Genomic DNA, 115,343 nt, shown 5'->3' on the forward strand with positions numbered 1-115,343 from the left:
CAGCGCCTCGATGCGCGCGCGCAGGTCGATGACGGGCGCTTCCAGCTGCACGCTCACCTCAAGCCACGGCCAGCGTGCCGGCTCGAGTTCACGGTCTGCCTCGGCGACCAGCGCCGTGAGCTGGGCGGTGATCTCGGTCAGCGGTGCAGGCCCGATGCGCGTGAGCGCGACATGGCAGGGCACGCGATGCTCCTCGACGCCCACGAGTGTCTCGTCTTCGAGAGTGATCTCCAGCACGCGGTGACCGTAATCGACCTCGGAGAAGTCCATCGCCAGCGGCGTGCCGCAATAGCGGATACGCTCCTGGCCGCCCACGCGTTGCGGACGATGCAGGTGGCCGAGCGCCACATAGGCGATGTCGTCGGGGAACAGGCTGGTCGAGAGCGCCTCTTCACCGCCCATCAGGATCGGACGCTCGCTGTTCTCGGAGACCTCGCCGTCTCGCATGTGCGCGTGGCCCATGGCGATCAGCGCCTCGCCGGGCTGGCGGGCGGCACGCGCCGCGCTGACCAGCTGCTCGTGCACACGGGCCACTCCCGCGCGATAGGCCTCGCTGCGGGTGCGCTCAGGCTTGTTCACGTCCTGCGACTCATCCTCGCCAGCTCCCAGGCCGGTGACCTCGGCCGGGCGCAGAAAGGGCACCGCCAGACACAGGGCGCGGCGCTTGCCGTCACGATCATGCAACGGCACCAGCAGATGCTGACAGTCGAGATGGTGGGCATCCCCTCCGTCGGCAGAATCATCGACCCAGCGCACACGGCCCAGCGCATGGGTCTTGAGGCGGGCCAGCAGGGCAGCCGGCAGCTCGATGCGTGAGCCGGAGTCATGATTGCCGGCGATCATCACGATCTCGAGCGCCGCGTCCTGCTCGTGGGCGCGCACGATGAAGTCGTAGAGCAGCTCCTGGGCGGCGAGGCTCGGATTGACCACATCGAACAGATCACCAGCGATCAGCAGGGCGTCCGGGGTCAGACACTTGAGCCGTGCCAGCAGCCAGTCGAGAAAGGCGGCATGTTCGACATGGCGACTCTGGCCATGGAAGCTCTGGCCGAGATGCCAGTCCGAGGTATGCAGAAAGCGGAAGCTCACGATGCGTTCCTTGCGGTGTCAGAAGAAGAATCACGAACCCGGTCGAGCTGACGTCCGAGTCTGGATGTGCTCAGTGTACGGATTGCGTCTGGTCGGGCGAAGGGGAGGGCATCATGTGTCGTGCATCTGGAGCGCATTTTCAGGCAGTTGATCTGGATCAATCCCGTTCACGGGCAAAATCGACAAAAGTCGCTACGCTGAAAGTCGAGGCCTGTGTCGAAATCCGACAAGCCCCGGCGATGGCAGCGTCAGGGTGGCTTCAGAAAGGCAGGAATCGATGGACGACCAATGAACAACAATCAGGCCGGCAACATTGGAAGCCGTTGCCGATGCCCAGAGATGACAGGAAGGAATCGCAATGCGCCACGGTCTTTTTGCCTCACCTCGCCCCGATAACCTCGGCCTGCATGATGGGCTGCTGGCACCAGCCCCGAGTACCCCCAACGGGGTCAGCTCCCAGGCCTCCGACAGCAAGCATTACGTAGCGCCGCTCCCGATGCCGACGGACTGTTGCCTGAGCGCGATGGAGAAGATGCACAGCATCATCGAATCCATGGGGCATGCGGAAATCATCAGTACGGATGACGGTTATCTGCATGCGGAATTCCACACGCCCCTGCTGGGCTTCGTCGATGACGTGGAAATCGTCTGCAATGAACAGGAAGGCGTCTGTCATGTACGCAGCGTGTCACGCATGGGACATTCCGACCTCGGCAAGAATCGTCAGCGGGTCGAGGATATCCGTCATCGCCTCGAAGGCTGGGGTTACTGCAGCTGAAGCTGCCCCGAGAAGGGCATCGCTCACGTCGATGCGCCACTTTCACCTCGCCAATGCACCTGTGTGTCTCCCGACGACTTCCCATCACCCCGGTCGGCCTGTTCAGGCGCCGGGGTGTTTCGTCTGCGTCTTTCGTGCCTGATCTGCCTGGCCGGGCTTTCATGTCCCTTCGTGCGCTTGCGACATTTCGTGCCCCTCGCTGCAGAAACCGCCCGTAATCCGTGAGCGGGCGCTACCCAGCCACGGACGTGTTTGCTACTCTGGGTGCGTTACATGAGACGCATGACTGCATCGAGCAATATTGTGTTTTTCGCAATACAGTGATGCAGCGTACGCTGGCAGGATTCCGCACCATCGCCACGCCCGGGGCAACCCCGGTGCTTTCCGCCATTGCGCTCGCTAGGACGCCTGACCGTGGCGTCTGCGAGGCTTGTGCTGAAAGACGACACGACAACAAGATGCGCGACGCGTGAATCACTCTTGACCATCGCTGGACACCAGCCCCCGCTAACACAGAGATCCATGAACGATTCCGTCCCCGCAGCGGGCTCAGCCACCGCTGCCCACGATTTGCCCAACGAAAATTCGCTCAAGCGTGGTGACATCAAGGTACTTGGCCTGTCCGCACTCGGCGGCGCCCTCGAGTTCTATGACTTCGTCATCTTCGTGTTCTTCGCCACCGTCGTCGGTCAGCTGTTCTTCCCGCCCGACATTCCCGAATGGCTACGTCAGGTGCAGACCTTCGGTATCTTCGCCGCCGGTTATCTGGCGCGCCCGCTGGGCGGCATCATCATGGCCCACTTCGGCGATACGCTGGGTCGCAAGAAGATGTTCACGCTGTCCATCTTCATGATGTCGTTGCCGACCCTGCTGATGGGCATGCTGCCGACCTATGCCGTCATCGGCATGTGGGCGCCGCTGCTGCTGATCATCCTGCGCATCTTCCAGGGTGCGGCAGTCGGCGGTGAGGTGCCGGGGGCCTGGGTGTTCGTCAGCGAACACGTCGCACCGCGTCACAATGGTCTGGCCTGCGGCACCCTGTCGATGGGGCTGGTGGGCGGCATCCTGCTCGGCTCGCTGATGGCCAGTGCCATCAACAGTCTCTATACCCCGGAAGAGGTGAGTGATTTCGCCTGGCGGATTCCGTTCATCATCGGTGGCGTGTTCGGGCTGTTCTCGGTCTACCTGCGTCGCTGGTTGCACGAGACCCCGGTCTTCGCCGAGATGCAGCAGAAGAAGGCGCTGGCCGCCGAGCTGCCCTTGAAGATGATCCTGCGTGAACAGCGTCCGGCGATTGCCGTGGCGATGGCCGTCACCTGGGTGCTGACCGCCGCCATCGTGGTGGTGATCCTGATGACACCGAGCCTGATCGCGGAGCTCGAGGGGCTGACTCGTGCCGCCGCCTTCTCCGCCAACAGTCTGGCGATCGTGGCGGTGTGCATCGGCTGCATCGTGTCCGGTTACATGGTCGATCGCATCGGTGCCGGGGTGACTCTGGTGCTGTGGAGCGCTCTGCTGGGCATCACCTACTGGATCTTCCTGGCCACCATGCACTCGGACCCCAGCCTGCTGGTGCCGCTCTACTGCCTGACCGGCTTCAGCGTCGGCATCGTCGGCGCGGTGCCGAGCATCGCGATCCGCGGCTTCCCGCCGGCAGTGCGCTTCACCGGGCTGTCGTTCTCCTACAATGTCGCCTACGCCATCTTCGGTGGCTTCACGCCGATTCTGGTCTCGCTGATGATGACCGTCTCGCCGCTGTCGCCCACCTGGTACGTGGCGGCGCTGTCGCTGATGGGCGTGGTGCTGGGTCTGTGGCTGGCGCTCAGTCCGCGCGGCCGCGAGCTGATGGAAATCACGCGCTGAGCAGAGCACTGACTCGGCGCCAGGGCGCCTGTTCCCGACCAGTCAGGCATTCATCTGTCTGAAAACGCGCATCACCCTCCGGGGTGGTGCGCGTTTTCGTTTGGGCCAGCGCCGAGGCGACGCTAGGATGGAGGCACTCGTCACGCCTCGCTCTCGACTCGTCTCGCCTCGGCCATGAGGGCTCGGGGGCTTTGCCAGCAGGATGCCCACATGTTTACCGTTCTTCACGCCAATCACCTCGAGGATCTGCGCGATCTGGCGCTCAAGGTGATCAAGGCCGCTCCCCAGCCTCCGCTGGTGCCGGAAACCTTTCTCGTCCAGTCCAACGGCATGGCCCAGTGGCTGAGGTTGTCATTGGCCGAGGCCGATGGCATCGCTGCCTCGGTCGATTTTCCACTGCCCTCAAGCTTCGTGTGGCGTGCCTATCGCGGGGTCCTGGGTGGCGTGCTGGGCGACGAGATTCCGGAGCTGTCACCCTTCGACAAGGGCCCGCTTGCCTGGCGTCTGCTGCGCCTTTTGCCGGGCCTGCTGGCCGATGAATCCCAGGCGGAATGCTATGCGCCGCTCAGGGATTACCTGTGTCGCGATGAGCGTGGCCAGCTGATCGAGGCAGTCGGTGAGGGTGCCCTGCCTGCACTGCCCGAGGGGCCGGAGGCAGAGCGTCAGCAGTGGCAGCTGGCCTGCCAGCTGGCGGATCTCTTCGATCAGTACCTCAACTATCGCCCCGAGTGGGTGCGCAGCTGGGAGAGCGGGCTGGAGGATGACAACTTCCGTGATGTCTTCGCGCGTCAGCAGGCCGCAGGCGAGCTGCCCGCCAATCTGCTGCCGGACAACCTGCCCGCCAGCCAGAAATGGCAGCCGGCCCTGTGGCGCGCGGTACTGGCGGATGCGCCGCCCAGCAGCCGGCAACATCACCGTGCCGCTCTGCATGGTCGCTTCGTCGCGGCCGCGCGCGCGCTGGAATCACTGCCCTCATCACGCCGCCACCCGTTGCCGCCACGGCTGTTCGTGTTCGGCATCTCGGCACTGCCGGGGCAGACGCTGGATGCGCTGCATGCGCTGTCCGGGGTGATGGACATCTACCTGATGATCACCAACCCCTGCCGTCATTACTGGGGCGATATCGTCTCCGACCGCGAAGCCGTGCGGCGCAGTACGAGAGCCGACAGTCTGCGCATGGACAGCGAGCGCGTCGCGCGACAGCGTGCCCGTCACCCCGAGGCACCGGCGCTGACCGGGCTGGCGGAGGAGGAGCTGCACCTCAAGGCCAATCCGCTGCTGGCCGGGCTGGGTGCCCAGGGGCGTGACTTCATCGTCAATCTGTATGAATTCGAGAGCGCGCTGTCCGGCCGCGACAGCGGTTTCGATCTCGAGCTAGACGTCTTCGTGCCGCGCATCAACGAGGATACGCCGCCCGAGCAGGCACCACTGCTGCATCAGATCCAGGACGAGATTCTCGAGCTGGTGCATCCCGGCGAGCGCGCCCTGGCCGAGGGAAGTCCTCGCAGGCTGGAGGCGCAAGATGATTCCATCAGTCTGGTCAGCGCCCACTCGGCGCTGCGCGAAGTCGAGATTCTGCATGACCGCCTGCTGGCGGCCTTCGAACGTGCCCACGAGGCGGCCAGGCAGGGTGGGGGCGAACCGCTGCGGCCGCGCGACATTCTGGTGATGGTGCCGGACATCGACCGATATGCCCCCTATATCGAGGCGGTGTTCGGTCAGCTGCCGCCGGGCAATCCGCGCCATATTCCCTTCACCATCGCCGACCGGGTGGCCAGTCAGGCCAATCCGCTGCTCGGACTGGTCTTGATGCTGCTGGAGCTGCCGGAGCGCCGCCTCGGCGTCAGCGAGGTGCTGGATGCGCTGGATGTCGCCGCCTTCCGGCGTCGTTTCGCCATCGAGGAGGGCGAGCTCGAGCGCCTGCGGCGCTGGCTGGCCGACAGCGGCGTGCGCTGGGGGCTCTCCGGTGAGCACCGTGAGCAGCTCGGCTTCATGCCTCTCGACGAGAACAGCTGGCGCTTCGGGCTCGAGCGCATGCTGCTGGGCTACGCCACCGGCTCCCCGGCGGCCGGTGCCCCGGCGGCCGGCGGTCCGGCGGCCGGCTCCCCAATACAAGGTGAGCAGAGCGCCGACCTGATGGACGGCCTGATGGACGGCCTGATGGACGGCCTTGTCGACATGAACGGCCTGAGCTTCGATGGCGTGGTGCCCTTCGATGAAGTGGCCGGTCTCGAGGCCGAACTGGCAGGCAAGGTCGGCGAGCTGATCGAGAGCCTGGATCGCTGGCGCCGCTGGCTGGACACCTCGCGTACGCCAGCGGACTGGGCGACTACGCTGCAGCGATTGTGGGAGGAGAGCCTCAGCCCGGACAGTGCCGAGGAATTCGATATTCTGGCGCGTCTGCAGGCGGCGCTTTCCCGCCTCGACAAGGGCTGGCAGCAGGCCGGTTTCGATGGCTGTCTGTCGCTCAAGGTGGTGCGCGAGGCGCTGCGTGGCGAGCTTGACAGCGGCGGTCTCGCCCAGCGCTTCCTTGCCGGTCGGGTCAACTTCGCCACCCTGATGCCGATGCGTGCGATTCCCTTCCGCGAAGTGCACCTGCTGGGCATGAACGATGGTGACTACCCGCGCGTGCGCATGCCGCAGGATTTCGATCTGATGGCCAGCCGCCCTCAACCGGGAGACCGCTCACGGCGTGACGATGATCGCTACCTGTTCCTGGAGGCGCTGCTGGCGGCGCGGGATCGCCTGTCGATCTCGTGGGTCGGGCGTGATCAGCGCGACAACGGCGAACGGCCGCCCTCGGTGCTGGTCGGGGAGCTGCTTGATTACATCGAGCTGGGCTGGACCCCCGAGACGCATGCCGAGGCACCGGGTGTCTCTCGCGAAGCTGCCCTGCGCGAGCGTCTGATCACCGAGCATCCATTGCAGCCGTTCTCGCGGCGCTACTTCCATGCCTCCCAGGCGACGGCTGGCGATCTGTTCAGCTATGACGCCAGCTGGTCGAGCCTGTATCGCGCGGCGGATCAGGCTCCAACTTCAGGGGCGTCCCCGGCGAATCAACGCGAGGCCAGTCAGGCGAGCGCGGCGGGGGCGGCCGCCTTGAAGCAGCTGGTGGAGCAGGCGCCGGAGTCCCATCTGCGTCTCGGCGCGGATTCACTGGCGCGCTTTCTGCGACGCCCCTGGCAGCTGGGGCTGGACCGCGTCGGTGTGCGTTTCCGCGATGCCGAGGTGCCGGATGAGGACAACGAACCCTTCGCCCCCGACGGGCTGGAGAACTTCACCCTGACCCGCGAGCTGCTGGACGCCGCGCTCACCGGACAATCCTTGCCGCTGGCCGCCGAACGTCTGCGCCGGGCCGGGCGGCTGCCGGCGCTGGGCTTTGCCGATGCCTTGATCGAACCGCGCCTCAAGCGTCTCGATCAGCAGCTGGCCAGCTGGCGCGATCAGCTCAGCGATGCCACCTCGCTGCCGCCGCGCACCCTCGAGGTACCGCTGATCATGCAGGATGAGGACGGCAGGCCCTTGCGGGTGACGCTCACCACGCGTCTGATCAGCCGTCGGCAACTGCGCGATGACGCCGAGGGCGAGAGCCGCCTGCTGGCCACGTTGGAGGCGACCCACTTCGGCACCCTCAAGCCCGGCAAGGAGGGCCGCTACAAGAAGCTCGGCAAGCCGCATCGTCTGCTGGCCGGCTATCTCGACTGGCTGATGGCCAACGCGCGCCCCGGACTCGGAGAAGTGGCGGGTGATCAGGGCACGCGCCGTGAAGGTTATCAGTGGCTGGCGGTGTTCGAGGACCGCTGGCTGCTGTTCCCCGCGCTGCGTATCGAGCAGGCCGAAGCCGCGCTGCGCCATCTCGTCAAGGCGTATGCCCAGGGCTGGCAGGCGCCGCTGGCCGCTGCGCTGGAACTGGCGACCACCCTCTGGGAGGTAGTGGGCGAGGAGGATCGCAGTGCCTTGTTCGGCGCACTCAAGGCGCAGGCCGCTGACGGCACGCCAACCCTTGAGACGGCGCTGGCCGCCATCCACAAGCCCTGGCTTGCCGACAGCCTGTCGCGCGCCATGGAAACCCGCTTCACGGAAGACATCTTCAAGGGCCCCCAGGCACTCAGGCGACAGGAAGGCGCGCTGGGCGAGCTGTGGCCGGAGTTCGATGCCTTCGCCCGTGCGGGCGGCGTGCTCAACAGCGTGCAGCTCTATCAGCCGTTGATCGAGAGCATGATCGGCGTGCGTCAGGGCATTCTCGGCGAGCGCGCGGTGGAGCTTGCCACCGGGAAGGGGCAGTCATGAGCGATACCAGAGTGGAAGGCATGAGCGGTGTGGAGAGTGACGTAAGGAGTGGCATCGCTCAGGACAAGGAAGCGGCAATGAGTGACGAGATGGATCAAGGCGTGCAGGGCCAAGCCCTCGATATTCCGACGCTGCCCCTGCTCGGTCAGCATCTGATCGAGGCGAGTGCCGGCACCGGCAAGACCTTCACCCTCGCCGCGCTCTACGTGCGGCTGGTGCTCGGGCCCTTGCCCGGGCAGGCGGCCAGCGTGAGCTATCCGCGTCCGCTGACGCCGCCGGAGATTCTGGTGGTGACCTTCACCGAAGCCGCCACCGCAGAGCTGCGTGACCGCATTCGCGCGCGCCTCAAGCAGGCGCGTGAGGCGCTGCTGGGGCGTGCCAGTCCAGATCCGGTGCTGGCTGAATTGCTCGCGCCGCTGCTGACATCCTCACCTGCCGAGGACGCCTCGCGCCTCAAGGCCGCGGCGGCGCGGCGCCTTGATCAGGCCGCGCGCCTGATGGATGACGCCGCCATCTTCACCATCCACGGCTTCTGTCAGCGCATGCTCAGTCGGCATGCCTTCGATGCCGGCGGACGCTTCGGCGCCGAGCTGCTGCAGGACGGCCAGTCGCTGCTGACGCGTTGCGTCGAGGATTACTGGCGCTGCGAGTTCTATCCGCTGGCCCGCGAGTGGCAGGCCTTGATCCGTGGGCGCTGGGCAGGCCCGGAAGCACTGGGAGAGGAGCTGCGCAGCCTGTTGCGTGACGGCACGCCACGCCCGCTGTATCGCGACGGTGAATGTCTTGAGGCCCCGCAAGACCTGAGCGAGCTGCTCGGCAATGCCGAGCAGTGGCGTCAGCAACAACAGGCCGCCCGGCGCGCCGTCGAGGAAAGCTTCGATGAGCCGGCCATCCGCGACGTGATGGGCGAGGCCTTCGCCAGCAAGGCGCTCAACGGCAACAGCTACAAGGAGGCCGAGCTGGAGCCGCGCCTGGCGGCGACAGCCGCCTGGCTGGCCAGCGGCGAGCACGATTTCGCCGCCGACATGCTCGACAGCAAGAAGCTGTGCTGGCTGAGCCAGGCCAAGCTCGAGAAGGGCACCAAGAAGAACTGCCAGACGCCGCGTCACCCCTTCTTCGCGGCGCTGGACCTGCTGGCCGAGGTGCCGGCACCGGACGCCGTGCTGCTGGATCAGGTCGCCGTGCACGCGCGTGACAGCGTCGCCCGCGCCCTGATCTGCGAGAAGCGCCGTCTGGGACTCTGGGAATTCTCGGACCTGCTCAATGACCTCGACCACGCGCTGGACCCTTCGCTCAATGGCGAGGCCAGCCAGCGTCTGGCGCGTCAGATCCGTCAGGAACTGCCGGTGGCGATGATCGATGAATTCCAGGATACCGACCCGGTCCAGTACCGCATCTTCCGGCGCATCTATCCGCAGACGGCGGGCGATGGCTCGTGCGATGAGCCGCTCGATGAGCAGCACGTTGACGCTACTGACAGCGACGACGCTGACGAGACACCCAGCACGCTGTTGATGATCGGTGACCCCAAGCAGGCCATCTACGCCTTCCGCGGCGCCGATATCGACACCTATCTGGCGGCGCGCCAGGTCACCCCCTCGCGCTTCACCCTGCCGCGCAACTTCCGCTCCAGCGCCGCGATGGTGGCGGCGGTGAATGCGCTGTTCGCCCAGCATCCCGCGCCCTTCGGCAGTGAGGACATTCCCTTCCAGCCGGTCGAGGCCCAGGGCACGCGCACCCGGCTAGTGCTGCGGCATCCGGATGGCCGGGAAGAGGCCGCCTGTGCACTGAATCTGTGGTGGGCCAACGGTGAGCGCCTGAGCGCCGATGCACACCGCCGCGACATGAGTCGCGCCTGCCGCACCCAGATCCAGACACTGCTCGAGGGCCAACAACGCCTGGCGGCGGGCGAGCCGGGACTGGTGTTCATGGACGCGGGAGATTCGACGGTGCGGGGCGTGGCCGCCAGCGATATCGCGGTGCTGGTACGCAACGGGCGCGAGGCCGCAGCGGTGCGTGGGGCGCTTGCCGAAGGCGGTATCCGCAGCGTCTATCTGAGCGAGAAGAGCTCGGTGTTCGACACGCCGGAGGCCTTCGAGCTGCTGCAGCTGTTCGAGGCTGTCGCCCATCCGCGGGATGACCGTCGTCTTCGCGCCGCGCTGGCGACACGCCTGCTGGCGGATGACCTCTCGCTGGTCGAGCGTCTCGGCGTGGATGAGCTGGCCTGGGAGCGTGAAGTCGAGCGCTTCGATGGCTACCACCGCGACTGGCAGCGGCGCGGTGTGCTGCCGATGCTGCGCGGCGTGATGCGTGACTTCCGGGTCGGTGAGCGGCTGGCGGCCCGCGCCGGGGGGGAGCGTGCCCTGACCGACGTGCTGCACCTGGGGGAGCTGGCCCAGAATGCCGCCCAGCGGCTCGATGGCGAACAGGCGCTGCTGCGCTGGTGGCATCAGGCACTGGAATCCGGCCATGAAGCGCTGGACAGCGACAGCCTCAGTCAGCGACTGGAAAGTGATGAGGGGCTGGTGCGGGTCGTCACCATCCACAAGTCCAAGGGGCTTGAGTATCCCATCGTGCTGCTGCCGTTCATGGCCAGCTTCCGCGCCGCCGAGCCGGACAGGAATTTCGGCCTGCTGACCCTCAAGCAGCGCTGGCTGGCTGTGGCTGAAGAGAAGACAGAGGCCGATGCACAGCAGGTAGCCGGTGCAAAGACCGATTTGCCCGCGGCGGCAGAGCCGGACATGGCGCTGGATGACAGCATCCTGGTCAAGAAGCCCTCCAAGGAGGCCATCGCGGCGGCCGACCATGCACGGCTGATGGAAGACGTGCGTCTGCTCTACGTGGCGCTGACACGGCCCAAGTTCGCCTGCTGGCTGGGACTGGCGCCCATCGGCAAGGGCGGCTTCAGCAAGCAGCTCAGCCTGCCCGTCACCGCCATCGGTTATCTGCTCGGCATGAGTGACAACGAGGAGATCGAGGCCAGCGCCATCGAGGCTGCCTTGCGCCGCTGGTGTGAACAGCAGTCGGCCGGACTCGCTCGCGTGTCCGGTCTGCCGGAGTTGCCCGGTCATGACTATCAGCCACCGGCGGAGCGCGATCAGCACTTCCACGGCGCGCGTCACTTCGCCGGCGGCATCGAGGATGACTGGTGGATCGCCTCCTACACCGCCTTGCTCACGGATGCCCGTCAGGTGACGGCGGCACTGGAAGACACCGGCGATGCCGAGGATGACCGCGTGCCCGAAGGCGCCACCGAGATGGCGCTGGAAGAAGGCGAGCAGGGCCTGACGCGCCCGGACCGCGAGGTGGCAGGCCAGTCCGGCCCGCTGCTGGCGGGCGGCCTGCCGATGACGGTGGGCGAGATCCATCTGCATGATTTCCCGCGTGGGCCGCGTCCGGGGACCTTCCTGCACGGCCTGCTGGAGGCGGTGGATCTCGATCGTCTCGGTGCGGAGGACTATCGCGGCGAGCTTGAGCGGCTGGTGGGCTCGCGGCTGCATTTCGGTGGCTTCGATGCCAGCTGGCAGCCACGTCTCACCGACTGGCTGGAGCAGGCACTGACCCGTCCGCTGCAGGGCTTCGAGGGCGAGCCTATCCTGCTCAATCGACTCGAGGCCTGGCAGCCGGAGCTGGAATTCTGGCTGCCGGCCGTACACGCGCGCAGTCTGCCGCTGGACGCCGTGGTCACCGCGCTGGAGCCGTTGCCGCGCTCGCGGCCCAGGCTCGCGCCACGCCGCATGCACGGCATGCTCAAGGGCTTCATCGATCTGACCTTCCAGTCCGGCGGGCGCTGGTACGTGCTGGACTGGAAGTCCAACTATCTGGGCGAGCGCCCCGAGGATTATCTTGGCGAGTCACTGGCCCGCGCCATGGTAGAGCACCGCTACGACCTGCAATACGTGCTCTACACCCTCGCGCTGCATCGTCTGCTCAAGGCGCGCCTCGGCGACGACTACGATTACGAACGCTGCATGGGCGGGGTGCTGTATGTCTTCCTGCGCGGCCTGGATGCCGGCGGTGATTCACCCGCGCTTGCGGTGGATGAAGCCACGGCGACCCCCGGCCGGCCCTTTGAAGAGACAGCGACGCCCGGCGTGGCGACGCCCGGCCAGCCCCTTGAAGAGACAGCGACGCCCGGCCAGCCCTTTGAAGAGACAGCGACGCCCGGCGTGTTCCAGCGCCGGCCATCACAGGCGCTGATCGAGGCGCTGGATCTCTGGCTGGGCGGTGACAGCTCCGCATTGGACAGCCTGCTCCTTCACACCACCGACACCTCGCCACTCACGCAAAGCGGCCAGCAGGGGGCCTTCGATGTCTGACGCCACGCCTTTGGAAACGCAGCAGCACAGCGCTGCCCCTGACGCCCCGACTGCCGAGACCCTGCTCGCGACGCTCGGCCTGTGGGTGGAGCTGGGCTGGCTCAGGCGAGTCGATGCCCATCTGGTGCGCTTCATGGCGCGTCATGTGCCGGAGGCCCCGGCCAGCGTGCTGCTGGCGGCCGCGCTGGCCAGCCACCAGCTGGGGCGCGGGCATGTGTGCCTGTCGCTGTCGCGGGCGCTGGCCGAGCCACGCGCGACCCTGTCGCTGCCACCGCTGGAGCAGTCCGAGGCGCATCTTGCCGAGGTCAGCGTGGCCCTGCCGGAAGCCTTCCTGGCGGATCTCGATGCCGGCCGCTGGGCCGAGCAGCTGGCGGAATCGCGGCTGGTCAGCGTGCTGGCGCAGGCCGATTCCCCGGCAGGCCATCTGCCGCTGCGCCCGCTGGTGCTGGTGGGCGAGCGCCTCTATCTGCGCCGTTACTGGCAGGCCGAGCGTGAAGTCGCGGCGGGGCTGCGTGCGCGGATGGGGCCGAGCGAGGAGGGCGAGACGCGGGTCAGCGATGCGCTGGGCGAGCGTCTGCGTGAGCTGTTCACCAGCAATCAGCCGGACCCGCACGGCGCGCCGGACTGGCAGAAGCTGGCCTGTGCCCTGGCGCTGCGTCAGCGCCTGACGGTGATTTCCGGCGGCCCCGGTACCGGCAAGACCACCACCGTCACGCGCCTGTTGGCACTGTTGCAGGCGCAGGCGCTCTCTGGTGGCGCTGGCGGTGTGGAGGTGGAGAGCGGTGTGGTAGGCAGTGTCGGGAGCGATGAGACAGGCCATCCGCATGAACGGCGGGCGCTGGATATCCGACTGGTCGCCCCGACCGGCAAGGCGGCCGCGCGGCTGTCGGAGTCGATCCGTGGCGCGGTGGCGAAGCTCGAGGTGCCAGACGCGGTGCGCGCCGCCATCCCGCGTGAGGCAAGCACCGTGCACCGCCTGCTGGGCGCACGTCCGGATTCCCGCCACTTCCGCCATCACGCCGGCAACCCGCTGGCGCTGGATCTGCTGGTGGTGGATGAAGCCTCGATGGTCGATCTCGACCTGATGGCGGCGCTGCTCGGCGCGCTGCCCGCCCACGCCCGCCTGATTCTGCTCGGCGACAAGGACCAGCTGGCCTCGGTGGAAGCCGGCGCCGTGCTGGGCGATCTCTGCGAGCATGCGCTGCCGCCGCGTTACTCACCGGCGCTGTGTGCAGACTTGAGCCGCCTGACCGGCGAAACGCTGGATGAGGCCATCGCCACGCCGGATGTCTCGGAGACGCAGGATACGGCAGACCGCGGCCGACTCGCCGATCACGTGGTGGTGCTGCAGAAGAGCTACCGCTTCTCCGCCGACAGCGGTATCGGTGCCCTGGCGCATGCCTGCAATGCCGGAGACCGCCAGGCGTTGCGCGCCGTCTGGAAGACAGGCTACAGCGATATCGCCTGGCTGAAGCTCAGCGGCCCGGAGGACCGCGATCTGGAGACGCTGGTGGTCAATGGCTATCGCCCGGCGCTGGAGGCCGTGCGTGAGCGGCGCCCGGCACGAGAGGTGATCGATCTGCTGCTCGAGTTTCAGCTGCTGTGCGCGCTGCGCCGTGGCCCCTATGGGGTCGATGGCCTCAACCAGCGGGTGGCGCGGGTGCTGATGCGCCGTGGGCTGATCGCCGAGGAACGCGGCTGGTACGCCGGGCGTCCGGTGATGGTGACGCGCAATGATCGCGCGCTGGGGCTCTACAACGGCGATGTCGGCATCACCCTGCCGGACCCCGCCGCCGGGGGACGCCTGCGCGTGTTCTTCCCGGTCGAGGAGGAGGTGTCGTCAGACGCCGAGCGTGATGGGCAGGACACCGAGATCCAGCGCTTCCACCGTGGCGTGCGCGCGGTATTGCCGTCACGTCTCGAGGCGGTGGAGACGGTCTTCGCGATGACGGTCCACAAGTCGCAGGGCTCCGAGTTCCGCCATGTGGTATTCGTGTTGCCTGAGGGTGCCAATCCGATTCTGACTCGCGAGCTGGTCTACACCGGCATCACGCGGGCCAAGTCGCGGGTCACGCTGGCGGGCACCCGCCGCGAGACGCTGGAAGGCGCCATTGAACGACGCGTGGTGAGAGCCAGCGGGCTGGTGCTCTAGACCGGATGCCGACGGATGATCGTCAGGTCTGGCCCCGCTGCGCTCGACAGGAGGAGGGGACATGACGGATGTCAGCAGTCGCGTGAAGGGAAGGGCGCAGCCACAGAGCGAGATGATTGCCGTACCGCTGGCCACGGCGGCCAGTCACCTCAAGGACCCGCAGGCGGCGGTGGCCGAGCTGGCCCGAAAGCTTGATGACTCGCTCGGTGGCCGCCAGCGGCTCGGCGGGGTGCTGTTCTTCTGCTCGGCGGATTACTCCCTCCCGGCACTGGGTCAGGCGCTGGCCGATGCCTTCGGTGAGGTAGCGGTGAGTGGCTGCACCACCGCCGGCGAGATCACGCCCGAGGGCTATGCGCGCGGCTCCATCACCGCCATCGGCCTGGCGCGCAGCGACTTCGCGTTGGCGCAGGTGTTGATCGATGATCTGAGCGGCTTCGACCTTCCGCGTGCCCAGGCGCTGAGTGATGAGCTGCTGGCGCGCTGTCGCGAGCAGGCCGTGGCGCCGGTGATGGGCAACAGCTTCGCGCTGACGCTGCTCGACGGGCTCTCGAGCAGTGAGGAGCAGGTACTGGCGACGCTGGATGCGGCGCTGGGCAGCATTCCCGCCTTCGGTGGCTCCGCCGGGGACGACAACCGGTTGGCGCATACCTATGTCTACGCCGACGGGGTCTTCCATGATCAGGCGGCGGTCGTGGTAGTGATCAATACGCGGCTGCCGTTCGAGGTCATCAGTACGCACCATCTCACGCCGCTGGCCGACAAGCTGGTGGTGACGGCGGTGGACCGCGATTCACGCCGCGTGCTGGAGCTGAATGCCGAGCCCGCCGCCGAGGAGTATGCGCGGCTGGCCGGTGTCGCGCCCGAGGCGCTGGAGGAGGCGGTCTTCGCGCGCTGCCCGCTGGCGGTGCGCATCGGTGAGGCGCATTACGTACGCTCCATCCAGCGCGTGAATGCCGATGCCAGCCTGAGCTTCTACTGCGCGGTGGAGACCGGCATCGTGCTCACCGCCATGCAGGCCACGCCGATTCTCGCGCAGCTCGAGCAGCGGCTGGCCGAGGTGGAGGCGCGTCTGGGGCCGCCCGCGCTGACCATCGGCTGTGACTGCTTCCTGCGGCGCATGGAGATCGAGGCGCTGGGGCTGGAGGCAGAGGCCTCGCGTCTGCTCAGGCATCACCGGGTGATCGGCTTCAATACCTACGGTGAGCAGCATCACGGCATGCACATCAACCAGACCTTCACCGGCGTGGTGATCGGCCAGCGCCGTCTCGCGGCCGATGGTACGGGAGGGCAGGATGGCGCCTGATACGCCGCTGACAGATTCCCGAAAGGACGGCCTGAGCGCTGAACTCGCCGCCCTCAAGGCGCGCAATCGCCAGCTGGAGAAGATCAACGCCGCCCTGATCGAGCGGGTCGAATCCAGCAGCCCTTCACCGAGCGCGCCCTACGCCGCCTTCGAGCACGCCGTCCTGCTGGCGGATCAGGTGCGCGAGCGTACCGACGCCCTGCACCGCACCCTCGATGAACTTGGGGCACTCAATCGACGCCTCACCGCCGCCAAGGCCGCCGCCGAGGCGGCCAATCACTCCAAGACCCGCTTTCTCGCCGCCATCAGCCATGATCTGCTGCAACCCCTGAATGCCGCCCGATTGTTCGCCAGCGCCCTGGAAGAGCAGCTGGCGAGGCTGGCACTTGATGACCCCACGCCGCGCGACGCTTCGCCGGGCGAGCTGGTGGCGCGGCTGGGGCGCTCGCTGGCCGATGTCGAGAGCCTGCTGGGCACGCTGGTGGACATCTCGCGGCTGGATGCCGGCGTGCTGACGGCCGATGTCGCCACCTTCCCGGTGCGTGAGCTGCTGGATGTGCTCGCCGAGGAATATCGTCAACTGGGCGCTGCCCGTGGGCTGGAGCTGCACTACGTGGCCAGCCACCTGAGCGTCGAGTCGGACCTGCAGCTACTGGCGCGCGTGATACGCAATTTCCTGAGCAATGCGCTGCGCCATGTCCCGGATGGCTCGACGCGCGGACGCGTGCTGCTGGGGTGTCGCCGGCGCGGTGACTGGCTGGAGATCACGGTGGCCGACAACGGCCCCGGCATCGCCGAGCATCAGCGCGAGGTGGTCTTCCAGGAATTCCGGCGCCTGGCGCCGCGCCAGGACAACGAGCAGCGCGGCCTCGGGCTGGGACTGGCGATCGTCAAGCGCATCACCGGCCTGCTGGAGCACCCCCTGTCGTTGGCCAGCACCCCGGGGCGCGGTGCGGCCTTCGCGGTGCGCGTGCCGATTCGACAGCCTGCCAGTGTGATGGGCCCGTCGGCTGACGCGCCTTCTCCCGGTCAGCCTTGCGCGTCACCGCTCGCGCAGCCGCTGCTCGATACCGTTATCTGGGTGGTCGAGGATGATCGGGAGGTATGTGCCGGCATGCAGTCATTGCTCGAGGGCTGGGGCGCGAGTGTCCACTGCGCCGCTACCGCCGAGGTGCTGTTGTGCCAGGCGCTGGCCGCGCCGCCGGAGGTGTTGATCGTCGATCATCAGCTGGGTGACGGGCAGCCCGATGGTCTGGCGCAGGCACAACGGCTGCGCAAGCGTTGGCCAGACTTGCCGGTGGTGGTGATCAGCGCGGACCACTCGGCGCCGCTGAAGGCCAGGGCACGCGCGCTCGGCTTCGGGTTCCTGCTCAAGCCGGTCAAGCCGCTGCGCCTGCGCCAGCTGTTGATCCATTGTCGTTAGCCTTCGCGGGGAAGGAAGAGGCAGGAGGGATTGAAGGAGACTATCAGCTACCGCGCTGAATTTTAATGAGAACTAATCGTATTTAGCATGTATGCTCGTGTCATGACATCCCGCATCCCCTTTCTCTGTTCGCGGGCCATTGATCTGGCAGGTTTCCCCCCCATGCTGAATATCATGTCCGATAAATCCGTACGTCATGCCGCCAGCATGTCGCTGGGCAGTGAAGGTGAAGCCTCTGCTGCCGGCGGTGTGCGCACCGCACCCCCTCTGTCCCTTGCGGGTCGCCTGCGTCGCGCGCTGCCGTTTCTCGGCCCGGCGATGATCGCCGCCGTCGCCTACATCGACCCCGGCAACTTCGCGACCAACATCGAGGCCGGCTCCCGCTATGGCTATACCCTGCTGTGGGTGGTGCTGTGGGCCAACCTGATGGCGATGTTGATCCAGACCCTGTCCGCCCGGCTGGGGCTGGCCACCGGCAAGAATCTGGCGGAAGTCATCCGTGAACGCTTCCCGCGCCCGGTGGTCTGGGCCTTCTGGGTGCAGGCGGAAATCGTGGCCATCGCCACCGATCTGGCCGAGTTTCTCGGCGCGGCGCTGGCCTTCAATCTGCTCTTCGGGCTCAGCATGCTGGAAGGGGCGCTGTTGACCGGTGCCATCACCTACGCGGTGCTGGTGATGCAGCGCTACGGCTTCCGCATGATGGAGATGATCATCGGGGCGATGATCCTGGCGGTGTCGGCGGGATTCCTGCTCGAGATCATCCTCAGTCGTCCGCCGGTGGAACCGATCATCTACGGCCTGCTGACACCAGGTTTCCCGGATAGCCATGCCATCTTCCTGGCGGCCGGTATCCTGGGCGCCACCGTGATGCCCCACGTCATCTACCTGCATTCCGCGCTGTCCCAGAATCGCATCCGGGTGCGCGACAGCGGTCAGCGCCGTCGCGTGATGGGCTACTACCGTCTCGATGTGATCATCGGCATGGCGCTGGCGGGGCTGATCAACATGGCGATGCTGGTGCTGGCCGCCAAGGTCTTCCATGGCAATGGCGAGACCGGCGTGGCTTCCATCACCGAGAGCTACAAGCTGCTGTCGCCGCTGATGGGCCAGAATGCCGCGAGCCTGATCTTCGGCTTCACGCTGCTGCTGGCGGGGCTGTCCTCGTCCATCGTCGGCACCCTGTCCGGGCAGGTGGTGATGCAGGGCTTCGTCAACTTCCGCATTCCGCTGTGGCTGCGCCGCGTGATCACCATGGCACCGGCCATCGCCATCATCCTGATGGGGCTGCCGGAGCAGCAGGTGCTGGTCGCAAGCCAGGTGGTACTCAGCTTCGGGATTCCCTTCGCGCTGGTGCCGCTGTTGATGTTCACCGCCAATCGCCGCCTGATGGGGGACCTGGTCAATCGGCACTGGGTGACGGCCATCGGCATGCTGGTGGCGGCGATCATCATCCTGCTCAATGGCTATGTGCTGGTCGGGGAGCTGATGTAGGGCGAGTCACTCTGTCCCGACACCTGATGGGCAACGCCCCGGTTCGCGCCTCATTCGTGAGCGCTGGACCGGGGCGTTTCGCGTCGTGGGGCGGCAGAGGCCTCACTCGGGCCTGACACGGCAGGCAGGGCGTGGCTGGCCAGCAGGATCGCCTGCACCCGGCTGGCAACCCCCAGCTTGTGCAGGATGGCGGAGACATGCGACTTGACGGTGGTCTCCGCCACGCCCAGCTGCCAGGCGATCATCTTGTTGGACTCGCCCAGCACCATGCGTTCCAGCACGCCGCGCTGCTTGGTGGTGAGGGTCTGCCAGCGCCGCGCGAATTCAGCATCGCTGAGGCTCGGCGCCAGTTGGGGCGCTGGCGGTGGCATTGGTACCGATGATGCTGGTGCCGATGATGCAGATGCAGATGATGCTGAGAGCGGCGCTGGACGCGGCGCAGCGCGCATCAACTGGGCAGGCACGTAGACCTCCCCGGCCAGCATGCGTGCGAGGGCATCGCGCAGGGTCTGCGCCGAACTCGACTTGGACAGATACCCCACCGCACCGAGCGCCAATGCCTCGAGTACCGTCTCGCGCGCCTCGTGGGCGGAGAGAATCGCCACCGGCAGCCAGTCTGCCTCCTCGCGCAGGCGCGCCAGGCCTTCCAGGCCGTGGCTGTCGGGCAGGTCGAGATCCAGCAGCAGCAGGTCGAGGCTGTCAGCATGATGAGCGATCACGCTGAGCGCTTCCTCGAGACTGGCGGCCTGCAGCAGCTCGTATTCTGGCGTGGAGCCGTCAGCGACGGCCAGATTCAGGGTACGACTGATGGCATCACGGAACAGCGGATGGTCATCCGCGATCAGCAGACGGTACATGAAGGCTCCTGGCCGGTCGTTGGCGGGCGATGTTCTGGTCATGACGTTCCAGGCCATGACTTTCCTGATCATGACCTTGCTGACAATAGCTACCCTGAGCATAACGTCATGGCATGGTGTCGTGCCTTGCGGCCTTCGCGGTATGGCCCGTCTTTCCTGTCCCCACCTGTCTTCCTGTCCCATCTTTCTTGCCTGCCGGGTTTCTCCCTTTTCTCCTCCCAAGGGATGAGACGGTTTCCGCCCATGGGCGCATGTCGCGAATGCCACAAGTGAACAAGACTGTGAGGGTCGCCTGATCAAACAGTTCTTGATGCAGTCATTGATCCAGTCATTGACGGTCAGGCGAGGGACAGGAGCGCCACCTCCTGTTCAGGGCACCGACAACAACAGGTCGTCGATCACGAACGCCACTCGTGAATCCGACCCCACAGGAGTTCGCCATGATCTATGCCTCTCCGGGCAGCGCCGACGCGCTGGTCACGTTCAAGGACATCTACGGCAACTATATCGGCGGGCGTTTCGTCGAGCCGGTCAAGGGGGAATATTTCGACAACGTCAGCCCGGTGACGGGGGAGGTGTTCTGCCGTATTCCGCGCTCGAGTGCGGAAGATATCGATCTCGCGCTGGACGCCGCCCACAAGGCAGCCCCCGCCTGGGGCAAGACCTCGGTGCAGGAGCGTTCCAACATCCTGCTCAGGATCGCGGATCGCATCGAGCAGAACCTCGAGATGCTGGCGGTCGCCGAGACCTGGGATAACGGCAAGGCGGTGCGCGAGACGCTGAACGCCGATATCCCGCTGGCGGCGGATCACTTCCGCTACTTCGCCGGTTGCCTGCGCTCCCAGGAAGGCACCGCGGCGGACATCGATGCCAATACCGTCTCCTATCACTTTCATGAGCCATTGGGCGTGGTGGGACAGATCATCCCGTGGAACTTCCCGATCCTGATGGCGGCCTGGAAGCTGGGGCCGGCGCTGGCGGCGGGCAACTGCGTGGTGCTCAAGCCGGCGGAGCAGACCCCGGCCTCGATCCTGGTGCTGGCGGAGCTGATCAATGACCTGCTGCCGGCAGGGGTGCTCAACATCGTCAACGGCTACGGCGCCGAGGCCGGACAGGCATTGGCGACCAGCAAGCGCATCGCCAAGATCGCCTTTACCGGCTCCACTCCCGTGGGGTCGCACATCCTCAAGTGCGCGGCGGAAACCATCATCCCCTCCACGGTGGAGCTGGGCGGCAAGTCGCCCAACATCTACTTCGCCGACATCATGAATGCCGAACCCGAGTTCATCGACAAGGCCGCCGAAGGCCTGGTGCTGGCGTTCTTCAATCAGGGCGAGGTGTGCACCTGCCCGTCACGCGCCCTGATCCAGGAAAGCATCTACGACGACTTCATGGCCCGGGTGATGGAGCGCGTGAAGACCATCAAGCGCGGCAATCCGCTGGATACCGACGTGCAGGTCGGCGCCCAGGCCTCCCGCGAGCAGTTCGACAAGATCATGTCCTATATGGATGTCGCCCGCGAGGAAGGCGCCGAGGTGCTCACCGGCGGCAGCAGCGAGCAGCTGGAGAACGAGCTGGCCAACGGCTATTACATCCAGCCGACCCTGCTCAAGGGCCACAACGCGATGCGTGTCTTCCAGGAGGAGATCTTCGGACCGGTGGTCGCCGTCACCACCTTCCGTGACGAGGCCGAGGCGCTGGCCATCGCCAATGACACCGAATTCGGTCTCGGTGCCGGTGTCTGGAGCCGCGACATGAATGTCGCCTTCCGCATGGGCCGTGGCATCCAGGCCGGTCGCGTGTGGACCAACTGCTACCACCAGTATCCCGCCCATGCCGCCTTCGGTGGCTACAAGAAATCCGGTGTCGGTCGCGAGACCCACAAGATGGCACTGGAGCACTACCAGCAGACCAAGAACCTGCTGGTCAGCTACGACATCAATCCGCTCGGCTTCTTCTAGGCCTGTCAGGCAGTGCCGCCGAGGCTGGCGGCGCTGAACCCACCATTCGCATCGTCTTCTTGACACATGACCTCAATGCCCGCGCCAGATCCGATTGCTTGATCTGGCGCAGGGCAGGGAGCGCTGCGTCTGGTTTCAATGGAGAGGTAGGTCCGGGGCGTGCGCGAACACTGGCCCTCGCTCACGACCGGACGGGATCGCACTCTCCGCCTGATCTCTGGCTCGCCTTTCCAAGGTTCGTCTTTCGACAATGAATGAGGAGTCCATCATGGATAACAGCATGAAAGCCGCCGTGGTACGTGAATTCGGTGCACCGCTGGTGATCGAGGAAGTCACGGTGCCGCGCCCGGGGCGTGGCGAGATTCTGGTCGAGGTCGCCGCCTCCGGGGTCTGTCATACCGACTTGCACGCCGCGCATGGCGACTGGCCGGTGAAACCCAACCCGCCGTTCATTCCCGGCCATGAGGGCGTCGGTACCATCGCGGCGGTGGGCGAGGGTGTGACCCACGTCAAGGAAGGCGACCGGGTCGGGGTGCCCTGGCTCTACTCGGCCTGCGGCCACTGCGAGCATTGCCTGGGCGGCTGGGAGACGCTGTGCGAGAGCCAGCAGAATACCGGCTACTCGGTGAATGGCGGCTTTGCCCAGTTCACGCTGGCAGACGCCGGCTACGTGGGGCGTCTGCCGGACAGCGTAGGCTTCGTGGAGATCGCGCCGGTGCTGTGTGCCGGGGTCACGGTCTACAAGGGCCTCAAGATGACCGACACCCGTCCCGGTCAGTGGGTGGTGATCTCGGGCATCGGCGGCCTGGGCCACATGGCGGTGCAGTATGCGCGCGCCATGGGCCTGAACGTGGCGGCGGTGGATGTGGATGATGCCAAGCTGGAACTGGCCCGCCGTCTGGGCGCGACCGTGACCGTCAATGCCATGAAGGAAGATCCGGCAGCCGTCATCAAGCGCGAGATCGGCGGCGCGCACGGCGCGCTGGTGACGGCGGTATCACCGAAGGCCTTCGATCAGGCCCAGAACATGCTGCGCCGTGGCGGTACCCTGGTGCTCAACGGCCTGCCGCCGGGTGACTTCCCGCTGCCGATCTTCTCCACCGTGCTCAATGGCATCACGGTACGTGGCTCCATCGTCGGCACGCGTCAGGACCTGCAGGAGGCGCTGGACTTCGCTGCGGAAGGCAAGGTCGCAGCCACCGTGCAGACCGGCAGGCTCGAGGACATCAATGACATCTTCGGGCGCATGATCGACGGCAAGATCGAGGGGCGCATCGTGCTCGACATGAAGGCCTGAGGCGTTCACTGTCCTGAACTTGACCCCTCTCCATCGACGACAGGCCTGCAGGAATCGGCAGGACTCCAGATACGACAACGCCAGCCCGAGGGCTGGCGTTGTCGTGTCTGGCATGGCCGTGTGCGTCAACTCTCACGCGGGCACTTCAAAGAGCTCTCCATGACGAGCTCGGGCTTCTGCTCATACCGTGCCGAATTTCTCGTTCTCACCCATGTCCGGGGTGTGGTCCTTGTCGAGGTTGGCGCGCGCAATCTCATAGAGTTGATACGCCTTGCTCTCCTTGGCCTTCCAGTGTTCACCGGATTGCACCTTGACCTCCAGCAGAGTGACATCGGGGTCATCCTTGCCTTCCGGGAACCAGGCGGCCACGAACGGATTCCAGAACTTGTCGATCAGGCCCTGATCGCGGTGCAGATTGGCATGACCGCTCAGCGACACATAGACGCCATCATCCTGATCGGAAAAGCTCAGGCAGACCTCGCTGTCCTTCTTTGCTTCAAACACCTTCTCGGCACTGGCGCGGGTGAAGAACCACAGGGTGCCGTCGTAGTCATCCTGTACCAGATGCATCGGGCGGGCATGTGGCATGCCGTCACCCTGCGTCACCAACATGCCGACCTTCACATCCTTGATCAGCTTCCAGATCTTCTGCTTGTGCTCCGGGCTCGACATCGTGTGTCACTCCTTTGCCTCATGCGAATGAAAATCCGGCTGGCTAGCCGTTGAACAAGACCTTGGAGCGACACCCCGCAACTTCAAGGGACGATGGTGAAGCTTTCACTTGATGAGTCAGAACTTTATGAATAAAAGCTTGATAAATCAGAGCTTGATGAGTCAGCGTTTGATTCAGGCGCCGAGTCGGCTCACTGCGCTGCCGGTGCCTGCCAGGCCTCGCTGCCCCACAGCGGCACGCTGCTCAGCGCATGCTTGAAGCTGCCGCTGGTTTCCTTGGTGCTGTAGGCGATGTAGAGCAGGCTCTGGGAGTCACGGTCCAGAATACGGCGGATCTTGAGGCTCTTGAGCAGCACGCTCTTGGACTTGCGATAGACCTCCTCGCCACTCTTGGAGGTGTCGATGTCGGCGAGCATCGCCGGGGTGATCGGGCCGGTCTGGCGGCAGGCGATGCTCATGTCGGAGGGATCGGAGAAATCGAGATTCGCCTCGATGTTGCTCAGGTGACAGGTCACGCCCGGCACCTTCGGGTCGATCAGGCTCTCGATCTTGATGTCCTTGGTGGTGAACAGGCCCAGCGAGACATCCCCGACCTCATTGTCGTCACAGCCGGCCAGCAGCAGGCCAGAGGCGATCACGCCCAGCAGGGCGGCACGAGGGGATAGGCGGCGCAGTCGAGTCATGGGGTCATCCTTGAGTCAGTGGGTAAGGCGAAGGCGGCAAGGCGATGATAGCGTGTCGGGCGACGTCCGGGCCTCACTCATCGCCGAAGACGTGCAGATTCAGCAGGTGGGAGCTGCCCAGCCACATCACGCCCTGGGTGTGATCAAAGAGATCATCACCGGTGCCGGCATGCACGAAGATGTCCAGCGTGCCGCGATTGAGTGCCAGCCACGGGATGATGCGCCCGAAGTCTTCGGGAGCGAAGGACAGCTGACAGCTCCACAGCGGGTGCGGGCCTACCGGTTGCTCATGGAAGCGACCGACGCGCAGCGGAAAGTGCTGCTCGGCCTGGGCCGCCAGCTCGCGAGCGGCGGCCAGACTCTGCTCATCGGTGTAGTAGAGGTGTGCGTGGTAGTAGTGGATCTGCGGTGTCATGGCGTTGCCCCGATCATTCTCGAATGTCTGTCTGAAAGCGTGGACCAGAAGGTCATGCTGGCTGGCGGCAGAGGTCGCCAGGCGTGATGGCGCGCGGACATCAGCCCCAGGCCTTGTAGATCAGCTGTACGCCGACCAGTGCCATCGCGAGGATGATCAGGCGGAAGAACAGCTTCTCGTTGACGCGGGATTGCAGCCACAGGCCGCTCCTGACACCTGCCCAGGCCACCGGCACCAGCAGCAGCGAGGTGGACAGACTGGTGAGGTTGACCTCGCCCAGCGCCACGTAGGGGCCCAGCTTCATCAGATTCATGCCTGCGAAGATGATCACCGTGGTGGCGATGAAGGTCTCCTTGGGATGCTGACGCGGAATCATGTACAGGTTGTAGGGCGGGGCGCCGGCGTGGGCGAAGAAACTGGTGAAGCCGGCCGTGGCACCGGCAGGAATGGCCAGCCAGCGCGGCAGCGGATTCCTCGCGGTGGGCTTGAACAGCATGTAGGCGGCGAACAGCAGCGAGATGACGCCCAGCAAGCCACGAATCATGTTCTCGTTCAGCTCATCGAACAGCACCACGCCCACCGCGATGCCGATGGCGGCGCTGGGCAGGATGATGCGCACCTCCGACCACAGCTGCTTGCCCCACCAGGCGCGAGCGCTGAGAAAGTCCATCACGATCAACAGCGGCAGCAGGATGCCGGCCGCTTCCAGCGGACCGATGGCCAGCGCCATCAGCGGCACGGAAAGCGAGCCGAACCCGCCGGCGAAGCCGCCCTTGGAGATGCCGGTCAGGTAGGTCGAGAAGACGATCACGCTCCAGGCCAGGGCGGAGTAATCGGGCAGGGTCAGCAGAGAGTCGAGAAGATCGGTCACGGGCAGCTCTTGTCAGTGGCAGTCAGGACGAGGCCGAGGCGTGTCATTCTCGCCATGTCGCTCCCGTCATATCGTGCTCGCCATGTCGTGGTCAGGTGTCGTCACGCCGTCGGCGTCATGCCATTGTTGAACAATTCCGTCCGGTCTTCATCCCGACACGCTGCAATGAAGTCTTTCCCTTGACGCACCAATGCGCTAAAAGGCGCATGTCGCACAGTGTTTTCTTTCGAGACACTGGGCGAGCAGCCTGATCTGGCAGGAGCTGTCACGACGCCTGTCGCTCGTTGGTCGAACAATCTCTGAGGTGGCGATGTCACGCGCTCCATTTGAAATCAGCGGTACCCGCATCGCGCCGGGAACGCGGGCCCAGGTCGATGTGCCTGTCGCCAAGCTCTACACCCACGCGCCGTTGCACATCCCCGTCGAGGTGGTGCATGGCCGTCAGCCCGGCCCGGTGCTGCTGGTGTGCGGTGCCATCCATGGCGACGAGATCAACGGTGTCGAGATCGTGCGTCGCCTGCTCAAGAGTTCCAGCCTCGCGCGGCTGCGCGGCACCTTGATCGCGGTGCCCATCGTCAACGTCTTCGGCTTCGTGCAGCACACGCGCTACCTGCCGGACCGCCGTGACCTCAACCGCTGCTTCCCGGGCAGCGAGAGCGGTTCGCTGGGCTCGCGGGTGGCGGCGCTGTTCCGTGAGCAGATCGCCGATCAGGCCACCCACATCATCGACCTGCACACCGGCGCTATCCACCGCACCAACCTGCCGCAGATTCGCGCCACCATGAGCGGCAGCGACGCCACGCGCCAGATGGCGGATGCCTTCGGGGCACCGGTACTGCTGAACGCCGAGCTGCGTGAAGGCAGCCTGCGTGCCTATGCCAGTGGCCGTGGCGTGCCGGTCATCACCTATGAGGCCGGCGAGGCGCTGCGCTTCGATGAGTGGGCGATTCGTCCGGGTGTCAGCGGCGTGAAGCGCGTGATGCGCTCCATCGGCATGCTGGCCAAGGACCGCGACCGCAAGCCCAGCTCCCGCGCGGTGGAGATGTCCAACGGCTCCAGCTGGGCGCGCGCCTCCATCGATGGCATCGTCCAGAGCCGCGTGGGCCTCGGAGACCGTGTCGAGAAGCATCAGGTGCTTGGCATCGTCGCCGACCCCTTCGGCAACAGCGAAAGCGAGGTGCTGTCGCCCGCGGATGGCATCATCATCGGCATGGCCAATCTGCCGCTGGCCAACGAGGGCGAGGCGCTCTATCACGTGGCGCGCTTCCATGCGATCGACGATGCCGAGAGCGCCGTCGACAACTTCCAGCAGCTGTTCGTGCCGGACTCCATCTAGGCGGTTTGTTTCACTTCAGGCCACTTAATGGCCCTGTTGCTGGCAGTGACAACGCAAACGCCCCGCTCAATGAGCGGGGCGTTTGCGTTGTTGCAGCAGCCTGTCGTGTCGTCGTCGACAGTGAAGATGACGACGACTGCGAGATCAGCCGTGGCTGGTCTGGGTCTCGAGCGGGCCGTCATGACGCGCTTCCGCGCCGTGCATCCAGTCGACCAGCTTGCCGGCGAACACCAGCAATAGCAGGCCGCCGAGCACGCCCGTGATGGCGATGCCACCGAACACGCTCATGGCGCCGGCTTCGCCGACCAGCGAGCCGATCATCCCGGCCAGGTAGTTGGCCAGTGCCACGAAGGCGAACCAGGCGCCCATCATCAGCGCGCCCATGCGAACCGGCGACAGCTTGGTGACCATCGACAGGCCCACCGGTGACAGGCACAGCTCGCCCAGGGTGTGGAAGAAGAAGGCACCGACCAGCCACATCATCGAGGCGCTGCCTGCGGCTTTCTGCTCCAGCACCGCGCCGATCATGCACACGAAACCGATGCCGAGGGCGATCAGGCCGAAGGCGAACTTGACCGGTGAGCTGGGCTCGCGATCATTCATGCGTGTCCACAGTCCCGCCAGCAGTGGCGAGAGCAGGATGATGAACAGCGGGTTGAGCGACTGGAACCAGGCCGCCGGGACTTCAAAGCCCATCAGCATGCGGTCGGTGTAGTCCTGCGCGTACAGTGCCATCAGGCCGCCGCCCTGCTCGAAACCGGCCCAGAACAGGATGGTGAACAGACCCAGCACCAGGATGACCTTGATGCGATCGCGCTCCTCGCGGCTCAGCGGTGTCCTGGTGGTGCTCCTCTTGCTCAGGCGTGCCTCGCGTCTGGCGCTGGGCTCCACACCGAGCTCGCCCAGATGGCGAGGCGCGAAGATCAGCTGGATGGCGACCGCCAGCAGCATGCCGATACCCGCCACCAGGAAGCCGGCGTTCCAGCCATAGCCTTCGGCCATGGAGCCCGCGACGATACCTGACAGCAGCGCACCGAGGTTGATGCCCATGTAGAAGATGGTGAAGGCGCCATCACGACGGTGATCGCCCTGTGGATAGAGATCGCCGACCATCGTCGAGATGTTGGGCTTGAACAGGCCGTTGCCGACGATCAGCAGGCCGAGACCGACGTACAGCAGCATCTCGGCATCCAGACCACTCATGTCCGGTGGCACGGCCAGCACGAACTGGCCGGCCGCCATGATCAGACCCCGATCAGAATCGCGCGGCGTGCGCCCAGCCAGTTGTCCGCCAGTGCGCCGCCGAACATCGGCGTGATGTATACCAGCCCCGTGAAGATGCCATACAGCTGCAGGGCATCGCCCTGATTCCAGCCCAGCCCGCCGCTGGTGACGGCATCGGTGAGATAGAGCACCAGCAGGGCGCGCATGGCGTAGTAGGAGAAGCGTTCCCACAGTTCCGTGGAGAACAGCAGATAGAGTCCGGCCGGGTGCCCGAACAGCTCACGGCTGTTGGCTCCGGAGGGGGAGGATGTGGACATGGAACCTCGAAGGATGTGTCAGCATGAGCAGCGCAGTCCGTGATGGGGGACTGCATGGACCGGTCCACAGGTCTGTGGGGGAAGCCGGTGACGGAGCCGTTGTATGGCCGTCAACACGTCAGCACGACGTGACGATGACGTGACCTGTTGTTGTCCGCATGGTCAGTCATTCTGCGCGAGACGCCCTTGTCAGACAATCAAACGAAAGTCATGCATGTCATTGGTATTAAAGGAGTTATCAGCTTATACAGCGACGCAGGGTTGCGTGTTTCGGCATCTGTGAATGTTCTGTCATCGCGCCTTTCGCGATAGGGGCTGCCGGTCGCTGGCTCGACGGATCGACGGATCGACGGATCGTTTGGGACGTAGAGAACATGGGAATGCCAGAACGACGACACCCGGCACATGGGCCGGGTGTCAGTGGACGGTCTTCTGGAAAATGCTGCGTTCCTGAGGAAAGGGGCAGAGGCTGCCGGATCAGGCCTGTTCGACCTGTGTCTCGGGCCGGTGCTCCGGCACGCGCGCCATGGCGTCATCGATCACCTCGATGCCCGCGCCCGGCTTGTGGGCGTTCTCGGAGACATGGCGGCGGAACTGGCGGCCGCCCGGCTGTCCCTGGAACAGCCCCAGCAGATGGCGGCTGATGTGATTGAGGCGCACGCCCTCGGCGAGACGCTTCTCGATGTAGGGGCGGAAGGCACGCAGCGCATCGTGGCGGCTGGTGTGCGGATTCTCGGCCTCGCCGTACAGCTCGCTGTCCACCGTCGCCAGCAACCAGGGGTTGTGGTACGCCTCACGGCCGACCATCACGCTGTCGACATGCTCCAGCTGCGCGTGCAGCTCATCCATCTGCTTGAGGCCGCCGTTGATGCCGATATGCAAGGACGGGTGCGCCTGCTTGAGACGGTGCACGCGGCCGTAGTTCAGCGGCGGCACATCGCGGTTCTCCTTCGGCGACAGGCCCTGCAGCCACGCCTTGCGCGCATGCACGCTGAAGGTCTCGCAGCCGGCGTCGGCCACGGTGGTGATGAAGCGCTCGAGATCGGCGTCCTCATCCTGATCATCGATCCCGATGCGGCACTTCACCGTCACCGGAATCTTCACCTGCGCCTGCATCGCCGCCACGCATTTGGCCACCAGCTCCGGATGGCCCATCAGACAGGCACCGATCATGTTGTTCTGCACGCGATCGCTCGGGCAGCCGACATTCAGGTTCACCTCGTCATAGCCCCAGCTCTCGGCGATCGCCGCACACTCGGCCAGCGCCTGCGGGTCGCTGCCACCCAGCTGCAATGCCAGCGGATGCTCCGTCTCGTCGTGACCCAGGAAGCGCTCGCGGTCCGGATTGAACAGCAATGCCCCGGTGGTCACCATCTCCGTGTACAGCAGCGTACGACGGCTCAACACGCGCGCGAAGGCGCGGTAGTCACGGGTCGTCCATTCCATCATCGGCGCAACGGAAAAGGTGCGGTCAATCGGTGTCATCGGCATGGCAGTCATATCGGCTGGTGTGGGAGCAGGGGACGGAGCATCAGGTGCAGGCGCTGTCGAGATAAGCGGGCGGTGATTCTAGCAGCATGTGAGGCGAAGCGCCGAGTCAGAGGGAGCCGCGAGCCATTGCTCCGCTCATGGCTCAATGCGTGTTGTTGACCTTCAGCGCCTCGATATCCTGGGCGATGTCTTCGGCGAGCTGGCGGACGGCGTCGCTTTCGCCTTCACGCTGGGCGTAGGCGCGCAGGCCCATGACTTCGGCCTGGAGGCGGCGACCGAGGCGTTCCGGCTGATGAGCGGGGCGCTCGGGGTCGATGAGTTCACCGGCGTCGCGGGCGTCCGCGAAGGCCTGGCGGAAGCGGGCTTCCATGCCGGCGAGCAGTGTCTCGACCTTGTCGCGGGCGGCCTGTTCGCGCTCACCGAGTTCCAGCAGGCTCTTGGCCAGCATGCAGGCGCGCGACGGGACTTCGCTGTCACGCAGTCCGCCGAGCTTGCGGATGTAGGCGGCGAGGGCGGTCAAGGGCGAGTCGTGACTGGCCATCAGGCTTTCCATCTCGCGCAGGCTGCGCGCGGAGTAGCACTCCAGCGCTTCCTGGAAGAGGCCATCCTTGCTGCCGAAGGTGGCGTAGATGCTGCCGGGACGCATGTCGAGCGCGCGCTCGATGTCCTTCAGCGAAGTGGCATGAAAGCCCTTCTGCCAGAAGAGATTCAGCGCCCGGTCGAGGGAGTCCTGGCGGTTGTGCAAGGTCGCGCGTGGCATGGCTGTCCTGACGATGGGGCTCGCGAGTGTCGCCTGACTCTACACAGTGTGGAGGGGAGGCTGATCCCGAGGAGCAAGGTATTGAGTGAGTACTCAATTTTAACTTGAATGACCGCTCAAATCCAGCTAGTGTGTCCCACGACAACGTAGTGAAGCGCATGAGCAGGTCTTTTTTTGAGCAATTGCTCATCATCATGGGTAGCGACGACGTTCACGACGCCTCCCCAGCCCTGCCATTGCGCTCATCTCGTCCATCATATTGAAGGAGTCATCATGACCGATTTCACGCTGCACACTGCCGATACCGCCCCGCAGGACAGCAAGCCGCTGCTCGACAAGTCCGTCAAGGCCTTCGGCATGGTGCCGGGTCTGCACGCCGTGATGGCCGAGGCGCCGGGCCTGCTGGAAGGCTATCAGGTACTGCACCAGCTGTTCCTCGACAGCAGCTTCAATGATGAAGAGACCACCGTGGTGTGGCAGACCATCAATGTCGAGCACAACTGTCACTATTGCGTGCCGGCACACACCGGTATCGCCAAGGCGATGAAGGTGGATGACGCCATCACCGAGGCGCTGCGCAACGAGACGCCGCTGCCGACCGAGCGCCTGGAAGCCCTGCGCACCTTCACGCTGGCCGTGGTGCGTGAGCGTGGTTTCGTCGATGACGCTACCGTGCAGACCTTCCTCGATGCCGGCTACACCAAGCGCAACGTGCTGGAAGTGGTTCTTGGCCTGTCCCAGAAGGTGATGAGCAACTACACCAATCACCTGGCCGAGACGCCGATCGACGAGCCGTTCAAGAAGTTTGAATGGCACAAGCAGGGCTGAAGCCGCAGAACGGATGATGCATGACCTGCGAGCGGGGTGAGGCGCGCCGTCACTCAATCTTAATGAAAATATTTCTCATTAGTGTTGACGGACGCGTGCTCGCGACCTAATCTGGGGCCATCGCTTCCCCGCCATGGGCAGCGGTGCCCCGGTCAGTGGAGTCAGGCCCCTTTCCGGGAGGCTTCTCATCAGACGTTTTACGGTCCTTGCCAGCGGCTCCCCTCACGGGTGAGCCGCTTTTTTCATGCGCAAAAAAAGACGCCTCCTTCGCTTGCACGAGGGAGGCGTCCGGAAGCGCTTCTCGAGTCATTCGCTTTCCCTCTGCCAATGACAGGGAGGAAGGCTTGCGAGTCGAGCGGTGCTTCGTGCCCGCCAGAGTGTGGATGTCAGGTCCGAGGCGGGCGTCTCATCAGGCCAGTCACGACCTTGATATTCTGGCGGCATGATACGTCAGCTCATCGATGGAGGCCAGCCGTGATGGTGAGATAAACGCTGTCTCAATGGTTAATGAAAATAATTCTCATTGGTATTGACGGACGATCTGTCAGGGCATAATCTTGGGTCATCGCTTCCCGCCATGGAACGCGATGACCAGAACAGCGGAGTCAGGCCCCTGTTCAGGTTTCTCCTCATCAAGCTAGTCACGGTCTTCGGGCGACTCTTCGAGTCGCCCTTTTTCTTGGCGGTGTCACGGCTGTCAGCGTCTGTCGCGCCTTTCTCCTGCCTCTGTCAGGCCCCGCACTCCCGGTATCTCGTCTAGAATGGCCCTTCCTTCAGGTCATTCACACGGGGCCGTGCATGATTACCCTCTATCGCCTTCATGAAGACGGGCGCCTGCGTGGCGAGCAGATCGTGCTGCCCGACATGTCCGACGGCGAGGCGCCGCAGCTCGCCGACAGCCATGAGCAGGCCAGCGCCCTGCATGCCGAGCGGCTGGCCAGTGATGAGCTGGCACCTCCGGTACTGGTGCGTGGCGATGTGCTGTGGATCGACCTCTGCCAGCCCGATGAGGCCGAGCAGCGCTGGGTGAGCGAGCAGTTCAACGTGGAGCTGCCGAAGATCGAGGAGCTCGAGGAGATCGAGTCGTCCTCGCGATTCTATCTGGCCGGCGATGGCATCCATGTCGTCTCGCTGTTTCCCCATCGCAGGGGGCGCGAACCGCAGACCGCCAACGTCGCCTTCCATCTGCACGGGCGGCAGCTGATCAGCATGCGTCACGAGGAGATCGGGCTGTTGCGGCTGTTCCGCAATCATCTGCGTCGCCAGCGCCTGAGTCCCCAGGATGGCTGGGACGTGCTGCTGGCATTGCTGGCGATGAAGGTCGATTACCTGGCCGATGAGATCGAGGACATCTATCGCGCGCTGGAGGTACTGGGCAAGCAGGCGGTGCATCCTGAATCGCTGGAGGACACCCTGCATGGCATCCTGCTGCAGGAGCGCTACAACGACAAGGTGCGCCAGGCCCTGCTGGACAGTCAGCGGCTGTTGCGTCAGCTGACGCGCCATCTGCCCGCCGAGCCGCATCACAAGGCTCGGCGTCAGGAAATTCGCGACATGCTGCGCGATGTGGATTCGCTCAATCCGCACACCACCTTCATCTTCGAGAAGGTCAACTTCCTGCTGGATGCCTCGATCGGTTTCACCAACCTCGACCAGAGCCGCATCATCAAGATCTTCTCGGTCGCGGCAGTGGTGTTCATGCCGCCGACCCTGATCGCCAGCATCTACGGCATGAACTTCCACTGGATGCCGGAGCTGGACAAGGACTGGGGCTATCCCTTCGCGCTGTGCCTGATGGGGGCATCGGCTCTCTCGACCTACTTGTTCTTCAAGTGGAAGAAATGGTTGTAAGTCGCTGATCAAAGGCAAAAAAAAGCGCCTGGCGTCGTGAGACGGCCAGGCGCGCAAATAGCTTGCATTACTACACTGAAGATCGCCACCGAGGCCCGGGATGGGCCGACGGCGAAACCGCGCGTGCGGGTGTCGCCATGCAGACCAGTCACCGGGACCCGGTGGGATGAGCAGTGCAACTACCTGAGCGCGAACCTGAATCGCCTGACTGCGCCACGCAGGCCAGACGCTTCACGGTCTAGTCCGGAAGCAGACGGTCGATGCCGCGACGCGTCTGCTCCCGCATGTTCGAGGTGCCCAGTATAGGGCGACGCGCTTTGGAGAATAAGCGCGTACAATCGAAAACTAGGGTTTCCAATATGGAAACATGTTCGCGTGGTCACGCAGGACGCTCGTCAATGGGCGTCTGGAGCTGAATCAACTCTGGAGTATGGAATGGCGACGCTTGATGCCCTGCGGGTCTTCGTCGAGGTGGTACGAGCGGCGAGCTTCACGGCCGCCGCGAGACGCCTGGGAATTTCCAAGTCGCTGGCGTCCAAGCGCGTGGCGGCACTGGAGGAGCAGCTGGGGGTGAGTCTGATCAATCGCTCGACCCGCAAGCTGCATCTCACCGAGGCGGGGCGCATCTATTACGAGCACGGTCTGCGCATCCGCGAGGAGCTGGAATCCGCCGAGGCGCGGGTGCAGTCCGTCACCTCCCAGCCGATGGGCCAGCTCAAGGTCTCGGCGCAGGTGTCGTTCGGCTTCATGTATCTGGCCGCCCCGACCACCGCCTTCATGCGCCGTTATCCGGATGTCAGCGTCGAGATCCTGCTGGAGGATCAGCGCTTCGAGCCCATCGATGAGTCGGTGGATCTGGCGATTCGCATGGGACCGTTGCCGGATTCCTCGATGGTCTCGCGGCCACTGTGCAAGGTGGTCTATGGCCTGTATGCGGCACCGGATTATCTGGCGCGCGTCAATGCCCCGCCGGTGCAGCCGCAGGACATCCGCGCCTTCGATACCATCTTCTACGGCAATTACGATCTGGGCGCTCACTGGCGCTTCACGCTCAACGGGCAGCCCTTCGATGTGGAGCCGGAGTCGCGGCTGGTGATCAACAATCTGCTCGGCGTGGTGGAGGCGGCCAAGGCCGGTTTCGGTCTCGCCTATCTGCCGACCTTCTCGGCCCGCGCAGCAGTGGAAAGCGGCGAGCTGGTGCCGTTGCTGCAGCCCTACTGGAATGAGCACGGCTCGATGGTGGTGCTGTTTCGCTCGCGCAAGTACTTGCCCGACAAGACGCGTGCCTATCTGGACTTCATCACCGAATGGTTTCAGGAGCATCTGCAGCTCTGATCGCCCCCGCAGCCTCTCTCGCCCCCGCAGCTTCCGTCACCAGTCGATCGGCTCGCCGGCCCAGTCACGGAAGCCGCCGCTGTCCTCTGGCGACAGCTCACCCGCCACCCGCAGCAGGCGACGCGCCACGTAGCCTGGCGTGAACAGCTTGTGCTCGGGGACCCGCGCCTGAAAGGGGGCCGAAAGCCCGGTATCGGTGGTGCCCGGATGCAGCGCGACCAACACAGCCTCGGGATTGCGGCGCGCGATCTCGATGGCGGCGGTCTTCAGCAGCATGTTGTGACTGGCCTTGCTGGCACGGTAGGCATACCAGCCGCCACTGCGGTTGTCGCTGATCGAGCCGACCCGCGCCGAGAGCGAGGCGAAGATCAGCGGCGTGCGCCGGCGTAGGCGTGGCGCGAGCATCCCCAGCAACAGGGCGGGGACGAAGGCATTGACCTGATGCAGGCGCGTCAGCGCGGCCATGTCGAGATCCTCGAGACGTTTCTCGGGCCACAGTGCCGCGTGCTGCTCAAAGGCTTCCTCATGCAGCAGCCCCATGGTGTTGAGGATCAGTGCCGGTGGCTGGCCTGGCCTGGGCTCGTTCTCCTCGTGCTTCTCCTTGTTCTCCTCCTGTCCCGTGTCATCCAGTTGCTCGCGGAGCCAGTCTGCCAGCCGCGCCATGCCCTCATCGGTGGTCAGGTCAGCCTGCAGTGAGGCAAGTGCGGGATGTGCCGGCAGACGCGAGACGTCACGGCTGACCGCCAGCACCCGGCTGCAGCGTTCGTGGGCGAGCAGCTCTTCGAGCATCGCGCGTCCGATACCGCCCCCGGCACCCGTCACCAGAGCGGTGAAGCCCTGTGGGAGGCGTGCAAAGGTGTCAGCGGCCAGTGGTTGATCCTTGAGTGTGGATTCCGTCATCGTCCCTCCCGCGAAAGCGTTCAAGTCAGGCCTGATTCGTGGTGCGCGCCATCAGGCGTGCCAGCCGCGAGTCGGCCTGCAGTGTGGTCGGCGTGGCATCTTCCTTGAGTCTCCCTTCTTCCAGCAGTGCCAGACGCGCAAAGCGCTCAAGCCCCAGCGGCTGATGGGTGATCATGATCAGGCTGCGTCCCCGGCAGGCCGTGAGAATCGCGCTGATCACCCGCTCGGCACTCTCGCGATCCAGACCTTCACAGGGCTCGTCGAGCAGCACGATCGGGGCGGGCGAGAGCAGCGCCCGTGCCACGCCGAAGCGACGCAGCTGGCCTCCGGACAGCGAACGGCCCCCCTCATCCGGGAAGCCAGCCAACCCCTGCGGCTGTCGGGCCAGCCACTCGCCAAGCCCCAGGCTTTCCAGCATGTGGATGAGTGTCTCATCACTGGCCTCAGGCGCGGCCAGGCGCAGATTGTCAGCGTAGCTTGCGCAGAACAGATGCGTGTCCTGCGGACAGACGGCGAAGCTTGCGCGCAGTGTGGCCTCGTCGAGCGACTCAAGCGCCACACCGCCCAGATGAATGCTGCCGGAATTCGGGGCATGGAAGCGGCTGAGCACTTCCAGCAGGGTGCTCTTGCCGCTGCCGGAGGGGCCAAGCAAGGCCAGATGCTCGCCCGCTGCCAGGCTCAGCGACAGCTGCTCGAGCACCTGAGTGTCGCCATGCGCGACATTCAGGTCATGGATCACCAGTTCATGCCCGACAGGCGTGGCGGCGGCGGAGTCCTCCGGAAACTGTGGCGCCGGGGTATCGGCCTGTACCTGGTTGAGGCGCGCGGCCGCCGACAGGCAGCGGCCCAGCCCCTGCCAGGCCAGCGGCAGGGGGGCGAGGGCTTCGAAGGCACCGAGGATCGCCAGCAGAAACAGCGCCAGCAGGCGGCCGTCGAGCAGCTCGCCGGCATGGGCGGTCACATCACCGACAGCCGTCTGCGTCTGGGGCGCCATCTGCATGACGCCGAGCAGGGCGACCCCTGCCAGCGTCAGCCCCAGTAGGGTATGGCTCAGCCAGGTGGCCAGCGCCTGACGACGCGCCTGGGAGCGCTCGATGCGATCACGCTCGGCCTGTTGCTCCGCCAGGCTGGCAAGCTCTGCCTGCCAGCGTCCGTAGATGACCAGCTCGCCCAGGCCCTGCAGTCGCTCCAGCAGACGGGCACGCAGGTGACTGGCGGAGGCCTGATGGCGCATGGCATCGCGGCTGCCAAGATGCCAGGCCAGCCACGGCACCAGCCCCCCGGTCAGCGCCAGCCCCAGCACGGTGATCAGCGCCAATGTCGGCGCGAAAACACCGACCAGCGTACCGGCGGCGAGGATGGCACACACCGCCACCAGTGACGGAATCAGCACGCGCACATAGAGGCTGTCGAGAGCATCGACATCCGCGCCCAGACGCGTCATCAGCTCGCCCTGCCCGGCACGCTGCAGAGCGGCGGGGGAGAGGGGTTCGATGGCGTCGAACAGACGACGACGCAGGCTGGCCAGCAGGCGCAGCGTGCCTTCGTGGGTGGTGACGCGCTCGCCATAGCGTCCGGCGGTGCGCGCCAGTGCCAGTCCGCGCACGCCAGCTGCGGGAGTGAAGAAGTTGAAGGCCTGGGTGGCCGCGACGCTCACGCCGGCCACGGCGGTGGCGGAGAGGAACCATCCCGACAGCGCCAGCAGCCCGGTGGCTGCCAGCAGGGTGATCAGCGCCAGCAGGGCGCCGACACCCAGCCAGCCCCGGTGCTCGCGCATCAACGCCAGGTAGGGACTCAGTTCGCCAAGCGATAGTGGCCGGGCGGTCGGGGGGGCGTCAGGGGGTGTCATGCATCACCTCGCGGGCTGGTGGCCTGCAGGTGCCGATCTTCCACCAGGCGGCCGCCTTCGAGACGGATCAGCCGCTGGCAGAGTGGCAGCAGTTCGGGACGATGTGTGAGCAGCAGCAGGGTGCGGCCTTCGCCGAGGCGTTGCAGTGCCCGGATCACACGTGCCTCGCTCTCGGCATCCAGACTGGCGGTGGGTTCGTCCAGCAGCACCAGCGGCGCATCATGCAGGAAGGCGCGCGCCAGCGACAGGCGGCGTGCCTGCCCACCGGACAGTGGCTGACCGCCCTCGCCAAGCGGTGTCGCGAGTCCGTGGGGCAGGCTGGCGTGCCATGTGGACAGGTCGGCCTTGGCCAGTACGGCCTCGAGTTCGTCGTCGTTGGCCTGAGGCTTCGCCAGTCGCAGGTTGTCGGCCAGCGTGCCGGACAGGACCACCGTTTCCTGGCCCACCCAGGTGGCCGTGCCGGCCGGGAGACCCTGGGTCAAGGGATGTCCATTCAGAGACAGCATGCCGTCGGTGACCTCGACGAAGCCCAGCAGCAGGTTGAGCAATGTCGACTTGCCCGCCCCCGAAGAGCCGGTGATGGCGATTCGTTCACCGGCGGCGATCTGCAGTGACAGCGGGCCCAGCGCCGGGGGCGTGTCCGGGAGCTGGCCGGCATGGCGCACGCTCACGTCCTGCAATCTCAGGGCGCTGAAGGTGATGGGGCGGGTCGCGCTGCGAGGCGGCGCGGTGTTCACGTCGTCAGCCGTATGCTGACGGGAGAAGGGGGTGGCACCGACGATCGGCGCCAGGTCGAGCGCGGCCGCTTCGGCCTCGGCCTTGGCGTGATAGTGCACGCCCAGCTCGCGCAGCGGCTGATAGAACTCGGGCGCCAGCACCAGAATGAACAGGGCGGTCTGCAGCGTCAGCGGTGCCTCGTCCCAGGTGCCGAACTGCAGATGACCGAGGAAGTGAAAGCCGAGATAGACCGCCAGCAGCGCGATGGAGACGGCGGTAAAGAATTCCAGCACCGTGGAGGACAGGAAGGCGAGGCGCAGCACGCGCATGGTGCGCTTGCGAAAGGCGTGGCTGACGGCCTCGACCTGGGCGCCGCGTCTGGCGCTGCCAAACAGCTTGAGCGTCTTCAGGCCGGTGAGCAGGTCCATGAAGTGGCGCCCCATGCGGTCCATCTCCTGGAATTGCTCGCGGGAGCGCTTGCGCGCCGCGATCCCGACCAGAATCATGAAGATGGGCACCAGCGGGGCGGTGATCGCCAGAATCAGGCCCGCCGCCCAGTTGAGCGGAAAGACGACCGCCAGCAGCAGCAACGGGATGAGCCCGGCCAGGCGAGTCTGGGGGCGAAAATCGGCGTAATAGCCATGCAGCGACTCGACCTGGTCCCAGACACGGTTGGCGAGGCTGGCGCGGTGCTGGCGATGCACCCACAGCGGGCCGAGTTCGGCGAAGCGCTGCAATAGACGCTCTCGCAGGCGGCGACGGATCTGCTGACTGGCACGGGTGCCAGCGTAGCTGCGCAGCCCGCCAAGCGCGCCTCGCTGCGAGAGGCTGGCGGCGAGTACCGCGATGGCCGGCCACAGTGTCATGAGCGACTCGCGCTCGATCGCCACGCCCTGGGCGAGGCGCGCGATGCTCCACGCCTGTGCCAGCAGCACCAGGGTCGAGAGCAGGGCGCAGCCGATGGCGATGTTCGGCCAGTGGCCGCCAGCTCGGGCCAGGGTCTCCAGCCAGCGGCGTGGCACGAACTCAGACGACGAGGCGTCGGCGTGAAGGGGGGAGGCAACATCAGACGAGGCGGTGGTTCGGGACATGCTGGCTCCTGCCGGTGGTGGCAGAGGGGGTGGTGAGAAGGCGCGGGCGCCAGGCGTCACGGCGGACGATCATCGGGCGTCAGCTTACCGCCGTGGAGGCGTTGGCACACGGTGACGCACTGTCGCACATCTTCACCTTGCGTATAATATGCCCCCAGTACAGGCTGCCGAATTGAAGCGTGTTGGCCGGGCACCACTTGCCAGGCTGGTTCGAGATCTTGTCGCGCCTCGCGCCCGGCCGTCATCTCGAGACGCTTTTCGACACCCTTCTTGACACTCCCCCTGAAATACTGGACTCCACATGACCGTTCGTACGCGTATCGCACCGTCGCCGACTGGTGATCCCCACGTCGGCACTGCCTATATCGCCCTGTTCAACCAGTGCTTCGCTCGTCAGCACGGTGGCGAGTTCATTCTGCGTATCGAGGATACCGATCAGACCCGCTCCACCGGTGAGTCCGAGCAGATGATTCTCGACTCGCTGCGCTGGCTGGGCATCGAATGGTCGGAAGGTCCGGATGTCGGCGGCCCCCATGGTCCGTATCGCCAGAGCGAGCGTGGCGACATCTATGCCGCGCATTGCCAGCAACTGATCGATGCCGGCCACGCCTTCAAGTGCTTCCGCACCAGCGAGGAGCTGGATGAGCTGCGTGACTCCCGCAAGGCCGAGGGTCTGCACATGGCGCTCAAGCCGTCCGATCTCGCCCTGCCGGCCGAGGAAGTGGCACGTCGTGAAGCGGCGGGTGCGCCCTTCGTCATCCGCATGAACGTACCGGAAAGCGGTACCTGTGTGGTCAAGGACATGCTGCGCGGCGAGATCGAGGTCGACTGGGCCCAGGTCGATGCGCAGATCCTGCTCAAGTCCGATGGCATGCCGACCTACCACCTGGCCAACGTGGTGGATGATCACCTGATGGAGATCACCCACGTGATGCGCGGTGAGGAGTGGATCAACTCGGCACCCAAGCATCAGTTGCTGTATGAGTACTTCGGCTGGCAGATGCCGGAGCTTTGCCACATGCCGCTGCTGCGCAATCCGGACAAGACCAAGCTGTCCAAGCGCAAGAACCCGACGTCCATCCTGTATTACCGCCGCATGGGCTATCTGCCGGCGGCCGTGATCAACTATCTCGGGCGTCTCGGCTGGTCCATGCCGGACGAGCGCGAGAAGTTCACGCTGAGCGAGATGCAGGAGCACTTCGACATCCAGCGCGTCTCCCTTGGCGGCCCGGTGTTCGATGTCGAGAAGCTCAGCTGGCTGAACGGTCTCTACATCCGTGACCTGTCCGAGGACGAGCTGCTGAGCGAGCTGCGTCAATGGGCCTTCAACGAGTCCTACGTCAAGCAGATCCTGCCGGAAGTGAAGCCGCGCATCGAGACGCTGTCCGAGGCGATTCCGCTGGCGGGGCACTTCTTCTCCGGACTGCCGGCCATCACGCCGGACGACTTCGCCAAGGCCAAGCTTCAGGGCGAAGATCTGGTGCGTCAGATGCAGTTCCTGACCTGGAAGCTCGAGGCCGTGAGCACCTGGGACAAGGAGCACCTGCTGGCGGAAGTGAAGCTGCTGTCCGAGCACTTCGAACTCAAGATGAAGGACTTCCTGGCGCCGGTGTTCGTGGCGGTGACTGGCTCGGCGACCTCCACCTCGGTGATGGATGCGATGGTCATTCTCGGTTCCGATATGACCCGTGCACGTCTGCGTCATGCCGTGGCAGTGCTGGGTGGCGTCTCCAAGAAGGCTGCCAAGCGCTTCGAGAAGGAATATCGCGAGCTGTAAGGGTGTCAGTGATGCCTGAAGGGCCCCCATGGCGAACGTGTGTCATGGGGGCATGCGCTGCAGCAGGGCGCTGAGCCTTCTCAAGGCGCTGTCGGGCTGCCCTGGTGGCCCTGATGAGGCGCGCGACGGGATTGTGTGAAAAAGAAGTTGACGACTACGAGGCGGGTCAGTAATATACGCCTCGTTCTTGAGAGACGGGGCCTTAGCTCAGCTGGGAGAGCGCAACACTGGCAGTGTTGAGGTCAGCGGTTCGATCCCGCTAGGCTCCACCAAGTTTCTCAAGCGACTGCGTCCCATTCGTCTAGTGGTCCAGGACACCGCCCTTTCACGGCGGTAACAGGGGTTCGAACCCCCTATGGGACGCCACTCTTCTGACATCTCGAGTCGCCTGTGATGGCCTCGGGAAGTCAACAAAAAGCACACCTTGCGGGGTGTGTTTTTTTTGTCTCTGATTTCGGCTTATGCACAGCCGGTGTGTCGCTCGAAACGCATGTTATCCCCAAGTCGCCCTTGACATCGCTGTTGTGTTGTCCACTGCGCGGCCAGGACGTGAACTTTCCTCATACTCCCCCTCGAAGTGCGGCCATCCGGTCTGCGCTTGCTCCTGCATGCCAAAATTTTCTTTTATATCAATGGCTTATAAGCTGGTTAAAAATTGTGCAATCTGTTGGTAAGCCCGCTGTCATGCAGGTTGGAAGCGCTTGTCTAAGGGTTATCAACGAGGTTATCCACAGATAGTGTGGAAAAAGGCAGCGCAGCGTGACGGTGACAGGGTTGTTGCAATGCGGCATCAAGAAAGCGCCGATTCCAACGTCTCGCTGACGCTGGAATCGGCGCTTTTCATCGGGCGGCTTGCACGGCTAGCAGGACGTCATTCGTTCAGTGCCTGATTCGCTGCGCGATGACGCGGGCGAGGCCGCTTCGAGAGGGGAGGGCTCGCCTCATCTGGCCAGGCGCTTGAGCAGCGAGGAGGTGTCCCAGCGGCCGCCCCCCATGCTCTGGACGTCGGCATAGAACTGATCGACCAGCGCCGTCACCGGCAGGCTTGCCTCGATGCGGCGTGCCTCCGCCAGACAGATGTCGAGGTCCTTGCGCATCCAGTCGACGGCGAAGCCGTGCTCGTACTCATCGCGGATCATGGTGGCGTGTCGGTTCTCCATCTGCCACGAGCCCGCTGCGCCCTTGGAGATCACCTCGATCACCGCCTCACGATCCAGTCCCGCCTGCTCGGCGAAGTGCAGTCCCTCGGAGAGCGCCTGAACCAGTCCGGCGATGCAGATCTGGTTGACCATCTTGGTGGTCTGGCCGGCGCCGGTCTCCCCGATACGCTTCACCATGCGCCCGTAATGCGCCAGTACCGGTGCTGCGCGCTCGTAATCTTGCGGGTCACCGCCGCACATGATGGTCAGCGCGCCATTGATGGCCCCCTGCTGGCCGCCAGACACGGGGGCGTCCACGAAGCCGACCGAATGCTCGCGCGCCGCCACGTAAAGCTCTCGCGCCAGATCAGCGCTGGCCGTGGTGTGATCCACCAGCAGTCCTCCCTCCGGCAGACCGGCCAGTACGCCATCGGCGCCGTAGGTGACGCTGCGCACGTCATCATCATTGCCGACGCAAATCAGCACGATTTCAGCGCCTTCCGCGGCTTCTCGCGGCGTGGCGTGATGGGTGCCGCCGTACTCCTCGCACCACTGTTCGGCGCGCGAGCGGGTCCGGTTGTAGACGCGCACTTCCCATCCTGCGCGTGTCAGGTGGCCGGCCATGGGGTGACCCATGACGCCGAGTCCGATGAAGGCGGCAATGCGTGGCGTTGCGTGTGTCTCTGACATGCGAAGGGCTCCTGGTCATCTATCAGCGAAAGGCGGACTTGCTGGGCATGACGGCGGTGTCGGTACCGCGTGACATTACGCTAGCACGTCTGGCGTGGGGCGAGGGACTGTATATGACTGATGGCATGTGCAGAGGGGTGACAGGGGCGTGAGGCAGGCGAGCAGGGCAGGGGCGTCAGAAACGAAAAAACCGCCTCCTGAGAGGCGGTTTCGGTCGGCTGCCGGGGGTGCGACGTGGCTTACTTGGCCGGGTAGTCGCGCTGCGGGTGGCCGGTGTAGAGCTGGCGCGGGCGGCCGATACGATGGCCACCGGCGATCATCTCGTTCCAGTGGGAGATCCAGCCGATGGTACGTGACATGGCGAAGATGACCGTGAACATGTTGGTCGGGATGCCGATCGCCTTGAGGATGATGCCGGAGTAGAAGTCGACATTCGGGTACAGCTTGCGCTCGATGAAGTACTCGTCTTCCAGTGCGATCTGCTCCAGACGCTTGGCGATCTTGAGCTGCGGATCGTCGGCCATGCCCAGCTGCTCCAGCACCTCGTCACAGGTCTCCTTCATGACCTTGGCGCGCGGATCGAAGTTGCGATAGACGCGGTGTCCGAAGCCCATCAGCTTGAACGGGTCATCCTTGTCCTTGGCCTTGTCGATGAAGCGCTGGATGTTCTCCTCGGAATCCTCGCCGATCTCATCGAGCATGTTGAGCACGGCCTCGTTGGCGCCGCCGTGTGCCGGGCCCCAGAGTGCCGCGATGCCGGCGCTGATGCAAGCGAACGGATTGGCGCCGGTGGAGCCTGCCAGACGCACGGTGGAGGTCGAGGCATTTTGCTCGTGGTCGGCGTGGAGCATGAAGATGGTGTCCATCGCCTTGGCGAACACCGGGTTGATCTTGTACTCCTCACACGGATTGCCGAACATCATGTACAGGAAGTTCTCGCCGTAGGAGAGGTCATTGCGCGGGTACATGAACGGCTGGCCGATGTTGTACTTGTGGCACATGGCCGCAAGGGTCGGCATCTTGGCGATCAGGCGCACCGCACTGACGTAGCGTTCCTTCTCGTTGTTGATGTTCAGGTTGTCGTGGTAGAAGGCGGCCAGGCCACCGACGACGCCACACAGGATCGCCATCGGGTGGGCATCACGACGGAAGCCCTTGAAGAAGTTGACGATCTGCTCGTGCACCATGGTGTGGTTGCCGATCAGTTGCGCGAACTTGTCGTACTCTTCCTTGTTCGGCAGCTCCCCGAACAGCAGCAGGTAGCACAGCTCTATATAGTTGGAGCTCTTGGCCAGCTGGTCGATGGGGTAGCCGCGATGCAGCAGGACGCCTTTCTGGCCATCGATGAAGGTGATGGAAGATTCGCAGGCGGCGGTGGAGACGAAGCCCGGGTCGTAGGTGAACATGCCTTCGGCGGTCAGGCCGCGGACATCGATGACGTCCTGGCCGAGCGTGCCGGAATAGACCGGAAATTCGATGGTCTTGTCGATACCGTCTACCGTCAGTGTCGCTTTCTTGTCAGTCATGCCGACCTCCTCATTATTCGCGTAACTCTTTGACTTGCTTGCCATGCCGGGCTTGCATCAATCCCGCCCACTATAGAAGCCCGCCAAAGATTGTCAATTCGCCACTCGGCGTAGAGACGTGCGATGCTGCGCTGTGCGTCAGTTTCCCGACGTTTGTCGTTCCATGCCCTTCAGGTTGCGTCCTGATCGCCGCATTTTGTGCAATTCGTGGTTGCGGCTATGCGACGTCGTGTCATTTGTCATGCTAATGGCCAACCCCTATAATCCTCCGTCGCGCGACTGGCGGGAAATTCGGCTCGGTACCGTGGATGGCCTGCGCCCGAGACCCTTCCTCAAACCACCGCCCCTGCGGGCTTGCGTCCGTGTTGGGCCAAGAGAGTGTGTAAGAGCCGTGAATAGCAAACGACCCGTAAATCTCGATCTGACGACGATCAAATTCCCTCTCCCTGCCCTTACTTCAATCACTCACCGTATTACCGGCGTGATTCTGTTCGTGGGCCTGGTGTTCGCGTTGTGGGCACTCGATGCCTCGCTGTCCTCCCCGGAAGGGTTCGAGGCAGTGCGTGACACCCTGGCAACCAATTTCCTTGCCAAGATCGTGGCCTGGGGCCTGCTGTCTGCCCTCGGTTTCCATTTCGTGGCAGGTATCAAGCACCTGCTGATGGACATGGATATTGGTGTCGAACTTGAAAGTGCGAATCGCAAGGCGCAGGTCACTGTCGTGATCAGTGCCGTTCTCGTGGTCCTGGCGGGAGTCTGGGTATGGTAAACAACATCACCAATTTCAGTCGCAGTGGTCTGTCTGACTGGGTGCTGCAGCGTGTGTCTGCCGTGGTTCTGGCAGCCTATTCCGTGTTCATGGTCGGCTATCTCCTGCTGCACCCGAACCTCGATTACGCCACCTGGAGTGGTCTGTTCGAGAACACGGCAATGCGCATCTTCTCTCTGATGGCATTCATCGCGATTGCCGCACACGCCTGGATCGGTCTGTGGACCGTGGCGACCGATTACATGAAGCCGACCGCGCTGCGCTTCGGTTTCCAGGTCTTCGTCATCCTTGCGTTGTTCATCTTCTTGGTCTGGGGCGTTCAAGTCCTGTGGGGAGCCTGATACATGTCCACCATGCGTAGCCTGACATTCGACGCGATCATCATCGGCGGCGGCGGCGCTGGCCTGCGTGCCGGTCTCGAACTGTCCCAGTCCGGCAAGAAGACTGCCGTGCTGTCCAAGGTCTTCCCGACCCGCTCGCACACTGTCTCTGCCCAGGGCGGTATCACCTGTGCCATCGCCTCTGCTGATCCGAACGACGATTGGCGCTGGCACATGTATGACACCGTCAAGGGCGGCGATTACATCGCTGACCAGGACGCGGCTGAATACATGTGTACCGAAGGCCCGAAGGCGGTCTTCGAGCTGGAGCACATGGGTCTGCCGTTCTCTCGCTTCGACAATGGCCGCATCTATCAGCGTCCGTTCGGTGGCCAGTCCAAGGACTTCGGCAAGGGTGGCCAGGCAGCACGTACGTGCGCCGCGGCTGACCGTACCGGCCACGCGCTGCTGCACACGCTGTATCAGGCCAACCTGAAAAACGGCACCGTCTTCCTCGACGAGTGGTACGCCATCGATCTGGTCAAGAATGCCAACGGCGACATCGTCGGCGTGATTGCCCTGTGCATCGAGACTGGCGAGACCGTCGTCGTCAAGTCCAAGGCCACCGTTCTGGCCACCGGTGGCGCGGGCCGTATCTACGCCTCCACCACCAATGCCCTGATCAACACCGGTGACGGTATCGGCATGGCACTGCGTGCCGGCCTGCCGGTCCAGGACATGGAAATGTGGCAGTTCCACCCGACCGGTATCCACGGTGCGGGCGTGCTGGTCACGGAAGGCTGCCGTGGTGAAGGTGGCTACCTGGTCAACAAGGACGGCGAGCGCTTCATGGAGCGTTACGCGCCGAATGCCAAGGACCTCGCGGGCCGTGACGTCGTCGCGCGCTCCATGGTCATGGAGATCCTCGAAGGTCGTGGTTGTGGCGAGAATGGCGATCACGTCTTCCTGAAGCTGGATCACCTCGGTGAGGAAGTGCTCAACAAGCGCCTGCCGGGTATCTCCGAGCTGTCCAAGACCTTCGCGCACGTCGATCCGACCAACGCGCCGATCCCGGTCGTGCCGACCTGTCACTACATGATGGGTGGTATCGCCACCAACGTGCACGGTCAGGCCATCGCGCAGAACGAAGACGGCACCGACCGCATCGTCAACGGCCTCTATGCCGTGGGTGAAGTGGCCTGCGTCTCCGTTCACGGTGCCAACCGTCTGGGCGGCAACTCGCTGCTGGATCTGGTCGTCTTCGGCCGCGCGGCAGGCAAGTACATCGAGAGCGCGCTCAACGAAGGCATCGAGTACCTCGAGCCGACCCAGAGCGACATCGATTCTGCCCTGGTGCGTCTGAATCGCTGGAACGAGTCTGAAAGCGGCGAGTCCGTGCCGGAACTCAAGCGCGAACTGCAGCAGATCATGCAGAACTCCTTCGGCGTCTTCCGTCAGGAAGACAAGATGGAAGAAGGCGTCAAGCAGCTGTCCGAGCTGCGTGAGCGTATCGCCAAGGCGGGTCTGGCTGACAAGTCCCAGGTCTTCAATACCGCGCGTATCGAAGCCCTTGAGCTGGACAACCTGATGGAAGTGGCGGAAGCCACCGCCATTGCGGCCCTGACCCGCAAGGAAAGCCGTGGTGCCCACTCCCGTTACGACTTCCCGGATCGTGATGACGAGAACTGGCTCAAGCACTCTCTGTTCTTCCCGAACGAGAAGCGTGTCGGCAAGCGTGACGTGAACTTCGCGCCGAAGACCGTCGAGCGTTTCGAGCCGAAGATTCGTACCTACTGAGTCTGACAAGCACCAGTTCGCACTCGCTCGAGTTCACGCTCGCTTGAGTTCGCCGTGATCCAGGTGCGTGCAGGGCATCGCACGCACCTGACCCGTTTGCCCGGAGGGGAAACCATGCTTCAGGTATCCATATACCGCTACAACCCTGAAACCGATACTGCGCCGTACATGCAGGAGTTTCAGGTCGACACCCAGGGCCGTGACCTGATGGTGTTGAACGTGATGGAAATGCTCAAGGAACAGGACAGCTCGCTGGCCTATCGTCGCAGCTGCCGCGAAGGTGTCTGTGGTTCCGACGGCATGAACATGAACGGCAAGAACGGCCTGACCTGTGTCACCGCGCTGTCCGAAGTCGTCAAGGACAACAAGCTGGTGCTGCGTCCGTTGCCGGGCCTGCCGGTCGTGCGTGACCTGGTCGTCGACATGAGCCTGTTCTACAAGCAGTACGAGCGCATCCAGCCGTACCTGCTCAACGACACGCCGGCCCCGGCCATCGAGCGTCTGCAGTCGCCGGAAGACCGCGACAAGCTCGACGGTCTCTATGAATGCATCCTGTGTGCCTGCTGCTCGACGGCCTGCCCGTCCTTCTGGTGGAACCCGGACAAGTTCGTCGGTCCGAGTGGTCTGCTGCAGGCCTATCGCTTCCTGGCCGACTCGCGTGACACGGCCACCAAGGAGCGTCTGAGCGAACTGGACGACCCGTTCTCCGTATTCCGCTGTCGCGGAATCATGAATTGTGTCGCGGTTTGCCCGAAAGGTCTGAACCCGACACGTGCCATCGGCAAGATTCGTGAGCTTTTGCTGGCAAACGCCACTTAAAAGCCGAGCGCTAGCTTGTTATGATTGCACGTCAGCTGCGGCAGGGTGTCACACCTTGTCGCAGCGCACAGCTTGCTGGAGCCGGTGCCTTGTGCACCGGCTTTTGACGATAAAAGAAGACTCAGATGGTGAAGGCCTCCATGGTTTCGCCATACAGGGCATAATCGAGTGACGCCGACAGCGCTTGTCCGGCGCCTACCCCACCCCATCAGTCAGGGTGACCGAGAGATGCAAGAAGGCACAATGGAGTTGATGTGGCGCACTTCCCATATGAGCGGCGGGAATGTCCACTACGTAGAAGATCTCTACGAGCGTTATCTTGTCGACCCGAACGAGGTTCCCGACGAGTGGCGCAACTACTTTGATACTCTGCCGCGTCATGACGGCAGCCCCTCCCAGGATGTTCCGCTGACCCCGATCCGTGAGCAGTTCTACGAGATGGGTCGCAACAGTCGCCGCTCGGTGGCTGTCTCGGCGGGCGAGAGCAGCGAGAACAAGAAGCAGGTTCGTGTTCTTCAGCTGATCAACGCCTATCGCTTCCGTGGCCACCAGAAGGCGGACATCGATCCCCTCGGTCTGCGCAAGCCGGCACCGATTCCTGATCTTGAGCTTTCCTTCCACCAGCTGTCCTCCGCTGACATGGACGTCGAGTTCCAGACCGGCTCGCTGTTCCTCGGCAAGGACGTTGCACCGCTGAAGGAAATTCACGCCGCGCTGGAGCAGACCTACTGCCGCAGCATCGGCGCCGAGTTCATGCACATCGTCAATACGGAAGAGAAGCGCTGGCTGCAGCAGCGTTTCGAGTCCGTGCGTTCCAAGCCGAACTTCTCACGCGATGTCCGCCATCACGTGCTGGAACGTCTGACCGCCGCCGAAGGTCTCGAGAGCTACCTCGCCAGCAAGTACCCGGGGACCAAGCGCTTTGGTCTGGAAGGCGGCGAATCCTTCATTCCGATGATGGATGAGCTGATCCAGCGCAGCGGCAAGTACGGTACCAAGGAAGTCGTGATCGGCATGGCTCACCGTGGCCGCCTCAACCTGCTGGTCAATCTGCTGGGCAAGAGCCCGTCCGAGCTGATCGAGGAATTCGACGGCAAGAAGCAGATCGCCAAGGGCTCCGGTGACGTGAAGTACCACCAGGGCTTCAGCTCGAATGTCATGACACCGGGCGGCGAAGTCCACCTGGCACTGGCGTTCAACCCGTCGCACCTGGAGATCGTCTCTCCGGTGGTCGAGGGCTCGGTGCGTGCCCGTCAGGATCGTCGTGAAGACGCCGAGGGTGACAGCGTACTGCCGATTTCCATCCACGGTGACGCGGCATTCGCCGGTCAGGGCGTGGTGATGGAAACCTTCCAGATGTCGCAGACCCGTGCCTACAAGACGGGTGGTACCGTTCACGTCGTCATCAACAACCAGGTGGGCTTCACCACCTCGCGTGCCGATGACGCGCGTTCCACCGAATACTGCACCGACATCGCCAAGATGGTTCAGGCGCCGATCATCCACGTCAATGGTGACGACCCGGACGCCGTGCTGCACGCCGCCCAGGTCGCCATCGACTATCGCCAGCAGTTCAAGCGTGACGTGGTGATCGACCTCGTGTGCTACCGCAAGCGCGGTCACAACGAGGCGGACGAGCCGTCCGGCACCCAGCCGCTGATGTACGCCAAGATCAAGTCCCAGAAGACCGCTCGCGAGAAGTATGCGCAGCGTCTGGTCGAGGAAGGCGTGCTCAGCGAGGAAGAGACCCGGCAGCTGGTGGATCAGTACCGCGCGGATCTCGATGCCGGCAATCACGTCGCCAATGCCCTCGTGAAGCAGCCGAATACCGGTCTGTTCGTCGATTGGACGCCGTACCTGGGCCACGAGTGGACCGGCGATGCCGATACCTCGATGGACATGAAGCAGCTGCAGGCGCTCGCCAACAAGATGTGCGAAGTGCCGGACGGCGTCTCGGTCCAGCGTCAGGTCAACAAGATCTACGAAGACCGTCGCAAGATGGCCGCCGGCGGCATGCCGCTGAACTGGGGCTTCGCCGAGACGCTGGCCTACGCCACCCTGGTGGATGCCGACCATCCGGTACGCATCACTGGCCAGGACGTGGGTCGTGGCACCTTCTCCCACCGTCACGCGGTGGTGCACAACCAGAATGATGGCAATACCTACGTGCCGCTGCAGCACATCAAGGATGGTCAGGCGACCTTCACCATCCATGACTCCTACCTCTCCGAGGAAGCGGTGCTGGCCTTTGAATACGGCTACGCCACGACCATGCCGACGGCATTGGTGGTGTGGGAAGCCCAGTTCGGTGACTTCGCCAACGGTGCCCAGGTGGTGATGGATCAGTTCATCTCCTCCGGCGAGAGCAAGTGGGGCCGCCTGTGCGGTCTGACCATGCTGCTGCCGCACGGTTACGAAGGTCAGGGGCCGGAGCACAGCTCCGCGCGCCTCGAGCGCTATCTCCAGCTGTGTGCCGAGCACAACATGCAGGTGTGCATGCCGACCACGCCGGCGCAGATCTATCATCTGCTGCGTCGTCAGGTCATCCGCTCGCTGCGCAAGCCGCTGGTCGTGTTGTCGCCCAAGTCACTGCTGCGTCACAAGGAAGCGACTTCCACCCTCGACGAGCTGGCCGATGGCCGCTTCGAGATGGTGCTGGCCGACAAGGGCAATCTTGAAGCTTCCAAGGTCAAGCGCGTCGTGCTGTGTGCCGGCAAGGTCTATTACGACCTGGCAGGCTATCGCGCCGAGCAGGGCCGTGAAGACGTTGCCATCATCCGTGTCGAGCAGCTCTATCCCTTCCCGAAGGAAGAGCTCCAGGCCGCCATCGCCGACTACGAGAATCTCGAGCAGGTGATGTGGTGCCAGGAAGAGCCGCTCAACCAGGGTGCCTGGTATCAGAGTCAGCACCACATGCGTCAGGTCGCTGACCAGCATCGTCAGGGCCTCGGCATGAGCCTGGCCTTCGCCGGACGCCCGGCCTCTGCGGCGCCTGCCGCGGGCTACATGTCCGTTCATAACGAACAGCAGCGCCAGCTGGTCGACGACGCCTTCAACAAGTAAAGGCCCGCGACCCGCAAGGGCACCGAGAGAGAATCGAGTTAAGGAACTCCAATGGCTATCGATATCAAAGCGCCGTCTTTTCCGGAATCCGTCGCCGAAGGCACAGTGGCGACCTGGCACAAGCAGCCCGGTGACAGCGTCGAGCGCGACGAGCTGATCGTCGAGATCGAGACTGACAAGGTGGTGCTGGAAGTGGTGGCACCGCAGAACGGCACCCTGGGCGAGATCAAGGTCCAGGAAGGCGAGACCTGCGAGTCCGAGCAGGTACTGGGTACCATCGGTGACGCAGACGCCGCATCTTCCGACGAGAAGAAGCAGGCGCCCGCTGAAGGCAAGGACGACGCCAAGGCCGAGAGCAAGCCGGCCGCCGGTGGCGAAGGCGAGACGCTGGAAGTCAAGGCGCCGAGCTTCCCGGAATCCGTCGCGGAAGGCACTGTCGCCACCTGGCACAAGAAGGTTGGTGACGCCTGTGAGCGTGATGAGCTGATCGTCGAGATCGAGACTGACAAGGTCGTGCTGGAAGTCGTGGCTCCGGCAGATGGCGCCCTGAGCGAGATCAAGGTTCAGGAAGGCGAGACCTGCGAGACCGAAGCCGTGCTGGCACTGTTCAGCGCTGGCGCTTCCGGTGCCGCTGCTCCGGCCGCTGAGGAAAGCGACAGCAAGTCCGACGAAGGTCAGGACGAGAAAGTCGGTGACAAGATTCTCGCGCCGGCCGCTCGCAAGATGGTGGCCGAGCACGATCTGGACGTCAGCAAGCTGGTCGGTACCGGCAAGGGCGGTCGCGTGCTGAAGGAAGACGTGGCCAAGGCCGTCAAGGAAGGCACCGCAGCCAAGTCCGCTGCCAAGCCTGCTGCCGCACCGAAGGCCGCTGCACCGAAGGCCGCTCCAGCCTTCGAGGGCGAGCGTCCCGAGAAGCGCGTGCCGATGAGCCGCATGCGTCAGACCATCGCCAAGCGCCTGGTCAATGCCCAGCAGACCGCCGCCATGCTCACCACGTACAACGAAGTGGACATGAGTGCGGTGATGGAGCTGCGCAAGCAGTACAAGGACACCTTCCAGAAGGTGCACGACACCAAGCTCGGCTTCATGGGCTTCTTCGTCAAGGCGGCCACCGAAGCGCTCAAGCGCTTCCCGGACGTCAATGCCTCCATCGACGGCACCGACATCGTCTACCACGGTTACCAGGACATCGGCGTTGCCGTGTCGTCCGATCGTGGTCTGGTCGTGCCGGTCCTGCGTGACACCGACAGCATGAAGCTTGCCGATGTCGAAAAGACCATCGTCGACTTCGGTCAGCGCGCGCGCGCCGGCAAGCTGGGCATCGATGAGATGCAGGGCGGCACCTTCACCATCACCAACGGCGGCATCTTCGGTTCCCTGATGTCCACGCCGATCCTGAATCCGCCGCAGACCGCCATCCTGGGCATGCACAAGATCCAGGAGCGCCCGATGGCCGTGAACGGTCAGGTCGTCATCCGTCCGATGATGTATCTGGCGCTGTCCTACGACCACCGCATGATCGACGGCAAGGATGCAGTCCAGTTCCTCGTCGCCATCAAGGACCTGCTGGAAGATCCGGCTCGTTTCCTGCTCGACGTCTGAGACTGCAACGCCTCACGCCCGGGGCTTCCCCGGGCGTGTGCGGCCCCGATGGGTGACAGGTTGCCCATCGGGATGCCAATCCGAATCGAACTGCACCAACAGGAAGAGACATGGCCGATAAATTTGATGTAATCGTCATTGGCGCGGGCCCCGGTGGCTATGTGGCTGCCATCCGCGCGGCTCAGCTGGGTCTGAAGACTGCCTGCGTCGAGAAGTGGGTCAACAAGGAAGGCAAGACCGTCCACGGCGGCACCTGCCTGAACGTCGGCTGCATCCCGTCCAAGGCGCTGCTGGAAACCTCTCACAAGTTCGTCGAGGCACGTGACGAGTTCGCCGAGCTGGGCATCAAGGCCGATGGCGTCGAGATCGACGTGGCCAAGATGATCGAGCGCAAGGCGCAGATCGTGAAGAACCTGACCGGCGGCATTTCCGGTCTGTTCAAGGCCAATGGCGTGACCGCGCTGGAAGGTACCGGCAAGGTGCTGCCCAACAAGCAGGTCGAAGTCACCGGTCACGACGGCGAGAAGGCGACCTACGACGCCGAGAACATCGTCATCGCGTCCGGTTCCGTGCCGGTCGAGATTCCGCCGACGCCGCTGACCGAAGGTCTGATCGTCGATTCCACCGGCGCGCTCGAATTCACCGAGACGCCGAAGCGTCTGGGCGTCATCGGTGCCGGTGTCATCGGTCTCGAGCTGGGTAGCGTGTGGAGCCGTTGCGGTTCTGAAGTCACCGTGCTGGAAGCGGTTGACAGCTTCCTGCCGATGGTCGATGCCGCTGTCGCCAAGGAAGCCCAGAAGCTGCTCAAGAAGCAGGGTCTGGACATCAAGCTCGGCGCCCGCGTGACCGGTTCCGACATCAAGGACAGCGAAGTCGTCGTCAAGTACACCGACGCCAACGGCGAGCAGGAACAGACCTTCGACAAGGTCATCGTCGCGGTCGGCCGTCGTCCGTACACCCAGAGCCTGCTCGACAGCGATGTCGGCATCAATCTGGACGAGCGTGGCTTCATCCACGTCGATGACCAGTGCGCGACCAGCGTGCCGGGTGTCTACGCCATCGGTGACGTGGTACGTGGCCCGATGCTGGCCCACAAGGCCTCCGAAGAGGGCGTGATGGTTGCCGACATCATCGCCGGCCACAAGGCCGAGATGAACTACGACGCCATCCCGAGCATCATCTACACCTTCCCGGAAGTTGCTTGGGTCGGCAAGACCGAGCAGCAGGCCAAGGCCGAAGGCATTGAAGTCAAGACCGGCAGCTTCCCGTTCGCGGCAAGCGGTCGTGCCATGGCCAACAATGCCACTGAAGGTCTGGCCAAGATCATTGCCGACGCTGAGACTGATCGCGTCCTGGGTGTTCACATCATCGGCCAGCATGCCGGTGAGCTGATCGCTCAAGGCGTGACGGCCCTCGAGTTCGGCGCCAGCGCCGAAGACCTCGCGCTGATCTGCACGGCTCACCCGACACTGTCGGAAGCCGTACACGAAGCCGCGCTGGCCGTTGACGGGCATGCGATTCACATCGCAAACCGCAAGAAGCGCAAGTAAGCGTCCTTCCGAACAAGAGGCGCGTCGCCCCGGCCAGGCCGGGGCGAACGGTGGCAGCCGCATCTCGCGACTGCCGTTCGAGTCTAATGCAACCAATGGCATGACACGATGAACCTTCACGAGTATCAGGCAAAACAACTGTTTGCCGACTATGGCCTGCCGGTGTCCAAGGGCTTCGCCGTTGACACCCCGGAAGACGCTGCTGAAGCGTGCAAGAAGATTGGCGGCGACAAGTGGGTCGTCAAGGCACAGGTCCACGCAGGTGGCCGCGGCAAGGCCGGCGGCGTCAAGCTGGTCGAGAGCGCACAAGCCGCTTCCGACTTCGCTTCCCAGTGGCTGGGCAAGAACCTGGTGACCTACCAGACTGACGCGAATGGTCAGCCGGTCACCAAGATTCTCGTCGAGAACTGCACCGACATCGCCGAAGAACTGTACCTGGGTGCCGTCGTCGACCGTACCACTCGTCGCATCGTCTTCATGGCTTCCACCGAAGGCGGCGTGGAAATCGAGAAGGTTGCCGAAGAGACACCGGAAAAGATCCTGAAAGCCGAGATCGATCCGCTGGTCGGCGCTCAGCCGTACCAGGCGCGTGAACTGGCCTTCAAGCTGGGTCTGAACCCGACCCAGATCAAGCAGTTCACCAAGATCTTCCTGGGTCTGGCGAAGATGTTCGCCGACAAGGATTTCGCGCTGCTGGAAATCAACCCGCTGGTCATCACCGACGAAGGCAACCTCCACTGCCTCGACGGCAAGATCAACATCGATGCCAACGCCGTCTACCGTCACCCGGACCTGCAGGCGATGCACGATCCGTCTCAGGAAGACGAGCGTGAAGCGCATGCTGCCAAGTTCGAACTGAACTACGTTGCCCTCGACGGCAACATCGGCTGCATGGTCAACGGCGCAGGCCTGGCGATGGGCACCATGGACATCGTCAACCTGTCTGGCGGCAAGCCGGCCAACTTCCTCGACGTGGGTGGCGGTGCTACCAAGGAACGCGTTGCAGAAGCGTTCAAGATCATCCTGTCCGACGACAACGTCAAGGCTGTTCTGGTGAACATCTTCGGCGGCATCGTGCGTTGTGACATGATCGCCGAAGGCATCATCGGTGCCGTCGAGCAGGTCGGTGTCAACGTGCCGGTCGTGGTGCGTCTGGAAGGCAACAACGCTGAACTCGGCGCCAAGAAGCTGGCCGAAAGCGGTCTGAACATCATCGCTGCTACCAGCCTGACTGACGCGGCGCAGCAGGTTGTCAAAGCTGCGGAGGGCAAGTAATGAGCATTTTGATCGACAAGAACACCAAGGTGATCTGCCAGGGCTTCACTGGCGGCCAGGGTACCTTCCACTCTGAACAAGCCATCGCCTACGGCACCAAGATGGTCGGTGGCGTGACGCCGGGCAAGGGTGGTCAGACTCACCTGGGCCTGCCGGTGTTCAACACCGTCGCGGAAGCCGTTGCCGAGACTGGCGCTGAAGCGTCCGTCATCTACGTGCCGGCACCGTTCTGCAAGGATTCCATCCTTGAAGCGGCCAATGCAGGTATCAAGCTGATCGTCTGCATCACCGAAGGCGTGCCGACTCTCGACATGCTGGAAGTCAAGGTCAAGTGCGACGAGCTGGGCGCGCGTCTGATCGGTCCGAACTGCCCGGGTGTCATCACTCCGGGTGAGTGCAAGATCGGCATCATGCCGGGTCACATCCACCAGCCGGGCAAGGTCGGTATCGTGTCTCGTTCAGGCACCCTGACCTATGAAGCCGTCAAGCAGACCACTGACCACGGTTTCGGTCAGTCCAGCTGTGTCGGTATCGGTGGCGACCCGATCCCGGGTTCCAACTTCATCGACATCCTCGAGCTGTTCGAGAAGGACCCGAAGACCGAAGCCATCGTCATGATCGGCGAGATCGGCGGTTCCGCTGAAGAAGAAGCGGCTGCCTACATCAAGGCGAACGTCACCAAGCCGGTCGTCTCCTACATCGCTGGTGTGACTGCGCCTCCGGGCAAGCGCATGGGCCATGCAGGCGCCATCATCTCCGGCGGCAAGGGTACTGCCGACGAGAAGTTCGCGGCTCTGGAAGAAGCTGGCGTCAAGACTGTGCGTTCACTCGCAGAGATCGGCGATGCCATCAAGGAAGTCACTGGCTGGTAAGCCTGTGATCTCCTGACAGCGCTCGGCGGCAACGCTGATTGCATGTCACCGAAAGGGCAGACCCACCGGGTCTGCCCTTTTTTCATGTCTGTCATTCGGTGAGGGAGTCATTGTCGGGAGCGATAGCTCATGCAAATGCGCATCACATCGCCTTCGCCACCCCAGACGGCAGGTGCGTTTGGATCAAGCAATTGCTAATCTGATGAGGTTCATTGGCACCTGACCAAGCGACACGTGCAGATGCCCCACGGCGAAACACGACTCACTGATAAGGATGTTCCATGCTCAAGACCTTCCCCGCTGTCACGCGTTCCGCCCGCCTGCTGGCGCTGCTGTCTCTGCCGTTGGTTACCGGCATTCCGCTGATGGCCAGTGCAGATTCCGGCGCCGCGGCAGCGTCCGCTCCTGAAGCCTCAGCGAGCATGCAGGTGCCTGCCAAGGGCATCGAGTCCGTGACCAGTCGTGAGGATGTCGCCACCGTCCAGGCGCGTCTGGAGAAGGCGCTCGAGGCCAAGGGGCTGACGCTGTTCAGCGTCATCGAGCATGAGGCGGGTGCCGAGAAGGTGGGGATGGAACTTCCTGCCACGCATACCGTCATCTTCGGCAACCCCAAGGTCGGTACCCTGTTGATGCAGTGCAATGGTTCGGCTGCGCTGGATCTCCCGCAGAAGATGCTGATCCGTGCCGTGGAAGGGGGCAGCGTGATCGAGTGGAATGATCCGCAGTATCTGGCCAATCGTCATGATCTGGATGACTGCAAGCTGCCGCTGGACAAGATCGGTGGGCTGCTCAAGGGCCTGGCGGCCGAGGCAGCGGGGCAATGAGACGTGAAGACGCCACGTTTCAGCGCTGATCCACCCAGTCTGGACGACACTGACACGAGCACTGACATCAGACACTGACATCCGTTTCTGACATCCGTTTCTGACATCGCGCAGGACGAAAAAAGCCGGACTCCCTGAGGAGTCCGGCTTTTTCATGTGTCACCGCTCGCTTTTCTGCAAGCCGTCCTGCCGTGAGTCCTACAGGGCTTCGCCGTTGTGCTTGAGCCACTGTACCGCGCGGTCCGGGTAGTCCGTGAAGACGCCATCGACATCGGCGTCGACGAAGAACACGCGCAGCATGTCATCATAATCGCTGGCCCAGTCAGGGATGCGACCCTCATCAAGCCGGAAGGTATAGGGCATCACGATCAGGCCTGCCGCATGCGCTTCCTTGACCAGCGGCGTGACCTTGATGTCGTCCCGGGTCGAGCTGTCCTCGATCACCATCGGCTTCCACGGCCCGATGCCATCGGCATAGCCGGCAATCCGCTGCATGGCCCCATCCTGATACATCCAGTCATAGCTGTAGGGCTCGAGCTTGCCATCCGAGCCCGGCTGGAAGGTCATGTCCCAGCTGGTCTCGCCCATCAGCTGCACCAGTCGCAGGTCCATGCCCAGCTCGGGCTGCAGCGTGTCGTGGATGCGTTCGAGTCCATTGGGATCAAAGACCTGCACGATGGCATTGTCGTCATGGTCCACATAGCCGTACTGCTTGAGCGTCTCGAGGACGGCTCTGGAGATTTCCTTGCCCTCGGACTGATGGAACCAGGGGGCCTTGATCTCGACATACAGGCCGACATCACGGCCCGTGGAGTGATTCAGGCCCTGAATCATCTCGATCTCCTCGCTCAGCGTATGCAGACCGAAGTGGGACTTGCCCAGCGGGAAGCGCTCGGGGTAATCCGTGACACGCTCGCCATCCTTGACGGTGAAGCCCTCGCTGAAGGCCAGCTTGCGCAGCTCATCCAGGGTGAAGTCGATGGCATAGTAGCGGCCATCCTCACGAGCGCGGTCCGGGAAGACATCGGCGACATTGGTCACGCGATCCAGAAAGCGATCATGCAGCACCACCAGCTGATCATCCTTGCTCATCACCACGTCCTGCTCAAGGAAGTCGGCACCTTGGGCATAGGCCATCGACTTGGCGGCCAGCGTGTGCTCGGGCAGGTAGCCCGAGGCACCACGGTGAGCCACGACGACCTTGTCGGTGCCATGGCCGGGGTCGATGCTGCGCAGCGTCGCGTCATCGGCGAGGGCAGTGGAGGCCGTGGTCACAAGCAATGCGCCCATCACGCCAAGACGCGTGAGTGAGCGGTGAGTCAGGAAATGAGGGGAGCCGGACATGTGGGATCACCTTGGATGTGGTTATTGTATGGACGTTCAACATCGAATCATTACCATAACAAACACTTATCCAAATGGCGATGAGCAATGGAAATGAATGATGATGCGCTGGAGCTGTCCGGCAGAGGCGGGTCGCTGGGGGTCAGGCCGAGGGCGAGCGACGATTGAGCAGGCGGGCCAGCATGCCGCGTCCCGCCATCACGAAGAACACCGGGGCACCGGCGATCAGGTAGAAATAGAAGGTGACGGCGCGCCAGATGACGACGGCGGCAGCGGCGGTGGAGGCACCGATGACAGGCCCCAGCAGTGCCGTGGACGAGAGTTCGGCACCGCCTGCACCACCGGGCAGCAGCGTCAGTTGCCCGGCGGCGAGCGAGAGCATCTGCACGATGAAGGTCCAGCTCCAGTCGATGTCGCGCCCAAGTCCCGCGACGGCCAGATAGAGGATGGAATAGCGCAAGAGCCAATGGGCGCAGCACAGCAGAAAGATCAGGCTCAACGTCAGGCGAGGCAGGGCGAGCGTCTCGATCAGTGCATGGCGGAAATGGATCAAGGCACGCGCCAGTCTGAGGCGCGAACGATGGCGTACCTTGAGCCAGCGCAGCAGGCGGCCACTGGCCTTGATCAATCGTCGATGATGCTTGCCGAGCGCCGCCAGCAGGCCGAAGCCGATGATCAGCAGCAGCGCCGGCACGGCCAGCATCCAGCCCAGGCGTAGATCGATGGTATGCGACAGTGCGTAGAGCCCGATGCTGGCGAGCGCCGAGAGAAAGAACAGCATGTCGGTCATCTGGTCGACGGCAAACACCGCCGAGGCGTGTGCCGGGCGTACCCCCTGACGTGCCAGCAGCCCCATGAGAGTAAGCGGGCCGCCACTGCCACCCGGCGTGGCGCTGATGGCGAACTCGGTGGCCATCACCATGCCCAGTGCACGCCGCTGTCCGAGGTGGCCGCCACGCCCGGCCAGCAGCAGGCGCAGGCGTCCGGCATTCAGGTTCCAGCACATCACGATCATGCCCAGCATCAGCGCGAAGGTCTCGAGGGGGAACTGGCGCAGCTGGCTCCCCAGCCCACTGCCGCCCAGCACCAGCGGCACGGCGATGACCAGCACCAGGCCGGCTCCCAGCATCCACAGGGCGCGATTCATGGTGGATTCTCGTGTTCAGGCGATGGGTGGAAGGGCATGGTGCCCAGGGCATGCTGCGGGAACTCAGGCAGCACTGTCGGCATTCCGTCGATCGGCGGTGAGCAGCCCCTTGTGTGTCAGCCAATCGAGCTTGGTCATCGGCAGGTAGCCATCATCCAGCAACCGTGTGACAAGTCGTGCCCAGTAGTCTCGCGAGCCCGTGTGGCGCATGTCGACCGGATGCAGTCCGAGGCGCAGGACATCGGCGTCACGCTCACGCGCCATCTTGCGTTCCGTGACCCAGCGGGACATGGCGCGCCGCGGCGCGGAGCGCGCGCTCCACACCAGTCCCGGAGCATCGATGGGGGTGAAGTCCGGCAGGCGATAGAGGTGCTGAGGGTCGCTGGTGTATTGGAAGTCCAATGCCTGCAGGGCGCGCCGTGTGCCGTCACTCATCAACCAGGCCGGTGCCACGAAGCCCGACAGCGGCCAGCCGAGCCGCTTGAACAGGGCAGCGCCTTCCTGAAGACGCCGTCTGGCTTCGCTCTCATCGAGGGGGTAGAACTCGCCTTCCCAGGTCAGTACGCGGCGCATCACGTAGTCACGTGGCGTGCGGGGCGGCGGCGCATCATCGCAATGATGAAAACCATGCAGCGCCAGCTCATCGCCCTGCTGTCTGCGGGCCTCCAGCAGGGCAATGAACTCGGGAGCACTCTCGAGAGGGTTGCGATGGTGGAAGTCCGGCACCACCAGCCAGGTGATCGGGCAGGGATGGCCAAGTCGCTCCTGACACAGCTCATCCATCTGATTGACGAAGTCGCGATAGTCCTGCCAGGTCTCGGGAGCGATGTCGTGGAGGACCAGCAGGAAATGCTTTCTGGCGGCTGGAGACTCACCCATGTGTCACCTCTTCCAGTATCGGTTGCAGCTGAGTGCCGGTGACGGCGCGATAGTGATCGAGCAGTCCATCCACCACGCGGTCCCAGTCATGGTGCTTCTCCACATGACGACGCGCCTGGCGACCCAGGGCCGCCGGGTCATTGGCGAAGATGTCCTGAACGGCACGCGCCATGGCATGCGGTGCATGAGGATCACACAGTTGGCCACAGCCCAGCGGAACATTTTCCGCCAGCGCACCGGCGCGAGCGGCCACCACTGGCGTGCCGCAGGCCATGGCTTCCAGCACGACCAGACCGAAGGTCTCCTGTGTGCCGGCATGCAACAGCACATCGACGGAGGCGACCAGTCGTGCCACCTCCGCGCTGCTGCAGAAATGGCCGGTAACACTGACATTGTCCGGCAGGTGGCGAGGCATCCCGGAGCCGATCAACAGCAGATGGTAATTCGGGCCAAGCAGACGGGCGACTTCCAGCAGCTCGTCGAGATTCTTCTCGCGTGAACCGCGGCCGGCGAAGGCCAGCAGTCGCACGTGATCCGCCAGGCCAAGTTCACGTCGCAGGTCCTGATCCCGGCAATCGGGGTGGAATGTGTTCAGATCGACGCCCAGTGGCTGGATGTGGACATTGCGTACCCCGAGTCGATCCAGTCGCCTCGCCATCACGTCACTGGGTGCCAGCACGCGATCGAAATGGCGATAGAGGCGCTGCACATAGCGATCGACATTGGCCCCCGACCACTCGCCGAGACGGTTGGTGATCAGACGTGGCAGATCCGAGTGATAGAAGCCGATCACCGGGACATCCAGCTTGCGGCCTGCATCCAATGCCGCCCAGGCGGTGACGTAGGGGTCACCTGCCTCGATCACGTCCGGCTGCAGTGCCAGCAGGGTGCTGACCCAGCCTCCACGCCTCAGCGGGAAGCGGTAGCCATTGCCGAAGGGTATCGGGGGTGCCGGGACGTGATAGAGGTCATCGCTGACACTGGAGGACTCTCCGGGAACCAGCAGGCTGTGACGAATGCCTGGTCGGCTTCGTAGGCGTCGTCGCTTGGCTTCCAGATAGGTTCTCACGCCGCCGCTGGACGGCGCATGAAACATCGTCATGTCTGCAACGTGGAGCATCTATTAGATTCCGTTGTGTTTTCTGGCAGACAGCGCCGAAAGGTCAATTCTTGTGCCCAGTCTGAGTCTGCTATTGATCTGGGGGGGAGAGGGGTGGGCTTCAAGTAGGCTTTTGGGAACGCGGAAGTCATGTTGCGCAACTGGCTCTGCTTTCCGGTCGCTGGCTACCCCCTGCACTCAAGAGTGACACGCCAACCCTACGCCACGGATGGCGTGACCCATGTGACAGCGGCCGGAGGATTTTGTGCGATGCCAGCCGAGGAGGCGTCATGCTGGCACTCCAGCAGCGAATGCGTTCGCGGGCACAACACGGTTGCGGCGTTGGTGAGCCGCGGTGCAGACAGAACGTGATGCGGGGGGAGTGATTCAGGGGAGTGATGCGGGTAGGGGACTCAGGGGACTGATGCGGGAAGGACGTGATACTGGAAGAAAGTGATCAAGGGAGAGAGTGAAAAAGGGAGAGAGTGAAAAAGGGAGAAGCGACGGGACACCTGGCCATGTCACGGCAAAAAAATCCCACCCGGGCAGCCGGATGGGAAAGTTGCGTGCACTACAGGAATTCAGGGGATACGCGGATGGATTCCCGAGGCCTTCTCAGACGCGGACTACGCCTGGGAGTGCCTCAGGACTCATGAGAACGATTGAGCGGACAGGAAGGACATCGTCTGGCCCAGCTCTTGGGAGAAGGCGGCTTCGGGCTCGGCGGGACGTTGACTGGCGAGCAACACGAGGCTCAGCAGCATGCCGGCTGCGAGCAGCAGGCGATTGCGTGTCCGGCGGCGGTCCCGCTCCAGCAGCATGGCCACATGCTCCATCGCCTCCTGCTGGATCTCACGCTGTCGCTGTGGCGTGACCGCGTCACGCGAGTGGCCATCTGACGGCTGATCGGTAACACGTGCCAGGACCATGGCCGGCTGGCGCACGATGGCGGCGTGTTCTGCAGCATGACGCTGTGAGGCAGCAGGCGAGCGATGGAATTTCATGGGAGGTCCTCTCACGGCAAGTGGCAGCATGGACAGATGGCAATGACTGACTCGGTACTTGACTCAATCAACGTTGGCGCGAGGAGTGTGGATGCCTCGTGTCTCGATGAAATGAGTGTAACGTGATTTTCTGTTTCATAAAATTACAATTTATCACGATTCGATCACGCTATGAATACGTTACGTTGCAGCAACGAAAACGCCCCGGGCGCAGAGCGCTCCGGGGCGTGGGGTACCGCCATCCTGTCAGACGGCGGTGAGCAGGTCGCGGCTTATTCGGCCGGACGACCCACCAGTGAACGACGTTCTTCACGGGCTTCGGTCAAGGAGACCTTGATGATGTCGCCCAGTGAGTAACGCAGCTCGTCTTCGATGCGCACACGGCCTTCCTTGTCATCGATCGCGACCTTCTTGCGATCAGTGTGGATCAGCGGTGCTGGAATGAAGACGCTGGCGCCATTCTCTTCCAGGCGCACACGCATGCCACCGCGACGGATGTCGATGATCTCGCCAGTGAAGACCTGCTGCTCTTCGGCGGCCTTGGTCAGGTAACGCACGTAGAGCCAGTCCTTGACGTCGCGCTCAGCCATGCGGTTGAGACGACGACGTTCACTGAGGTGTTCGGTCAGCTGCTCGGTGGCTTCGGCCGGAGCATCCTGACCCAGAATCACGCGCTTGATCAGGCGATGGTTGACCATGTCGCCGTACTTGCGGATCGGGGAAGTCCAGGTGGCATAGGCCTCGAGACCCAGACCGAAATGCGGGCCCGGCTGGGCAGACATCACGGTGTAGCCCTGGAAGCGACGCATGCGCACGTCCAGCCAGGTATCCTCGCGGCTGTCCAGCTCCTGGCGCAGCAGGCGATAGCCTTCCAGGCTGCCCAGCTGTTCCGGCGTCGCGGTGATCTCCTGGGTGGCCAGGAATTCGATGGTGTCGTCGTACTTCTCCGGTGCAAAGCCCTGGTGCACGTTGAAGATGCCGTGACCGATGTGCTTGGAGAGCAGACGGGCGCAGCTCAGGTTCGCGGTGATCATGGATTCTTCGATCATGCGATTGCTGATGCGGCGATGGTCGGCACGCACGTTGAGCACGTTGCCTTCCTCATCCAGCTCGAATTCGAAGTCCGGACGCTCGCGGAAGATCTGGGAGTTGCGTGCACGCCAGGCGATACGCGCCTGAGTGAAGGCTTCCAGCTGACGCAGGCCTTCGGCCAGCTCCTCGGTTTCCGGCTTCCAGCTGCCTTCCTGGCCTTCGATCCAGTCAGAGACGTTGTCGTAGGTCAGGCGGTGATGCGAGCGCATGGTGGCCGCGAAGAACTTCGGCTCACCGATCACGCCGTCGGTGTCGATGTCGACGATGCACATCAGCGTCGGACGGTCTTCACCTTCCTTCAGCGAGCACAGGTCATCGGCCAGGATTTCCGGCAGCATGGTGACGTTCTGGCTCGGCAGGTAGACGGTGAAGGAGCGCGTGCGCGCCTCTTCGTCCACGCGGCTGCCTTCCGGCACATAGGCGGTCGGGTCAGCGATGGCGATGCTCAGGGTCCAGCCGCCTTCCGGGCGCTCGACGATGTGCAGGGCGTCATCCATGTCACGGGTCTTCTCACCATCGATGGTGAAGAAGGGTACGTGAGTCATGTCTTCGCGGGTCAGACCTTCCTCCAGCAGCGGCCAGTCGTTGCCGCCCTCCGGAGAGGCCTGTTCCAGCGCGTGACGCGCCAGGGTGACACGCCACGGCACGCGCGGGTTGTCCACCTCGGCGATGACTTCCTCGATCTGGGCGAAGAAGCTGCGGTCATCCTTGCGCATCGGGTGACGCAGCAGACGAGCCACGACCCAGTCGCCATCATTGAGGCTTTCCTCATTGATGCCGCGCTTCACGCGCGCTTTCATGCGCGTGTTGATGGACGGGTGATCCGGCATCACGTTGAGGCGACCGTCACGCTTGCCGACACGAGCGACGAAGCGGTCGACACCCGTCTCGATCAGCACTTCCGGCTGTACGGATTTCTTCTCGCCTTCGACCTTGACGGTCGCTTCGACGGTATCACCGTGCAGCACCTGCTTCATGGCGGGCGGCGGCACGAAATACGACTCGCCATCCTCGCACTCGAGGAAGCCGAAGCCCTTGTCGGTGCCTTTGATCACCCCCGTGACACGGGGAATTTCCTGGCGGATTTGATCTTTCAGCTGCGCCAGCAGCGAATTGTTCTGCAGCATTTCGGAAGTTCTGTTGGCGGGGTCAGTGGCTCACTATACGGACATGACGCATGGGGGGAAAGCGGCCAGAGACTCCGACGCCCGCACGGGCTGCGTGCGGGCGTCGGCAGCTGGCCGAACGAGTGGCGATGACGCCGCCGGTGGCGGTGCGTCGCTTGCGCCAGATGCGGCTTCAGACCGTGGCAGCAGCGTCCTGCAGCAGGCTGGAGACCGATTGATCACCATCGAACAGCGTGAAGACCGGTGCCTTGCGATGGCGACCTCCGATCTCACGCGCCTGCATCACGCCCAGCAGGAATTCCGCCACGTTGGCGCGTGAGACCTGCATCTCGTCGGACTTCTCCGCGTCCTGGGTCAGCTTGCCGTTGCCGGCTTCCTCGGTGAGGCGGCCCGGCTTGACGATGACGTGGCGCAGTCCGCTCTCGGCCAGGCAGAGATCCGCCGCCTTCTTGGCCGCGAAGTAGGGGCGCATGGCCGCCGGGCCTGCCAGCGGGGTCTCGGAGCGGATCGAGCTGACCTGGATCACCCGCGAGAGGCCGAATTCCGCGGCCAGTTCCGCAGTGCGCATGGCACCGTGCAGGTCGATGGTCAATGTCTTGTCAGGGCCGGTATGCGGGCCGGACCCCGCGACGAACACTGCCTGGTCACAGCCATAGAACGCCTGGCGCATCTCGCCTTCCAGGTCTCCGATGACGGTCGGAATGCCGCGTTCATGGAACCAGCCCTGCTGGTCCGTCGAGCGGATCATGGCGACGATGGGTTCGCCGGCGGCCTGGGCCTTCTCGCAGAGTTGACGACCGATCTTGCCATTGGCACCGATGATGAGCGTCTTGCGCATGTTGGCGACTCCTTGTTCGGGGGAACGAATGCAGCAGGCCGAGCCATCATCTCGAGAGAGCGATCCCCAAGCGATGACTCGGCGGGATACCGTCTTTCCTGCGGTCGGCCGGAGTGAACTTCAAGTGGTCCTGCCGTCGGGAGCCTGACAGGAGGTCAGGCCATGAGAGATGTGATGGGGGGAGTGGACAGAGCCGATCACACGCACGCGAGGCCGGCACTCGCAAGCCGCGCATGACTGATGTGAGCGCCGACACACCTACATGAGTCTTAGCTTATAAATACTGCGGTATTAAAGGCGCATGCCGGGGCTATGCCGTGACGTGCAGCCTGCTAGGATGGCGCTACAACACCCGAGAGCCCACGGCTCTCGGTCTCCACGACAGCATGAAAGACAAGGACGTCCGATGAGCGCCACGATGAATTCCGATGCCGCGCCCTCCCAGACACAAGGCAACGCCATTCGCGTCGGCCTGATCGGTTATGGCATGGCGGTACGTACCTTCCATGCGCCACTGATCGAGGCGACGCAAGGCCTGGCGCTGGTCGCGCTCTCGACCTCGCGTCCCGAGGTGGTCAAGGCCGAACGTCCCGAGCTCGAGGTGGAAGCCACTCCCGAGGCACTGCTGGCGCGTCAGGACATCGATCTCGTCATCATCGCCACGCCCAACGAGACCCACTACCCCCTGGCGAGTGCGGCGCTGGCGGCCGGCAAGCATGTGGTGGTCGACAAGCCCTTCACCGTCACGCTGGCCGAGGGTGAGGCGCTGGCCCGAGAGGCGGAGCAGGCAGAGCGGGTGCTGGCGGTGTTCCACAATCGTCGCTTCGATGCCGATTTTCTGACGCTGGTCGAGCTGATCGAGGGCGGTACCCTGGGGCGCATCGCCCACATGGAGTCCCATTTCGACCGCTTCCGCCCCAGCGTGCCGGACCGCTGGCGTGAGCAGGCCCTGCCCGGCAGCGGCCTGTGGTACGACCTCGGGCCACACCTGCTGGATCAGGCGCTGTGCCTGTTCGGCGAGCCTGCCAGCATCCAGCTGACACGTCGCACCCAGCGCGAGGGAGCCGTCACCGATGATTTCTTCCATGCCGTATTGAGCTATGCCTCACATGCCATCTATCCCTCGCTGGTGGTCGAGCTGCACGCCAGTGCCTTGGCGGCCGCACCGACGGCACGTTTCGCCGTCCACGGCACGCGCGGCAGTTACGTGACGTTCGGTCTCGATCCTCAGGAGGCATGTCTCAAGGCCGGCAGCTTCCCGGCCCGTGACGAGGCCGAGCGGCTTGCGCAGCAATGGGGGCGCGACCCGCGCCCGGGCATGCTCACGGTGCTGGAGACGGCAAGGGAGGCCGGCGATGGGGAGCAGGTGCTGGTCGCCGGTATCCACCAGGGCCGCGATGGCGACTACCCCGCCTGGTATGCGCGGCTGCGCGACTGCATCCGTTCCGGAAGTGCCAACCCGACGCCCGCCGACGAGGCACTGCGCGTGATGAAATGGCTGGAAGCGGGGATCGCCAGCGAAGGCTGAGGCTGTTGGCGGTGAGATGACTCACGAAAACGCGCGCCCCGATGGCTCGGGGCGCGCGTTCTGCTTTCAAGAGAGTGACAAGGATCAGGCCGCGATGCGCTCAGGCGTTGGCGTCGTCCTCGCCCTTGTCGGCCTTGCGCATGCGCGAGAACAGCTCCGCGCGCAGCTCGCCGATGCGCGGTACCTCCTCGGCATGGAAGGGGATGGGGCGCAGCAGGCGCATGGCACGCAGGCCCAGGCGTGCGTTCATCAGGCCACTGCCCAGCCCCTGTCCGGCCTTGGTGGAGAGGCGGCCGGCCAGATTCATCGACAGCAGATCCATGCTGGCCTCGGCGGCCAGTTCACTGGCGCCGGCGAAGGCCATCGACGCCAGCACCTCCTTGAACAGGCGCATACGGCTGGCGTAGCCCAGCTCCAGTCCGTAGAGGCGCGACAGGCGCTCCATCATGCGCAGTCCGCGCCAGGCCACCAGGCTCATGTCGACCCAGGTCAATGGCGAGACCGCCACCATCACCGCCGTCTCGCCGCTCATGCGCGAGATCAGACGCCGCGCCTCACGGTCCCGCGGCCCCAGCACATGGAAGGCGAACAGCTCGCGGCGCTCCGACGGGGAGTGATGCGCTTCGCAGGCAGCGCGCCAGGCGCGCACGCCGGCATCATCCTCGCCCAGCTTCATCTGACGGCGCAGCTGCTCAAGCAGGTCTTCCTGCTGGCTGTCGGCCTTGCCGCCTGCCTTGTTCGAGCCCTCGTCAGGCGTGGACGGCGCATCACCGCGCTGGCCAAAGCTTTTCTGGCCAAAGCCTCCTTGACCAAAGCGCTCCTGGCCAAAATCACCCTGCTGATGTTCTTCCAGCTCGGCACGCAGCGCGACATGCTTGCGCAGATGACGCAGTCGGAAGAGCTCCTTGCCCAGCGCGCGGGCGCCGAGCCCGATGGCACCAAGCCCCAGCAGGCCCCAGGCCCCGGCGATCAGGTCACCGCCCATGGCCGCCTGATACAGCGCATGGCCGGCCTCGACACCACCGAGTGTCAGGGTGCCGAGCAGCAGCCATTTGAGGCCACGATGGCGTGGCCTGGCGCTCAGCGTTGCATCGAGTCCCGGTGTGGCGGGTGCCGGTTCGGCCGTGGCCAGTGGCTGGCTTTCCATCTCCGGCGAGAAGTGGCGCGCGCCGCGCAGAGCCTCTGCCGCGCTCTCGGTGGGGCGCTCGGCGTAAGCCGTCGAGGTGGCATCGGCCCGCGCCGAGCCGGCAGGATCGGGACTCGTGAAGCGTTTGCCCGGGCGCGGGTGGCGGGATTCGGTGGTCATTTCAGGTGGTCTCCCAGCAGCCAGTCGAGCACGGCGTCCATGCGAATGTGAGGTGGTGCCTTGCCGTCGACCTGCGGCGGCGCGAAGTGGGGGAAGTCGAAGCGGCTTTCGGCCCAGAAATTCGGGTCGGGCAACCGTGAGGGCACCTCGCCCGGGAACAGCAGCACGGACTCGCGGCCAGCGCCTTGCGTGCCTGAGTCGCTCGACCCTTCGTGCTCACCGAGCAGGTGTCCCGCCAGCGCCGGATGACGCTGACCATTCTCGACCACCTCGCGCGCCTCGCTGGCGCGGATGGCGGCGATGGTGAAGGCCTTGAGCGGCACGTCGCGATAGCGCAGGCGTTTGAGCGGGCCCGCCAGTAGCTGCTCGAGCAGGTCGCGCATCGCACCATGCTGCTCGGGGGTGACGTGGTCGGCCTTGGTGGCGGCGATGGCCAGGCGGTCGATGCGACGGTCCATCAGGCGCGCCAGCAGGTGACGGCGGCCATAGGCGAAGCTGTCGAACAGCTTGTCCAGCGCGCGGCTCAGGTCGCGGAAGGGTGCCGGGCCGGCATTCAGCGCACCCAGCACGTCGATCAGCACGATCTGGCGGTCAAAGCGCCGGAAGTGGTCGTGATAGAAGGGACGTACCACGCGGCGGCGGTAGTGATCGAAGCGCCGCGCCAGGGTGCGGTACAGGCTGGTTTCCGGCAAGGCGGCCAAGGCGTCGGCTGTCCAGTCGCCGAGCCCCGGCAGCGGGAAGAACTGCAGCACCGGCGCTTCATCCAGCTCGCCGGGCAGCAGGAAGCGGCCCGGTGTCAGGTCGACGAAGCCCCCCTTGCGGCGTGCGGCGTGCAGATAGTCGGTATACAGGCTCGCGATCTCGGCGAGGCGGTCTTCATCCACTTCGCTGTCCGGCGTCAGGCCCGCGATGGCGCCCATCCAGTCATGCGCCCAGTCGCCGCGCCCATCGGCCAGCTGCGTCTCGCATTCGCTGCTCCAAGCGGTGAAGTCCTGCTCCAGCATCGGCAGGTCCAGCAGCCATTCGCCGGGATAGTCGATCAGGTCCAGTGTCAGGGTGGCGCGCTGGCTGTCGAGCATGCGCGCGGCGCGTGAGGTGGGGCGAAAGCCGATCTTGAGACGCAGCTCGCTGATGCTGCGGGTCGGCGTCGGCCATTCGGGGCCATGGGGCGAATGCTGGCCGGACAGCGAGCGCAAGCCGGCTTCCAGCGGAAAGCGCGGGATGGAAAGATCCGGCTGACTGACACGCTCTGCCCCGAGCAGACGGCCATCGCGGGCGGCAGGCAACAGCTCCAGACGCGCGCCGAGTCCTGCGTGGCGCAGCTGCTCGATCAGCGAGACGAGAAAGGCCGTCTTGCCGGCACCGGACAGACCGGTGACGGCAAGACGCAGCTGACGATCGAGGCCGCGCTCCAGCAGGTCATGGGCTTCGCGGCCCACCTCGCGGGCAAGCTGGCGGGCGTTGCGGGTCATGGTGTTGAACATCAGGCATTCCCTGTCAGTGGGGGCGAGGCGGCGACACGACGTGACGGCAGATCGGCAGGTGATGGTGAACGCGAATCCGGCAATGGCCAATGGCCGACGTCGTGCGCCGTGATGCTCGCCGTCAGTGCTGTATCTGCGGGCGATCGGTACGCAAGGCAAGCTGTCGCCATGCCAGCAGTGCCACGGGCAGCAGGCAGGCGGGGATCAACAGCAGGTTGAGCAACGCCCAGCCCAGCGTGCTGACCAGTGGTCCGGCCAGCAGTGCCGTCACTGCCCCGGTGGTGAAGACGAGGAACTCGTTGGCGGCCTGGGTGCGGGCCTTCTCGTTGGGGCGATGACAGCGGGTCAGCAGCGTGGTGGCGGGCAGGAAGGTGAAGTTCCAGCCGATGCCGAGCAGGATGAGGCCGAGGAAGAAGCCCTGAGTGCCGGTCAGATAGCCGGCGGCCAGCAGCTGCGCGGTGCCAAGGCTTGCCAGCAGGAAGGCGCAGCCGGTGATGATCATGGTGCCGGTACCGAAACGTGCGGTCAGGCGTCCGGTGAAGAAGGAGGGCAGGAACATCGCCACCACGTGCCATTGGATGGTGGTGGCGACGTGATCGAAGTCGTGTCCGGCATGGGCCATGGCCAGTGGCGTGGCCGTCATCGCCAGGTTCATCACCCCATAGCCGACCATCGCGCTGAGCACGGCCAGCAGGAAGGTCGGTTGGCGCAGGATCACGCCCAACGGGCGCGCGGGTTCGGGTTCATCATCGCCGTCCGACTGGGCGCTGCCTTCGCTGGGCAGCCGAATGAAGGCCAACAGCAGCAACGCCACCAGATACAGCGCCCCCAGCCCGAGAAAGCTGCCCAGGAAGGGCGTGTCGGCCAGTGCATGACTGGTGCGGGCAAGCCAGGGGCCGAAGAAGGCTGCCAGCACGCCACCACCCATCACCAGCCCGATGGCGCGCTCCCGCTGCTCCGGGGGCGCGGCTTCCATGGCGGCGAAGCGATACAGCTGGCCGAAGCCGATCCCGATGCCCACCAGCCAGGTGGAGAACAGGAACAGCCCGAAATGCTGCAGATGCAGCGCCAGCACGGCCAGCCCCGCGCCTGCCAGCCCGCACAGATTGCCGAGCACGAAGCCGCGGCGTCGTCCGAGGCGTGCGGTGATCAGCGAGGCAGGGATGGTGGCGCACATCAGGCCCAGCCATTGGGTCGCGACCGGCGCGGTCGACCAGCTGCTCGAGGCAAGCTGGGCACCGATCAGCGGCGAGACCGCGATCAACAGGATGTTGCCGCTGACCTGCAAGGCCTGGCACAGCGACAACAGCGTGACGGCCAGCGGCAGGCGGGCCCGACCGGCAGTGGAGGATGAGGATGACATGATGACGCAGCTCCGACGGATTGCGGCGCCTGGTGCGCCTGTCCTGATTATGCCTGTGCTCCGCTCAGGCGTTCCAATTCTCCGTCAGGCGTCGAGGAGTCCGGGGCGGGGCGCGTGATGACTTGCATGCCTACTCTCCCGCCCATTCCCGCAGGCTACCCTTGCGCACCCGACGGACAGCGTGTGACAGCTCGCCCTGCTCGGCAAGTCGCTGGATGACCGCAGGCAGCGCGGCGCGGACCTCATCGGCTGACATGCCGGGGGAGAGCTCAGGGGCATAGAGCATCTTGAGCAGCACGTAATCCAGCGGGCTCAGCCAATGATCCACCGTGACGTCGCTGAAGATGGAGGGAAACACCGCGTCCGAATCATTGGGCAGCCCCATCAGCTGGGCGCTCTCCTCGATGATGCAATCCACCAGACGTCCCTTCTGGCGGGCGTAGTCGACCGGAATCAGGATCAGCCCACTGGCGATGGCCTGGTCGGCCCCGGTCTTGAACAGTGTCAGGCATACGCCTTCCCGCAGTGCCTTGCGCATGCCCGGGGTGGCGGCCTGCTGCTTGCCGACGTAGGCGGCGGCCTCGCGAGTCACGTGGTCCCGGGTGATGAAGGCGATGCGCAGGTTGGCCTCTCTGGCGGAGGACACGAAACTCAGCGGCTGGCCGGTGATGGCGGAGAGATGACGAAACTGGACCTGGCTCAATTGGCGTTGCAGGCGGGCGTCACCCAGCTGCGAATCGAGCCAGACCGTGATCGGCACCTGCCAGCGGGTGAGCAAGGCAGGGTGGCCGGGCTGATACTCCCGCTTGAGCGCCACGTCCACGAAGCTATCCGTCAGTACATCGGCGCGCTGCCAGCGCTCGGCGGCCTGGCTGACAGGCACCGATATCAGTGAGACGAGCAGGGAGATCGACAGTGACAGCACCTTGAGGCGCGGACGACGGCTACGCAGGCGACAGCGGGACATGGGAGACCTCGGTGATGAGCGACTCGTCCAGCATGCCTGAAAGCGGTGCAGCAAATGCACAAATGCACGAATGCCCCGGCTGTCCGGGGAGACAGGGCGGGGCATTCGTGTCATGGCGGATGTGCTGCTCGCGGGGCGAGTCAGCAAACGGCGCGGGTCAGATGAAGGCCAGATAGATGGCGATCACCAGCACGACCAGCAGCAGCGCACAGACCTTGGCACCTTTCCAGGGGGTCATGTCGATGGCGCCGACATCCTGCTGGATCCACGGCTCATCACGCGGCGCCAGCTTGCCGATGATCAGCATCATCGCGATCAGCAGCACGAACACCAGACCGACGAAGTGGAACTCGTGGATCACGTCCAGCACGCCGGAGAAGGCCGGCACGAAGTAGACCACCCCGATCACGCTGCAACCGATCAGCAGTGCCAGGTTGGCGGCGATGGTCGGCACGCGACGCGTCAGCAGCCCCATCAGCACCACGGCGAAGATCGGGATGAAGTAGATGGCATTCATCTTCTGCAGGTAACCGAACAGGCTCTCCTGACCGGCCAGCAGCGGCGCGAGGGTCATGGAAGCGATCGCCAGCACCCAGCCGAAGCCCTTGGAGACCTTGACCACTTCCTCGTCGCTGGCATCACGGCGCAGGTGCGCCTTGTAGATGCCGGTGGAGAACAGCGTGGTGGTGGCGTTCAGCGCCGAGTTGAAGGATGACAGGATCGCCCCGACCATCGCGGCGGCGAAGAAGCCGGTCAGCGGTGCGGGCAGCACGTCGAACACCAGCTGGCCGTAGGCGCTGTCGGCCTTGACGCCGGAAGAGGCGTAGAGGTGATAGGCGATGATGCCGGGAATCACCAGATACAGCGGGCCCAGCAGCTTGAGCGCGCCGGTCAGCAGCACGCCTTTCTGGCCCTCGGCGAGGGTCTTGGCGGCGAAGGTGCGCTGGATGATCTGCTGATTGGTACACCAGTAGAAGAAGTTGATGATCATCACGCCGGTGAACAGGGTCGAGAAGGGCACCGACTGGTCTTCACTGCCCATGGAATTGAATTTCTCGGGATTGGCGGCGGTCAGCGTGTCCCAGCCAGCCATCACGCCCTGGCCGTCGCTCACGGCATCGAGACCGAACCAGACGATCAGCATGCCGCCGATCAACAGTCCCACGCCGTTCAGGGTGTCGGAGATGGCGATGGAGCGCATGCCACCGAACAGCGCATAGATGGCGCCGATGATGCCGACCACCCAGATGGTCATCCACAGCAGTGCATTGGGTGAGCTGATGCCGGTAAGAGAGGGCAGATCCAGCATGCCCTGCAGGCCGATGGCACCGGAGTACAGGATGATCGGCAGCAGGATCACCGCATAGGCGAACAGGAAGATGAGGTTGGTGATCAGCTCGGTGCTGCGCCCGTAACGCAGCGCCAGCAGTTCCGGCAGGGTGGTGATGCCGCTCTTGAGGAAGCGTGGCAGGAAGAACAGCGCCATCACCACCATCGCCAGCACCGCCATGACCTCCCAGGCCATCACCGACAGACCATCGGTGAAGGCGGCGCCATTCAGACCGACCATCTGTTCGGTGGACAGGTTGGTCATCAGCAGCGAGCCCGCGATCAGCGGGAAGGTCAGACTGCGTCCGGCGAGAAAATAGCCGGTGGAATGCGAGGTGTCATCGCGATGTGTCCACCACCAGGTCAAGGCGGCGACCAGGCCGGTAAAGAACACGAAAGAAACAAGGGTAAGGGCGTGCATGGGAGGAGGGTTCCTTGATGCTGGCTGGCGCGACGTCTGGCTCACGGGCACTCGGTCCGCGCGGCGATTCGGCGATCAGTCCAGCAGTATCGATGCAATGCACACAGCGAGCTGTGTCATCGTCCGTGACGAGACTCACCGGTAACATTCGCGGCAAGTCTGGCGACAGTGTAGGTATCTCCCGAGTTCCTGCTATCCGCCATTTGTAGAACATACGTTGGTTTCGGGGCTTGGCTCGCCCCTGTCGGCGTGATGGCGGGCAGGGGAAACGTGTGTCAGGCCCGCCTTGTAAGGCCGCCTTGTGAGCCCCGCCTTGTAAGACCCGTGACGCGAGACCCGCCGCGCCGCGCAACGCAAGCGCCCCGTCTCGGCGAGGAGAACGGGGCGCAGGCGGCCAGGGGGACACCGTCAGGTCATGCAGTGCTCAGCCGGCGAAGGCCAGATAGATGATCATCACCAGTATGAGAAGAATGATGCTGGCGATGCGCGTGCCGGCCCAGGGCGTCATGTCGATGGCACCGACGTCCTGCTGGATCCAGGGTTCGGCGCGCGGTGACAGCTTGCCGATCACCAGCATCATGACGATCAACACCACCAGCACGATGGCGATGAAGTGGAAGTTGTGCACCCGATCGACCAGCTCGGAGAGTGCCGGTACGAAGTAGAACAGGCCGATGATCGCGCAGCCCAGTACCAGCGCCAGGTTGGCGGCAATGGCAGGCACGCGCTTGGAGATCAGTCCTACCACGATCACCGACAGCAGCGGGATGTAGTAGATGGAGTTCACCTTCTGCACGTAGACGAACAGGCTTTCCTGGGTCGCCAGCAGCGGCGCGATGGCCATCGCGGCGGCGGCCATGATCCAACCGGCCCACTTGGACGCCTTGACCACCTCTTCATCGCTGGCTTGCGGCTTGAGGCGTGCCTTGTAGACATCGAGGCTGAACAGGGTGGCGGTGGAGTTGAGCGCCGAGTTGAAGGACGACAGGATCGCGCCGACCATCGCCGCGGCGAAGAAGCCGGTCAGCGGTGCGGGCAGCACATCGAAAACCAGCCGGCCATAGGCGGCGTCGGCCTTGATGCCATCACCGGCGTAGAGCTGGAAGGCGATGATGCCCGGCAGCACCAGATACAGCGGGCCCAGCAGCTTGAGAGCACCGGTCAGCAGCACGCCCTTCTGGCCCTCGGCCAATGTCTTGGCGGCGAAGGTACGCTGGATGATCTGCTGGTTGGTGCACCAGTAGAACATGTTGAGCAGCAGCACCCCGGTGAACAGGGTCGAGACCGGTACTGACTGGTCATCCCCGCCCAGCGAATTGAGCTTCTCCGGGTGGGTCTCCTTGAGCGTCTCCCAGCCGGCGAGAATGCCATTGCCGTCACCGACACGGTCCAGCCCGTAGTAGACGATGATCATGCCGCCGATCAGCAGACCGATGCCGTTCAGGGTGTCGGAGATGGCGATGGAGCGCAGGCCACCGAAGAGGGCATAGATGGCGCCGGCGATACCGACGGCGATCACGGTGCCGGTCAGCAGTACCATCTGCGAGTCGATGCCGGTCAGGGCACGCAGGTCGAGCACGCCCATCAGGCCGAGGGCGCCGGAGTAGAGAATGCTGGGCAGCAGGATGATGGCGTAGGCCAGCATGAAGATCAGGTTGGCCAGCAGCTGGGTGGTACGATCGAAGCGCAGCGCCAGCAATTCCGGCAGGGTGGTGATACCGCTCTTGAGGAAGCGTGGCAGGAAGAACATGGCCATCGCGACCAGCGAGACCACGGCCACCACTTCCCAGGCCATCACGGAGAGGCCGTCGGTGAAGGCGGCGCCGTTGAGGCCCACCATCTGCTCGGTGGAAAGATTGGTCATCAGCAGGGAGCCTGCGATGATCGGGAAGGTCAGACTGCGCCCGGCAAGAAAGTAGCCGGTGGAATGTTGATGGTCGTCACGACGGGTCAGCCACCAGGTGATCACGGCGACCAGCCCCGTGAAGAACACGAAGGAGCTCAGGGTGAGGGCGTTCATGGCATTATCCTTGTTGAACAACAGGGCTCGGAGGCCTGCCTGCTCAGCTGCCCATCGTCTGCAGAACATGCCTCACCGTTGGCGCTCGGTACCACGAGACACGCTGTCAGCGACCGACATCTAGCGTGCCGATCAGTGTCAAAGAAATGCCTGACCCTCACCATTGATAATTTGTCTGACATTTTTCTGCAATTGTCTGATTCGTGCAGACATAGCAGCGTGGCCGGATGTCCTCTTCCGGCGCAGCGGTCTTCTCGAGTGGCTCTGGGGAAGGCGGCACCCGACAGGCGGCCCAGACAGACGAATGCCCCGTGCACTCGAGAATCCGCCCTCGGGATCCTGTCGTGCACGGGGCATTCGGGGTAGGGCGTGAACCGCGTGTGTCGCGGGAAGATCAGCCCATTCGCGACTCAGGCGTCAGCACCTTCTGATAGAGCGAGGCGCCGTGGATATCCTTGAGCGTGACGGTCAGTGCTTCGCTCTCGGGATCGAGATCCACCTGACCGAAGAACTGGAACCCTTCGCTGGGCGACATGTTGGCACGGCCTTCTGGCGGTGCCTTCACGAATTCCAGCCTTGGCCCGAAGGTATTGTCCAGCTCGCCAAGGCCGTAGGTGCCGGCATGGATCGGCCCGCTGACGAATTCCCAGAACGGCGTGAACTCCTTGAAGACGGCGCGCTCGGGCGAGTAGTGGTGCGCGGCGGTGTAATGGACATCCGCCGTCAGCCACACCAGGTTCTGGATGTCGTGATCGCGCACGAACTTCAGCAGCTCCGCGACTTCCTGTTCGCGTCCCAGCGCCTCACCATCGCCATTGGCACCGTTCTCGAAATTGTCGCCGTCACGCACCAGCAGGCCGATGGGCATGTCGGAGGCGATGATCTTCCAGGTGGCGGTGCTGGCCTTGAGCGACTGCTTGAGCCATGCCAGCTGATTGCGCCCCAGGAAGTCGGTCTCGGGGCCACGCCCGGACTGGCGATTGGCGGAATTGGGGCCGCGGAAGCTGCGCATGTCGAGCATGAACATCTCGAGCCCCGGGCCGAAGCTGAAGTTGCGGTGGATGCGTTCCGGCGCGGCTGGACCGGTCCGCAGCGGCATGTTCTCGAGGAAGGCACGACGCGCATTGGCGGACAGCACGTCGAGATTCTTCTCGGTGTAGCGATCGTCCTCGAGAATCTCGCCCGGATACCAGTTGTTGGTGGTCTCGTGGTCATCCCACTGGGCGAACATCGGTACCTCGGCATTGAAGCGACGCAGGTTCTCATCCATCAGGTTGTAGGCGTACTGACCACGATACTCGTCCAGGGTCTCGGCGACCTTGGACTTGGCCGGCGTGACGATATTGCGCCACAGGCTGCCATCGTGCTGAGTGACGCTCTCCTCGAGCGGGCCATCGGCGTAGATGGTGTCGCCGGAATGCAGGAAGAAGTCCGGCTTGACCTGACGCATCGTCTCGTAGAGGCGCAGGCCACCGAAATCCGGGTTGATCCCCCAGCCCTGGCCGACGGTGTCACCGGACCACACGAAACGCAGCGCACGTGGTTTCTGAACGCCGGGCGGCAATACCAGACGCCCGGTGGTCGCCTCACTGATGGCGCGGTGGTCATCCAGTGCCGCATAGCGTACCCGGTAGAAGACTTCACCGCTGGCATTGGCGCGGGTGTTGATGCGGGTCAGATCCAGCTTGCTGGTCAGGCCGTCGGCCGGCAAGGCCACGGGGCCGCGCATCTGGAAGGCGCCACGCATCTCGATGTTGTCGGCCAGCTCGATCAGCATGCGGGCAGGCTTGTCGGTCTGACTCCACAGCATGGCGCGGCTGGCGGTCACGTCGCCGCTCATGACGCCAGAGGGCATGCCCGGGCGACGGCCCTCGGCCATCACGATGGCCGGGGCGCCCAGCAGGCCTGAGCTTGCCAGCAGGCCCACGCCGGCACCCTGAAGGCCACGGCTCAGCAGGCGTCGGCGGTCCATTCGCGAAGGTGCGCCGGCGCGTGCGACATGCGAGTCACCGGGGTTCGCGTTCGCGTCGTCCTGCGAGGTGGGCGAGGCAGGTATCGTGCGCGAGGAGCGGGAAGGTAGCAGATCAGACAGACGGCGGGACATGAAGGGCTTCCTTGTTACGGTCTGGCATCAGGATGGCAGCGGCGGCAAAGGTGCCGCGGTGGCTGACAGGGCTCACGGGAGAGGCTACTTTCCATGCTCAAGATGACGATCAGGTGTCAGAACCATGATCGCCATGCAGTCCCGTGAACCGGCAGCGCGACGTCCGGCCGTCAGAGCCTCCTTGCGGTGTTGCGGTGTTGCGGTGTTGCGGGTTCTCTTTGCCTTGTGGCCGCTCTCTCTCTCTTTCTCGCTCGCTTTCTCGCTCTCTTTCTCTGTTTACCTCTTCCCTTTGCGACTTGCTGTCACTTCTTGCCACTCTCGGATCAGGACACCTTTCATGAGTCCCTCACGCCCCTCCAACCCGACACCTTCATCGTCCACCCCCGCGCCATCGGATGCCGACAGGCTGATCGCGGATAGCCATCCCCAGGCACGGCCGGTGCTCGCACATTGGTTCACTCGACTGACGCCCAAGGACTGGTTTCGCAAGAGCGAGGCCCTCGATGCTCAGCTGCGTGAACGGTTCGCGGAGCTTCTCGAGCAGGCACTGGTCTGTGAACTGTGGGAGTGGCGCACCACTCCCGGTGGTCGGCTGGCGGAAATCCTGGTGCTGGACCAGTTCGCGCGCAACATCCATCGCGATACGCCGCGTGCCTTCAGTGGCGACAGCCTGGCACTCGCGCTCTCCCAGCAGGCCGTGGCGCTGGGGGATCTCGAACGCCTCCCGCTGGCCTGGCAACCCTTCGTCATCATGCCGTGGATGCACAGCGAGTCGTTGCGTGTCCATGAACACGCTGAAGCGCTGTTTGCACGCCCAGGGCTCGAGGACACGCTGCGCTTCGAGCGACGGCATGCGGACATCGTGCGTAGATTCGGCCGTTACCCGCACCGCAACGCGATTCTCGGCCGTGTTTCCACGCCACAGGAGGAGGCATTTCTTCGCCAGCCCGGCTCCTCGTTCTGACAATCGGGAAATCTGACCCTTTTAATTTCGCGAGATCGTCTCCAAGACATGTTCATCGGGCGCACAGCGCCACTTCATCCGCAAGAAAGGAGACAGCAGATGGGTATCATTCTTGGATTGATCATCGGTGGTCTGGCTGGCTGGATCGCAGGCAACATCATGCGTGGCGGCAGCTTCGGCATTCTCGGCAACATCGTCGTCGGTGTGGTCGGTGGCCTGCTGGGCAGCGTCATCTTCAAGCTGCTGGGGCTGGCCTCCACCGGCATCATCGGCTCGCTGGTCGTCTCGATCGTGGGGGCGGTGGTATTGCTGTGGATCGTCTCGAAGGTCAAGTCCAAGGCCTGACGACGCGGCGCCGGCGAACATCGTCAGGCGTTCCACAGCAGTTCAGGTCGCAGGTGCATCAAGTCCCACGTGGGTGTCCTAAGGGATTCATTCGAGACATCCGCCGCATGGAAGTCGCCTGTCATCGGTTGCCCCTGACAGCCAGACGGTCCTCGTGACCGTGACAAGGCAGCCTGACAGGACACCGCAAGGCCGAATCAACTTCGACGCCATCCCGAATGGCGCGTTGCAGATCTAGCGAAAACAGGAGCGTTTGAGCATGGCGAGCAATGAGCACGATTCAGCATCCTCCCCCCAGTCAAATGCCGACAGCGCCAAGTGCCCGTACCACGAGGGCCAGAACCGCTCGGCAGACGCGGAGAACCCCTATACCCATCCCAATCGCAACGGGCCACATGACACCCAACCCAATGCCGGGGATGGCAAGGCCAAGGACGAGGCGCTGGAGACCTATCGCGCGGATGCCGAGGGGCATGACCTGCGTACCAACCAGGGATTGCGCATCGCGGACAACCACAACTCGCTGAAGGCGGGGGAACGCGGTCCGACCCTGATGGAAGATTTCATCTTCCGCGAGAAGATGAACCACTTCGACAACGAGCGTATTCCGGAGCGTATCGTCCACGCGCGTGGCGCGGCCGCGCACGGGTATTTTCAGGCGTACGACAATGCTGCCAGGTACTCCAAGGCCGGCGTGTTCCGTGATCCGTCCAGGAAGACACCGGTGTTCGTGCGTTTCTCCACCGTACAGGGCTCGCGCGGCTCCAATGACACCGTCCGTGACGTGCGCGGCTTCGCGACCAAGTTCTATACCGATGAAGGCAACTGGGATCTGGTCGGCAACGACATCCCGGTGTTCTTCATCCAGGATGCCATGAAGTTTCCGGACTTCGTGCACGCGGTGAAACCGGAGCCGCACAACGAGATTCCCCAGGGGCAGTCGGCCCACGACACCTTCTGGGATTTCGTGTCGCTGATGCCGGAAACCACCCACACCGTGCTGTGGACCATGTCGGATCGTGCCTTCCCGCGCCATTACCGCAACATGGAAGGCTTCGGCGTGCATACCTTCCGTCTGATCGACCGTGAAGGCGTGTCGCGCTTCGTCAAGTTCCACTGGAAGCCGGTGGCGGGTACCTGCTCGCTGATCTGGGATGAAGCCCAGAAGCTGTGGGGACGTGACCCGGACTTCAATCGCCGCATGATGTGGGACGACATCAAGAACGGTGCGCCGCTGGAGTGGGAACTGGGCATCCAGGTGGTGGAAGAGAAGGATGAACACAGCTTCGATTTCGACATCCTCGACCCGACCAAGCTGATCCCCGAATCGCTGGTGCCGGTGGTGCCGATCGGCAAGATGGTGCTGGATCGCAATCCGGACAACTACTTCGCCGAGACCGAGCAGGTGGCCTTCAATCCGGCCAACATCGTGCCGGGTATCGACTTCTCCAATGACCCGCTGCTGCAGGGGCGTCTGTTCTCCTATCTGGATACCCAGATGCTGCGTCTTGGTGGGCCGAACTTCCACGAGATCCCCATCAATCAGCCGGTGTGTCCGTTCCACAACAACCAGCGCGATGCCCAGCATCGTCAGACCATCAACACCGGGCAGGCGTCCTACGAGCCGAACTCCATCGATGGTGGCTGGCCCTCCGAGACGCCGCCTGCGGATGAACATGGCGGCTACGAGCCACATCATGAGCGCATCGAGGCGCACAAGGTGCGTGCGCGCAGTGCCTCCTTCGGGGATCACTACTCCCAGGCCACCCTGTTCTGGAACAGCCAGACCGAGGTGGAGAAGGAGCACATCATCGCGGCCTACACCTTCGAGCTCTCCAAGGTCGAACGCACGTGGATCCGAGAGCGGGTGATCACCGAGATCCTGCCCAACATCGATCTGGAGCTGGCGCGTCGTGTCGGTGAGAACCACGGTATCGAGGCGCCCACCACCCAGCCGGCGCCGAAAGGGGAGCTGGGCACCAGTCAGGTCGAGAGCGACCCGGCGCTGAGCCTGATGGCGCGCATGCCCGACAGCATCGCGACCCGCAAGGTGGCGATTCTGGCGGCCGATGGCGTGACGATGGAAGATGTGCGCTCCATCCAGAAGCAGCTCAGCGATGAAGGCGCCGAAGGGCTGCTGATCGCGCCGAGCATGGCACCGATCAAGGCCAGCGATGGCAGCATGCTGGCGCCGGACGCGATGCTCAATGGTCTGCCGTCCGTGGCGGTGGATGCCGTCGTCGTGGCCGGTGGCGAGGGCAGCGTCAAGGCGTTGGCCGCATCAGGGCTCGGCCTCTACTACGTGCAGGAGGCTTACAAGCACCTCAAGCCCATCGTGGCGATCAGTGAAGGCAAGGAATTGCTGGCCGCCGCGCGCGTGCCGGTCGAGGAGGGCGTCATCCTGGTGGATGATGTGCTCGCCGCCAGCCTGCCACTGCGTGATGCCCTGTTGGCTCACCGTGTGTGGTCGCGTGATGCGCGTGCCAATCAGATGCCAGCATGAGGCGCTGACGCCCCACAAGGCATGATGTGACCCACCAAGCCCCCTGACCTTTGAAGGTCAGGGGGCTTTTTCATGGTCATGATGCGGTCATTTGTGGGCGTGAAGATGGGGTGGCGGTGAAAGGTGTAAACAAGGTTGGTGATGCCGCCAGGTTGAGTGCCGTCCTGCGGTTCACGCCGCTGAGAGTGGCTGATAGGCTCGGTGATAGGGGCTGATTATCGAAGGCATGCTGGTAATTGATTATCGCTAGAAGCACCAGGTGCGTAAGGTAAGCAGGCATCAAGGGGCCACAAGCCAGCACATGCCGGGCAGGCATCGGCCCCGACCCGATTCGACAATGGGCTGCAGGCTTTCACATCAAGCAGCGCATGAAAATGTGACATCAGCAGCATCTGGCCTTGCCAGTCGAGTTTGATAGCGCTTTTTTCTACCTGACAGGAGAACGTCAACATGTCCCAGACTCCACGCTATACCACTGGTAACGGCGCCCCGGTGCCTCACGATGACATCAGCCAGACAGCGGGCCCGAATGGCTCACTGACCTTCGACAACTGGCGTCTTTTCGAGAAGCTGGCGCACTTCAACCGTGAGCGCATTCCGGAGCGTGTCGTCCACGCCCGCGGCGTTGCCGCCTACGGCACCTTCACCCTGACCCGTGACCTGTCTGACCTGACCATTGCCCGCTTCCTGCAGGGCGTCGGCAAGCAGACCCCGATGCTGGCACGTTTCTCCACCGTGGCCGGTGGTCAGGACAGCGGCGACAACACTCGTGACGTGCGCGGCTTCTCCCTGAAGTTCTACACCGAGGAAGGCAACTGGGACATGGTCGGCAACAACACGCCGGTGTTCTTCATCCGCGAGCCATCCAAGTTCCCTGACTTCATCCACACCCAGAAGAAAGACCCGCGCACCAACATGGTCGACTGGCAGAACCGCTGGGAGTTCTGGGCCAACCATCCGCAGGCGCTGCATCAGGTCACCATCCTGATGTCCGACCGCGGTATCCCGAAGTCGTTGACCACCATGAACGGCTACAGCTCGCATACGCTGAGCCTGTGGAACGACAAGGGCGAGCGTGTCTGGGTCAAGTGGCACTTCAAGACCGACCAGGGCCACGAGACACTGACCGATGACGAAGCGGCACAGGTCGCACCGGACTTCCACCAGCACGACATGTTCACCCGCCTCGAGCGTGGCGAGCGTCCGAGCTGGACCGTCAACCTCCAGGTGATGACTGAGCAGCAGGCGCGCGACTACCACATCAACCCCTTCGATCTGACCAAGGTGTGGCCGCACGGTGACTTCCCGCTGATGGAAGTCGGCAAGATGGAACTCAATCGCAACCCGGAGAACTACTTCGCGGAGGTCGAGCAGTCCGTCTTCTCACCGTCCAACTTCGTGCCGGGTATCGGCGCCTCCCCGGACCGCGTGCTGCAGGCACGTCTGTGGGCCTACGCCGATGCACACCGCTATCGCGTCGGTGCCAACGCCGAGCAGCTGCCGGTCAACCGTCCGGTCTGCCCGGTCAACCACTACCAGCGTGATGGCGTGATGGCGGGCATGTGCCCGGTCACCGGTCACGGTGGCGGTCCGCTGGGCGGCCAGGTCGGCCAGGGCGTGCCGGGAGAGACGAAGGAAGGTGGCCAGTACTCGCGCACCAACTTCTACCCCAACGAGCGTGCCGATCACGGCGCCCCGGTGCCGGACGCCACTGTTGCCGAGCCGCCGATGCCGCTGGAGCAGAACGCCTGGATGGGCTATCACGACAACAGCGATGAGGATAACTACAGCCAGGCCGGCAATCTCTACCGCCTGTTCGATGAAGGTCAGAAGTCGCGCATCACGGACGTCATCGCCGGCACCATGGTGGGTGTCAGCCACGTCGTGCAGGACAAGATGATCGCGCACTTCCGCCAGGCGGATGCCGACTACGGCGAGCGTGTCGCGACCAAGCTGGCCAGACTCGATCCGCGCTGAGTCAGTCATGTTGCACCCTTCGTCAGGTCAGTCATGACCCTTTGAACTGACGAAAACCTCAAGGCCCCCGCCGGTTACCCGGCGGGGGCCTTGTCGTAGGCGAGTCGCAGAGCGCCGTGCGAGCGTCAGCCGTTGCTGCGGGCGGTCGTTTCGCTGCCTGCTTTCTCGCACACGCCCAGTGCCCACAGCAGGAAGGCATCCTGCCGGGCGTTGTCACGCCAGGCCTTGAAGCGACCCGAGGCACCGCCATGACCGGAACTCATGTCGGTGCGCAGCAGCACCGGATGCGGCGTGCAGTCCATCTGGCGCAGGCGGGCATACAGCTTGGCCGGTTCCCAGTAGGGCACGCGGGTATCGTGCCAGCTGCCCTGCAGGAACAGCGGCGGGTAGGGGGCGGCGCTCAGGTTGTCCAGCGGGGAATAGGCGCGGATGCGACGCCGCGCCTCGCTCTCGTGCGGGTTGCCCCATTCGGTGTATTCCGCGGTGGTCAGCGGCAGCTCCGGATTTTCCATGGTGCGCAGCACGTCCACGAAGGGCACATCGAGCACCGCGGCGCAGAAGGCCTCGGGGCGCTTGTTGAGGCTGGCCCCGACCAGCAGGCCACCGGCGCTGGCGCCGTAGGCGGCAATGCGCTCCGCGGCCCCGACGCCTTGCTCGACCAGCGCATCCCGCGCGGCGAGGAAGTCATTGAAGCTGTTTTCCTTGTGCTCCAGCTTGCCGGCCAGATACCAGGGCTCGCCACGATCCCCACCGCCGCGCACGTGGGCGACGGCAAAGGCGACGCCACGGCTGAGAAGCTCCAGCCGCGCGATGGAGAACCAGGGGTCCAGTGTCTCGCCGTAGGCACCATAGCCATAGAGCAGTACCGGCAGCGGGGCGTGGGGGCGACCCTCGCCATCACACAGGTCACGGCGCATCACCACCGAGACGGGCACCTGCTCGCCATCGTCGGAGGTGGCCCACAGACGACGGCTGATCAACTGCTCTGGCGCGAGATTGCCATGCACGGTCTGGCGCTTGAGCAAGGTGCGCTCACCCGTGTCAAGATCCAGCTCGATCCAGCTCGGCGGCGTGGTGAAGCTTTCCTCACGGATGCGCAGGCGGCGAGCGTCGAAGTGCGGGCAGTCGCCCAGCCCCTGGCTCAGCGGTTGCTCTGGCATCGCCAGGCGTTCGTCGCGGCAGATCGTTTGCGTAAGCGCCGTGCCCTCGAATTCGATCACGCGCAGCCAGGCCTGGGCCTGACGGTGATCGCGTTCATCGACCATCAGGCCCCAGGAAAACGCCTCCACGCCTTCCAGCGTCACGTCGTCGCGAGTGGTGATCAGCGGCTGCCAGTCGCCGGGGGCATGCTCGGCGGCGATATCCAGCTGGAAATGCGGCGCCTCCTTGTTGTGCAGCACATAGAAGTGGCCGGGGCGGTGATCGATGCCATATTCGACGCCGGTCTCGCGTGCGCGCACCAGCGTCATCTCGCCCAGTGGTGCCGCGGCCGGCAGCAGCCAGGATTCACTGGTGTCCTTGGACGCGGTTTCCAGTACCAGCCAGTCCCGTGAACGGGTCTTGCCCATGCCGACCCAGAATTCGCTGTCTTCCTCACGGTAGAGCAGCGTCTCGGCACGGCTCTCGATGTCCAGACACCAGATCTCGAAGGGGCGCTGGGTGCTGTCATAGCGCGTGAACAGCAGGTGCTGACCGTCCTCGGCCCACACCAGGTCCGGCCCGATATCCTCCAGCAGACATTCATCGTCCTGCCCTGCAGGCCGGGCCTCGCCAGGCCGGGACTCGCCACGCACTGGCGTGCGCGCGTCGCGGTCAGCCGCGCTCAGTGTTGCAAGCCGCAGGCTGAACACCTCGTCGCCGCTGGTGTCCAGAGTCCATGCCAGTCGTTGCTCATCGGGCGAAATGGCCATGTCGCCCAGTTCGACGAAATCGTGATGGCGCGACAGGGCCTGCAGGTCCAGCAGACATTCATGGCGCGAGCGATCCGTGGGGTCCGCCTCCAGCGGATGGCGCCACCAGACGGGATACTCCGCGTCAGCGGCGGTCTCGCTCCAGTAGACGTGATGGTCGAGGGCTTCCGGCAGACTGGAAACGGCGAGTTCGCGACGGGCCAGATGTCCGGTGTAGAGGGCGTCAGTCAGTGACTCGAGTGGCGTGAACCAGGTATCGCTCTCGGCATTGGCAGCCTCGAGAAAGGCCTTTACCTCTGGTGTGTCGCGCGCTTCAAGCCAGTGCCAGTGGGGGTCTTCGGCACGATAATGACGCTGGACGGGGCTGTCGGACATGGCTACCTCTTGAATGTCGTGTGCCCGAGTGTGTCGGGCGGGCTTGGAGTGTAACATTGAGCCTGTCCCACAGCGTTCGCAAGCCCTTGCCGCGAGCGGCATGTCGCGTCCCTGGTTGGCGATGAGCCGCGCCTGACGTCATGCGGTGAGCGGCCCCCCTGAGTGGGGAGGATGTGATGGCTGGCCTTATATCGAAGACCTGACACAGGTCTCGCCAGGAAGTTCTGACAGGAGTGAAGGGCATGTTGATTTCGGATTCTCTGCCGCAGATGTGGCTGATCTATCTTGGCCTGGCGGCAGTGGTGTTGGTGACCGGTTATCTGGCGGTTCGCGCCTTGCCGCGCTTCATACGCTGGATCGTGGTGGGAGCGGTGGCCGGCATGATCGCGGTGCCGACCGGTTTCCACGTGACGGCCAGCGTGCCGGAAGATTCCTATGGTGGTACGGCGCCAGCCATCGTGGCCTTCGCGGTGAGCCTGATCCAGAAGGATGGCAGCGGCATGGCCTCGGCCTTTGCCATGCTGGTACTGGGCATCGGAGCGGGCGTCGCGGCCGGTCTCGGCATCTGGTGGCTGGGACGTGGCCGTGAGCAGCGTCGGCGTGAAACGGCCCGCTCGCGTCAGCGTCGCGCGTCAAGTGCCGACGAAGAAGAGAACGACGACCTGCACGGGGAGGGCCTGCGTGCCGAGCGTCGTGACACGTCCGCCGGTGGCGCCACACGCTCGCGCGCCGCGCGGGATCGTCAGGAACCTTCTCTCTGATCAACGCTGCCCGGGCTTGCCCATGGGTGGAACAAGGATCTGCAATGGCTCGTGATGTGAATGCCTCGTCGTCTCTCGCTCGTCCCGTCGTTCGGCGCGCCCGCCGGCGCCCGTCAGATCCCCGCGCGTGGCGCCGGGGGCTGGCCGGTCTGACCATCTCGCTGCTGAGCGCTTTCTCAGGGCTGGGGGCCACCGCGGCATGGGCCGAAGAGGCAGCCTCTGCCCCCAAGGTCGCGGCTTCAGCGAGCGGGAGACAGGAAGGCGCAGAGATGTCGCCCAGCGAGGTGTCGCCCAGCGAGGTGTCACCCAGCGAAGTGTCGCCCAGCGAGGCGACAGCGCCGGGCAAGACACCGGATCTGCGCATGGCCATCGATGTCTCGGGCAGCATGAAGCACAACGACCCGGCCAATCTGCGCGCCAGTGCGCTGGATCTGCTGGTGACGCTGTTGCCGGAGCGCTCGCATGCCGGGGTATGGGGCTTCGGTGAGCAGGTGCAGTCACTGCTGGCGCTGGGGGCGGTGGATGCCGGCTGGAAGCGGTCTGCCCGCGGACTCGAGAGCCGTCTCGACGACTACGAGCAGTACACGGATCTGGAGGCGGGCCTGCGCGCCGCTGCTCAGGGAAATGATGCCGGCGTGGGTGGTGATGCACCGCGTCAGATCATCCTGCTCTCCGATGGCATGGTCGACCTGCGTGAGCCGAGCACCCGCAAGGCCGCCGCGGACAGCGCCTCGCGTCAGCGCATCACGGATGAGCTGACGCCGCAGCTTGCCGCCCACGACATCACGGTGCATACGGTGGCGCTGTCGCGCAATGCCGATGTGGATCTGCTTCAGCAGATCGCGGACGGTACCGGCGGCCTGGCAACGGTCGCCGAGAGCCCGGAAGACCTGTTGCGTGCCTTCCTCGCGGCGCTGGATCGCATCGTGCCCGGTGAGCAGGTACCGCTGAACGACAAGCGCTTCGTGATCGATGACAGCGTGCAGGAATTCACCGCCCTGGTCTTCCACGGCCCCGATGATCGCTCGCCGGTGCTGATTTCGCCGCAGGGGCAGCGTTACCGTCTCGCCGACCAGGCGTCACTGCCGGAAGGGGTGCGCTGGGAGCACCAGCCGCGTTATGACCTGATCACCGTGACGGATCCCCAGACCGGCAAGTGGCAGCTCGAGGGTGAGGTGGGGGCCGATAGCCGCATCACCATCGTCTCGGAACTGGCATTGGTCTCACGGCCCCTGCCTGCCACGCTCTATCGGGGTTTCGACTACTCGCTGACCGCATCGCTGGTCGATGGCGCGCGCGCCGTCAATGATGAGGACTTCCTGGCGACGCTGGATGGCAATGCACGTCTGGTGCCGGAGCAGGACGTGCAGGAGGGAGAAGGCGCGGCGGAGGATGTCACCACCGCACAGCAGCGAGGCCTTGAGCGTGACGGCGCCGACTTCCATGTCGACATGCCGGCCCCCGACCAGCTCGGTGGCGCCCGCCTGACCCTGACCGTGATGGGCTATCGCGACAATGCCTCCTTCGCGCGCCAGCTCAGTCAGCGTACCAGCGTGGTGGACCCGCTGCTGGTCGAGCCCGTCGGCGCTGACCCGCGTACCGGCAAGTCGCCTGACGCGCTGGAAGTCAGTGCGCGTCATCCGCTGCTCAATACCGCCAACACGCGTCTGGTCGCGACGCTGCATGGGGAGGCCCTGAGCGTGGCGGAGGATGGCGAGCGGCAATGGCGCATCGACCTGCCGCCCCTGGACTCGGATGTCCAGGCGGATGTGCAGATCAGCGCGCGTCTCGCGCTCGACGGAGCTCCGCCGGTGCTGGACCTCGCGCCCTATACCCTCAATGCGGACGCGGCGCGTCGGGCGGCCAATCTGGATCGCACACCCATCGAGGGGGAGCGCTTCGGTGAGATCGAGGGGCTGGATCAGGCCGGGGAAGATGCGCCGGAAGACCTCAACGCCCTGTTGATGAAGGGCCGTCTGCCCATCGACAAGGTACCGGCATTGATCGGCCAGTGGTTCGAGGGCGCTTCCGACTTCGCGCGCCAGGAAGCCGGCTCTGCCCGGAGCCGCATGATCGCCTATGCCGTGGCCGGCGCATTCGGCCTGCTGATGCTGATCCTGCTGGTGCGCCGCATGACACGCAAACCGACCCGACGGGAGGAACCCCATGTGTGAGCTGCTTGGCATGAGTGCCAATGTTCCGACCGATATCTGCTTCAGCTTCGCGGGCTTTCTGCAACGCGGGGGTGGCACCGGTCCGCACCGCGATGGCTGGGGTATCGCCTTCTATGAAGAGGGTGGCTATCGCGAATTCCGCGATCCGCACCCTTCAGTGGATTCGCCCATCGCGCGGATGATTCTCGACTATCCCATCAAGTCACAGATGGTGATCAGTCATATCCGCCAGGCCAATGTCGGCCAGGTGACGTTGGCCAATACCCACCCGTTCACGCGGGAGTTGTGGGGGCGCCAGTGGTGCTATGCCCACAATGGGCAGCTGGCGGACTGGCAGACGCTTCCCTTGCCGTACTATCGCCCCGTGGGCAGCACGGACAGCGAGCATGCTGCCTGTTTCCTGCTCGGCGAGATCCGCCGTGCCTTCCCGGAACCGCCCTCTCGCTGTGAGGACCTGTGGCGTCACCTGCATGCCCAGTGCGAGCGCCTGCGCGCGCTGGGGGTCTTCAATCTGCTGCTCTCCGATGGCGTGCATCTCTACGCCTACTGCTCCACCAAGCTTGCGCACATCACGCGCCGAGCGCCCTTCGGGCAGGCGAGCCTCACCGATTTCGAGATGAGCGTCGACTTCCAGCAACACACCACCGATGCCGATGTGGTGTCGGTGATCGCCACCGACCCGCTGACCGACAACGAGCAATGGCAGCGGCTGCTGCCCGGGCAGCTGGTCGTGTTCCGGGAAGGTGAGCTGGTCGCCAGTCTTGGCGGTGAGTTGCCGCTGAGTCAGGAAGAGCAGGGGCAGGCCGAGAGCGGGGCGGTCGATCGCACCGCCACCGCGCGTCGCAAGCCGGACTGGCTGGCCTCGGACCTGAGTTGCTGATGCCTGAGCGCTAGAAAAGTCGTTCGATCGCCAGACACACGAAGGGCCGCAATCGCGGCCCTTCGTGTGTCTGGCTTCCCGGTCTTCACTGACGTTTGCGGTCAGCGGCAGGCATCAGATTCAGCCTTCGACATCATCGAACATGCCGGCGAACATCGGCGAGGACAGGTAGCGTTCGCCACTGTCCGGCAGGATGACGACGATGGACTTGTCGGCGTAGGCCGGGTCTTCGGCCAGGCGCAGTGCCGCGGTCATTGCCGCACCACAGGAGATGCCGCACATGATGCCTTCTTCCTGCATGATGCGACGTGCCATGGCCATGGCGTCTTCGCTGACCACCGACTCGACGCGATCGATCAGCGTCAGATCCAGGTTATCGGGGATGAAGTTGGCACCGATCCCCTGGATCTTGTGTGGTGCCGGGGTGATGGGCTCGCCCTTGAGGCGCTGGGCAATGATGGCCGATTCCGCCGGCTCTACCGCCACGGCTTCCAGCGTCTGGCCACGCACCGTCTTGAAGTAGCGTGCGATACCGCTGATGGTACCGCCGGTGCCGACCCCCGCGACCAGCACGTCCATGTCGCCGTCCAGCGCATCCCAGAGCTCAGGGCCGGTGGTTTCCTCATGGATGCGCGGGTTGGCCGGATTGGAGAACTGCTGCGGCAGGAAGTAGCGCTCCGGCTCGGCCTTCTTGAGTTCGCAGGCCTTGTCGATGGCGCCCTGCATGCCCTTGGCGGGGTCGGTCAGCACCAGATTGGCACCCAGTGACTTCAGCACCTTGCGGCGCTCCATGCTCATGGAGGACGGCATGGTCAGGGTGACGGGGTAGCCACGCGCCGCACCGACGAAGGCCAGCGCGATACCGGTATTGCCGGAGGTCGGCTCGACGATCTCCATGCCCGGCTTGAGCTCACCGCGCGCTTCCGCATCCCACACCATGCTGGCACCGATCCGGCATTTGACGGAGAAGGCCGGGTTGCGGGCTTCCACCTTGGCGTACAGGCGCGGGTGGCGGCTGAGGCGGTTGATCTTGACCAGCGGTGTATTGCCGATGGCCTGTGAGTTGTCCTGGTAGATCTTTGCCATGGGGAAATCTCTCTGATCGATGAACAGTGACATGAGTGACGAGAAACAGACGCCGGGCATGCGGCTGCCACTGGCGTTCTGTGTGGATGGGCTTCAGAGTAAGAGGTAGCGCGTCGCGATTCAAAGGCCTTGAGAGCATAACGACATGTCAGCGTCGTCAGGGCCCCATGTGATGCATGCCGTCATGGCCGACAGCAGTCGATTCCCGTAATGTGAACGATGGTTTCAATCGATCGTTTTACAATCTCGAGACGGCTGGTTAAGGTAGCCTGACAGCATGAGAGGGTGGGGTGGAGTGCCATCTCGGCATCCCCCGTCATTTCCTGCGTGTCCGTCCAGCTGCGGACACCACGTCCCGATAACAACAAGTGTTGCGATCACTCGCGAGGGCTGTCGTCAAGCAGCCGCCAGCGGTCTCCACCGCCTCTCGGGGAATGCACCAGACGAACGATGCCATGGAGCCAAGTGCCATGCGTGATGCCAATCCTGCCGCCCCTGCGGCAGCCCATGATCCGCACCAGTCAGGCCCGGCAGAGGCCGCCGATTCCCTGATTCTCAGCGGTGAGCCGTTGTCCGGTCTCGAGGAGTACCCCTCGATTCTGGAGGTCTTCGAGGCCAGCTGCGCCAACTATGCCGAGCGTCCGGCCTTCAGCTGCATGGACAAGACGCTGAGCTACGCCGATGTGGATCGCCTGTCGCGCGACTTCGCCGCCTGGCTTGAGCATGAGACCGGCCTTGAGCCCGGGGATCGCATCGCCATTCAGCTGCCGAACCTGCTGCAGTTTCCGGTGGCCGTGTTCGGGGCGCTGCGCGCCGGTCTGGTGGTGGTCAACACCAACCCGCTCTATACCGAGCGCGAGATGCAGCACCAGTTCCATGACTCCGGCGCACGCGCCATCGTGATTCTGGCCAACATGGCGGACAAGCTCGAGAAGGTGCTCAAGCGCACGTCCATCGAGGAGGTCATCATCACCGAGATCGGTGACCTGCATGATTTCCCCAAGCGCCCGTTGATCAACCTGGCCGTACGCTACGTCAAGAAGATGGTGCCGAAGTACCATCTGCCCGACGCCCACTCGCTGCGCAGCGTGCTCAAGCGCGGCGCGGGGCTCTCGCACACGCGTGTCACGCGAGAGGCCGACGACATCGCGGCACTCCAGTACACCGGCGGGACCACCGGGGTCGCCAAGGGCACCATGCTGACCCATCGCAATCTGGTGGCCAACATGCTGCAGGCGCGCGGTGTGATCAGTGATGTGCTCAATGAAGGCCAGGAGGTGCTGATCGCGCCGCTGCCGGTCTATCACATCTATACCTTCACGGTGAATTGCCTCTACAGCATGGAGAGCGGCAACCACAGCGTGCTGATCACCAATCCCCGTGACATCGATGGCTTCATCAAGACGCTGGCCAGGACACCGTTCACCGCCTTCGTCGGCCTCAATACGCTGTTCTCGGCGCTGTGCCAGCGCGATGATTTCAAGGCGCTGGACTTCTCGAGCCTCAAGCTGACCATCTCCGGTGGCATGGCCCTGACGCGCAGCGCGGCTGAACGCTGGGAAGCCGTCACCGGCTGCCCGATCGCCGAGGGCTACGGCATGACCGAGACTTCGCCCATCGTCAGCTTCAACCCCCCGCGTGAGCTGCAGCTGGGGACCATCGGCAAGCCGGTGCCCGGCACCGAACTCAAGGTGGTGGATGCCGAGGGCGTGACGCTGGGGCGTGACGCGCCGGGTGAGCTGTGCGTGCGCGGTCCCCAGGTGATGAAGGGCTATTGGCAGCGTGATGACGCCACGCGTGAGGCGATGGATGACGAGGGCTTCATCCGCACCGGCGATATCGCGGTCATCCAGCCGGATGGCTTCGTGCGCATCGTCGATCGCAAGAAGGACATGATCATCGTCTCCGGCTTCAATGTGTTCCCCAACGAGATCGAGGACGTGGTCAGCGGGCATCCGGATATCGTCGAGGCCGCGGCGGTCGGCGTGCCGGACGAGCAGAGCGGTGAGGCGATCAAGCTGTTCGTCGTGTCCAGCAACCCGGATCTCGACCGCGACAGCCTGCGCAGCTGGTGCAAGGAGCAGCTGACCGGCTACAAGGTGCCGCGTTTCGTCGAATTCCGCGATGAGCTGCCCAAGACCAACGTGGGCAAGGTGCTGCGCCGTGAACTGCGTGACAGCGACGACGAAGGAGGCAATACCCCGGTGCGCGAGACCTGAAACCCGGCGTTGAGACGGGCCGCCGGCATGAGCGGGCGGCCATCAAGGTTGGGCGTGGCTACGCGCGGGGCTACAATGGACGGCCCGTCACTCGTTGGCGGGCCGTTTCGTCATTCAGGTCTCGTGGCTCGCTGCCCTGTGCAGTCGGGCGAGAGGCTGAGTTCCCGAGAGTATCCGGCTGCGCGCGTGGCGTGTGGTCGCTGGTTGAGAAGAGGCAGTCCTTGAGCGACACCGCTACCGCACCGTCCGAACATGCGCGTCTTGAAGCCCTTGCGGCTCGCCTCGAACGCGCCCTGAGCCGTGATCAGCGCGAGCTGGGCAAGCGCCTGGCTGGCCTGCGTCGGCGTCTCAAGGAAGGCAAGCCGGTCGATCGTGCCATCAACGATATCGAGAGCCGCCTCGAGGCGAGCATCGCCCAGCGTGCCGCGCGCGAGACGGCGCTGGCGCGCTGGCAGACACCGGCCGCACTCAACTATCCGCCGGAGCTGCCGGTGGTGGAGCGTCGCGAGGACATCCTCGCCGCGCTCGCCGAGCATCAGATCGTGGTGGTCGCCGGTGAGACCGGCTCGGGCAAGACCACCCAGCTGCCCAAGCTGTGTCTGGAGATGGGACTGGGGCGCAATGGTCTGATCGGCCACACCCAGCCACGCCGGCTGGCGGCGCGCTCGGTGGCGGCGCGTCTGGCCGAGGAGCTCGAGACGACCCTCGGCGAGACGGTCGGCTATCAGGTGCGCTTCAACGACACCACTGGCCCGTCGACGCTGATCAAGCTGATGACCGACGGTATCCTGCTGGCGGAAACCCAGCATGATCCGGACCTGAGCCGCTACGAGGCGATCATCATCGATGAGGCCCACGAGCGCAGTCTGAACATCGACTTCCTGCTCGGCTATCTCAAGCGCCTCACCGCGCGCCGTCCGGATCTCAAGATCATCATCACCTCGGCGACCATCGACGTGGAGCGCTTCAGTCAGCACTTCGCGGCCCAGGATGGCACGCCGGCACCCATCGTCTCGGTCAGCGGGCGCAACTTCCCGGTCGAGACCCAATACCTGCCGCTGGTGCGTGATGCCGAGGATGAGGAAGACCTCAGCCTGCAGGAAGGTATCCTGCGCGCGGTGGAAGAGCTGTCGCTGATCGAGCGCGAGAAGGGCTGGATGCAGGGCCCGCGTGACGTGCTGATCTTCCTGCCCGGCGAGCGCGAGATCCGCGCCACCGCGGATACCCTGCGTCGCGCCCAGCTGCGCGATACCGAGGTATTGCCGCTGTACGCGCGGCTCTCGAACGAAGAGCAGAATCGCGTCTTCCAGCCGCATCGTGGCCGGCGCATCGTGCTGGCCACCAACGTCGCCGAGACCTCGCTGACCGTGCCGGGCATCCGCTACGTGATCGACCCGGGTCTGGTGCGCATCAGTCGTTACAGCTATCGCTCCAAGATCCAGCGACTGCCGGTGGAACCGATCAGTCAGGCCAGCGCCAATCAGCGCAAGGGCCGCTGCGGGCGTATCGCCGAAGGCCTGTGCATCCGTCTCTACAGCGAGGAGGATTTCCTCGCGCGCCCGGAATACACCGAGCCGGAAATCCAGCGCACCAATCTGGCCTCGGTCATCCTCTCGATGCTGTCGCTCAAGCTGGGCGACATCGAGAAGTTCCCCTTCGTCGATGCCCCGGATTCGCGCTTCGTCACCGATGGTTTCCGCCTGCTGCGCGAACTGGGCGCGGTGGATGAGCACAACCGTCTGAGTCGTGATGGTCGCACCCTGGCACGTCTGCCCATCGACCCGCGTCTGGCGCGCATGGTGCTGGAAGGCGCCTCGCGCGGCTGTCTGCGTGAAGTGCTGATCATCGTCAGTGCACTGTCGATCCAGGACCCGCGCGAGCGTCCCGCCGACAAGCGCCAGCAGGCGGATCAGATTCACCACGAGTGGGACGATGACAGCTCCGACTTCGTCAGCTGGCTGAATCTGTGGGAAGGCTTCGAGCTGGCGCGTGACGCCTTGGGGGCCAACCCGCTGCGTCGCTGGTGCAAGGCGCGCTTCCTCAACTATCTGCGTCTGCGCGAGTGGCATGACACCTTCCGTCAGCTCAAGCAGCTGACGCGGGATCTCGGGCTGGAGATGACCAGCAGCCAGCACGAGCGCGACGCCGAGGCACAGGCCGAGGTCACCGCGCGGGTACTGGCGTCTCCGGGCCAGGGCCGTCGTCCGTCGGTGGCCATTGATCATGAAGCCCTGCATCGTGCGCTGTTGACCGGGCTGCTCTCCAATCTCGGCCTCAAGCAGGAAAATCGCGAGTATCTCGGGGCGCGCAACCGACGCTTCTTCGTGCATCCGGGCTCCGGTGTGGCCAAGAAGTCGCCCAAGTGGGTGATGGCGGCCGAGATGGTCGAGACCACCAGGCTATACGCGCGACAGGTCGCGGCGATCAAGCCCGAGTGGGTCGAGCCGCTGGCCGAGCATCTGGTCAAGCGCAGCTACAGCGAGCCGCACTGGGAGATGAAGCGTGCCCAGGTGGTCGCCAGTGAGCAGGTCACGCTGTTCGGCCTGCCCATCGTCACCGCGCGCAAGGTGCATTACGGCCCGCTGGCGCCACAGGAATCCCGCGAGCTGTTCATCCGCCGGGCGCTGGTCGAGGGTGAATTCCAGACCCGCGCGCCATTCTTCGCCCACAATCGTGGCCTGATGGAGGAAGTCGGGGAGCTTGAGGATCGTGCGCGCCGGCGTGACATTCTCGTCGATGAGGAGACGCTGTTCGCCTTCTATGCCGAGCGGATTCCGGAAGGCATCTACAACGGGCGCGGCTTCGACAAGTGGCGCAAGGATGCCGAGCGCGACAATCCGAATGTCCTGCATCTGGATCTCGATGACCTGATGGCGCGCGATGCCGAGGAAGTCACCGCTGCACGCTATCCCGAGCAGCTGCATCACAATGGCGTCGCCTACCCGCTGAGCTATCACTTCGCGCCCGGCGCGGTGGATGACGGCGTGACCATGACGGTCCCGGCGGCGATGCTCTCCCAGCTGCCGCGCTATCGCATCGAGTGGCTGGTGCCGGGGCTGCTGCGGGACAAGGCCATCGGCCTGATGAAATCGCTGCCCAAGCAGTATCGCAAGCAGGTGGTGCCGATTCCCAACTGGGTCGATGCCGCGCTTGAGGCGTTGACCCCGGATGACGTGCCGTTGACCGACGCGCTGGCCGAGTTCATGCGCGTCAAGACTGGCCTGCGCCTGCCGTCGGATGCCTGGGCGCCGGAGACGCTGGAGCCGCACCTGAACATGAACCTGCGCATCGTCGATCAGGACGGCAAGGTGCTGGGGGAGGGGCGTGATCTTGAAGTGCTCGAGGCGCGTTTCAAGGACTCGGCGGCCGCCGCGGCACGCGCCATGGCCAGTCGCAGCCGCGATGCCGACAGTGAAGTGCTGGAAGACCTGCCGGAGGCGCCGATCGCGACCTCCCACAGCACCACCCAGGCAGGCATTCGGGTCGAGGCCTATCCGGCGCTGGTGGTGAAGGCGGCGGCGCCCGCCGAGGGCGGCATGAGTGCCAAGGAACGCAAGCTGGCACGCAAGACCGGCAGAAACAGTGCACCGTCAAGTCACTCGCCCGCGAATGCTGCCGCCTCAAGCGAGCAGCAGCTGAGCGTGGAGCTGTTCGATCATCCGGCCAAGGCCGCCGCCGCGCATCGTGATGGCATCACGCGTCTGGCGATGGCGCGCCTGCCGGACCAGGTGCGCTATCTGGACCGGGAGTTCAAGGCACTGGAGCGCTGCGCGCTGCTGTTCGCCAAGGTCGGCACGCGTCGCCAGCTGGCGGATGACTTCCTCTACAGCGTCTTCGAGCAGGTGATGGCCGTCGAGCCGCTGCCGCGTTCGCGCGGTGAGTTGCAGGCGCGCCTGGATGACAAGCGGGCCGAGCTGGTGCCCCACGCCGAAGCACTGATCAAGCCGTTGGAGGCCGCGCTCACGCAGCATCTTGAGCTTTCCAAGCGCCTCAAGGGCAAGATCGACTTCTCGATGGCGCTGGTGGTGGCAGACCTCAAGGCCCAGCAGGCCCGCCTGGTGCACCCGGGCTTCCTCCAGGAGGCGGGTGCCTGGCTGCATCAGCTGCCACGCTATGTGGAGGCGATGCTGATCCGCCTCGACAAGGCCCCGCGTGAGCGCATGCGTGATCAACGTGACATGGAGGCGGTCAAGAGCTTCGAGACACGCCTTGATGCCCGCCTGAGCAAGGCCCGCGAGCAGGGCCTGCCCGATGCGGAGCTGGAGGAGTTCGGTTGGTGGCTGCAGGAGCTGCGCGTCTCATTGTTCGCCCAGCAGCTCGGCACGCTGGAGACCGTCTCCCCCAAGCGGCTGGAGAAGCGCTGGCAGGAATTGATGGCGCGGCGCTGAGTCGAGCCGCCATCCGCTTGCGTGACTGCTGCGTGGAGGCGTGATGCTCGCGTATGGCTCAAGCTGCATACAGAGAAAGCTGTTTAAGAGACGGCTGTTATCACGGGACGGATGCCAGGTTCAGGCGTCCGCCTGGCGCGAGACAGCGTACACTGAAGACAAGGGGGTGACGCTGTCTCGCTGCCGGCGCGGACCTGGAGGCTCGGCATTCGCCGCATGGGATGTCAGCCGCGACGTCACCCGATCAATCGGTGGTCTCCGACGAGAGGCTACTGTCAGGAGTGGATGCATGCCCAACAACGACAATCAGCACGCTGCCGACCCTCGCGCCACCACGGCGGAGCGCCAGCTGGACGCCACTGGCAATCACCGCGTGCTGATCACCGGCACCGGCCTCTACACGCCGGAACATGCCGTCAGCAACGAGGCGCTGGTCGCCTCCTTCAATGCCTGGGTGGCGGCGGACAACGCCGCCAATGCCGAGGCCATCGCTCGGGGCGAGCGCGAGCCGCGTACCGAGTCCAGCGCTGAATTCATCGTCAAGGCCTCGGGTATCCACAGCCGCTACGTGCTGGATGCCGAGGGCATTCTCGACCCTGAGCGCATGCGCCCGCGGCTGCCTGCGCGCGACAATGATCAACCCTCTGTGCAGTGCGAGATGGGCGTGGCGGCCGCGCGTGAGGCGCTGGCCGCGGCGGGCGTGAAGGCCGAGGAACTTGATCTGGTCATCGTGGCCTGCTCCAATCTCGAGCGCCCCTATCCGGCCGTGGCAGTGGAGCTGCAGGCGGCGCTCGAGGCCGGTGGCTATGCCTTTGACATGAACGTGGCGTGCAGCTCCGCCACCTTCGGGATCGAGACCGCGGCCAACGCCATCCGCAGTGGCAGCGCGCAGCGGGTGTTGATGGTCAATCCCGAGATCTGCAGTGCGCATCTGAATTTCCGTGATCGCGACAGTCACTTCATCTTCGGCGATGCCTGCACGGCCGTGGTGCTGGAAGCGGCGGATGTCGCCACGCGCACCGATGGCTTCGAGGTGCTCGGTACGCGACTGGTGACCCGTTTTTCCAACGCGATACGCAACAATTTCGGCTTCCTCAATCGCACCGCGGTGCGTGAGGATGATGTGGCATCTGCCACGACGCTGGACAGCGCCACGCACCGTGAACAGGCCGATGACAAGCTGTTCATCCAGGAAGGTCGGCGCGTGTTCCGCGAAGTCTGCCCGATGGTGGCCGAGCTGATCACCACGCATCTGGGCGAGCTCGAGGCCGATGGCGGTGATCTTGATCGCATGTGGCTGCACCAGGCCAATCGCCACATGAACGACATGATCGCTCGTCGCGTGCTGGGGCGTGATCCGTCGAGCGAGGAAGCGCCGATCATTCTCGACCGCTATGCCAATACCAGCTCGGCGGGGTCGGTGATCGCCTTCCATCTGCATCATGCGGATCTGCCCGCTGGCAGCCTGGGTGTGCTTTGCTCCTTCGGGGCCGGCTACAGTGCGGGAAGCGTGCTGCTGAAACGCTGTGGCTGATTCGCGCTGATGGCGTGCTTGAGCGGATGGCGCACTGGCTCCTGGCGTGAGCGGAACGTATAAAGAAGACCGGACCTGACAGCCATGGATGTGGCAAGGACCGCTGCAGGATTCCAACAGACTTACAGGTGATGCGATGCACATGATCAAGACTTCCCTGCCGGCACTGCTGGCCATGTCTCTGCTGGCCGGTTGTGCCAGTACAGGTGACAGCGAGCCGAATCCCCAGGACCCGTGGGAGGGCTTCAACCGCAACGTCTACACCTTCAATGACACCCTGGATCGCTATGCGCTCAAGCCGGTGGCTCAGGGCTACGATTACGTGACGCCGGAGCTGGTTCAGGATGGCGTGGGCAACTTCTTCTCCAACCTCGGGGAAGTGCGCACCATGTTCAACTCGGTGCTGCAGTGGAAGTGGGCGAATGCCGGGATTTCCACGGGGCGCCTGCTGCTCAATTCCACCGTCGGTATCGGCGGGCTGTTCGATCCGGCCAGCGAGCTTGGCTGGACGGTCGACGAGGAAGATTTCGGTCAGACACTTGCCGTGTGGGGCGCCGGCCAGGGGCCTTACCTCATGTTGCCGCTGTTCGGTCCGAGCACGCTGCGTGACACTGCCGGCATGCCGGTGGATTACTTCAATGATCCGATCAACTACCTCGAGGAAGACAAGGTGCGCTATGGCCTGAAAGCACTGGATCTCGTCGATACCCGTGCCGGTCTGCTCGAGCAGGAGAAGTTGATTCAGGGAGATCGCTACAGCTTCATCCGCGATGCCTATCTGCAGCGTCGCAACTTCGAGATCAACGATGGCAAGCTCGGGGATGATCCCTTCGCCAGCGACAGTTTCGATGATGCGGATCTCGATGGTGCCTTTGCACCGGAAGATGACAGCCAGTAAGGGCTGCCGAGTGTCCTGGCGGCACGTCGAGGCACGCGGATAGCGCGATGGCGAGGCGCCAGGGTCTGGCAGTGGATTGCGGCACGGGACGGGCATGAGAGGTTGGCATGGCGGATGAGCAAGGCAAGCGTCTGTTGATCGGTCTGATCGATCTGGTCGGTTCGCGGCGTGATGCGCTGGCGACGCTGTTGACGGATGAGCGTTGTGCAGTGGCGGCCTGTGACAGCATTGCAACGCTGCCCAGTGGGGTCGCGGTGGTGGTGGCGCATGTCGAGGCCGTGGCCAGTCAGGAGTGGGCGCGTCTCGCCGAGTGCCTGCCCACGGTGGTCGTGGCCGAGAGTCGCGGCGATGAATGCCTGTTGCCCGCGGTGGAGGCGGGGCTGGTGGATTATCTGATCGCCCCGCGTGAGCATGGCTCGGTGTTGCGCAGTCTGCTCAAGCGGGCGGCGGAGCATCACCAGCTCGCGCATGAACACGCCAAGGCCCGCGCGCGCCTCGAGGAGCTCAACGAGCATCTCGAGACGCATCTGGCGATGCTGCGTCAGGACCAGCTGGCCGGTGGGCAGATCCAGCAACGCTTGTTGCCGGAAAGTGGGCAGAGAATCAACGGCATCCGCTATGACTACTGCCTGTCGCCCTCGTTGTATCTGTCGGGAGATTTTCTCGAGTATCAGGCGATCGATGAGCGTTTCAGTCTGTTCTATTTCGCCGATGTCTCCGGGCATGGGGCGTCTTCGGCCTTCGTGACGGTGCTGCTCAAGCTATTGTTCGCGCGTGCGATTCGCCACTGGGAGGAACATACGCCGGAAACCTTCGGTCCTGAATGGCTGGCGTTGCTCAACCGTGAGCTGCTGGACAGTGGCATCGGCAAGCACGCGACCGTGCTGTGCGGCGTGATTGACCGTGAAGCGGCCACGCTGCATTACACCCTGGGGGCCCAGCTGCCGATGCCGGTCCTGGTGACTCCGGAGGGTGGGATTCAGGTACTGGAAGGCAGCGGGCGCCCGGTAGGCCTCTTCCCAGGCACCCGCTATCCGGCGTATCGTGTGGCGCTTCCCGCGCGTTTCCGCCTGTGGCTGGCCAGTGATGGTGTGCTGGAGTGCCTGCCGGGCGAGGCGCTGGAGGAACGAACTCAAGCACTGCATCAACGGATACTGAGCAGTGAGGATGTGCAGGGATTGCGCCGCGGTCTGGCACTGGATGGTGAGCTGCCGGATGACCTTACCCTGATGACGCTGACAGGATTCCATGATGGATGAAGGACGTATCCAGGCCGTGTTCGATGACGGCCTGTTCGTGCTCAAGCTGTCGGGTGACGTACGCCTGACACTGTGTGCCACGCTGGACCAGCAGGTTCAACGCGTGGCAGCGGTCGATGGTCTGGAAAGCGTGATCATCGATCTGCGCGAAGCCACCAACATTGACTCCACTGCACTGGGCTTTCTGGCCAAGCTGGCACTGGCCGTGCGGGATCGTCTGATCCTGCCGGCCCAGGTGGTAGCGGCTCACCCTGATGTGATGACCATGCTCAAGGTCATGGGGTTCGATGAGGTGGCCAGTGTCGTGGATGCCAGTCAGCTGGCGGAGGCGGAGCAGGCCGAGCTGGACAGCTCGGGCTGTGATGACGCCACGGCGGAGGTGCCGGTCGAGGGTGGGGCAGAGGCCTCGGCGAGTCAGGAGCAGGCACTGCGCGGCCGTATTCTCGAGGCGCATCGTCTGTTGATGTGTCTCAATGGCCACAATCGCCTGCAGTTCCAGCCCTTGATCGAGCTTCTGGAGAGCGAGGAGCAGCGCCAGCCGCATTGACGATGCGGGGTATCGCCTGAACGCAAGAGCGCCTGCCGTGATTCACGGCAGGCGCTCTTCGTTGCTGCGCCAGAAACACGCCCTTGCTCGACAAGGGCGTGTTCTCGACGTCATGCTCAGTGGCTGCGCAGTTCGGCTAGCAGTGACTCGAGCTTGCGCTGATCCGCCATGAACTTGCGGATGCCTTCGCCCAGCTTCTCGGTGGCCATGGCATCTTCGTTCATGTCCCAGCGGAAGTTGGACTCGGTCAGCACTTCCGGCACGTTGCGCTCGGCATCGGCGGCCTGCAGGCGACGCGCCAGCGGGCCCGTGCTTTCGGCCAGCTCACCCAGCAGCGCCGGAGAGATGGTCAGGCGGTCGCAACCGGCCAGGGCTTCGATTTCCCCAGTGTTGCGGAAGCTGGCGCCCATCACGATGGTCTTGTAGCCGTGACCCTTGTAGTGCTCGTAGATGGCCTTGACGGACTTCACGCCCGGGTCGTTGTCGCCGCTGAAATCGGCATCCGGCTGGTTGGCCTTGTGCCAGTCGAGGATACGGCCGACGAAGGGCGATATCAGCGTCACGCCGGCATCGGCGCAGGCCTGGGCCTGGGCGAAGCTGAACAGCAGCGTCAGATTGGTACGGATGCCTTCACGCTCGAGCTTCTCGGCGGCGCGAATGCCTTCCCAGGTGGAGGCGGTCTTGATCAGGATGCGCTCCTGACCGACGCCATTGGCGGCGTAGCGCTCGATGATGCGATGCGCGCGACGGATGGTCTCGTCGGCATCGAAGGACAGGCGGGCGCTGACTTCGGTGGAGACATAGCCCGGTACCAGACCGGCGATCTCGGTGCCGATATCCACGGCCACGGCGTCCACGGCATCGTCGATGTCGGTGGCCTTGCGCGCGACCTCGGTCAGGCGCTCGCGACGCGACGGGTCCTGGGCGGCCTGCAGGATCAGCGACGGGTTGGTGGTAGCATCTGTGGGCGCGAAGCGACGAATCGCCTCGAGGTCACCGGTGTCGGCGACAACGGTGGTCATGTCCTTGAGTTGGGAGAGCTTGTCCTGTGCCATGCAAGAGTTTCCTGTACTGAGCGCGGGTCGTCCGATGACGACCTTCATGAAAAGGGAAGACGTGAAGGTCTGGGCTACGAAGCGGGAACGACATGGCCAGAGCCTCGACGATGATACTCCATCGGCCGTACCGCGGGGATGTCGTCGCTGTCGGTGTGAACATGATCACATGGATGTGACAACTTCTTCACGTTCGTTACCTCAACTGTATCAATTGTATGGCGGCGCGCCCACTGTCGCGGTCTACCGGCAGACGTGTCCGCTCATGCCTGCGACAGGCTGGCACCGAGGTGTCGGGGACCCAAGGACGGTAAGGGAGCCGGTGAGCGGGCCGATGCCGGCACCTGGGTCCATGACGTGCCGCATCGTGAAGGATTCTTCAGCAGGCGCATGATCGCGCCGTTATCGTGAAACTCTCGGGAGGGGATGTGGACAAGCGTCAAACCCGTCAGCTGGCCTTGCTGGTCGCTGCCAACACCGCACTGGCCCCCTTGGCCATCGATGCCTATCTGCCGGCATTGCCGGCCATGGCGGAAGCGCTCGACACCAGCGTCCATCATACGGAGCTGTCGCTGTCGATCTTCCTGCTCGGCTTCTCGCTGGGGCAATTGATCTTCGGGCCGCTGTCGGACCGCATCGGCCGCAAGCCGGTGTTGCTCTCCGGGATCTTCGTCTTCCTGCTGGCGAGTCTGGCGATCACCCAGGTCGACAGTCTCGAAGGCCTCTATGCGTTGCGATTCGTGCAGGCGCTGGGCGGCGGGGCCTCGGTGGTGAATTCCTCGGCGATCGTGCGTGACTGCTTCAGCGGGCGCGAGGCGGCCAAGGTGCTCTCGACCGTCGCGGTGATCATGATGCTGGCACCGCTGATCGCCCCGGCGATCGGCAGTCTGCTGCTGGGCTTGGCGGGCTGGTGGCTGATCTTCGCCTTCCTGGCCGCCTATGCCGCCTTCCTGCTGGTCGTGCTGCCTTTCCGGCTGCCGGAGACACGCCGCCATCGCGAAGCGGATGAGCCTCCGGCCAGCATCGCGCAGGTCGCTCGCGATTACGTCAGCGTGATGCGCCATGGCCCGGCGATGGGCTATGCCATTACCCAGGCGATGGGCTTCGGTGGCATGTTCGCCTTCATCACCGCCTCCCCGTATGTCTACATGGAGCACTTCGGTGTCACCGCCTCCTGGTACCCGGCGCTGTTCGGGGCCAACATCCTGTTCATGTTCACCGCCAATCGCCTCAACGTGCGCCTGCTGTCACGCATGTCGCCACCACGGCTGCTGCGCATCGGGATCGGTATCCAGCTGCTCGCGGCCTGTCTGCTGGTGCTGGCATTGGCGCTGGGGCTGGATCATCTGGCGCTGATGGCACCCTTGCTGATGCTCTTCGTCGGGGCCAACGGCATGGTCGCTCCCAATGCGATTTCTTCCGCGCTCGAGTACTTCCCCCGTATCAGTGCCACCGCCAACGCCCTGATCGGCAGCCTGCAATTCGCCAGTGGCGCCTTGATCGGCATGCTGATCGCAGGGCTGGCGATGGACAGCCTGTGGCCGATGATCCTCGGCATGCTGGGCACGGCGCTGGTCAGCAATATCCTGCTGCGCGTGTTGGCGGGGCGTCGCGCCCTGGCGCGTCATGCCGCCCCCTCGGACTGAGGGTCATTGATCACACGGCGACTCGCGATGACTGTCACACGGTTGTCATGAATGCTTGGCAAAGTGCTCCTCGTAGACAAGAAGCCAACCTCAAGGCTCATTCTTTTCGCAAGGAGTTTCAGGCATGAAGGCGTTCCTCAAGTCAGGTCTCGCAGTCGCTGTTCTCGCCGCATCCGTCGGTGCAGCAGAAGCCCGTGAACAGCTGCGCATCGTCGGCTCTTCCACGGTCTATCCGTTCTCCAGCTATGTGGCGGAAGAGCTGGGTGCCACCAGCGACTTCCCGACGCCGGTCATCGAGTCCACCGGTTCCGGTGGCGGCATGAAGCTGTTCTGTGAAGGGGTCGGGGACAGCACGCCGGACATCACCAACGCTTCCCGCCGCATGAAGACGTCCGAGTTCGAGCGCTGTGAAGAGAATGGCGTGACCGACATCACCGAAGCGATGATCGGCTTCGATGGCATCGCCTTCGCTCAGGCGGTCGGTGATGGCGACATCAACCTGACGCGTGAGCAGATCACCTTGGCGGTCGCCGCTCAGGTGCCGGTCGATGGCAAGCTGGTCGACAACCCCTACACCAAGTGGTCCGAGATCGACTCCTCCCTGCCGGATCGCAAGATCACCGTCTATGGTCCGCCTTCCACGTCCGGTACGCGTGATGCCTTCGAAGAGCTGGTGATGGAAGTCTCCACCGAAGAGATGGAAGGCTACGGCGGTGAGGGTTACACCAACATCCGTCAGGACGGCCACTACATCGCGGCGGGTGAGAACGACAACCTGATCATCCAGAAACTGGTCGAGAACACCGATGCCTTCGGTATCTTCGGCTACTCCTTCCTGGAAGAGAACGCCGACAAGGTCGTCGGTGCCTCCATCGATGGCGTCCTGCCGGAAGCCGATGCCATCTCCTCCGGTGAGTACCCGGTGTCCCGCTCGCTGTTCTACTACGTGAAGAACCAGCACAAGGATGACGTGCCGGCGCAGCAGGCCTACAACGACCTGTTCATGAGCGAGAAGATGATCGGTGAGCTGGGCTACCTGAAGGGCATCGGCCTGATTCCCTTGCCCAAGGATGAGCGTGAAGCCCTGCGTGAGCAGGTGAAGAACCGCACCAAGCTGACCCTGGCTGACCTCAAGAAGTAACTGACGCAGCTGACCCACGACGCGGCCGGTTGCCATTGGCAGCCGGCCCGTTTGCATGACGGTCCGCAGGGATATCGGACAGGCAAGTTGCCTTCACTTTGCGGATAACGCGACTCCGGGACTCGAAAGATGCAGACTCAGCAGATCTTTCTCTTCTTCATTGGCATCGTGGCGCTGTCTGGCCTGATTGCCTTCTTCGTCGGCCGAGGCAAGGCGCAGAAGGTGCGTGCCAGCGGGGCAGAGATGTACGCCCAGCCGGATCAATACGGTTGGTTCACCGCCATCTCCTGTGCCGGCCCGGCACTGCTGGTCGGACTGGCCGCCGTACTGGCGATCGCCACGGCCGGGGTATCCATCGAGGGCGCCGAGCTGCTGGCTGCCAGCCTCGTCGTCGCAGGTGTCGGCATGCTCATCGGTCTGGCGCTGGTGAAGCCTGATTTTCACGCGCGCAATGCGATCGAGACATTGATTCGTTATGTGCTGATCGGGGCGGCGATGATCTCCATCGTCACGACGTTCGGCATTCTGGCTTCCATCATCTTCGAAGCCATCCGCTTCTTCCAGATGGAAAGCTTCTGGACCTTCATCACCGGCACCACCTGGGACCCGGGCAACAGCTTCCAGCTGGCAGCCGGTCGTGGCGAGGGCGTCGAGAGCACCGCCAACTTCGGGGCGGTTCCGCTGTTCGCCGGTACCTTCATGATCACCCTGATCGCCATGCTGGTGGCCATTCCCATCGGCCTGCTGGCGGCGGTCTACATGTCGGAATTCGCCCCGGAGCGCGTGCGTACCGTGGCCAAGCCGGTGCTGGAAGTGCTCGCCGGCATCCCGACCGTCGTCTATGGCTTCTTCGCCGCCATCACCGTGGCACCGCTGATCGTCGACATCTTCTCGCCGCTGGGTATCGAGGCGTCCTATAACAATGCTCTGGCACCGGGGCTGGTCATGGGCATCATGATCATTCCCTTCATCTCCTCACTGTCGGATGACGTCATCACCTCCGTGCCGGACACCATGCGTCAGGGGTCTCTGGCGCTGGGCATGACCCAGGGCGAGACCATCCGCAATGTCATCCTGCCGGCCGCGCTGCCGGGCATCATCTCGGCGTCACTGCTGGCCATGTCGCGTGCGCTGGGCGAGACGATGATCGTGGTGATGGCGGCGGGCATGCGTCCGAATCTGACCGCCAACCCGCTGGAAGACATGACCACCGTGACGGTGCGTATCGTTGCCGCGCTGACGGGAGACCAGGAATTCGCGAGTGCCGAGACATTGTCCGCCTTCGCGCTGGGTCTGGTGCTGTTCGTCGTCACCTTGCTGCTGAACATGGTCTCGGTGGTTCTCATCCGCCGCTTCCGTGAGAAGTACAGCGCCAATAATCTGTGAGGCCGAGACAAGACATGAGCCATTCCTTCGACGATATCTCGGCCCAGCTCAAGGGCCGTCATCGCCGCACTCAGCGCCTGAAGTACATGTCCATGGCGGCGCTGGCCCTGGCGGCAACCTTCCTGGTGGTGTTCATCGGCGACATGCTGATGCGCGGCTATCCGGCCTTCCAGCAGGCGGAGCTCAAGGTACCGGTCACCTACAGCGAGCAGTCACGCGAGATTCCGCTCGCGGCGGTGGAAGAGGATGTGCGTGAGCTGGTCAGCCGCGGCTGGCTGCGTCAGCTGCCACGCGAGATGAAGGCCAACCCGGAGCTGCTGGGCCAGACCCTCGAGACCTGGGTGATCGCGGACGACCGGGTGGATCAGTACCTCAAGGGCCACAAGGCGCATCTCAAGCCCAAGCAGATCGCCGTACTGGATCGCATGGTCGAGAACGGCACGGCCGAGCTCAAGTTCAACATCAACTTCTTCACCACCGGTGATTCCAAGATGCCGGAATATGCCGGTATCTGGTCGGCGGCGATGGGCACGATCCTGACGTTGCTGGTCACTCTGGCCTTCGCCTTCCCGGTCGGCGTGCTGACCGCGGTCTACCTAGAGGAGTTCGCGCCGGACAATCGCCTCACCCAGGCAATCGAGATCAACATCAACAATCTGGCGGCGGTGCCGTCGATCCTGTTCGGTCTGCTGGGCCTGGCGATCTTCATCAACTTCTTCGGCATGCCGCGCTCGTCCCCGCTGGTCGGTGGTCTGACGCTGGGGCTGATGACGCTGCCGGTGATCATCATCACCACCCGCTCCGCGTTGCGCAGCGTGCCGGACACCATTCGTCAGGCAGCCTTCGGCGTTGGCTGCTCGCGCTGGCAGGTCGTGCGGGATCACGTTCTGCCGCTGTCATTGCCGGGTATCCTGACGGGTTCCATCATCGGTCTGGCGCAGGCGATGGGGGAAACCGCTCCCTTGATCATCGTCGGCATGGTGGCCTTCATTCCGGATGCACCGACCTCCATCACCCAGGCGGCCACCGTGCTGCCGGCCCAGATCTTCACCTGGGCAGGTGAGCCGGAACAGGCCTACGTCGAGCGGACTGCGGCGGGCATCCTGGTGCTGCTGTCAGTGCTGATCTTCCTCAACGCCGCAGCCGTCATGCTGCGCAAGAAATTCGAGCGTCGCTGGTAGGTCGGTGGATCACGTCCCGCCGAGGCGGGACGCACGACATGACCAGACCCACGACTGAACAAGGAATACGAGACATGAACAGCACCGTCGCCACCCCCGCCAAGCCTGTCGCCATGGCACGCCCCGGCACACCGATCGTGACCAACGAAGAGGCCAATCATGAGCTGGCCATCCGTGTGGAAGACCTCAACCTGTGGTACGGCGAGAAGCAGGCGCTGAAGAACATCAACATCGACATCTTCCAGAAGAATGTCACCGCGTTGATCGGGCCGTCCGGGTGCGGCAAGTCGACCTTCCTGCGCTGCCTGAATCGCATGAATGACCTGATCCGCAGCGTGCGCATCGAGGGTCTGGTCGAGATGGATGGGCGTGACGTCAATGCCCGCAACATGGATGAAGTGGCACTGCGTCGCCGTGTCGGCATGGTGTTCCAGAAGCCGAACCCGTTCCCCAAGTCCATCTATGACAACATCGCCTATGCGCCGACCATGCACGACCTGGTCAGCCGTCGTGCCGACAAGGACGATCTGGTCGAGAGCGCGCTGCGTGATGCCGGCCTGTGGGAAGAGGTGAAGGACATTCTGGATCAGCCGGGTACCTCGCTGTCCGGTGGTCAGCAGCAGCGCCTGTGCATCGCGCGTGCGATCGCGGTCAAGCCGGACGTCATCCTGATGGATGAGCCGACCTCGGCGCTGGACCCGATTTCCACCGCGACCATCGAAGACCTGATGGACAAGCTGAAGACCCAGTTCTCCATCGTGACCGTGACCCACAACATGCAGCAGGCGGCGCGTGTCGCCGATTACACCGCCTTCTTCCACATGGGCGAGCTGATCGAGTACAACGACACCAAGACGATGTTCTCCAATCCGCACACCAAGAAGGCCGAGGACTACATCACCGGTCGCTACGGCTGAGGACTGGCGCCATCTCGGCGCGAATGGTTCCCGAAGATGGCAGAAGGCCCGGATCCATGATCCGGGCCTTCTGTCGTGTCTGGCGCTTGTCATGTCAGACGTGCTGGAACGCGAGGTTGGCTCAGCCCCCGTACCCGGCTCAGCCTTCCAGTTCGACGGCGATCGCGGTGGCCTCACCGCCGCCGATGCACAGTGCCGCGATGCCGCGCTTCTTGCCGCGGCGTTCCAGCGCATTGATCAGGGTGACGATGATGCGTGATCCGGTGGAGCCCACCGGGTGACCCTGGGCGCAGGCACCCCCGAAGACATTGACCTTGTCGTGCGGGATGTCGTGGGCATCCATCGCCAGCAGTGTCACCACGGCGAAGGCCTCGTTGATCTCGAACAGATCGACATCCTCGGTGGTCCACTCCAGTCGCTTCATCAGCGAATCGATGGCCCCGATGGGGGCCAGCGTGAATTCGCTGGGGTGCTGGGAGTGGGTGCTGTGACCGAGGATACGGGCCTTGACGGCCAGGCCACGACGCTCGGCCTCATCACGTCGGGTCAGCACCAGGGCCGAGGCACCGTCAGAGATGGAGCTGGCATTGGCGGCAGTGATGGTGCCGTCCTTGGCAAATACCGGACGCAGAGTGGGAATCTTGTCGAGGTTGGCCTGGAAGGGTTGTTCATCCTGCTCGACGAGACTCTCGCCCTTGCGACTCTTGACCGTCACCGGCGCGATTTCCGGGGCGATGTCGCCGGCCTCGGTGGCGGCCATGGCGCGCTTGAGTGATTCGATGGCGAAGTCATCCATGCGCTGACGATCGTAGCCACGCGCATCGGCCACTTCCTGGGCGAACACGCCCATCAGCTTGCCGGTCTCGGCGTCTTCCAGGCCATCGAAGAACATGTGGTCCTTCAGTTCTCCATGTCCGAGGCGATAGCCGCCGCGTGCCTGGGTGAGCAGGTGCGGGGCATTGGACATCGATTCCATGCCACCCGCCAGCATGATGCGGTTGGTGCCGGCACGGATCAGGTCGTGCGCGAGCATGGTAGCTTTCATGCCGGAACCGCACAGCTTGTTGATGGTGGTCGCGCCGATGCTGTCCGGGACTCCGGCCTGGCGCATGGCCTGACGTGCCGGGCCTTGCTTGACGCCTGCCGGCAGTACGCAGCCGAAGATGCCCTCATCGATATCGGCGGGTGTCAGGCCTGAGCGTTCGATGACAGCCTTGATGGCCACGGCGGCGAGCTGCGGTGCGCTGAGGCTGGAAAGCGAGCCCTGCAATCCGCCCATCGGCGTGCGCGCCCCGGACAGGATCACGATGTCGTCAGCGGTGGTGGTGGGGCTTGGCGTGGTGCGGGAAGCGGTCGTCATGACGGTCTCCAGTGTCTTGTTATTGGAAGATCACCTGTGGCGTTCGGCGTTGTGATCACTGCGTGGCTGTGCTTTGATCCATTCAATCCCATAAACCAAGCAAGCGCTAGTTATACGATGAATGTAGCCACCGCCTCACCCCGTCGCAAGGAGCTGGTCCGCATCGCCGCCCGTCTGTTCGTGGAGGAGGGCTTCGATCGCACCACCGTTCGCATGTTGGCCCAGGAAATGGGCATCAAGTCCGGCAGCCTGTTCCATCACTTCGCTGACAAGCAGGAAATCCTGTGCGCGGTGATCGAGGAGGGCATGTTCAGCGCACTGGCCATCGCGCGTGAGCATCTCGCGCGGCTGGAAGCCGGCTCAGCCCCCGCGTCACGGCATCAGCAGGCGCGAGAGCGCTTGCTGGCATTGGCGCGGGCGCATCTGGAAACCCTGCTGACGGACCGCAATGCGCATGTCGTGGCGCTCTACGAATGGCGTCGCCTCGAGCAAGCCTCGCGGGAGCATCTCGTGCATCTGCGTGACGAGTATGAAGCCCTGTGGCGCGACGCCATCGAGGTGGCCGTCGCCGCGGGACTGCTCAAGGGAGACGCTCTGCTTCTGCGCCAGTTCATGCTGGGGGCGCTCAACTGGAGCGTACGCTGGTACCGTCCCGAGGGTGAGCGTTCCCCGGATGAGCTGGCCGAGGCGCTGGTCGACAGCCTGTGTCGTCTTCCCTGAGCGAGCGTCTGCTACACGGCGTCTGCTACACAGCGTCCGTTACACGGCGTCTGCTACACAGCGTCTGCAACTTTCGGCCAGTCGAGCGCCACAATGCTTGCCGCACGACAGGCTTGTCGCTAACTTGACGTTTACGTTAACTGTAGATGGCTGGCGCCCAGCCATCTCGATCCGCCCCGGAGCGCCACTCAGGAGCCAGTCACGCCATGACGCCAAGCGATACAACAACAAACCGCACGTCACGCGCCGCCTCTGCTGCATATGTCGCTACATCTGCCGCTACATCTGACGAACCTGCGAATTCATCCGCCATGCAACCCGCTGCCAGCCAGACGCTGAGCGAGTATCTGGAGCATTTCGACATCGATGCGTTGCGCGATGAACTCCTGACGTCCTCCGGGCAAGGGCACATGGGCAATGCCTTTGACGCCTGCATCGGTCGGCACCTGCGCGCCGGGCAGGGCGAGCGCATCGCTCTGGTCCACGAGGATGAGCATGGCAAGGTACGCACGCTCAGCTACGCCGAACTGGATCTCGAGAGTGCTCGGATGGCCACGGCGCTGGCTGCGCAGGGCGTCGGACCCGGCGAGCGCGTGGCCTGCATGCTGTCGCGTACGCCTGAGCTTCTGATCGCGCTGGCCGCCACCTGGCGGCTGGGCGCCATCTATCAGCCGCTGTTCACGGCCTTCGGAACGGATGCGCTCGCCTACCGTCTGTCACGCGCCGAGACCAGTGTCGTGATCACCGAGTCCGGTCAGCGTGCCAAGTTCAGGGCGCTTGCGAGCCATCCACCGATCATCTGCGTGCGCGGGGAAGGGGAGGCACTGGATGAGGGGGATCTGGACTGGCAGGCTCTGATGCAAAGCGAGCCCCTGGCGCAACCGCCCGTACAATTGCCGAGTGATGCGCCCTTCCTGCAGATGTTCACCTCCGGCACGGTCGGCAAGCCCAAGGGGGTGGCGGTGGCACTGAATGCGCTGCCGGCCTTCTGGCTCTATCAGCGGCTGGCAGTGGATCTGCGCCCCGGCGAGCGCTTCTGGAACATGGCCGACCCCGGCTGGGCCTACGGGCTTTACTACGGGATCACGGCACCTCTGTTGCTGGGTGCCACCACCTACTTCATGCAAGCTCCCTTCAGCGCGCAGGGCGGGCTGGACTTCCTGCAGCGCCACGCCATCGACAACTTCGCGGCGGCGCCCACGGCCTATCGGATGCTCAAGGCCTCCGGGCTCGGGGAGGGGGCCTTCGAGCGCCTGACGCTGCGCGTGGCGAGCTCGGCCGGCGAGCCGCTCAATACCGAGGTGGTGGGCTGGGTCGCCCGTGAGCTTGGCTGCACGGTGATGGATCACTACGGTCAGACCGAAGTCGGCATGGTCTGCTGCAATCATCATGCTCTGGCGCATGAGGTGGTCATCGGCAGCGTCGGCTTCCCCTTGCCCGGCTATCGCCTGGCCGTGCTGGACGCCGAATATCGGGAGCTTGCGCCCGGTGAACCGGGCGTGCTGGCGGTGGATATCGCCAATTCCCCTGCCTATTTCTTCTCCGGCTATACCTGGCAGGAGAAACAGCCCTGTGTCGGAGGCTATTACCTGACCGGGGATGTAGTCGTCGCGGAGCCTGATGGTCGCTTCACCTTCGCCGGCCGTGACGACGACATCATCACCACTTCGGGTTATCGAGTCGGCCCGGCGGATGTCGAGAACGCCATCCTTGCCCATCCCGCCGTCGCGGAGTCCGCGGCGGTCGGCAAGCCGGATGACCTGCGCGGCGAGATCATCAAGGCCTACGTGGTGCTGCGCGACGGACATGTCGGGGATGAAGCCCTCGCCGAGGCAATACGCAGCGAAGTGCGCCAGCGGCTATCAGGCCACAGCTATCCCCGCGAGATCAGCTTCGTGGACAGCCTGCCCAAGACACCCTCGGGCAAGATCCAGCGATTCCTGCTGCGCGCCGAAGCTCGAGAGGAGTGAGACCCGCGGCTGCCGCTACGCCTCTTGCGGGCTGCCGCAGGATGATCGTCATTGAACGACCCGGCAGCGGATGCGCCGGGTGCCATCTGGAGAGTCATGCATGAAGATTGCCGAGCACTGCTTCCTGATCACGGGTGCCGCCTCCGGCCTGGGGGCTGCCACAGCGGACCGTCTGGTGGCCGCCGGTGGACGCGTCGTACTGGCTGACATCTCCGAGGCCGCACGCGAGCATGCCGCGGCACTCGGTGCGTCGGCACGCTTCTGTCATTGCGATATCACCGATTCCGAGAGCGTGAGCGCGGCGCTGGATGTCGCCGAGCAGAGCTTCGGAGCCCTTCATGGCGTAATCCACTGCGCGGGCGTGGTGAGCGTCGCCAAGCTGGTGGATCGCGAGGGGGCACCGGCGCCGCTGGAAGGGTTCGAGAAGACCCTGGCCATCAATCTGAGCGGTACCTTCAACGTGGCGCGTCTCGCGGCGGCCCGCATGGCGCGCAATGTGGCCGAGGGGGAAGACGGAGAGCGCGGCATCATTCTCAACACCGCTTCGGTCGCGGCCTTCGATGGCCAGATAGGGCAATGTGCCTACAGTGCTTCCAAGGCCGGGGTGGCAGGCATGACCCTGCCGATGGCACGCGAACTGGCGCGTCACGGCATTCGTGTGATGGCGATTGCCCCTGGCGTGTTCGAGACACCGATGATGGCAGGCATTCCGGAGCCTGCTCGCGAGGCGCTGTGCGAGGCCGTTCCGTTTCCCAAGCGCCTGGGGCGGCCCGATGAATTCGCTCGCCTGGCCGAACACATCATCACCAACGGCATGCTCAATGGGGAAGTGATCCGTCTCGACGGCAGCATCCGCATGGCCTGAGCCTGCCGTCTCGCGATCACGCACGACGACCTGAAAGCAAGGAATCTCTGGGGGAGATATTGCTCGACCACATGAGTGGTCGGGCTTTTTTGTGTCCGCGTGCCACCAATGTCTCACGGCCACGATCAAACGATCGCTTGACTGACGATCGGGGTGGCGCTAATTTCAAACGAATGTTTGATAGTGGTCGGGTCGATCCCGCGAAAGGATCCCGCTGCCACGCCCCCATTCATGTGCATAGCCACCATTTCCCGCTTGAAGATGCTCGGAAGTGGCTGTGTCAGGTCATCGCCGCCGCGTCGCGACGGCACAAGGAGTACAGCATGCCGGACTATCAGGCGCCCTTGCGCGATATTCGCTTCGTGATGAATGAGCTGCTCGACTACCCCGCGCATTACGCCCGCCTGCCGGGTGGCGAAGATGCCAGTGATGACATCGTCAGCGCGATTCTCGAGGAAGGGGCACGCTTTGCCAACGAGGTGCTGACGCCGCTCAACCAGTCGGGCGATCTCGAGGGCTGTACCTTCGAGGGGGGAGAGGTGAAGGCGCCGCGTGGCTTCAAGGCCGCCTATCAGCAGTATGTCGAGGGCGGTTGGCCGAGTCTGGCAGCCTCACCGGAGCACGGTGGCCAGGGCCTGCCGCCGTCTCTGGCGATGGTGCTCTCGGAAATGGTCGCCTCCGCCAACCTCTCGTGGGGCATGTATCCGGGGTTGTCACATGGCGCGATGAACGCCCTTGAGCATCATGGCAGCGAGGTGCTCAAGCAGACCTATCTGACCAAGCTGGTCGAAGGCCGCTGGACCGGCACCATGTGTCTGACCGAACCGCACTGTGGCACGGATCTGGGGCTGATCAAGACCCGCGCCGTGCCACTGGATGACGCCGATGGCAGCAAGGGGTACGCCATCAGCGGTACCAAGATCTTCATCTCCGCCGGCGAACACGATCTCTCGGAGAACATCGTGCATCTGGTGCTGGCCAAGTTGCCGGACGCGCCGGAAGGCTCACGCGGCATCTCGCTGTTCGTGGTGCCGAAGTTCCTGC

General features: G+C 64.1%; 81 protein-coding genes and 2 tRNA genes (2 of these 83 only partly in view). 50 read left to right on the forward strand and 33 right to left on the reverse strand.

Annotated elements, in window-relative coordinates:
* Positions 1–1,089 carry the 5' portion of an exonuclease SbcCD subunit D C-terminal domain-containing protein gene (locus tag ACZYGA_RS10170; RefSeq protein WP_479399085.1) on the reverse strand. 309 nt of this gene lie to the left of the window's left edge, so only the first 1,089 of its 1,398 coding nucleotides appear in the window; its start codon is at positions 1,087–1,089; the stop codon falls past the left edge of the window.
* A gap of 358 nt (positions 1,090–1,447) precedes the next feature.
* Between ACZYGA_RS10170 and ACZYGA_RS10175 the strand changes: the two genes are divergently transcribed.
* The 8 genes from ACZYGA_RS10175 (at position 1,448) to ACZYGA_RS10210 (ending at position 18,708) form a co-directional block, all read left to right on the forward strand.
* A complete protein-coding gene (locus ACZYGA_RS10175; RefSeq protein ID WP_077379176.1) occupies positions 1,448–1,867 on the forward strand; it encodes a DUF1499 domain-containing protein in 420 nt (139 codons plus the stop codon).
* Positions 1,868–2,389: 522 nt separating this feature from the next.
* Positions 2,390–3,730 carry an MFS transporter gene (locus ACZYGA_RS10180; RefSeq protein ID WP_479399086.1) on the forward strand — a complete coding sequence of 447 codons (1,341 nt, stop codon included), beginning with the start codon at positions 2,390–2,392 and terminating at the stop codon, positions 3,728–3,730.
* 210 nt (positions 3,731–3,940) lie between these two features.
* Positions 3,941–8,020, forward strand: a complete 4,080-nt coding sequence (gene recC, locus ACZYGA_RS10185) for an exodeoxyribonuclease V subunit gamma (RefSeq protein ID WP_479399088.1) — start codon at positions 3,941–3,943, stop codon at positions 8,018–8,020.
* Positions 8,017–12,339 (forward strand): exodeoxyribonuclease V subunit beta, encoded by a 4,323-nt coding sequence (recB, locus tag ACZYGA_RS10190; RefSeq protein WP_479399089.1) that lies wholly within the window; start codon positions 8,017–8,019, stop codon positions 12,337–12,339. The genes recC and recB overlap by 4 nt, the downstream gene beginning before the upstream one ends.
* Positions 12,332–14,491 (forward strand): exodeoxyribonuclease V subunit alpha, encoded by a 2,160-nt coding sequence (recD, locus tag ACZYGA_RS10195; protein WP_479399090.1) that lies wholly within the window; start codon positions 12,332–12,334, stop codon positions 14,489–14,491. Before recB ends, recD begins: the two co-directional genes overlap by 8 nt.
* A 112-nt stretch (positions 14,492–14,603) precedes the next feature.
* On the forward strand, positions 14,604–15,794 hold the full coding sequence (gene nosP, locus ACZYGA_RS10200) for a nitric oxide-sensing protein NosP (protein ID WP_479399144.1): 1,191 nt from the start codon (positions 14,604–14,606) through the stop codon (positions 15,792–15,794).
* Positions 15,784–17,217, forward strand: coding sequence for a hybrid sensor histidine kinase/response regulator (locus tag ACZYGA_RS10205; protein ID WP_479399092.1), 1,434 nt, complete (start codon positions 15,784–15,786; stop codon positions 17,215–17,217). Before nosP ends, ACZYGA_RS10205 begins: the two co-directional genes overlap by 11 nt.
* 174 nt (positions 17,218–17,391) lie before the next feature.
* A complete protein-coding gene (locus ACZYGA_RS10210; protein WP_479399093.1) occupies positions 17,392–18,708 on the forward strand; it encodes an Nramp family divalent metal transporter in 1,317 nt (438 codons plus the stop codon).
* 50 nt (positions 18,709–18,758) lie between these two features.
* Here ACZYGA_RS10210 and ACZYGA_RS10215 read toward each other — a convergent pair whose 3' ends face one another.
* On the reverse strand, positions 18,759–19,565 hold the full coding sequence (locus ACZYGA_RS10215) for a response regulator (protein ID WP_479399094.1): 807 nt from the start codon (positions 19,563–19,565) through the stop codon (positions 18,759–18,761).
* Positions 19,566–20,005: 440 nt separating this feature from the next.
* Between ACZYGA_RS10215 and exaC the strand changes: the two genes are divergently transcribed.
* Entirely contained in the window at positions 20,006–21,526 is a 1,521-nt protein-coding gene (gene exaC / locus ACZYGA_RS10220; RefSeq protein WP_479399095.1) for an acetaldehyde dehydrogenase ExaC, read from the forward strand.
* 268 nt (positions 21,527–21,794) lie between these two features.
* Positions 21,795–22,823: an alcohol dehydrogenase AdhP gene (gene adhP / locus ACZYGA_RS10225; RefSeq protein WP_200018787.1), complete on the forward strand. Its 1,029-nt coding sequence runs from the start codon at positions 21,795–21,797 to the stop codon at positions 22,821–22,823.
* Between the two features lie 180 nt (positions 22,824–23,003).
* Here adhP and ACZYGA_RS10230 read toward each other — a convergent pair whose 3' ends face one another.
* From ACZYGA_RS10230 to ACZYGA_RS10245, 4 genes are all read right to left on the reverse strand, one after another.
* Complete coding sequence (locus ACZYGA_RS10230) at positions 23,004–23,495, reverse strand: pyridoxamine 5'-phosphate oxidase family protein (protein ID WP_084209317.1); 492 nt, start codon at positions 23,493–23,495, stop codon at positions 23,004–23,006.
* 191 nt (positions 23,496–23,686) lie between these two features.
* The gene (locus tag ACZYGA_RS10235; RefSeq protein WP_077379193.1) at positions 23,687–24,178 is read right to left on the reverse strand and encodes a CreA family protein; all 492 of its coding nucleotides are present in this window, start codon (positions 24,176–24,178) and stop codon (positions 23,687–23,689) included.
* A gap of 73 nt (positions 24,179–24,251) precedes the next feature.
* Positions 24,252–24,593: a DOPA 4,5-dioxygenase family protein gene (locus tag ACZYGA_RS10240; protein ID WP_271302419.1), complete on the reverse strand. Its 342-nt coding sequence runs from the start codon at positions 24,591–24,593 to the stop codon at positions 24,252–24,254.
* 100 nt (positions 24,594–24,693) lie between these two features.
* Positions 24,694–25,464, reverse strand: coding sequence for a sulfite exporter TauE/SafE family protein (locus ACZYGA_RS10245; RefSeq protein ID WP_240499597.1), 771 nt, complete (start codon positions 25,462–25,464; stop codon positions 24,694–24,696).
* Positions 25,465–25,774: 310 nt separating this feature from the next.
* On the opposite strand from ACZYGA_RS10245, the gene ACZYGA_RS10250 reads away from it, so the two are divergent.
* Positions 25,775–26,800 (forward strand): succinylglutamate desuccinylase/aspartoacylase family protein, encoded by a 1,026-nt coding sequence (locus tag ACZYGA_RS10250; protein ID WP_077379197.1) that lies wholly within the window; start codon positions 25,775–25,777, stop codon positions 26,798–26,800.
* 144 nt (positions 26,801–26,944) lie between these two features.
* Here the strand turns inward: ACZYGA_RS10250 and ACZYGA_RS10255 are convergent, their stop codons facing one another.
* From ACZYGA_RS10255 to ACZYGA_RS10270, 4 genes are all read right to left on the reverse strand, one after another.
* On the reverse strand, positions 26,945–28,042 hold the full coding sequence (locus ACZYGA_RS10255) for a peptide MFS transporter (protein WP_404626482.1): 1,098 nt from the start codon (positions 28,040–28,042) through the stop codon (positions 26,945–26,947).
* Between the two features lie 2 nt (positions 28,043–28,044).
* Positions 28,045–28,341, reverse strand: a complete 297-nt coding sequence (locus ACZYGA_RS10260; protein WP_404626480.1) for a hypothetical protein — start codon at positions 28,339–28,341, stop codon at positions 28,045–28,047.
* Positions 28,342–28,818: 477 nt separating this feature from the next.
* The gene (gene dusA / locus ACZYGA_RS10265) at positions 28,819–29,826 is read right to left on the reverse strand and encodes a tRNA dihydrouridine(20/20a) synthase DusA (protein ID WP_176503032.1); all 1,008 of its coding nucleotides are present in this window, start codon (positions 29,824–29,826) and stop codon (positions 28,819–28,821) included.
* Positions 29,827–29,974: 148 nt separating this feature from the next.
* Positions 29,975–30,592, reverse strand: a complete 618-nt coding sequence (locus tag ACZYGA_RS10270) for a TetR/AcrR family transcriptional regulator (protein ID WP_341541783.1) — start codon at positions 30,590–30,592, stop codon at positions 29,975–29,977.
* Between the two features lie 273 nt (positions 30,593–30,865).
* Between ACZYGA_RS10270 and ACZYGA_RS10275 the strand changes: the two genes are divergently transcribed.
* The 3 genes from ACZYGA_RS10275 (at position 30,866) to ACZYGA_RS10285 (ending at position 34,606) form a co-directional block, all read left to right on the forward strand.
* On the forward strand, positions 30,866–31,420 hold the full coding sequence (locus ACZYGA_RS10275; protein ID WP_077379203.1) for a carboxymuconolactone decarboxylase family protein: 555 nt from the start codon (positions 30,866–30,868) through the stop codon (positions 31,418–31,420).
* A gap of 798 nt (positions 31,421–32,218) precedes the next feature.
* On the forward strand, positions 32,219–33,271 hold the full coding sequence (corA, locus tag ACZYGA_RS10280; protein WP_404983543.1) for a magnesium/cobalt transporter CorA: 1,053 nt from the start codon (positions 32,219–32,221) through the stop codon (positions 33,269–33,271).
* A gap of 435 nt (positions 33,272–33,706) precedes the next feature.
* Positions 33,707–34,606: a LysR family transcriptional regulator gene (locus ACZYGA_RS10285; protein WP_043333112.1), complete on the forward strand. Its 900-nt coding sequence runs from the start codon at positions 33,707–33,709 to the stop codon at positions 34,604–34,606.
* A gap of 36 nt (positions 34,607–34,642) precedes the next feature.
* Here ACZYGA_RS10285 and ACZYGA_RS10290 read toward each other — a convergent pair whose 3' ends face one another.
* From ACZYGA_RS10290 to cydD, 3 genes are read right to left on the reverse strand one after another with little or no spacing between them, the layout of a single operon-like run.
* Complete coding sequence (locus ACZYGA_RS10290; protein ID WP_084209311.1) at positions 34,643–35,506, reverse strand: Rossmann-fold NAD(P)-binding domain-containing protein; 864 nt, start codon at positions 35,504–35,506, stop codon at positions 34,643–34,645.
* 25 nt (positions 35,507–35,531) lie between these two features.
* Positions 35,532–37,355 (reverse strand): thiol reductant ABC exporter subunit CydC, encoded by a 1,824-nt coding sequence (gene cydC / locus ACZYGA_RS10295; RefSeq protein WP_479399096.1) that lies wholly within the window; start codon positions 37,353–37,355, stop codon positions 35,532–35,534.
* Positions 37,352–39,163: a thiol reductant ABC exporter subunit CydD gene (cydD, locus tag ACZYGA_RS10300; protein WP_479399097.1), complete on the reverse strand. Its 1,812-nt coding sequence runs from the start codon at positions 39,161–39,163 to the stop codon at positions 37,352–37,354. Before cydD ends, cydC begins: the two co-directional genes overlap by 4 nt.
* A 301-nt stretch (positions 39,164–39,464) precedes the next feature.
* Between cydD and gltX the strand changes: the two genes are divergently transcribed.
* The 3 genes from gltX to ACZYGA_RS10315 all read left to right on the forward strand — a co-directional run bounded on the left by gltX (position 39,465) and on the right by ACZYGA_RS10315 (position 41,306).
* Positions 39,465–40,940, forward strand: a complete 1,476-nt coding sequence (gltX, locus tag ACZYGA_RS10305) for a glutamate--tRNA ligase (protein ID WP_077379213.1) — start codon at positions 39,465–39,467, stop codon at positions 40,938–40,940.
* Positions 40,941–41,136: 196 nt separating this feature from the next.
* Positions 41,137–41,212 (forward strand) — tRNA-Ala (locus ACZYGA_RS10310).
* A gap of 18 nt (positions 41,213–41,230) precedes the next feature.
* Positions 41,231–41,306, forward strand: a tRNA-Glu gene (locus ACZYGA_RS10315).
* Between the two features lie 575 nt (positions 41,307–41,881).
* Here ACZYGA_RS10315 and ACZYGA_RS10320 read toward each other — a convergent pair.
* Together ACZYGA_RS10320 and gltA are read right to left on the reverse strand one after the other, a co-directional pair.
* Complete coding sequence (locus tag ACZYGA_RS10320) at positions 41,882–42,769, reverse strand: NAD(P)-dependent oxidoreductase (RefSeq protein ID WP_479399098.1); 888 nt, start codon at positions 42,767–42,769, stop codon at positions 41,882–41,884.
* 239 nt (positions 42,770–43,008) lie between these two features.
* Positions 43,009–44,295, reverse strand: a complete 1,287-nt coding sequence (gene gltA, locus ACZYGA_RS10325; RefSeq protein ID WP_077379217.1) for a citrate synthase — start codon at positions 44,293–44,295, stop codon at positions 43,009–43,011.
* Between the two features lie 391 nt (positions 44,296–44,686).
* Between gltA and sdhC the strand changes: the two genes are divergently transcribed.
* The 10 genes from sdhC to ACZYGA_RS10375 all read left to right on the forward strand — a co-directional run bounded on the left by sdhC (position 44,687) and on the right by ACZYGA_RS10375 (position 57,186).
* Positions 44,687–45,064 carry a succinate dehydrogenase, cytochrome b556 subunit gene (gene sdhC, locus ACZYGA_RS10330; RefSeq protein WP_043333108.1) on the forward strand — a complete coding sequence of 126 codons (378 nt, stop codon included), beginning with the start codon at positions 44,687–44,689 and terminating at the stop codon, positions 45,062–45,064.
* A complete protein-coding gene (gene sdhD, locus ACZYGA_RS10335) occupies positions 45,058–45,405 on the forward strand; it encodes a succinate dehydrogenase, hydrophobic membrane anchor protein (protein ID WP_077379219.1) in 348 nt (115 codons plus the stop codon). The genes sdhC and sdhD overlap by 7 nt, the downstream gene beginning before the upstream one ends.
* A 3-nt stretch (positions 45,406–45,408) precedes the next feature.
* The gene (gene sdhA / locus ACZYGA_RS10340; RefSeq protein ID WP_077379221.1) at positions 45,409–47,181 is read left to right on the forward strand and encodes a succinate dehydrogenase flavoprotein subunit; all 1,773 of its coding nucleotides are present in this window, start codon (positions 45,409–45,411) and stop codon (positions 47,179–47,181) included.
* 114 nt (positions 47,182–47,295) lie between these two features.
* A complete protein-coding gene (locus ACZYGA_RS10345) occupies positions 47,296–48,000 on the forward strand; it encodes a succinate dehydrogenase iron-sulfur subunit (RefSeq protein WP_077379223.1) in 705 nt (234 codons plus the stop codon).
* Between the two features lie 228 nt (positions 48,001–48,228).
* On the forward strand, positions 48,229–51,063 hold the full coding sequence (locus tag ACZYGA_RS10350) for a 2-oxoglutarate dehydrogenase E1 component (RefSeq protein WP_077379225.1): 2,835 nt from the start codon (positions 48,229–48,231) through the stop codon (positions 51,061–51,063).
* A 51-nt stretch (positions 51,064–51,114) separates the two neighbouring features.
* Positions 51,115–52,665 (forward strand): 2-oxoglutarate dehydrogenase complex dihydrolipoyllysine-residue succinyltransferase, encoded by a 1,551-nt coding sequence (gene odhB, locus ACZYGA_RS10355; RefSeq protein WP_077379227.1) that lies wholly within the window; start codon positions 51,115–51,117, stop codon positions 52,663–52,665.
* A 110-nt stretch (positions 52,666–52,775) separates the two neighbouring features.
* Entirely contained in the window at positions 52,776–54,215 is a 1,440-nt protein-coding gene (gene lpdA / locus ACZYGA_RS10360) for a dihydrolipoyl dehydrogenase (RefSeq protein WP_077379229.1), read from the forward strand.
* 108 nt (positions 54,216–54,323) lie between these two features.
* Positions 54,324–55,490, forward strand: coding sequence for an ADP-forming succinate--CoA ligase subunit beta (sucC, locus tag ACZYGA_RS10365; protein ID WP_077379231.1), 1,167 nt, complete (start codon positions 54,324–54,326; stop codon positions 55,488–55,490).
* Positions 55,490–56,362, forward strand: a complete 873-nt coding sequence (gene sucD, locus ACZYGA_RS10370; protein ID WP_065392579.1) for a succinate--CoA ligase subunit alpha — start codon at positions 55,490–55,492, stop codon at positions 56,360–56,362. The genes sucC and sucD overlap by 1 nt, the downstream gene beginning before the upstream one ends.
* 281 nt (positions 56,363–56,643) lie before the next feature.
* The gene (locus tag ACZYGA_RS10375; protein WP_136939005.1) at positions 56,644–57,186 is read left to right on the forward strand and encodes a DUF302 domain-containing protein; all 543 of its coding nucleotides are present in this window, start codon (positions 56,644–56,646) and stop codon (positions 57,184–57,186) included.
* A 198-nt stretch (positions 57,187–57,384) separates the two neighbouring features.
* On the opposite strand, the gene glpQ is transcribed toward ACZYGA_RS10375, so the two are convergent.
* The 7 genes from glpQ to ACZYGA_RS10410 form a co-directional block, all read right to left on the reverse strand.
* Positions 57,385–58,530, reverse strand: coding sequence for a glycerophosphodiester phosphodiesterase (gene glpQ / locus ACZYGA_RS10380; protein WP_205632712.1), 1,146 nt, complete (start codon positions 58,528–58,530; stop codon positions 57,385–57,387).
* Positions 58,531–58,672: 142 nt separating this feature from the next.
* On the reverse strand, positions 58,673–59,677 hold the full coding sequence (locus ACZYGA_RS10385; RefSeq protein WP_077379233.1) for a glucosaminyl phosphatidylglycerol flippase: 1,005 nt from the start codon (positions 59,675–59,677) through the stop codon (positions 58,673–58,675).
* Between the two features lie 63 nt (positions 59,678–59,740).
* The gene (locus ACZYGA_RS10390) at positions 59,741–60,556 is read right to left on the reverse strand and encodes an N-acetylglucosaminyl phosphatidylglycerol deacetylase (protein WP_176493622.1); all 816 of its coding nucleotides are present in this window, start codon (positions 60,554–60,556) and stop codon (positions 59,741–59,743) included.
* Positions 60,549–61,676, reverse strand: a complete 1,128-nt coding sequence (locus ACZYGA_RS10395) for an N-acetylglucosaminyl phosphatidylglycerol synthase (RefSeq protein ID WP_205700501.1) — start codon at positions 61,674–61,676, stop codon at positions 60,549–60,551. The genes ACZYGA_RS10390 and ACZYGA_RS10395 overlap by 8 nt, the downstream gene beginning before the upstream one ends.
* Positions 61,677–62,305: 629 nt before the next feature.
* Positions 62,306–62,659, reverse strand: coding sequence for a hypothetical protein (locus ACZYGA_RS10400; protein WP_077379237.1), 354 nt, complete (start codon positions 62,657–62,659; stop codon positions 62,306–62,308).
* A gap of 272 nt (positions 62,660–62,931) precedes the next feature.
* A complete protein-coding gene (locus ACZYGA_RS10405; RefSeq protein WP_136939002.1) occupies positions 62,932–64,878 on the reverse strand; it encodes an exoribonuclease II in 1,947 nt (648 codons plus the stop codon).
* 172 nt (positions 64,879–65,050) lie between these two features.
* On the reverse strand, positions 65,051–65,716 hold the full coding sequence (locus ACZYGA_RS10410; RefSeq protein WP_479399099.1) for an NAD(P)H-binding protein: 666 nt from the start codon (positions 65,714–65,716) through the stop codon (positions 65,051–65,053).
* Positions 65,717–66,122: 406 nt separating this feature from the next.
* On the opposite strand from ACZYGA_RS10410, the gene ACZYGA_RS10415 reads away from it, so the two are divergent.
* Positions 66,123–67,244: an oxidoreductase gene (locus ACZYGA_RS10415; RefSeq protein ID WP_240499595.1), complete on the forward strand. Its 1,122-nt coding sequence runs from the start codon at positions 66,123–66,125 to the stop codon at positions 67,242–67,244.
* 100 nt (positions 67,245–67,344) lie between these two features.
* On the opposite strand, the gene ACZYGA_RS10420 is transcribed toward ACZYGA_RS10415, so the two are convergent.
* The 7 genes from ACZYGA_RS10420 to ACZYGA_RS10450 form a co-directional block, all read right to left on the reverse strand.
* The gene (locus ACZYGA_RS10420; protein ID WP_479399101.1) at positions 67,345–68,550 is read right to left on the reverse strand and encodes a TIGR01620 family protein; all 1,206 of its coding nucleotides are present in this window, start codon (positions 68,548–68,550) and stop codon (positions 67,345–67,347) included.
* A complete protein-coding gene (locus ACZYGA_RS10425) occupies positions 68,547–70,034 on the reverse strand; it encodes a YcjX family GTP-binding protein (RefSeq protein WP_240704268.1) in 1,488 nt (495 codons plus the stop codon). The genes ACZYGA_RS10420 and ACZYGA_RS10425 overlap by 4 nt, the downstream gene beginning before the upstream one ends.
* Before the next feature lie 121 nt (positions 70,035–70,155).
* Positions 70,156–71,361: an MFS transporter gene (locus ACZYGA_RS10430; protein WP_479399145.1), complete on the reverse strand. Its 1,206-nt coding sequence runs from the start codon at positions 71,359–71,361 to the stop codon at positions 70,156–70,158.
* A 166-nt stretch (positions 71,362–71,527) separates the two neighbouring features.
* Entirely contained in the window at positions 71,528–72,364 is an 837-nt protein-coding gene (locus ACZYGA_RS10435) for a DUF2927 domain-containing protein (RefSeq protein WP_479399102.1), read from the reverse strand.
* 157 nt (positions 72,365–72,521) lie between these two features.
* Complete coding sequence (locus ACZYGA_RS10440) at positions 72,522–74,114, reverse strand: solute:sodium symporter family transporter (protein WP_136938999.1); 1,593 nt, start codon at positions 74,112–74,114, stop codon at positions 72,522–72,524.
* 424 nt (positions 74,115–74,538) lie between these two features.
* Positions 74,539–76,134, reverse strand: a complete 1,596-nt coding sequence (locus ACZYGA_RS10445) for a solute:sodium symporter family transporter (protein ID WP_479399104.1) — start codon at positions 76,132–76,134, stop codon at positions 74,539–74,541.
* 394 nt (positions 76,135–76,528) lie between these two features.
* A complete protein-coding gene (locus ACZYGA_RS10450; RefSeq protein WP_479399106.1) occupies positions 76,529–78,238 on the reverse strand; it encodes an alkaline phosphatase D family protein in 1,710 nt (569 codons plus the stop codon).
* Positions 78,239–78,575: 337 nt separating this feature from the next.
* Between ACZYGA_RS10450 and ACZYGA_RS10455 the strand changes: the two genes are divergently transcribed.
* From ACZYGA_RS10455 to ACZYGA_RS10470, 4 genes are all read left to right on the forward strand, one after another.
* Entirely contained in the window at positions 78,576–79,202 is a 627-nt protein-coding gene (locus ACZYGA_RS10455) for a DUF924 family protein (RefSeq protein ID WP_084209301.1), read from the forward strand.
* A gap of 99 nt (positions 79,203–79,301) precedes the next feature.
* A complete protein-coding gene (locus ACZYGA_RS10460; RefSeq protein ID WP_084209300.1) occupies positions 79,302–79,547 on the forward strand; it encodes a GlsB/YeaQ/YmgE family stress response membrane protein in 246 nt (81 codons plus the stop codon).
* A 259-nt stretch (positions 79,548–79,806) separates the two neighbouring features.
* The gene (gene katE, locus ACZYGA_RS10465) at positions 79,807–82,050 is read left to right on the forward strand and encodes a catalase HPII (protein WP_479399108.1); all 2,244 of its coding nucleotides are present in this window, start codon (positions 79,807–79,809) and stop codon (positions 82,048–82,050) included.
* A gap of 450 nt (positions 82,051–82,500) precedes the next feature.
* Positions 82,501–84,027: a catalase gene (locus ACZYGA_RS10470; RefSeq protein WP_084209298.1), complete on the forward strand. Its 1,527-nt coding sequence runs from the start codon at positions 82,501–82,503 to the stop codon at positions 84,025–84,027.
* A 125-nt stretch (positions 84,028–84,152) separates the two neighbouring features.
* Here ACZYGA_RS10470 and ACZYGA_RS10475 read toward each other — a convergent pair whose 3' ends face one another.
* A complete protein-coding gene (locus ACZYGA_RS10475; protein WP_479399110.1) occupies positions 84,153–86,312 on the reverse strand; it encodes a S9 family peptidase in 2,160 nt (719 codons plus the stop codon).
* A 242-nt stretch (positions 86,313–86,554) separates the two neighbouring features.
* On the opposite strand from ACZYGA_RS10475, the gene ACZYGA_RS10480 reads away from it, so the two are divergent.
* The 3 genes from ACZYGA_RS10480 (at position 86,555) to ACZYGA_RS10490 (ending at position 90,127) form a co-directional block, all read left to right on the forward strand.
* Positions 86,555–87,073: a hypothetical protein gene (locus tag ACZYGA_RS10480; RefSeq protein ID WP_479399112.1), complete on the forward strand. Its 519-nt coding sequence runs from the start codon at positions 86,555–86,557 to the stop codon at positions 87,071–87,073.
* Between the two features lie 269 nt (positions 87,074–87,342).
* Positions 87,343–89,247 carry a VWA domain-containing protein gene (locus ACZYGA_RS10485; RefSeq protein ID WP_479399114.1) on the forward strand — a complete coding sequence of 635 codons (1,905 nt, stop codon included), beginning with the start codon at positions 87,343–87,345 and terminating at the stop codon, positions 89,245–89,247.
* The gene (locus tag ACZYGA_RS10490) at positions 89,240–90,127 is read left to right on the forward strand and encodes a class II glutamine amidotransferase (RefSeq protein ID WP_077379264.1); all 888 of its coding nucleotides are present in this window, start codon (positions 89,240–89,242) and stop codon (positions 90,125–90,127) included. The genes ACZYGA_RS10485 and ACZYGA_RS10490 overlap by 8 nt, the downstream gene beginning before the upstream one ends.
* A gap of 120 nt (positions 90,128–90,247) precedes the next feature.
* Here the strand turns inward: ACZYGA_RS10490 and cysK are convergent, their stop codons facing one another.
* A complete protein-coding gene (gene cysK, locus ACZYGA_RS10495) occupies positions 90,248–91,213 on the reverse strand; it encodes a cysteine synthase A (protein ID WP_077379423.1) in 966 nt (321 codons plus the stop codon).
* Positions 91,214–91,683: 470 nt separating this feature from the next.
* Between cysK and ACZYGA_RS10500 the strand changes: the two genes are divergently transcribed.
* From ACZYGA_RS10500 to ACZYGA_RS10525, 6 genes are all read left to right on the forward strand, one after another.
* Complete coding sequence (locus tag ACZYGA_RS10500) at positions 91,684–93,432, forward strand: AMP-binding protein (RefSeq protein WP_479399115.1); 1,749 nt, start codon at positions 91,684–91,686, stop codon at positions 93,430–93,432.
* A gap of 221 nt (positions 93,433–93,653) precedes the next feature.
* Positions 93,654–97,820, forward strand: coding sequence for an ATP-dependent RNA helicase HrpA (hrpA, locus tag ACZYGA_RS10505; protein ID WP_284728619.1), 4,167 nt, complete (start codon positions 93,654–93,656; stop codon positions 97,818–97,820).
* Between the two features lie 289 nt (positions 97,821–98,109).
* A complete protein-coding gene (locus tag ACZYGA_RS10510) occupies positions 98,110–99,354 on the forward strand; it encodes a beta-ketoacyl-ACP synthase III (RefSeq protein WP_479399117.1) in 1,245 nt (414 codons plus the stop codon).
* 142 nt (positions 99,355–99,496) lie between these two features.
* On the forward strand, positions 99,497–100,252 hold the full coding sequence (locus ACZYGA_RS10515; protein ID WP_240499592.1) for an MlaA family lipoprotein: 756 nt from the start codon (positions 99,497–99,499) through the stop codon (positions 100,250–100,252).
* A gap of 107 nt (positions 100,253–100,359) precedes the next feature.
* Positions 100,360–101,511 carry a PP2C family protein-serine/threonine phosphatase gene (locus ACZYGA_RS10520; RefSeq protein WP_084209291.1) on the forward strand — a complete coding sequence of 384 codons (1,152 nt, stop codon included), beginning with the start codon at positions 100,360–100,362 and terminating at the stop codon, positions 101,509–101,511.
* Complete coding sequence (locus ACZYGA_RS10525) at positions 101,504–102,058, forward strand: STAS domain-containing protein (protein ID WP_084209290.1); 555 nt, start codon at positions 101,504–101,506, stop codon at positions 102,056–102,058. Before ACZYGA_RS10520 ends, ACZYGA_RS10525 begins: the two co-directional genes overlap by 8 nt.
* Before the next feature lie 116 nt (positions 102,059–102,174).
* Here the strand turns inward: ACZYGA_RS10525 and tal are convergent, their stop codons facing one another.
* A complete protein-coding gene (tal, locus tag ACZYGA_RS10530) occupies positions 102,175–103,113 on the reverse strand; it encodes a transaldolase (protein ID WP_077379279.1) in 939 nt (312 codons plus the stop codon).
* Between the two features lie 428 nt (positions 103,114–103,541).
* Here tal and ACZYGA_RS10535 point away from each other — a divergent pair, with 428 nt between their 5' ends.
* The 5 genes from ACZYGA_RS10535 to pstB all read left to right on the forward strand — a co-directional run bounded on the left by ACZYGA_RS10535 (position 103,542) and on the right by pstB (position 109,384).
* On the forward strand, positions 103,542–104,759 hold the full coding sequence (locus tag ACZYGA_RS10535; protein ID WP_176493612.1) for a Bcr/CflA family multidrug efflux MFS transporter: 1,218 nt from the start codon (positions 103,542–103,544) through the stop codon (positions 104,757–104,759).
* A 124-nt stretch (positions 104,760–104,883) separates the two neighbouring features.
* Positions 104,884–105,900: a substrate-binding domain-containing protein gene (locus ACZYGA_RS10540; RefSeq protein ID WP_077379285.1), complete on the forward strand. Its 1,017-nt coding sequence runs from the start codon at positions 104,884–104,886 to the stop codon at positions 105,898–105,900.
* Between the two features lie 129 nt (positions 105,901–106,029).
* Complete coding sequence (gene pstC / locus ACZYGA_RS10545) at positions 106,030–107,286, forward strand: phosphate ABC transporter permease subunit PstC (RefSeq protein WP_077379287.1); 1,257 nt, start codon at positions 106,030–106,032, stop codon at positions 107,284–107,286.
* A 14-nt stretch (positions 107,287–107,300) separates the two neighbouring features.
* On the forward strand, positions 107,301–108,467 hold the full coding sequence (pstA, locus tag ACZYGA_RS10550; protein ID WP_077379289.1) for a phosphate ABC transporter permease PstA: 1,167 nt from the start codon (positions 107,301–107,303) through the stop codon (positions 108,465–108,467).
* Between the two features lie 113 nt (positions 108,468–108,580).
* Positions 108,581–109,384 carry a phosphate ABC transporter ATP-binding protein PstB gene (pstB, locus tag ACZYGA_RS10555; RefSeq protein WP_077379425.1) on the forward strand — a complete coding sequence of 268 codons (804 nt, stop codon included), beginning with the start codon at positions 108,581–108,583 and terminating at the stop codon, positions 109,382–109,384.
* Between the two features lie 139 nt (positions 109,385–109,523).
* On the opposite strand, the gene ACZYGA_RS10560 is transcribed toward pstB, so the two are convergent.
* The gene (locus ACZYGA_RS10560; RefSeq protein WP_479399118.1) at positions 109,524–110,744 is read right to left on the reverse strand and encodes an acetyl-CoA C-acyltransferase; all 1,221 of its coding nucleotides are present in this window, start codon (positions 110,742–110,744) and stop codon (positions 109,524–109,526) included.
* Positions 110,745–110,861: 117 nt separating this feature from the next.
* On the opposite strand from ACZYGA_RS10560, the gene ACZYGA_RS10565 reads away from it, so the two are divergent.
* The 4 genes from ACZYGA_RS10565 to ACZYGA_RS10580 all read left to right on the forward strand — a co-directional run.
* Positions 110,862–111,464, forward strand: coding sequence for a TetR/AcrR family transcriptional regulator (locus ACZYGA_RS10565; RefSeq protein ID WP_279856202.1), 603 nt, complete (start codon positions 110,862–110,864; stop codon positions 111,462–111,464).
* Positions 111,465–111,775: 311 nt separating this feature from the next.
* Positions 111,776–113,434: an AMP-binding protein gene (locus ACZYGA_RS10570; RefSeq protein WP_479399120.1), complete on the forward strand. Its 1,659-nt coding sequence runs from the start codon at positions 111,776–111,778 to the stop codon at positions 113,432–113,434.
* Positions 113,435–113,534: 100 nt separating this feature from the next.
* On the forward strand, positions 113,535–114,299 hold the full coding sequence (locus ACZYGA_RS10575) for an SDR family NAD(P)-dependent oxidoreductase (protein ID WP_136938983.1): 765 nt from the start codon (positions 113,535–113,537) through the stop codon (positions 114,297–114,299).
* A 323-nt stretch (positions 114,300–114,622) separates the two neighbouring features.
* Positions 114,623–115,343, forward strand: the 5' portion of a protein-coding gene (locus ACZYGA_RS10580; RefSeq protein ID WP_479399122.1) for an acyl-CoA dehydrogenase C-terminal domain-containing protein. The gene runs 1,091 nt beyond the window's last position; 721 of the gene's 1,812 nt are visible here — the first part of the coding sequence; its start codon is at positions 114,623–114,625; its stop codon lies beyond the right edge, outside the window.

It is taken from the genome of Cobetia sp. BL01 (genome assembly GCF_056493605.1).

What these genes read in the sequence shown, in the direction of transcription:
- ACZYGA_RS10175 (WP_077379176.1), top strand. Translation starts at nt 1,448, where the DNA reads ATGCGCCACGGTCTTTTTGCCTCACCTCGCCCCGATAACCTCGGCCTG.
- ACZYGA_RS10180 (WP_479399086.1), top strand. Translation starts at nt 2,390, where the DNA reads ATGAACGATTCCGTCCCCGCAGCGGGCTCAGCCACCGCTGCCCACGAT.
- recC (WP_479399088.1), top strand. Translation starts at nt 3,941, where the DNA reads ATGTTTACCGTTCTTCACGCCAATCACCTCGAGGATCTGCGCGATCTG.
- recB (WP_479399089.1), top strand. Translation starts at nt 8,017, where the DNA reads ATGAGCGATACCAGAGTGGAAGGCATGAGCGGTGTGGAGAGTGACGTA.
- recD (WP_479399090.1), top strand. Translation starts at nt 12,332, where the DNA reads ATGTCTGACGCCACGCCTTTGGAAACGCAGCAGCACAGCGCTGCCCCT.
- nosP (WP_479399144.1), top strand. Translation starts at nt 14,604, where the DNA reads ATGATTGCCGTACCGCTGGCCACGGCGGCCAGTCACCTCAAGGACCCG.
- ACZYGA_RS10205 (WP_479399092.1), top strand. Translation starts at nt 15,784, where the DNA reads ATGGCGCCTGATACGCCGCTGACAGATTCCCGAAAGGACGGCCTGAGC.
- ACZYGA_RS10210 (WP_479399093.1), top strand. Translation starts at nt 17,392, where the DNA reads ATGTCCGATAAATCCGTACGTCATGCCGCCAGCATGTCGCTGGGCAGT.
- ACZYGA_RS10215 (WP_479399094.1), bottom strand. Translation starts at nt 19,565, where the DNA reads ATGTACCGTCTGCTGATCGCGGATGACCATCCGCTGTTCCGTGATGCC.
- exaC (WP_479399095.1), top strand. Translation starts at nt 20,006, where the DNA reads ATGATCTATGCCTCTCCGGGCAGCGCCGACGCGCTGGTCACGTTCAAG.
- adhP (WP_200018787.1), top strand. Translation starts at nt 21,795, where the DNA reads ATGGATAACAGCATGAAAGCCGCCGTGGTACGTGAATTCGGTGCACCG.
- ACZYGA_RS10230 (WP_084209317.1), bottom strand. Translation starts at nt 23,495, where the DNA reads ATGTCGAGCCCGGAGCACAAGCAGAAGATCTGGAAGCTGATCAAGGAT.
- ACZYGA_RS10235 (WP_077379193.1), bottom strand. Translation starts at nt 24,178, where the DNA reads ATGACTCGACTGCGCCGCCTATCCCCTCGTGCCGCCCTGCTGGGCGTG.
- ACZYGA_RS10240 (WP_271302419.1), bottom strand. Translation starts at nt 24,593, where the DNA reads ATGACACCGCAGATCCACTACTACCACGCACACCTCTACTACACCGAT.
- ACZYGA_RS10250 (WP_077379197.1), top strand. Translation starts at nt 25,775, where the DNA reads ATGTCACGCGCTCCATTTGAAATCAGCGGTACCCGCATCGCGCCGGGA.
- ACZYGA_RS10255 (WP_404626482.1), bottom strand. Translation starts at nt 28,042, where the DNA reads ATGGCGGCCGGCCAGTTCGTGCTGGCCGTGCCACCGGACATGAGTGGT.
- ACZYGA_RS10260 (WP_404626480.1), bottom strand. Translation starts at nt 28,341, where the DNA reads ATGTCCACATCCTCCCCCTCCGGAGCCAACAGCCGTGAGCTGTTCGGG.
- dusA (WP_176503032.1), bottom strand. Translation starts at nt 29,826, where the DNA reads ATGACACCGATTGACCGCACCTTTTCCGTTGCGCCGATGATGGAATGG.
- ACZYGA_RS10270 (WP_341541783.1), bottom strand. Translation starts at nt 30,592, where the DNA reads ATGCCACGCGCGACCTTGCACAACCGCCAGGACTCCCTCGACCGGGCG.
- ACZYGA_RS10275 (WP_077379203.1), top strand. Translation starts at nt 30,866, where the DNA reads ATGACCGATTTCACGCTGCACACTGCCGATACCGCCCCGCAGGACAGC.
- corA (WP_404983543.1), top strand. Translation starts at nt 32,219, where the DNA reads ATGATTACCCTCTATCGCCTTCATGAAGACGGGCGCCTGCGTGGCGAG.
- ACZYGA_RS10285 (WP_043333112.1), top strand. Translation starts at nt 33,707, where the DNA reads ATGGCGACGCTTGATGCCCTGCGGGTCTTCGTCGAGGTGGTACGAGCG.
- ACZYGA_RS10290 (WP_084209311.1), bottom strand. Translation starts at nt 35,506, where the DNA reads ATGACGGAATCCACACTCAAGGATCAACCACTGGCCGCTGACACCTTT.
- cydC (WP_479399096.1), bottom strand. Translation starts at nt 37,355, where the DNA reads ATGACACCCCCTGACGCCCCCCCGACCGCCCGGCCACTATCGCTTGGC.
- cydD (WP_479399097.1), bottom strand. Translation starts at nt 39,163, where the DNA reads ATGTCCCGAACCACCGCCTCGTCTGATGTTGCCTCCCCCCTTCACGCC.
- gltX (WP_077379213.1), top strand. Translation starts at nt 39,465, where the DNA reads ATGACCGTTCGTACGCGTATCGCACCGTCGCCGACTGGTGATCCCCAC.
- ACZYGA_RS10320 (WP_479399098.1), bottom strand. Translation starts at nt 42,769, where the DNA reads ATGTCAGAGACACACGCAACGCCACGCATTGCCGCCTTCATCGGACTC.
- gltA (WP_077379217.1), bottom strand. Translation starts at nt 44,295, where the DNA reads ATGACTGACAAGAAAGCGACACTGACGGTAGACGGTATCGACAAGACC.
- sdhD (WP_077379219.1), top strand. Translation starts at nt 45,058, where the DNA reads ATGGTAAACAACATCACCAATTTCAGTCGCAGTGGTCTGTCTGACTGG.
- sdhA (WP_077379221.1), top strand. Translation starts at nt 45,409, where the DNA reads ATGTCCACCATGCGTAGCCTGACATTCGACGCGATCATCATCGGCGGC.
- ACZYGA_RS10345 (WP_077379223.1), top strand. Translation starts at nt 47,296, where the DNA reads ATGCTTCAGGTATCCATATACCGCTACAACCCTGAAACCGATACTGCG.
- ACZYGA_RS10350 (WP_077379225.1), top strand. Translation starts at nt 48,229, where the DNA reads ATGCAAGAAGGCACAATGGAGTTGATGTGGCGCACTTCCCATATGAGC.
- odhB (WP_077379227.1), top strand. Translation starts at nt 51,115, where the DNA reads ATGGCTATCGATATCAAAGCGCCGTCTTTTCCGGAATCCGTCGCCGAA.
- lpdA (WP_077379229.1), top strand. Translation starts at nt 52,776, where the DNA reads ATGGCCGATAAATTTGATGTAATCGTCATTGGCGCGGGCCCCGGTGGC.
- sucC (WP_077379231.1), top strand. Translation starts at nt 54,324, where the DNA reads ATGAACCTTCACGAGTATCAGGCAAAACAACTGTTTGCCGACTATGGC.
- sucD (WP_065392579.1), top strand. Translation starts at nt 55,490, where the DNA reads ATGAGCATTTTGATCGACAAGAACACCAAGGTGATCTGCCAGGGCTTC.
- ACZYGA_RS10375 (WP_136939005.1), top strand. Translation starts at nt 56,644, where the DNA reads ATGCTCAAGACCTTCCCCGCTGTCACGCGTTCCGCCCGCCTGCTGGCG.
- glpQ (WP_205632712.1), bottom strand. Translation starts at nt 58,530, where the DNA reads ATGTCCGGCTCCCCTCATTTCCTGACTCACCGCTCACTCACGCGTCTT.
- ACZYGA_RS10385 (WP_077379233.1), bottom strand. Translation starts at nt 59,677, where the DNA reads ATGAATCGCGCCCTGTGGATGCTGGGAGCCGGCCTGGTGCTGGTCATC.
- ACZYGA_RS10390 (WP_176493622.1), bottom strand. Translation starts at nt 60,556, where the DNA reads ATGGGTGAGTCTCCAGCCGCCAGAAAGCATTTCCTGCTGGTCCTCCAC.
- ACZYGA_RS10395 (WP_205700501.1), bottom strand. Translation starts at nt 61,676, where the DNA reads ATGCTCCACGTTGCAGACATGACGATGTTTCATGCGCCGTCCAGCGGC.
- ACZYGA_RS10400 (WP_077379237.1), bottom strand. Translation starts at nt 62,659, where the DNA reads ATGAAATTCCATCGCTCGCCTGCTGCCTCACAGCGTCATGCTGCAGAA.
- ACZYGA_RS10405 (WP_136939002.1), bottom strand. Translation starts at nt 64,878, where the DNA reads ATGCTGCAGAACAATTCGCTGCTGGCGCAGCTGAAAGATCAAATCCGC.
- ACZYGA_RS10410 (WP_479399099.1), bottom strand. Translation starts at nt 65,716, where the DNA reads ATGCGCAAGACGCTCATCATCGGTGCCAATGGCAAGATCGGTCGTCAA.
- ACZYGA_RS10415 (WP_240499595.1), top strand. Translation starts at nt 66,123, where the DNA reads ATGAGCGCCACGATGAATTCCGATGCCGCGCCCTCCCAGACACAAGGC.
- ACZYGA_RS10420 (WP_479399101.1), bottom strand. Translation starts at nt 68,550, where the DNA reads ATGACCACCGAATCCCGCCACCCGCGCCCGGGCAAACGCTTCACGAGT.
- ACZYGA_RS10425 (WP_240704268.1), bottom strand. Translation starts at nt 70,034, where the DNA reads ATGTTCAACACCATGACCCGCAACGCCCGCCAGCTTGCCCGCGAGGTG.
- ACZYGA_RS10435 (WP_479399102.1), bottom strand. Translation starts at nt 72,364, where the DNA reads ATGTCCCGCTGTCGCCTGCGTAGCCGTCGTCCGCGCCTCAAGGTGCTG.
- ACZYGA_RS10440 (WP_136938999.1), bottom strand. Translation starts at nt 74,114, where the DNA reads ATGCACGCCCTTACCCTTGTTTCTTTCGTGTTCTTTACCGGCCTGGTC.
- ACZYGA_RS10445 (WP_479399104.1), bottom strand. Translation starts at nt 76,134, where the DNA reads ATGAACGCCCTCACCCTGAGCTCCTTCGTGTTCTTCACGGGGCTGGTC.
- ACZYGA_RS10450 (WP_479399106.1), bottom strand. Translation starts at nt 78,238, where the DNA reads ATGTCCCGCCGTCTGTCTGATCTGCTACCTTCCCGCTCCTCGCGCACG.
- ACZYGA_RS10455 (WP_084209301.1), top strand. Translation starts at nt 78,576, where the DNA reads ATGAGTCCCTCACGCCCCTCCAACCCGACACCTTCATCGTCCACCCCC.
- ACZYGA_RS10460 (WP_084209300.1), top strand. Translation starts at nt 79,302, where the DNA reads ATGGGTATCATTCTTGGATTGATCATCGGTGGTCTGGCTGGCTGGATC.
- katE (WP_479399108.1), top strand. Translation starts at nt 79,807, where the DNA reads ATGGCGAGCAATGAGCACGATTCAGCATCCTCCCCCCAGTCAAATGCC.
- ACZYGA_RS10470 (WP_084209298.1), top strand. Translation starts at nt 82,501, where the DNA reads ATGTCCCAGACTCCACGCTATACCACTGGTAACGGCGCCCCGGTGCCT.
- ACZYGA_RS10475 (WP_479399110.1), bottom strand. Translation starts at nt 86,312, where the DNA reads ATGTCCGACAGCCCCGTCCAGCGTCATTATCGTGCCGAAGACCCCCAC.
- ACZYGA_RS10480 (WP_479399112.1), top strand. Translation starts at nt 86,555, where the DNA reads ATGTTGATTTCGGATTCTCTGCCGCAGATGTGGCTGATCTATCTTGGC.
- ACZYGA_RS10485 (WP_479399114.1), top strand. Translation starts at nt 87,343, where the DNA reads ATGTCGCCCAGCGAGGTGTCGCCCAGCGAGGTGTCACCCAGCGAAGTG.
- ACZYGA_RS10490 (WP_077379264.1), top strand. Translation starts at nt 89,240, where the DNA reads ATGTGTGAGCTGCTTGGCATGAGTGCCAATGTTCCGACCGATATCTGC.
- cysK (WP_077379423.1), bottom strand. Translation starts at nt 91,213, where the DNA reads ATGGCAAAGATCTACCAGGACAACTCACAGGCCATCGGCAATACACCG.
- ACZYGA_RS10500 (WP_479399115.1), top strand. Translation starts at nt 91,684, where the DNA reads ATGCGTGATGCCAATCCTGCCGCCCCTGCGGCAGCCCATGATCCGCAC.
- ACZYGA_RS10510 (WP_479399117.1), top strand. Translation starts at nt 98,110, where the DNA reads ATGCCCAACAACGACAATCAGCACGCTGCCGACCCTCGCGCCACCACG.
- ACZYGA_RS10515 (WP_240499592.1), top strand. Translation starts at nt 99,497, where the DNA reads ATGATCAAGACTTCCCTGCCGGCACTGCTGGCCATGTCTCTGCTGGCC.
- ACZYGA_RS10520 (WP_084209291.1), top strand. Translation starts at nt 100,360, where the DNA reads ATGGCGGATGAGCAAGGCAAGCGTCTGTTGATCGGTCTGATCGATCTG.
- ACZYGA_RS10525 (WP_084209290.1), top strand. Translation starts at nt 101,504, where the DNA reads ATGGATGAAGGACGTATCCAGGCCGTGTTCGATGACGGCCTGTTCGTG.
- tal (WP_077379279.1), bottom strand. Translation starts at nt 103,113, where the DNA reads ATGGCACAGGACAAGCTCTCCCAACTCAAGGACATGACCACCGTTGTC.
- ACZYGA_RS10540 (WP_077379285.1), top strand. Translation starts at nt 104,884, where the DNA reads ATGAAGGCGTTCCTCAAGTCAGGTCTCGCAGTCGCTGTTCTCGCCGCA.
- pstC (WP_077379287.1), top strand. Translation starts at nt 106,030, where the DNA reads ATGCAGACTCAGCAGATCTTTCTCTTCTTCATTGGCATCGTGGCGCTG.
- pstA (WP_077379289.1), top strand. Translation starts at nt 107,301, where the DNA reads ATGAGCCATTCCTTCGACGATATCTCGGCCCAGCTCAAGGGCCGTCAT.
- pstB (WP_077379425.1), top strand. Translation starts at nt 108,581, where the DNA reads ATGGCACGCCCCGGCACACCGATCGTGACCAACGAAGAGGCCAATCAT.
- ACZYGA_RS10560 (WP_479399118.1), bottom strand. Translation starts at nt 110,744, where the DNA reads ATGACGACCGCTTCCCGCACCACGCCAAGCCCCACCACCACCGCTGAC.
- ACZYGA_RS10565 (WP_279856202.1), top strand. Translation starts at nt 110,862, where the DNA reads ATGAATGTAGCCACCGCCTCACCCCGTCGCAAGGAGCTGGTCCGCATC.
- ACZYGA_RS10570 (WP_479399120.1), top strand. Translation starts at nt 111,776, where the DNA reads ATGCAACCCGCTGCCAGCCAGACGCTGAGCGAGTATCTGGAGCATTTC.
- ACZYGA_RS10575 (WP_136938983.1), top strand. Translation starts at nt 113,535, where the DNA reads ATGAAGATTGCCGAGCACTGCTTCCTGATCACGGGTGCCGCCTCCGGC.